The sequence below is a fragment of the Mycobacterium sp. NGS45 genome, from assembly GCF_059812645.1.
On the sequence record NZ_JCALDB010000017.1, the window covers coordinates 1 to 99,725 of the forward strand.

Genomic DNA, 99,725 nt, shown 5'->3' on the forward strand with positions numbered 1-99,725 from the left:
CGCGAGTTCGGGCTCGACGGATGACATGCGTTTCTGACACTCCTTGTAATTGGCGACCGTGGTCTGAGCAGCAGCTCGACGACGGGCTGGCACCCCGGCGGCGGTGGCCCTCCCCGACCCGGGCCACGTCGCCGACCATCAAGGCTAACCAATCGATCGGCTGGCACCAAAAGCGGTGGGGATTTGACCTTCCGCCGTCGCGCGGGGTCTGGACGACGGCAAATTTGCGCATGCGACAAGTCCCGCCCAGGAATCTGGGCGGGACTTGCGCAGTGCATGTTCACCTCGCCTGGCGGCTCGGCTCAGCGACCCCGGCCTCTCGGTTCCACTTCACCTCGCCTGGCGGCTCGGCTCAGTGGAACTGACCCTCTTCGGTCGAGCCGGCCAGCGCGGTGGTCGAGCTGTTCGGGTCCACCGTGGTGGCGATCCGGTCGAAGTAGCCGGCGCCGACTTCGCGCTGGTGCTTGGTGGCGGTGTAGCCACGCTCCTCGGCGGCGAACTCGCGCTCCTGCAACTCGACGTAAGCCTTCATCTGCTCGCGGGCGTAGCCGTGCGCCAGATCGAACATCGAGTAGTTCAGCGCGTGGAAACCGGCCAGCGTGATGAACTGGAACTTGAAGCCCATCGCGCCCAGCTCGCGCTGGAACTTGGCGATGGTGTCGTCGTCGAGGTGCTGCTTCCAGTTGAACGACGGCGAGCAGTTGTAGGACAGCATCTGGTCCGGGAACTCGGCCTTGACGCCCTCGGCGAACTTGCGGGCGAGCTCGAGGTCCGGGGTGCCGGTCTCCATCCAGATCAGGTCGGCGTACGGCGCGTAAGCCTTGGCACGGGCGATGCACGGCTCCAGGCCGTTCTTGACCCGGTAGAAGCCTTCGCTGGTGCGCTCACCGGTGATGAACGGGCGGTCGCGCTCGTCCACGTCGGAGGTGATCAGGGTGGCGGCCTCGGCGTCGGTGCGGGCGATGACCAGGGTCGGCACGTCGGCTACGTCGGCGGCCAGACGCGCGGAGGTCAGGGTGCGGATGTGCTGCTGGGTGGGGATCAGCACCTTGCCACCGAGGTGACCGCACTTCTTCTCAGAGGCCAGCTGGTCCTCCCAGTGCGAACCGGCCACACCGGCAGCGATCATGGCCTTCTGCAGCTCGTAGACGTTGAGCGCACCGCCGAAGCCGGCCTCACCGTCGGCCACGATCGGGGCCAGCCAGTTCTGCACCGAGGTGTCGCCCTCGACCTTGGCGATCTGGTCGGCGCGCAGCAGCGCGTTGTTGATCCGGCGGACCACCTGCGGCACCGAGTTGGCCGGGTAGAGGCTCTGGTCGGGGTAGGTGTGGCCGCTCAAGTTGGCGTCACCGGCGACCTGCCACCCGGACAGGTAGATGGCCTTCAGGCCGGCGCGGACCTGCTGCACGGCCTGGTTGCCGGTCAGCGCGCCCAGCGCGTTGACGAAGTCCATTTCATGCAGCTGCTCCCAGAGCACCTCGGCGCCACGACGGGCCAGGGTGTTCTCCTCGACGACGTGGCCCTGCAGGGCGACGACGTCGGCGGGGGTGTAGGTGCGGGTGATGCCCTTCCACCGCGGGTTGTGATCCCAGTCGTGCTGGATCTGCTCGGAGGACTTGGGCGTGCCGACAGTGGACATGGACTGCTCCTTGAAGGGTGGTGCTCGGAACTCTGGCAAGTCGCTGCCGGCATTGCCGGGATCACCGGCTTGCTAATACCGAAGCAACTTCACTGGTGTGCTAGGAACACCATGCCATCAGCTATCTGTGCTGGTCCAGTGGATTTGATTGCCAACTTTGGCCACGCATCGGCAAAACTTTGCAAAGTTTGCGAAGAAATCCCGGAGCTTAACCGGTTCAGAAGCTACCGGCCGGTAACCCTATCGATGCAGGTCAACCCGGAAAAATACCGGACAAACGTACTGCTAAAGCGAGAACAGCGCGGCGACCGCTTTGACGTCGGCGCCGACGGCGTATGTGAGCGTTGTAACAGCCCGATCGGTCAGTTCCGGACCGAACGCATCGGTGGAACCGGCTGGGTGCAGGTGCGACAGGATCTCGAGTTTGTCGCCGCCGGCGATCGGCGCATCGTGCTCGATGGTCACCCGCAGTGGCCCGGCCAGCAGCTCCGGATGGGCGTACAGGTAGTCCTCGATCACCGTCCAGTACACCGAGTTGTTCATGTGATCCCACATGTCGATGTCGGTGACCCGAACCGGGTACGGCTGCACGGTCACGGCGTCCTCGCGCGAGCCTGGCTTCAGGTAGGCCCTCCAGCGCAGCCGGTCCACGTCGGTGGTGCGGTGCAGGCCGGCCAGGAAGTCATCGGAGATCCGCGCCGGGGCCCCGGTGTCCTTGTTGGCATTGATCCAGAACGCCTCGGATTCCATCAACCCGCCCTTGCGACCGTCGATCCGCACCCGCATCTCGCACCACCGGTTCGAGGTTCCCGAGCACCAGCGCCGCAGCCGCAGGAAATCCTGGAATTCGATCGGCCGGATCAGGTCGACCATGGTGCGCCGCACGATCCAGGCCGGATGGGTGTCTTCGAAGCCCAGTTCGCGCAGGTGGTCCTGCCCGACGTCCTGGATATGCCGACAAGCCGCGTCGAAGCGCAACCGGCCGGTCCGGTCGATATCGCCGACCCGCAGCGGCCACTCGCGGTCGAAGACGTCGGGGTGCGGATCCGGCACGGGCATCAGGGTCTTACCCAACCCGGACTGACCGGTCTTGCTCGTTGCGCCTGCCATGCACTTCCCTTCGCCGCTGCCGTGCGGTCCGCGTCTGCCCGCCGAAACATCCGGGCGCACCTGCGCGATCATGCCAAACCAACGCCCGCAGCGTCGCACACCGGTGTTGCCAAGCCTGCGAAGCTGAACTTAACAAAAGGCGTAGCCTGTGCCGGTGGCCAAGACCTACGTCGGCGCGCGAGTGCGCCAGTTGCGCAGTGAGCGAGGTTTCTCGCAGGCCGCGCTGGCGCAGATGCTGGAGATCTCGCCGAGCTACCTGAACCAGATCGAGCACGATGTCCGGCCGTTGACCGCCTCGGTCCTGCTGCGCATCACCGACATGTTCGGCGTCGACGCCACCTTCTTCTCCTCCCAGGATGACACCCGGCTGGTCGCCGAGCTGCGAGAAGTGTTGCTGGACAAGGACGTCGACGTCGACGTCGACCTCGGCGAGGTCACCGCGGCGGTGGCCGCGCACCCGGACCTGGCGCGCGCGATGGTCGGCTTGCACCGGCGTTACCGGCTCACCACCGCGCAACTGGCCGCCGCCACCGAGGGCCGGTTCAACCTGACCGCCGAGGGCAGCGGCTCGGGGTCCATCAGCATGCCGCACGAGGAGGTCCGCGACTACTTCTACGAACGGCAGAACTATCTGCACGAGCTGGACACCGCGGCCGAGGACCTGACCGTGCGGATGCGGCTGCATCGTGGCGAGCTCGCCGCCGACATCGGCCAGCGGCTCACGCAGGTGCACGGCGTGCGGATTGTGCGGCGTGACCTCGGTGAGACGGTGCTGCACCGCTATGACCCCGACACCAAGACCCTGCTGATGAACGCGCACCTGTCCGGCGGTCAGCAGGTGTTCAAGCTCGCCACCGAGTTGGCTTATCTAGAGTTCGGCACGCTGATCGACTCCCTGGTCGACGAGGGCAAGTTCACCAGCGGCGAATCGCGCACCCTGGCCCGGCTGGGTCTGGCGAACTATTTCGCGGCCGCGACCGTGCTGCCGTATCAGCAGTTTCACGAAGTGGCCGAGAAGTTCCGCTACGACATCGAGCGGCTCTCGGCGTTCTACGCGGTGTCCTACGAGACCATCTGCCATCGGCTGTCCACTCTGCAGCGGCCGTCGATGCGCGGCGTGCCGTTCTCGTTCGTCCGGGTGGACCGGGCCGGCAACATGTCAAAACGTCAGTCGGCCACGGGCTTTCACTTCTCGGCCTCCGGTGGCACCTGCCCGCTGTGGAACGTCTACGAGACCTTCGCCAACCCGGGCAAGATCGGTGTGCAGGTCGCGCAGATGCCCGACGGCCGCAACTACCTGTGGGTGGCCCGCACCGTGGAACGCCGGGCCTCCCGCTACGGCCAGCCCGGTAAGACCTTCGCGATCGGGCTGGGCTGCGAACTGCGTCATGCCCAGCGGCTGGTCTACTCCGACGGAGTGGATCTCTCCGGTGGCGGCGCCACGCCGATCGGTGCGGGCTGCCGGGTCTGTGAACGCGACAACTGCCCGCAGCGCGCCTTCCCGGCGTTGGGCCGCGCGCTGGATCTCGACGAGCACCGCAGCACGGTCTCGCCGTACCTGGTCCGGCAGTGAAGCGGGCCGGGATCGACCGTCCCGGCCACCGGCACGGCGCCGGCTGGCAGAATCGCGGCCGATGAGCAGCGAACTCGAACCCGCCCGTATCCCGGTCACCCGGACGTTGCGTGACGTCGGCCCGATCAACTGGGTGATCTGCCAGGCCGGCGCCCGCGGCATCCGGGCTCCGCATTTCCACCTGTTCAACGCCTTTTCTCGGCACAGCAAGCTGTTCTGGAGTTGGCTGCCGGTCTCCGGCGTGCTGCTGTACTGGGGCAAGCTTTCCCGCCGCGACGCCGAGGTGGTGATCCTGCGGGTCGGGCATCTGCGTAATTCCGAATACGAGTTGCAGCAGCATCGTCGGCTTGCCCTCACCCGCGGGCTGGACGACGCCCTGCAGGCCCGCATCTTCGAGGGCCCGCAGGCCGAGGGGCTGTCCGATCGGCACCGCGCGTTGCTGACCGCGACCGACGAGTTCATCCTGGACCGCGGCGTCAGCGCCGAGACCTGGTCGGCGCTGGCCGCGCACTTCAGCGAAAAGCAGCTGATCGAATTCTGCTTGCTGGCAGCCCAATACGACGGGCTGGCCGCCACCATCAACACGCTGCAGCTGCCGCTGGACTTCCCGGACTAGAACCGTTCGGGCGTTGAGTTAGCGGTCAGGCATCAATTTTGCGAGCAGGGACCTACCTGGCTTCGCAATGAACGTAAAGGACGGCCGTGTTTTCAGCGGCCGGCGCCGGCCAGCACGGTGTCCTCGGCGCTGACCATGAAGCCCTGCGGCGGTCCGCCGATGGCGCCCACACACGCCACTCCCCCGTCCCGCAGCGCCATACAGGTGGCTCCGCCGGCGTCGATCCGGAATCCGGGTGGCAGCGCCCGGATGTTGCCGGGATAGTTCGGCGTGCTGAACGGCGGGTCGCCGGCCTTACGGGTGCCGACCGCGCCGGGAAGCTCGACGAACACCTCGTCGTGGCCGTCGTCCGCACCGGGAAGCTCACCGTCACAACCGATCACGCCGCCGCTGAACATGGCCATCTTGCAGGTCAAGCCGTTCTGCACAGTGAAGACCGGGTTCACGTTCTTCGGTCCGATGCCCACCAGGTAGTTGTCGTCGCTGCCGATGTAGTCATTGGGGTCGGGGAACTCAGCTGGCAAGCCGGGGGTGGCCGGTCCGATCCCGGCCTCGGTGGCCGAAATGCTCATCCAGGCGGTCACCGGAGTTCCCTTGGTGCACACCGTGATCGGACCCTGGCCGACAGCGCATTCGAAGTCGGCCAGGACGATCTTCTTGCCTTCATCGAGGACCGGCGCAGCCGAACCGGCCGGCTTGACGAATTGCGGTGTGGCGGTGGCCCGTAGTCCGCGCGCGGATTGGTCTGCGGCCAAGACGATCTCGTTGGCCGCAGACGCCGAACCCGGTAGGTGGCCGTCGCAGCCGGCGCGGGCGATGGCCGGCCGGATGGCGCACAGCAGCCCGTCCGGGGTCTGGAAGTAGGCCTCGTTGGACATCGAGTCCAGGAACGGCTCGACCGCCGTGGACTGGTACTCACTGAGATCCGGAGCCTGCGGTGCCGCAACGGCCGCCGGCACCGGTGCCAACACGGCCCCGGTCAGCATCGCCGCTGCACCAAGACTCAATCGCCGCATCATCGCAGCCATTGTAGGGGCGCCGAGGGTGGCCAACCGGCGTTCTGGCGTGCCCACTCAGAAGTTGATCATGTGGCCGGCCAACCCGTGGAAGCACTCCTGCAGAGCCTCCGACAGGGTCGGGTGGGTGTGCACGTTGCGGGCACACTCGAACGCGGTCAGATCCCACTTCTGCGCCAACGTGAGTTCGGGCAGCAGTTCGGAGACATCCGGTCCGATCAGGTGCCCGCCGAGCAGCTCGCCGTACTTGGCGTCGGCGATCAGCTTGACGAAGCCGGTCGGATCGGCCAGGCCGTGCGCCTTGCCGTTGGCGGTGAACGGGAACTTGGCCACCTTGACGTCGTAGCCCTCGTCCTTGGCCTGCTCTTCGGTCAGCCCGAAGCTGGCGACTTGCGGCTGACAGAACGTCGCGCGCGGCATCATCCGGTAGTCACCCAGCGTCATGGTCTCGGCGCCGGCGATGGTCTCGGCGGCCACCACGGCCTGCGCTTCGGCGACGTGCGCCAGCTGCAGCTTCCCGGTGACGTCACCGATGGCGTAGATGTGCGACACGCTGGTGCGCATGTAGTCGTTGATCCCGATCGCGCCGCGGTCGGTCAGCGCCACCCCCGCGGCGTCCAGGCCGTAGCCCTCCACGTTGGGCGCAAACCCGATGGCCTGCAACACCTTGTCGGCCTTGAGCTCTTCGGTTTTGCCGTCCTTGGACACGGTCACCGTCACCGCGTCGCCGGTGTCGTTGATGGACTCGACCTTGGTGCCGGTCAGGATCTTGACGCCCAGCTTCTTGTACTGCTTCTCGATCTCCTTGGAGACCTCGGCGTCCTCGTTGGGCAGCGCGCGCGGCAGGAACTCGACGATGGTGACGTCCACGCCGTAGTTCTTCAGCACGTAGGCGAACTCCATGCCGATGGCACCGGCCCCGGCGATGATGATCGAACCCGGCAGCTCGCGGCTCATGATCTGGTCTTCGTAGGTGACGACGTTCTCGCTCAGCGACGTGCCGGGGACCAGCCGGGTGCTGCTCCCGGTGGCGATGATCGCGTGGTCGAAGGTGACGTCCTCGCTGCCGCCCTCGTTGAGTGCGACGGTCAGAGCGTTGGGTCCGGTGAACTTGCCGTAACCGTGCAGTTCGGTGATCTTGTTCTTCTTCATCAGGAAGTGCACACCGGCGACCCGGCCGTCGGCGACCTTGCGGCTGCGGTCGAACGCCGCGCCGTAGTCGAAGCTGGCCTCACCGGTGATGCCGAAGGTCTTGGCTTCCTTGGTGAAGATGTGCGCCAGTTCGGCGTTGCGCAGCAACGCCTTGGACGGGATGCATCCGACGTTCAGGCACACCCCACCCCAGTACTTGGGTTCGACGATGGCGGTGTTCAGGCCCAGTTGCGCAGAGCGGATGGCCGCTACGTAGCCACCGGGACCGGCTCCGAGGACGACGACGTCAAAGTGAGTCACGGTTCCCTACCCTAATGCGCGCCCGCGGCAAGCCGCAGGCGCTACAGCGTTGGAGACGGGATCCAGCCGAACGCGTACATCCCGTAGAGCGCGGCCGCGCCCACACCGGTGGCGCACGGCGCCGACATCACCGCCAGCGCGGTCGTCGACACCAAGGGCCGGTTCTCCGACATCGACACCAGCAGCGCGGCCAGCGTGCACGCGATGACGTAGAACAGCACGGCCAATTCCACGATGGACTTGTCCACCGTGTGGAACCACCAGTAGAAGAACCCGACGCCGACCGCGGCGGCCAGCAGCCAGATGCCCGCGGTGAGCAGAGCGAACTTCCACCGCTTCAGGAAGACCAGCTGTCCGGGCACCGCCGCCGGGCGCGCCACCACCGGTTGCGGTCCCGACGTTGATGCGTCCTGGGTGGGCGCGTCCTGCGCGTCCTGCTCGACGTCGACGGCGGCGACGTCGGCTGCTGCGGCGGCGGGTTCGGGGTCGGCGCCGACGTAGTCGGCGTCGGAAGGGGCGGCAAGCGTCTCGGCACCGCCGTCGCCGGGGACGTCGCCGTCGCCGTCCGGAGCGCCGGTGTCGGCGTCGAGCTCATCGATGTCGGGTCGTTGGGATTCCGAACCGTGCTCGGCCGACCAGGCGCGCAGCGGCTCCGGATGCGGGCCGGTGTCGAAGATCGGCGCGGAATGCGGCTCGGTCAGTGGCAGCGCACCGGTGTCGGTGGGCGTGAACCACGGCGACGACGTCGGCTCAGGCACCGTTCACCACCTGGACCAGGACCAGCACGGCAAACCATCCGGGGCCGATCGCCAGGATGAACGCGCCCAGCGCGGTCACCCAGCGCCGTGACGAGGTCACGATCAGCGCGCTGCCCAGCGCGGTCGGCACACCGAGCACCAGGGCCATCACGACGTCCGGCCGCACGTGCGCCTCGATTCGAAGGGTCGCGATGATGGCGAGAAACACGCCGATCGCACAGCCGACCAGCATCGCGCTCGTCAACACCCTGGCCCGAGGGAAGGGAATCACACCAGTAACAGTACGCAGGCCAGAGCTAGTTTCTTGGTCTGAGGGCGAGTGTGGCCGAGCCGTTATCGGATCGGTATTGCGCAGGCGTCGCTGGCCTCGGCGATCACCGCGCCGCGGGGCTGGTCGGGCCGCCGACCCTGTTCGTAGGCCGCGCCGGTGAGCGCGGGGGCGTCGGCCAGCGCGGTGATCTCCGCGGAACTGAAAGCCCGCCCACGCGACAAGAACCGCAGTCCTTCGGGCGCTTCCAGCGAAAACCCGGAACCGCGGCCAGGTACGACGTCGATCACCAACTGGGTGTGCTGCCAGGCCGCGAACTGCGGTCCGGAGATCCACACCGGAACCCCGTCGGGCTGATCGTCGCCGGTGACGTCGAGCAGGCCGAGCAGTACGTCGCGGTCACCGACGATGAAGTCGCCGACCGGGTAACACATCGGCGAGGATCCGTCGCAGCAGCCACCGGACTGGTGGAACATCACCGGTCCGTGCCGCTGCTGCAGTTCGCCGAGCAGCTGCGCAGCCGCCCGGGTGATCAACACCCGCGCCGGGACCACCATGCACGCCAGGTTACTGCCGCCGCGACAATGTCGGGATGAGCAGCCAGACACCCGAAGATCCGTACCTGTGGTTGGAAGACGTCAGCGGCGAGCGGGCGCTGGACTGGGTGCGCGCACACAACGAGCCCACACTGGCCGAACTGTGCGGTGAACGCTTCGAGCAACTGCGCACCGAAGCACTCGAGGTGCTCGACACCGACGCCCGGATCCCGTACGTGCGCCGGCGCGGCGAGTACCTGTACAACTTCTGGCGCGACGGCGCCAACCCGCGCGGGTTGTGGCGGCGCACCACGCTGGACAGTTACCGCAGCGACGAACCGGACTGGGATGTCCTGATCGACGTCGACGCACTGGCCGGCGCCGAGGACGAGAACTGGGTGTGGGCCGGCGCCGAGGTGGTCGAGCCGGAACTGACCCGTGCGCTGATCAGCTTGTCGCGCGGCGGCTCGGACGCCACGGTGGTCCGCGAATTCGATCTGGTCACCCGCACGTTCGTCGATGACGGCTTCGCGCTGCCGGAAGCCAAGACCGACGCGTCCTGGCAGGGTCCGGACACCGTGCTGGTGGGCACCGACTTCGGCCCGGGCTCGCTGACCGAGTCCGGGTATCCGCGGATCGTCAAACGCTGGCAGCGAGGGCAACCGCTGGAGCAGGCGACCACGCTGTTCACCGGCGATCCGAGTGACGTCTCGGTGGGTGCGGGTTACGACCCGACGCCCGGCTTCGAGCGGCTGTTCGTGGTCCGCGCGCTGGACTTCTTCAACCGGGAACGCTACGAGTTGCGCGGCGAGGAGCTGATCCGGCTGGACGTGCCCACCGACGCCGCGATCTCGACGCACCGGCAGTGGCTGCTGATCCGACCGCGCACCGACTGGTGGGTGGCCGACACCTGCTATCCGGCCGGTTGCCTGCTGGCCGCTGACTATGACGAATTCCTGTCCGGGACAATCAATCTGAGCGTGGTCTTCGAACCCGATCCGCACACCAGCCTGCAGACCTACTCGTGGACCAGGGATCGGCTGATCCTGGTCACCCTGGTCGACGTCAGCACCCACGTCGAGGTGGTGCTGCCGGGATCATGGCGCCGTGAGCCGGTGCCGGGCATCCCGCCCAACACCACCTCGGTGCTCGTCGACACCGACCAGTACGGCGACGAGATCATGGTGGACTGCAGCGGTTTCGACACCCCGTCGCAGTTGCTGTGGGGTCACGCCGGCGACGAGTTGACCGCGCTCAAGAGCGCGCCAGACTTCTTCGACGCCTCCGGCATCGAGGTGCACCAGCACTTCGTCGCGTCGACCGACGGCACGAAGATTCCGTATTTCGTCGTGCGGCCGCGCAATTCCGCCGGGCCGGGCCCGACGCTGCTCAGCGGCTACGGCGGTTTCGAGAACTCCAACACTCCGGGCTACGCGGGCGTGCTGGGCCGGTTGTGGTTGTCCCGCGGCGGTACCTACGTGTTGGCCAACATCCGTGGCGGCGGCGAGTACGGGCCCACCTGGCACACCCAGGCGATCCGGGAGAACCGGTACAAGGTGTACGAGGACTTCGCCGCGGTGGCACAGGATCTGGTCGACCGTGGCATCACCACCGTGCCGCAACTGGGCGCGCAGGGCGGCAGCAACGGCGGGCTGTTGATGGGCGTGATGTTGACCCGCTACCCGCAGCTGTTCGGCGCGCTGGTCTGCAGCGTCCCACTGCTGGACATGAAACGCTTCCACCTGCTGCTCGCGGGCGCGTCCTGGGTGGCCGAGTACGGCAACCCTGACGACCCGGCGGATTGGGAGTTCATCGCGAAATATTCGCCGTACCAGAATATTTCGCCGGACGCCGACTACCCGGCGTTGTTGATGACCACCTCGACCCGAGATGACCGGGTGCATCCCGGGCACGCCCGCAAGATGACCGCGGCGCTCGAGGCCGTCGGCCATCGGGTGCGCTACTACGAGAACATCGAAGGTGGGCACTCCGGTGCGGCCGACAACGCACAGGTGGCGTTCAAGTCCGCACTGACCTACGAGTTCCTGTGGCGCATGCTGGGTTGACCCAGCCCTCGCGACCTCCCGGGCTACTTCGCCCAGCCTCCCGGGCCTGCGGTTTCATACCCGACACGCCGCTCTCGGCGTATCAAAACGCAGGAAGTGGCACGGGATGATTGTCCGCGCTGCGCTTTCATACGCCTTCCCCGGCGTGTCGGGTATGAAACCGCAGTGGCGACGGCAGGAAGGTCCGTCAGTCTGTCAGCCCGGCTTGCGCACCGTGCGCTGGGCCACCCCGCCGAGCCCGGCCGCCACGACGCCGAGTAGCACCAACGCGCCGCCGACGGCCAGGGTGAGGTTGAGCCACTGATGCATGCTGTCGGTGGCGTGCCGGATCAGCGCCTCGGCGATCTGCCGGATGTCTGCGCTGGCGGTGTCCAATGCGGCATCCAGTGCGCGGCGGCCCACTTCCAGACCGGCCCAGCCGGCGGCACCCACCAGGAGCGCCGAAACCCCCAGGGCACCCAGGGCTTTCCCGCGCGAACGGGCCACCCCCAGCGTCAGCAATGCGAGCACACCGGTGAGCAGGGTGGCGCCCACACTGACCCACGGTCCCCAGGTGGCGGCCTGCTGCAGCCGGCCGGGACGCAGCGCGTCGGGGGCGGCCTCGGTCAGTGGTACCGGCAGGCTCTCGGGCACCCTGATGTCGAATTGCTGCAGCGTCGGCTGGAATGCGCTGTCGGCCAGCATCGGCGCGATGTCGATCACCCAGCGGCCCTGCGGGTCGGTGCCGGAGGCGACTGTGTTGGTGAACAGCCAGCGGTGCGCGAACCGGTTGGCCTGCGCGAACTGGCCCGGGAACGCCGAGCCGCCGGTGTAGGCCGCGGCCACCGAACGCAGCACCGACTCGTTGCCGGTGTAACCGAGTTCGACCACCTGGGTGGCCAGTTCAGCGGCCACCGCTTGTTGCAGTTGGGAATCAGACGCCGCGCGCTGCGCGAACGCGGCGTACCCGTCGGCATCGACCACGTTCTGCTGCACCCACGACGTCGGCAGCGCGACGGCCAATGCGGCCGTGGTGAGCAACCACAGCAGTGCCGTGCACACCAACCGCACCCGTCGGCCTCCTTCTGGTCACCAGCGTCATCTCGCCCCGTGCATCTTCTCGCATCGGCTCACCTCGCGATGCCCCGCACGTAGGCGGCCTGCCCGAGATGCTGGGCGCAGTCGTCGACGATGCTGACCAGCCGCACCCCAGCGGTCACCGGAGGAGCCCAGTTGCGGTCCACGATTCGGCCCAGCTCCTGCGGCGTCACGGTGGCCAGGTACTCCAGCGTGGCGTCGTGCACACCGTGGTAGTAGCCGGACAGCAACCCGGCCGACGCCCGCACCTTGCCGACGTCCTCGGCGGTGTGCCCGTAGCCGTGCGCGTCGCGCGGCAGGTCCAGCGCGAAGCGATCCACCCAGCCGTCGGTGAACCACACCTGCTCGCGCTCAGCGATGTCGCACAGCTGCCAGTCGTGGATCCGCGCGCTGTGCCACACCAGCCAGGCAATGCTGTTGGCGTTCGGCGTCGGACGGTAGGCGGAGACCTTGTCGCTCAGCCCGTCGGTGATCTCGTCGACGTGCTCGATCAGTCGGGTGAAGGCGTCGCGCAGCAGGTCCCGCACGGCCTCGGCATCAGCAGAGTCGGCCATCCCGCCAAGCTACGCCGCTGCGGATGTGGCCTGGCGGCTTGCGCAGAAATACCTACGGTTGGGCCGCTCGCCGCGTGCTTAGCATCGGTGGATGCGCAGTTTCCGCGAGTTCGTCTTCGCCGCGATGATCCCGGTCAATCTCTTGATGATCCTGTGGATGTGGCTCGGCCGCGGCCTGTTCGGTGCCACGCTGGGCTGGATGGCCGCGTTCATGCTCTTCACCGCGGTGCCGCTGCTGCTGATCCTGCTCACCATCACGACCGTGCTGGCCTTCCAGCAGCCCGGAAAGCCCCGGTTGAGCACGGCCAGCGCGTGCACTCAAGTCGGACTGTGGTCGATCATGCTGGTCTTCGGCGCAGTGGTGGTCGACGTCGACGACGGCAGCCCCGAGGAGTCCGTGCTGATCAACCTGATCGGCTGGAGCCCTGAGACTTTGGGCTTCAGCCTGCAGTTCACCGCGGTGCTGGCCGGCGCCGCGCTGGTGTGCTGGGTGTGCCTCGCCGCGTTGTTGATCGCCGGGTTGAAGCGCCGCCGGCCCGCCGCTACGCCGGTTCCTCGGTAGTGCGATGGAACACCGCCTCGACGTTGTTGCCGTCGGGGTCGCGCACGAAGGCGCCGTAGTAGCCGGGGTGATATTCCGGCCAGATCCGCGGCGCATGCAGCGACTCGGCCCCCAGCTCCAGCGCGGCCCGGTAAAACGCGTCTACCGCGTCGACGTCCGCCGCACCGAACGCGATGTGCACTTCGCGGTTGGGTCCGTTGGCGTCCCCGGCTGAGGCGTCGGCGATCCAGAAGGACGGGTGGTCGCGGCCGTAGCCGATGGCCACCCCGTAATCCAGCTGTCTGGTGTAGCCGAGCACACCGAGCACCCGGTCGTAGAACTGTTGTGATGCGGTCCAGTCCTGGCAGTTGATTCCGAGGTGATCGATCATCATTGCGACGCTACGCCCGGAGCACGGAATTATCGGCGGGAACCAGCGCGGATCAGACCTAGACTTTGAGCCCATGCGCACCTTCGCCACGCCGGTGACCGTGGCCCTGGTGATTTGGGCTGCTGGTGCCAGCGCGGCGCTGTGGCTGGCGATTCCCATCCTCGTGATGCTCACCCCGGCACTGTGTTTCGCGTTCCGTCCGGCTCCTGCACGACGCCTTTCGATCCAGACCGCATCGGTCAGCGTGTTGTGGGCGGGGCTGGCGACGATCGGTGTCGCCGGAGCGGGGTTTCGCCGTGACCAGACCTACCAGTCGCTGCTGACCCTGGCCCTCGGCGAACATCTGCGCCACCTCGGCGAGGTTCTGGTCACGGCCGCCATCCACGTGGGCGGCATCGCCTGGATCGTGTTCACCTGCGCCGCAATGAGCGGGATCGTGCCGAACAATCCGGGCGTCAGCCGACTCACCCGCGCGGTGTTCGACCTGATGCCCGCGGTGAACGTGATCCTGCTGGTCTGGGTATGGGTCGGCCGCGGCTGGTTCGGCGCACTGGGCGCGAACGTGTTCTTCCTTACCTTCATGCAGTTTCCGTTCCTGGTGGCGGCGGCGGCCCTGACCACCTGGCTGGCCCTGACCCAAGCACCGGACCGGCCCCGCTGGCTGATCGGCAGCCAAGCCGTCGCGCAGACGGTGGCGTGGCTGAGCCTGCTCGTCTACGGCTTCGTCGTGGTGGACACCGATAACGTCGGCACCGCACCGGGCAAGACCTATTTCTCGGCGCTCACCGCAGTGTTCGGCTCAGACGAGCAGACCCTGCAGCTGAGCCGGACCCTGGAGTCGCTCAGTGCCATGGCCGGCACGTGCGCCTGGTTCGCGCTGCTGGCCGCCCTGCTCGCCGCCCGGCTCCGATCGGCAGGTCCGATCCGCGCCGGGCACCCGGAGCAGCGACGTACATTCGAGGCATGACCTCCGATACTCCACGTCAGAACGAATACGACCTGGTCATCCGGGGTGGGACCGTGGTCGACGGGCTGGGCGGAGACCCCTACCCGGCCGACGTCGCAATCCGCGACGGCGTCATCGTCGAAGTCGGCGCCGTCACCGGAACCGCGGCCCGCGAGATCGACGCGACCGGTCATCTGGTCACGCCGGGGTTCGTCGACTTGCACACCCACTATGACGGTCAGGCGATCTGGAGCGAGCGGCTCACCCCGTCGTCGGCGCACGGCGTCACCACCGCGGTGATGGGCAACTGCGGCGTCGGCTTCGCCCCGTGCCGGCCGGCCGACCACGACGTGCTGGTGGACGTGATGGCCGGGGTCGAGGACATTCCCGGGTGTGGTGATGGTCGACGGGCTGCCCTGGACCTGGGAGACCTTCCCCGAGTTCCTCGACGCCCTGGATGCCGGTAAGCGGGACATCGATGTGGCTGCGCTGCTGCCGCATTCACCGCTGCGGGTGTACGTGATGGGCCAACGCGGCATCGACCGCGAACCGGCCACCGCCGAGGATCTGGCGCTGCTGCGCAAGCTGACCGCCGAGGCCGTGCAGGCCGGCGCGCTGGGTTTCGCGTCGTCGCGGTTCACGTTGCACAAGACCGAAAGTGGGCGCCCCATCCCCAGTTACGACGCCGACTACGCCGAGATCGAGGCCATCGCCCGGGGCGTGGACGACGCCGGCGGCGGGTTGATCCAGTTCGTCCCCGACCTGGTGGCCGGTGACTACCAACCGGTGCTGCAGACCGTGTTCGACGTCGCCGCCGAGGTGGGCCTGCCGGTGACGTTCACGCTGGCGATCGGCAACGCCGGACCGCCGTTCTACCTGGATGCCTTGACCATGGTGGAGAAGGCCAACGCCGACGCGGGTGACGACGGCCCACGGGTCACCGCGCAGATCTTCCCCCGCCCGATCGGTCTGGTGCTCGGCCTGGAACTGTCCGGCAATCCGTTCGTGCTCTACCCCAGCTACCGGGCACTGGCCGCGATGCCACTGGCCGAGCGGGTCGCTGAGATGCGCAAACCCGAAGTCCGGCAACGTATTCTGAGCGATTCACCGGCCAGCGACGGGCATCCGCTGATGTTCGCGGTGCAGGCCTGGGACTACATGTTTCCGCTGGGCGCCGACCCGGATTACGAACCGGACCCGTCCACCTCGATCGGCGCGCGGGCCCGGGCGCGCGGCATCGACCCGCTCGAGGAGGCCTACGACCGGCTGCTCGACGACGACGGGCACGCCATGCTGTTGGTGACGCTGGCCAACTTCCGCGACGGCTCCCTGGACACCGTCGCCGAACTGCTGCCGCGCGAGGACGTGGTGCTCGGTCTCGGTGACGGCGGCGCGCACTACGGCATGATCTGCGACGCGTCCTTCCCGACCTATCTGCTTTCCCACTGGGTACGCGACCGCGACTCGGGCCGGTTGTCGATCCAGCAGGCGGTGCGGGAGTTGACGTCGGTGCCGGCCCGGGTGGCGGGTCTGGCCGATCGGGGTCGCATCGCGGTCGGCTACAAGGCCGATCTCAACGTGATCGACGCCGACCGGCTGCGGTTGCACCGGCCGGTGGTCAGCCACGACCTGCCCGGCGGTGGGCGCCGGCTGGACCAAACCGCCGACGGCTACGTCGCCACCGTCGTCTCCGGGCAGGTGATCGCCGAGCACGGCCGGCCCACGTCGGCGCGGCCCGGGCGGCTGGTCCGCGGCCGCCAACCCGCACCGGCCTCAACGGACTAGGGTCGGGTTCGTGAGCGGCACCGTGGACCTGGACCGATTGACCGAGGCGCTGAGCGACTACGACGCGGCCTTCCTGGTCACCGTCGGCGCCGACTTCCGCGCGCACACCGTGATGGTCGATCCAGTGCTGGTCGACGGCGTCTTCGAGGTCGGCCAGATCGGCGGGCACACCAGCGCCAACCTGGAATCCGGCCACGTCGACGTCAGCCTGCTGTGGCCGCCGCATGAGCCCGGCGGTTACGCCTTGATGGTCGATGGCCGCGGCGAGTTGGTCGGCGATGCGTTGCGGGTGGTGCCGGTCAAGGCGCTGCTGCATCGGCGGGCCGCACCCGGATCACCGGCTGCCGAGTCCGGCTGCCTGCACGATTGCGTGGTGTTCAAGGCCTGAGTCCGCGGCCCGCGACTTTTCGGCTCGAGTTCGGGGCATAACCGGGCGCCGAGGTGGGTATGGGCGCAGTGATGGATGTCTACAACCTTGCCTTCGAATGGACCGAAACCAACCGACACTGGCTCATCGAAGTACCGATCCGGATCGTCGCCTACATCATCGTCGCCCTGGTCGTCCGCTGGCTGCTGCACCGGATGATCGACCGGGCGTCCACCGGCAGAACCCGTAAGGCCAGCAAGCACGACACGGTGGAGCACACGCCGGAGGGCAGCGCCGAGGTACCCGACAAGACGCCGCCGATGCTGCGCTTCCTGCGCGAGCGCGCGCCGACCAACACCACCGGCGCGAAGACCGCCGAACGTCGCCAGCAGCGCGCCCAGACCATCGGCTCGGTACTGAAGTCCACGGTGTCGATCGTGTTGCTGGTCTGGCTGGCGCTGGCGCTGCTCAACGTGCTCGGCGTCAACATCGCACCGTTCATCGCTTCGGCCGGTGTGGTCGGCTTGGCCATCGGCTTCGGCGCGCAGAACCTGGTGCGTGACTTCGTAACCGGGGTGTTCATGCTGCTCGAAGACCAGTACGGGGTGGGTGACATCGTCGACTTCGGCGAGGTGATCGGCGAAGTGGAAAGCGTGGGGTTGCGGGTCACCACGGTGCGCGACATCGACGGCACGTTGTGGTACATCCGCAACGGCGAGATCCTGCGGGTCGGGAACATGAGCCAGGACTACGCCGTCGCCCGGATCGAGGTGCCGGTGGCGCTGACCGCCGACGTGGTGAAGGCCGAGCGGGTCGCGGTGCAAGCCGCCGAGACCGCAATCAAGGACGCCAGCCTGGCCAAGAAGGTGATCGGCGAGCCGGAAATGCTGGGTGTGCAGGAGCTTTCACCGGATCTGCTCAAGCTGCGGATGACCGTGAAGACGCAGCCGAATGCGCAGTGGTCGGTGCAGCGCCGGTTGCGGCGTGAGATCCTGCGGGCCTACGACCAGCACGGCATCGACCTGCCGTACCCGAACGGCCGCGGCGTGCTGCTGGCCGAGCGCGGCGAGGAATAGCCGGTCAACGGGTGCGCAGCGGGACCGCGATGCCGGCGACCATCAGCAGCACGTCGTCGCAGGCGGCGGCGATCTGCGTGTTGAGAATTCCGAGCTGATCGCGAAACAGCCGGCCCGAGGCGGTATCCGGCACCACGCCGCTACCCACCTCGTTGCTGACCGCCACCACCGGTACCGGGCAGTCTTGCAGCGCGGCCACCAGCTCGCCGATGTCGGCGGCCAGTGCTTCGACCGCGGCGCCGTCCCAGCCGTCGTGGTGATCGATGCGTCCGGTCAGCCAGGTGCCCAAACAATCGAGCAGTACCGGGGCATCCGCACCGCGCAAATGCGGTGCCACGTCCAGGGTTTCGACGGTGCGCCAGTGCGCGGGGCGGCGGGCCCGATGCGTGCGGATCCGCTCGGCCCATTCGTCGTCGCCGTCGCGGCGTCCACCGGTGGCGAGATAGGTCACCCGGTCGTACCCGGACAGCAACGCCTCGGCGCGCACCGACTTGCCACTGCGCACACCACCGAGCACCAGGGTGCGGTTTGGGTATTCAGTCTTGGCGCCCGCGCCGAGTTCGACGATTTCGCCGTCGCGGCCGGCCCGCGCGCCGCAGTCCGCCAGCGCCTGATCGAGTTCCGGTCCGGGCGGGTTGTGGTGACTCAGGTGCACGGCCACCACCTCGGTGTGCTGCTGGACGGCGCCCGAGGCTCGCAGTTCGGCCAGGGTGGCCGCGAACGCCGGTAGATCGTGGTGGTCGGTGCCGTGGCTAATGTAGGGGCCGAAGGTCTGCTCCAGGAACAACGCGTCGAAGCCCGCACCGGCGACGGCGGCCCGGGTACCGGCCGGCAGCGGCCCGGTGTCGGTGGCCCACAACATCTTTGCCCCACCGCGCGACACTGCGTAGAGCACCGCGGTGTCCCCGACCACCCCGGTATGCGCGGCTTCCAACACCGACACTGCGTAGTCCTCGCCGCCATCGCCGGGCAGGGTCAACTGCTCGCCCGGATCGACGGTGCGGAACCGGATCGGATCGTCCGGGCCCACCCAGTCCCGGCACTGATCGACCGCGCCGGGCGGGCCGATCACCTCCAACGGTTCGGGGTGACCGGCCCATCCCCGCATCACCAGCGCCGCCGGGCCGACGTGGTCGAAATGCCCGTGGGTCAACAGGATATAGCGCACACCGGCCAGCGTCCGGCCGTGGCGCAGCGCCGACCGCGGCGCCTCCGGGCTGCAGTCGATCAGCACGGTGCCGTCGACCAGGGCTGCGGTCTGCCCACGAATTTCGTTGGCCGCCAACGCCCATCGGCATGAGCGGCAATTGCAGAACGGGTTCGGCCAGCCGTCGGCGCTGCCGGTGCCCAGCAGCAGCACCTGCATCACGGCACCGTCCCGTCGCGTACCGGCAGCACTGAGATGTTCCCGTCGTGCTGCACCACCTGCACGTTGGCCTGATACACCGCGGCGATCCGCTCGGCGGTCAGCACCTGCGCCGGAGCACCGTCGGCCACCACCCGGCCGGTCTGCAGCATCACCATCCGGTCGGCGTACTGGCCGGCCAGCGTCAGGTCGTGCATGGCCGCGAGCACGGTCAACCGGTCGGCGCTGCGCATGGTGTCGACCAGTTCGAGCACCTGCTGTTGGTGCCCGATGTCCAACGCGCTGGTGGGTTCATCGAGCATCAGCACCGACGGTTGCTGCGCCAGCGCCCGGGCCAGCACCACGCGCTGCAGTTCACCGCCGGACAGTTCGGTGGCCAGCCGATCGGCCAGATCGGTTAGGTCCAACCGCTGCAACACTTCCCGCACCGCCTCGCGGTCGAGCCTCGAGGGCGCCCCGAACCGTGCGATGTGCGGGGTGCGGCCCAGCGCCACCAGCTCACCGACCCGCACGCCGTCAGGCACGGTTGGGCGTTGCGGCATCAACGCAACCACGGCCGCAGTCTGCTTGCGCCGCACCGCGTGTGGATCCAGGCCGGCCAGCCGCACGGTCCCGGTCACGTCGGCCGCACCGCCGAGCAGGCCGGCCAGCACATGCAGCAACGTGGTCTTACCGGCGCCGTTCGGGCCGACCACGCTGACCCACTCGCCGGCCTCCACCGTCAGGTTGACGCCGTCGAGAACCATCGCGCCGCGGCGCTGTACCCGCAGGTCGACACATGTCACGGCGGTCATGTCGCGCTCCGGCTGCGGCGCAACACCACCAAGAAGAACGGCGCGCCGATCGCGGCGGTCACCACGCCGATCGGCAGTTCGGCCGGCGCCAACGCCCAGCGCGCCAACACATCTGTCAACATCAGGAAGGCCGCACCGGCGAGCACCGACAGCGGCAGCAGCAGCCGGTGTCCGGGACCGACCAGCAGCCGCATCGCATGCGGCACCACGATGCCGACGAACCCGATCAACCCGCTGACGCTGACCACCGCCGCGGTACCCAGGGTGGCCACCGCGACCAGCAGCAGCCGCACCCGGGCCGGGTCGACCCCCAGGCTGGCAGCCTCCAGATCGCCGACCGCCATCACGTCCAGGATCCGGCCGAACAGCAGGATCACCGCGACGGTGAGCAGCACATACGGCAGTGCGACCCCGACCTCGGTCCAGCCGTTGGTGGCCAGCCGGCCCAGCAGCCAGCTGTACACCTGCCGCATCGAGTCGTCGTAGCGCTGCTGTAAGAAGGTTTGGCCGGCGTTGGCGAACGCGGCCACCGCGACCCCGGCCAGGATGATCACGGTCTCGGTCTGGCCGCCGACCCCGCGACTGAGCAGATAGGTGGCGGTCACTGCCAGCAGCCCGCCGGCGAAGGCGGCCGCGGGCACCGCGAATGTGCTTACCGCCGTGCCGAATACGATCACCGCGGTGGCTCCCAGCCCGGCCCCGCTGGACACGCCCAGCAGATACGGGTCGGCCAGCGGGTTGCGGAACACCCCTTGATAGGCCGCGCCCGCGATGGCCAGCGTGCCGCCCACCAGCGCGCCGAGCACCACCCGCGGCAGCCGGATCTGCCACAGCACGGCCTGCTGCGCGGCGCTCAGGCCGTGCTCGACATCGATGCCGGGCAGCCGGTCGAGCAGCGCGGCCAGCACCGCGCGCACCGGCAGGTCCGCCGGCCCGACCAGCGTCGCGAACAGGGCTGTGGCCAGCGCGCCGAGCACGCCCGCCGCGATCACCGCCCCGCGGTGCCGGTCAGCCCGCGGCCGCGACAGCGTGCACCTCTGCGATCACGTCGCCGATCTGGCGCACCATATCGACCACCCGTGGGCCCCAACGGCTGGCGACGTCAGCGTCCAACTCGTAGATCCGCCCGTCGCGTACCGCCGACACCTGCGCCCAACCGGGCCGCTCGGTGACCGCAGCCGCGCTCACCCCGCAGCACTGCACGTCGGCCAGGAAGATCAGTTCCGGATCGGCGCTCACCACGAACTCTTCGGACAGTTGCGGGTAGGCGTCCGTGCCGGAGCCGTCGGCGATGTTGGTCAACCCGAACAGCCCGTAGAGGTGCCCGACGAACGACGCCCCGGTGACGCTGAACAGCGTGGGATCCAGTTCGTGGTAGTAGGTCAGGTCGGTGCGTGGGGTGGCGGCGACGACGTCGTCGATCTCGCGGCGCATCTCGGCCACCAGTTCGTCGGCCTCGGTGATCTGTCCGGTGGCCGCGCCGATCTGCTCGATCTGGGCGTAGACGTCGTCGAGGTTCACCGGCGCGGGCTGCGATAGCAGCTCGACGCCGGCCGCGCCCAACCCGGCGGCCAGGTCGTCGGGCGCGTCGTCGATGATCACCAGATCCGGCTGATAGCTCAGGATCGCTTCGATGTTGGGGGTGTAGCCGGACAGGTCGGCCTGAGTGGGCACGCCGGTGGGATGGTTGGACTGCCCGTCCACGGCGATCACCTGCGGACCGGCGCCGAGCGCCCAGAGCGTCTCGGTGGCCGACGGGCTCAGCGACACGATTCGCTGCGGACGCTCCCCGGTGTTGGTGGCGGGTTGCGGTGCCGCCGTGCAGGCGCCGAGGCAGACGGCCAGCAGCGCCGACAGCATCGCGATCAGCTGCGCCAGGCACTTCGCGGGGTGCTTCACGACGAGAACCAGTCCTTCATCCGAGGAGGCTTCGGTCCGTGGCTCAGCTGACCTGGCTTGGCCGCGTCGAACGGCTTCACAGTTGCGGGACAGCGCGGGTTTCGAACCCGACTTCACTGGACACCACGCGCCCGACGGCGCCGGGCATGACGAGCCTAGCTCTCGGCGCGGACCGGCCGAAAACGTGGTGATCAGCGTGGTGGCCACGGTGCTGCTGAAACCTGCTGCGCTGCAAGCATCCAGATGCCGAAAGGCCCGGCCTGCCGAAGCAGACCGGGCCTTCCCGTGTAGAGCTGGACTCAGAAGCCCATGTCGCCCATGCCACCGGTCGGGTCGCCGACGGGAGCGGCGGCCTTCTCCGGCTTGTCGGCCACGACGGCCTCGGTGGTGAGGAACAGCGCCGCGATGGACGCCGCGTTCTGCAGCGCCGAGCGGGTGACCTTCACCGGGTCGGCGACGCCGGCCTTGAGCAGATCCTCGTACTCGCCGGTGGCAGCGTTCAGCCCGGTGCCGGACTTCTCGTTGCGCACCTTCTCGGCGACCACGCCGGGCTCCAGGCCTGCGTTGAAGGCGATCTGCTTCAGCGGAGCCTCAAGCGCGACCTTGACGATGTTGGCGCCAGTGGCCTCGTCACCGTCGAGCTTGAGCTCGTCCAGAGCCGGAGCCGACTGCAGCAGGGCCACGCCACCACCGGCGACGATGCCCTCCTCGACGGCGGCCTTGGCGTTGCGCACGGCGTCCTCGATGCGGTGCTTGCGCTCCTTGAGCTCCACCTCGGTGGCAGCACCGGCCTTGATCACCGCAACACCGCCGGCCAGCTTGGCCAGCCGCTCCTGCAGCTTCTCGCGGTCGTAGTCGGAGTCGCTGTTCTCGATCTCGGACCGGATCTGGGCCACCCGGCCGGCGATGGCGTCGGAGTCACCGGCGCCCTCGACGATGGTGGTCTCGTCCTTGGTCACGACGATCTTGCGGGCCTGGCCCAGCAGCGAGATGTCGGCGGTCTCCAGGGACAGACCGACCTCTTCGCTGACGACCTGACCACCGGTGAGGATGGCCATGTCCTGCAGCATCGCCTTGCGGCGGTCACCGAAGCCCGGCGCCTTGACGGCCACGGACTTGAAGGTGCCGCGGATCTTGTTGACCACCAGGGTGGACAGGGCTTCGCCCTCGACGTCCTCGGCGATGATCAGCAGCGGCTTGCCGGACTGGATGACCTTCTCCAGCAGCGGCAGCAGGTCCTTGACGGTCGAGATCTTGGAGCTGACCAGCAGGATGTAGGGATCCTCCAGGACGGCTTCCTGACGCTCGGCGTCGGTCACGAAGTAACCCGAGATGTAGCCCTTGTCGAAGCGCATACCCTCGGTGAGCTCGAGCTGCAGGCCGAAGGTGTTGGACTCCTCGACGGTGATGACACCCTCGTTGCCGACCTTGTCCATGGCCTCGGCGATCAGGTCGCCGATGGTGGTGTCGCCCGCGGAGATCCCGGCGGTGGCCGCGATCTGCTCCTTGGTCTCGACCTCCTTGGCGCTCTTCAGCAGGGTCTCGGTGACCTTCTCGACGGCCTTCTCGATGCCGCGCTTGAGGCCGAGCGGGTTGGCGCCGGCCGCGACGTTGCGCAGACCTTCGCGAACCAGAGCCTGGGCCAGCACGGTGGCGGTGGTGGTGCCGTCGCCCGCGACGTCGTCGGTCTTCTTGGCGACTTCCTTGACCAGCTCAGCGCCGATCTTCTCGTACGGGTCCTCCAGCTCGATCTCCTTGGCGATGGACACACCATCGTTGGTGATCGTGGGGGCACCCCACTTCTTCTCCAGGACGACGTTGCGGCCCTTGGGGCCCAGCGTCACCTTCACGGCGTCGGCGAGGGCGTTCAGGCCCCGCTCGAGACCCCGACGGGCCTCTTCGTCATACGCAATTGTCTTGGCCATTGCGAAGTTCTTCCTCCATATAGGGGATGACTCAATTACTTACGCTGGCCGGGTGCAGTGCCCGCGACGGACGGCCGTGGGGAATTGGGCCCCTGCCTCACCGTCCCGACCTAGCACTCACAAGTCGAGAGTGCCAACTGCATTCTTAGCACTCGGGCATGGCGAGTGCAAGGTGTGTTCGCCCGTCGCGATCGGACGATTCCTGCCGAGATCGAGACGATCAGCTGCCGGCCTGGTAGACGAACAGATCCACCCGATCCCCGGCGGCGAGGATCAGCAGGGTGTGCGCCCGCGGCGGAGTGCCCTGGAAGTCGTCGGTGAGCACGTCGTTGCCGGACGCCACCCGGGTGGTCACCGCGAGTTGGTGGTACGGGAGCGCGCCGGGCTGCGGGGTGTCCGCGTTGCACACGAAGGTCGGTCGCCGACTGAAGTCCGCGACGATCTCGTCGTTGCAGCGTGGTGTGCGCAGCGCCGGAAAGCCCGGATTGGCCTGCGCGACGGCGGCGACGGCGTCATCGAAGGTTCCGGGGGCGCGGTAGGTGCCCCACACCGCCGGGGCACCGGTGAAGAACGGCGACTCGGTCATGTCCAGGAACGTGAAGCCGTCCGGGATTGCGATCTCGAGGTGTTCCATCAACCGTGCCGAACCCCGCTCATCGAGATGACGCGGTTTCGGGTCGTCATCGAAGACGAAGAACATCACTCCGAAGGCCACGATCAGGGCAACGAAGCCGACCAGGATGGGCGCCAGGACCAGGGTCAGAACGCGCTGCACGCGGGCGCGACGTAGCCGCTCGGGATCGGCTGGTCGTCGACGGCTGGAATTCACCGGACACTCCATTTCGGTCGGGGGCGATGTTGGTCGCGCCTGCTCATCAGTTGCCGCGCGCGAAGACGAACAGCCTTACCTGCGCGTGATCATCGACCAACAACAGAGTCTCGGTGTTGGGCGGAGCGCCGGCGAAGTTGTCCGAAAGGACCGTGTGCCATCCACGGTGCGGGTGCTGACCCGCAACATTGCGTCCGGACTGCACGTGAAACCAGCACTGCTGTCGAAATCCTCGATGATCTCGTCGTCGCAGCCCGCCGAGCGAAACAGCGGAAAGTCCGAATTGACGTCGCGCAGCGCCTGCTCAGCTGCGGCCAGGTCCACAGGCGCGCGGTAGCGGCCGCGGTAGTCGTCGTAGCCGGAGAACACCACGTAGGCCGACGCGTCCTCGAAGACGAACCCGTCCGGGATGATGACATCCCTGCCTTGCAGCGCCTCCGATGCCGCCTCAGCATCCATGGGTTGCTGGCCCCAGTTGTCGTCGTCGAGAAAAAGGGACCAGAACAACGTGATTCGCACCGCGAAGAGCAACCCGGCTACCGCGATGCCCGCGGTGACGACCGCCAGCAGCACATGCCACCAGCGCAGCCCGCGGCGCGCCGGACGTTGTACGGTCACCATTCGACGCTAACCGGTGTGGGGTGCTGGTTCGGGCATTGAATTGCCGGCGCTCGGCGACCGTGCCGTCACCGTCACCGCCACCGCCACCGCCACCGCGTTGAAAGCCTGCAGGAGGATTCCTCATTCGATGTTCGTAGAGCCGCGAGCAAGGAATGACGTACCTCGTCGGCGCCGAGTGAGGAATCACGTACCCCGTCGCCGCCGAGTGAGGAATCACGTATCTCGTCGCCGCCGAGTGAGGAGTGACGCACAGGGTTACTCGCACAACGTGTACAGGATTCCTCAGTCGGCACGTAGCACCTGCAGGATTCCTCACTCGGCAGCAAAAGTGTGCGTGGTTCCTCACTCGGCGCGGGTTCAATGCCGAATGAGGTCCCGTCTTCGACTGACACGCAGCTACCGCCTGCGTGTCCAGCTCTCAGCGGTGTTGGCGTTCCGCGCTCACCCGTTCGGCCAGGCGGCCCCGGCGTTCTTGCTGACGCTCCTTGACGGCAGTCACCACCTTCTCGACCTTGTCAGCCCGCTGCTGCCGACGCTGCTCGATCCCGGACGCCACGCGATCCACCCGGTCCGCAATTCGCTCCAGCGGACCGACGCGCCGCTGCGGGCCAGGTGCGCCCAGCCGATCCCGAACCTTCTGCTTCAACTCCGGCGCCCGTTGCGGCGCCTTCCCGGCACGGGAGGCCGACGGCTCGGTCGTCTGACCCAACGCCGGGGCCGGCACATTCCGCTTGATCTCGCCGTCGTGCAGATAAGGACGGGTGTCGCCGGGCTTGTCGTGCCGCAGGTAGCCGGCGTCGATGATTGGCCGCAGCACCCGGTCGGCCTGATCCACCAGCTGATCCGGAACTCCGACGAGCCGCAGCGGCTCGGTCAGCGGGAGGTTCTCGGTCGGCACGAAATAGGTCGTCACATTGCCGTCGACGGTGACGTTCTCGGCCGGGACATCGACGGGGTTGGTCGCCGCGATCGGTGGGCCGTGCACGAACTGCGTACCCAACACCGCGTTGGCGCTCGCCAGCAGATTCCACGGCCGGTCCGGCCGGGTTGATCGCCTTGAACACCGTCGCCCCGGGCACCAGCACCGCTTCTTCGGCGTGCCCCGCCGCGATCCCCGCCAGCGAAGACCCGAACAGCAGCGCAGCGGCCGCGGCCGCCGCACCCCACCGCTGATGCGAACAGAACATGTCCTACCCCCCGTTTCGACCCACCCCTGAGTCACCGGCTCAGCAGGTCTCCGGCCCTGCAACCACCCCGCTCGGGACCACCGGTAGGCCCGCGTACAGGTAGCTCTCGATTCCGTTGAGACACGCCCACGGCAGTCGCGACGAACGCCCTGATGAATGAGCGAGATTCGCCATCTTCGTTCCCCCCGAGCAACCTCCCCTGGCCGCTCAAGGTCAGCGAAACTCCGGCACCGAACCGGCTGGGCGACTTTGGCGCCGTGTGTGCCGCAAGCACCGCTGCCGAATGCACCGCCAGGGTCGCCCGCAAGCCCGACCAGCAACCCCGACCCACCATCCACGACACGCGGCCCCGACACGCCGCACCGATATGCGTCTGCGTAATCCGTTCCCGTAGAGTCCATCTGGTTTCAGGAAGGAGTCCACGGGTGCGGGGTGACGCAGCGCCCAGCACCCAGGCACTGCGGAGCTGGCAACGACGGGCTTTGGTCAAGTACTTGGCCGCCCAGCCGCGCGATTTCCTGGCCGTGGCCACCCCCGGCTCCGGGAAGACCACGTTCGCCCTGCGCATCGCGGCCGAGCTGCTGGCCCAGGGCACCGTCCGGCAGGTCACCGTCGTCGTCCCCACCGAGCACCTCAAGGTGCAGTGGGCCGCCGCGGCGGCCCGCCAAGGCATCGCGCTGGACCCGAAGTTCTCCAACTCCAACTCGCAGACCTCCAGCGAGTACCACGGCGTCGTCATCACCTACGCCCAGGTGGCCAGCCACCCGACCCGGCACCGGGTGCGCACCGAGAACCACAAGACGCTGGTGATCTTCGACGAGATCCACCATGGCGGCGACGCCAAGAGCTGGGGCGAGGCGATGCGTGAGGCGTTCGGCGACGCCACCCGCCGGCTCTCGCTGACCGGCACCCCGTTCCGCAGCGACGACAGCCCGATCCCGTTCGTCAGCTACGAACCGGACGCGGCCGGCTACCAGCGCTCGCAGGCCGACCACGTCTACGGCTACGCCGACGCGCTGGCCGACGGCGTGGTGCGGCCGGTGGTGTTCATGGCCTACTCCGGCGAGGCCCGCTGGCGGGACAGCGCCGGCGAGGAACACGCCGCCCGCCTCGGTGAACCGCTGTCGGCCGAACAGACCGCGCGCGCCTGGCGCACCGCGCTCAACCCGGCCGGTGAGTGGATGCCCGCGGTGATCGCGGCCGCCGACCGGCGGCTGAATCAGCTGCGCGAGCACGTGCCGGATGCCGGCGGCATGATCATCGCCTCGGATCAGACCGCGGCCCGCGCCTACGCCGACCTGCTGCTGAAGATCACCGGCGAAGCCCCGACCGTGGTGCTCTCCGACGACCCCGGTTCCTCGGAGCGGATCAGCACCTACTCGGCGGCCACCTCGAAATGGCTGGTGGCGGTGCGGATGGTCTCCGAAGGCGTGGACGTGCCACGGCTGTCGGTCGGGGTGTACGCCACCAGCGCCTCGACGCCGCTGTTCTTCGCCCAGGCCATCGGCCGCTTCGTGCGGTCGCGTCGGCCCGGGGAGACCGCCAGCATCTTCTTGCCGTCGGTGCCCAACCTGCTGCAGCTGGCCTCCGAACTCGAAGAACAGCGCAACCATGTGTTGGGCAAACCGCACCGGGAGAACCAGGACGAGGATCCGCTGGACGCCGAACTGCGCGAGCAGCGCCGCGACGAACCCGGTGAGCAGGACAACGGCTTCGAGATGGTGGGCGCCGACGCCGAACTCGATCAGGTGATCTTCGACGGCTCGTCGTTCGGTACGGCCGCCCCGGCCGGCAGCGACGAGGAGGCCGATTACCTCGGCATCCCCGGCCTGCTCGACGCCAGCCAGATGCGCGATCTGCTGTCGCGCCGCCAAGACGAGCAGCTGCAGAAACGCACCGCCTCCGGCGACCTGCCGCAGTTGGCGTCCACGCACGGGCAGCTGCGCGAACTGCGCCGCGAACTCAACGCCCTGGTTTCGGCCACCCACCACAAGTCGGGCAAGCCGCACGGCTGGATCCACAACGAGCTGCGTCGTCGCTGCGGCGGACCGCCGGTTGCCGCCGCGACCCGCGAACAGCTCAAGGAACGCATCGACGCGGTCCGACAACTGCACCGCGAGTTGTGATTTCGGTGCGTTGGGGGGCGGTGAGCGCCCCTGGGCGCACCGAAATCACGCGACCGGGAACAGTTCCTGCGCGCCGCTGATCCCCTTGAGTTCGACCGCACGGGCGGCGCCGACGTCGATGTCGTCGACGTCGTCCAGCGCGGCACGTACCGGTTCGGTGATCAGGATTTCACCGCCGTCGGCCTGACCGGCCACCCGCGCGGCGATCGCCACGTTGCGGCCGAACAGATCGTCGCCGCGGCGCACCGAGCTGCCCTGGTGGATCCCGATCCGGACCCGGATCGAGCCGTGCCGCTCGCTGCGCTCGGTCAGCGCCCGTTGAATCGCCAGACTGCACCGCACGGCCTCGACCGGATCGGCGAACGCGATCATGAAGCCGTCGCCCTGGTTCTTCACCACATGTCCGCCGTGCCGCTCCACCAAACCGGTGACCAGCTTGTTGTGCCGCTCCAGCAGCCGCACCCACTCCCGATCACCGAGCTTGTCGTTGAGTTCGGTGGAGCCCTCGATGTCGGAGAACGCGATCACCACGTCGCCGTCGGCGGTCAGCCGCGCCAGATCGGGCCGCTCCACCTGCGCCCACCCGGCCAGGTCCTCGATCGAGTTGCGCACGGTGGCGCCGATGCCTTTGTTGAGCAGCGAATCCGCGGTCTGCCACACCGCCTTGACCGCCAGCGGCGCGACCCCACGACGACGACGTCGTCGGCCCTGTTCAGTCCGGACCCGGTCGAGTTCCGCCCGGGTCTGGCTCAGTTGTCTGCGGGAGACCGCCAGCAGTATCGACAGCGTGATGATCGCGGCCACCGCCAGGACGCCGACGCCGGCCGCGGTCAACTGCCAGGCCACGTCAGTCATGGGGTCGAACCCTAGCGATCTCGGTGCGTTAAGGGGCGCTCACCGCCCCCAAACGCACCGAAATCACGACAGGCCGAGCAGTTCCGGCAGGTCGGCAACCGAGTCGATGACGTGGTTGGGCTGCATCGCGAACTCGTCGGTGGCCCACCGGTCCAAGGTGTGCTGGCGGAACTTGCCGGTGCGCACCAGCACCCCGGTCATTCCGACCACCTGCGCGGCCAGCACGTCGACGTTGAGGTCATCGCCGACCATGTACATCTCATCGGGTTCCACCCCGAGCCGCGCCGCCGAGGCCAGGAAGCCCTCCGGCGCGGGTTTGCCCACCGCGGTGGCAGTACGCCCGGACGCCTGCTCCATACCCAGCAGGTACAGCCCGGTGTCGATGCGCAGACCTTCGGTGGTGGTCCACGCCGTGCTGCGGTGCATCGCCACCACCGGCACGCCCTGGGCCATCCAGTCGTACACCCAGGACAGCGTCACGTGGTCGTACTCCGGGCCGGCACCGCCGAGCAGCACCACGTCCGGCGCGGGTGGCATCGGCCCGCCGCGGGTCTGCACCGAAGACACCACATCCAGTCCGGGCATGTCCTCGGCCACGTCGCCGCTGTTGACCAGAAAACACTGGGCATCCGGGTAGCGGTCCCGGACGAAGTCGGCGGTCAGCACCGCGGCCGTGATCACCTCGTCGGGCCGGACGGCCATCCCGGCCTCGGTCAGCAGATCGGCGATCTGGACCCGGGTGCGGGTGGTGGTGTTGGTCAGATACGACCGAGCGATCTGCTGCTCTTCGAGCAGGCGCAGGGTTTCGGCGGCGCCGGGGATCGGTTGCCAGGACGTCACCAGCACACCGTCGATGTCGAAGAGCACTCCGCCGACCGCCATGCCGCCGACAGTAGGCGCACGCCCGCGCGATGCAACTCCGGGGCCGCCGGCTGTGCCGCCCAGCACGTCCGAAGCACGCCGGAAGCACGCCGGAAAGACCCGGCTCGCGGTCAGTCCGGGCGGCGGGCCCACGCACTGTTGGCCACCCACGGTGAGGCCGCCCCGGCCACCGCCCAGGCCAGGTCGGCCGGCACGTCGAGCACGCGGTAAGCCTTGGTCCCGGCCGCGGTCGCCGCGATCAGGGTGGCCACCCCGGCGCGACGCTGGAAGAACGTCTGACGCACGGTCCAGCCGATGATGCCCGCGGTCTGCACACAGTCGCGGCGACGCTCGACGCTGCCGCTGCGGGCCACCAGCCAGCCGCCGCCCACCCGGTGTCCCAGTGCGCGCACCCGATCGGCGCCCAGCCACACCGCCGCCGCGACGGCGACCGACCACAGCACCCACACCCAGACCGGCACCCCGACTATTACGGCCGCGACCAGCAGCAGCCCACCGACCAGCAGCGGCCCGGCCAATGCGCGGGTCCACCGTCGTCGGGCCGCCGCCGGGCCATGCGGCTGCAGCGGTCCGAGGACCACGTCAGCATCACCGACCAGACCGACCAACACACCGCGGGCCACCTCGGCCGGGCACGGCGGCAGCAGCAGCGAGGACTCCCCCGCGCCGGCCACCCCGGTCATCACCGCGTCCAGCCGGGCGCCGCCGAACGCCCGCACCACCAGCGGCTCCCGCAACGTGCCGCCGCGCAGTCGGCTCAGGTCGAAGGTGCGTTCCTGCACCCGCAGCAGTCCGTACTTCAGGTACAGCGACTCACCGCGGCGCTGCAGCACCAGGTTGCCGAAGGTCAGCAGCGACCGCAGCACCGCCAGCAGCACCGAGGCCAACACCACCAGCAGCACCACGACGGTGACCGCCACCAGCACACCCAGCCGCGCGGCGGTATCCAAACCGGTGCGCACCCATTCGGACTGCTCGAGCAGTTCTCCGAAGCCGGCCTGATAGATCAGGCCCACCGCGGCGCCGATGGTCGCCAGCCCGTACAGACTCAGCGGGCTGTAGCGCAGCCAGGACGGCTGCCAGCGCGCCAGCAGCACCGCCGGTTCGACGGGTGCGGCCACCCCCGGTTCGACCGCGTCGGCGACCAGGATCTCGCGCAGCCGCGCCACCTGATCGGTCTCGACGGCATCCAGTTCGAAGGCCCGCTCACCGCTGGCCTGCTGGCCGGTGCTGATCCGCAGCACGGTCAGGCCGAGCAGCCGGTGCAGCAGCCGGGCGTCAGTGTGCACCGAACGAATCCGGTTGCGCGGCACCGACAACACGGTGCGCTGCAACACGCCGGTGCGCAGCACGATCTCGTCGTCGTCGATCCGGAAGCTGGTGGTGAACCAGCGCGCCACACCGAAGCCGACGATCAACGCGATGCCCAGCACCGACCACAGCGGGTTGTCGGTGGCCGAGCCCAGCACGATCGCACCGATCAGCAGCGGCAGTTGCCGGGCGATCTCATGGATCGGGTGCACCAGCAGCATCCGCGGCGACAGCCGCTGCCACTGCTCGTTCATGTGGCGTCGTGTTCGCCGAGCGCGGCGATGTCGGTGAGTTGCGCGACGACGGCCTCGGCGGTCGGGGTGTCCAACGCGACGATGTGCACCGCGCCCGCCGATGACGCCGTCGTCACCGTGACGTTGGACAGGTCCAGTAACCGCTCCAGCGGCCCGCGGTTGGTGTCGACGGTCTGCACCCGCGAGATCGGCGCGATCCGACGCTCCTGGGTCAGCCACCCGGACCGGGTGTAGACCGCCTGCGGGCTGATCTCCCAGCGATGCACCCGGTACCGCCAACGCGGAACCACCACGATCCCGACCACCGCGCCCAGCACGGTCAACACTGCCAGCAGCAGGTGCAGCCAGCTCGGACGCGGGTCGGCGAGAAACCAGATCAGTTGCGCCAGCGCCAGGATGGACCACCGGATCGCCGCGGACAGCGCCCACAGCAGCGGCGCTTTGCGGCTCGGCGGATGGGCAGGGTCGACCAAGCCGGCAGGGGTGAGCACGGCTTCAGCGTGCTACGCCACTGCCGATGCGTCCAGCACTCGCCTACTGTTCTTCCCATGAGTAAGTGGACTGAAGCCGACGTACCCGATCAGACCGGCCGGCTGGCGATCGTCACCGGCGCCAACACCGGGCTCGGTTTCGATACCGCCCGCGTGCTGGCCGCCCGCGGTGCGCGCGTGGTGCTCGCGGTGCGCAACCTGGACAAGGGCAAGGCCGCCGTCGACCAGATCCGGGCCGCCACCCCGAACGCGGACGTTTCGCTGCAGGAACTGGACCTGGGCTCGCTGGCGTCGGTGCGCACTGCCGCCGAGCAACTCGCGGCCAGCCATCCGCGCATCGACCTGCTGATCAACAACGCCGGGGTGATGTACCCGCCCAAGCAGACCACCTCCGACGGCTTCGAGTTGCAATTCGGCACCAACCATCTGGGCCACTTCGCGCTCACCGGCCTGCTGCTTCCCAACCTGCTGCCGGTCGAGAAGTCCCGGGTCGTGGTGGTGGCCAGCATCGCGCACAATCTGCGCGCCGCGATCGACTTCTCCGACCTGCAGTGGGAACGCCGCCGCTACAACCGGGTGGCCTCCTACGGACAGTCCAAGCTGGCCAACCTGATGTTCGCCTACGAGTTGCAGCGTCGACTCGCGGCCGCCAACGCCGAGACCATCGCGGTGGCTGCCCACCCGGGGGTGTCGGCCACCGAACTGATCCGGCACATCCCCGGCGCGAGCCTGCCCGGCGTCAACCAGATCAGCGCCCGGATCGTGAACTCATCGCAAGTCGGCGCTCTTGCGACATTGCGCGCGGCCACCGATCCCGCGGTCCGCGGCGGCCAGTACTACGGCCCGGACGGTTTCCGCGAACTGCGCGGCTACCCGGTGCTGGTCGGTTCCAACAAGCAGTCCCACGACCAGGACGTGCAGCGCCGGCTGTGGACGGTTTCCGAGGAGCTCACCGGCGTGAGCTTCCCGGTCTAGCCGTGCGCAGCGTCGAAGAACACCAGCGCGTCGTCGCCGAGCTGATCACCGCCCGCCCGGCGGCCACGGTCGCGCTGGCCGACGCGTTGGGGCTGGTGCTGGCCGCCGACGTGGTCGCGCCGCTGTCCCTGCCCGGTTTCGACAACTCGGCGATGGACGGCTACGCGGTGCGCGCCGCCGACGTCGCCGCCGCCACCGCCGAGCACCCGGTGAAACTGCCGGTGGCCGAAGACATTCCGGCCGGGCGCACCGACGCACTGACGTTGACCCCGGGCACCGCGCACCGGATCATGACCGGTGCGCCGCTGCCGGCCGGCGCCGACGCGATCGTCCCGGTCGAGCACACCGACGGCGGCACCGCCACCGTGGCGATCGGATCGGCCGCCCCGCTCGGCAAGCACATCCGCCGCGCCGGTGAGGACGTCACCGCCGGCAGCACGGTGCTGCACGCCGGAGCGCTGATCACCCCGGCCACCCTCGGTCTGACCGCGGCGCTGGGCATCAGCGAGTTGGCCGTGCAGCCGCGGCTGCGGGTGCTGGTGTTGTCCACCGGCACCGAGTTGGTCCGCCCGGGCGTCCCGCTGCAACCCGGTCAGATCTACGAGTCCAACGGAGTGATGCTGGCCGCCGCGGTGCGCGACGCCGGCGCGGAAGTGGTCGCGGTGCCGACCTCCGGCGACGACGTCGCCGAGTTCCGCGCCGCACTCGATGCGCACGCCCTCGATGCCGACCTGATCCTGACCACCGGCGGGGTCAGCGCCGGGGCCTACGAAGTGGTCAAGGACGCGCTGGGCGCCGGTGCGGAAGCGGTCGAGTTCGTCAAGGTCGCGATGCAACCCGGGATGCCGCAGGGCAGCGGCCGGGTGCAGGTGGGCGATCGCGCGGTCCCGATCGTGACGCTGCCCGGCAACCCGGTCAGTTCGCTGGTGTCCTTCGAGGTGTTCGTCCGTCCGGTGCTGCGCGCCGCGATGGGCCTGCCCCGACCGGTTCGGCCGATCCGGGAGGCGACCCTGGCCGAGGACCTCACCACACCGGTGGGCAAACGGCAGTTCCGGCGCGGCGTGTTCGACCCGGTCGCGGGCACCGTCACCAGCTACGGTCCGCCGGCCTCACATCATCTGCGCTGGTTGGCCTCGGCGAACTGCCTGCTCGATATCGGCGAGGACGTCAGCGCACTGAGCTCCGGCGCGACCGTGCGGGTGTGGGATCTCACGGCTTGATCACGGCTGCAGACTGGCGTCCTGCGCGTAAGTGTCACCTACCTACAATGGTGCGGTGGCCCGACGCCCCCGCTCGTCCGAAGCTTCACACATTCTTGAGCTGATCCGCTCCGTCATCCCGCCGATGCACCGGGCCGGTGTGCCGTTCGTCGGCGCCGGTCTGGCGGTCGCCGGGCTCGGTTACCGGCAACGCTGGATCCGCACCACCGGCCTGGCCGCCGCGGCGGCGTGCGCCGGGTTCTTCCGGCACCCGCGCCGGGTGCCGCCCACCCGCCCCGGCGTGGTGGTCGCGCCGGCCGACGGACAGATCTGCCTGATCGAGACGGCCACCCCGCCGCCCGAACTCGGCCTGCCCGACGAGCCGCGGCTGCGGGTCAGCATCTTCTTGTCGGTGCTCGACGCGCACGTGCAACGCGCCCCGATCGGCGGCGAAGTGATCACGGCCGTGCACCGGCCCGGCCTGTTCGGCACCGCGGACCTGCCCGCAGCCAGCGTCGACAACGAACGCAACAGCATCGTGATCCGCACCCCCGACGGTGACGAGGTGATCGCCGTGCAGATCGCCGGCCTGGTGGCCCGCCGGATCGTCTGCGACGTCAAGGCCGGCGACCGGCTCGGCATCGGCGACACCTACGGGCTGATCCGGTTCGGCTCCCGGCTGGACACCTACCTACCGCCCGGCGCGAACCTGCTGGTCGCGGTGGGCCAGCGGGCGATCGGTGGCGAAACCGTGCTGGCCGAGATCATCCGATGAAACCGCGGATCAAACCTTCGCAGTCCAGTCTGCGGCTGCTGCCCAGCGCCATGACGGTGGCCGCGATCTGTCTGGGTCTGTCGGCCGTCAAGTCCGCGCTCGAGCCCGGCGGCGAAACCCGCGCCATGGCGTTCCTGGCGGTCGCGGCGATTCTGGACGCCCTCGACGGCCGGATGGCCCGCCTGCTCAACGCCACCTCCAAGATGGGCGAGGAGATCGACTCGCTGGCCGACGCGGTGAACTTCGGTGTGGCGCCGGCGTTCATCGTCTACGCCACCCTGCTGTCCGATTCGCCGATCGGCCAGATCGGCTGGATCGTGGTGCTGCTCTACGCGGTGTGCATCGTGCTGCGCCTGGCCCGCTACAACGCCATGCTGCACGGCGACGGCCCGGCCTACGAGAACCAGTTCTTCACCGGGATGCCGGCCCCGGCCGGCGCGATCGGGGCGATCGGCCCGCTGGCCGCCAAGATGCAGTTCCCCGGCCCGTGGTGGGACACCCACACCGCACACTGGGTGGTGATCGCCTGGATGGTCGGGGTGTCGCTGCTGGTGGTCAGCACCATCCCGATGCGCAAGATCCACACCTTCGCCATCCCGTCCCGGATGGTGGTGCCGCTGCTGCTGCTGCTGGCGCTCGGCATCGCCGCCTCGATCCAGTACGGCTACCTGGTGATCATGGCGATCATCCTGGCCTACGTGATCCACATCCCGTTCGCGGTACGCAGCAAGAAGTGGCTGGCCGAACACCCCGAAGTCTGGGAGGACCAACCCAAGCAACAGCGCGCCGCGCGGCGCCAGATCCGCCGCGCCGAGCATCCCAACCGCCGCTTCCCGCATCCGCGCCGGTTCGCCACCCGGCCCAGCGCGGCCCGGCTCGGGTTGCGTCGCCCCGGCGCCAACCAGCAGCGTCCCGGGACCGGATCGAACCGACGACCATGACCGAGCTGACGCTGACCGCCCGGCTGAACACCTCGGCCCTGGACAACCGCCGCGGAGTGGTTCGGCTGCACCCGGAAGCGATTGCCGCCCTCGGCATCCGGGAGTGGGACGCGATCTCGTTGACCGGCTCGCGCAGCACGGCCGCGGTGGTCGGGGTGGCCCCGGCCGACGTGCCCGCGGGTACCGCCCTGCTCGACGACGTGGTGTTGTCCAACGCCGGTCTGCGTGAGGACGCCGCGGTGGTGGTCGCCCCGGTGACGGTGTACGGCGCGCGCTCGGTGACGGTCAGCGGCTCCAAACTGGCCTCCGGTTCGGTGTCGCCGGCCACGTTGCGCCAAGCCCTGCTGGGCAAGGTGATGACCGTCGGTGACACGGTGTCGCTGCTGCCCCGCGACCTGGGCCCGGGCACCTCCACGTCGGCGGCGAGTTCCGCGCTGGCCGCCGCGGTCGGCATCACCTGGACCTCCGAGCTGCTCACGGTGACCGGCGTGGACCCGGCCGGACCGGTCAGCGTGCAACCGAATTCGATGGTGTCCTGGGGCGACGGCAGCCCGGCCGCCGCGCGCACCGAAACCACCGCCGGCGTCGCCGTCGGTGCGACCGCCACCAGCGCGGACCCGACCCAACCCCCGGCGATCGCATTCGACGATCTCAAGGGAGCACACGCCCAGGCCGGCAAGCTCACCGAGTGGCTCAAACTCGCCCTCGATGAACCGGAGCTGCTTGAAACACTCGGCGCCCCAGCCCATCTCGGGGTCCTGGTGACCGGCCCAGCCGGCGTCGGCAAGGCCACCATGGTGCGCACGGTGTGCGCATCGCGCCGGTTGCTGGAGCTCGATGGACCCGAAGCCGGTGCGCAGAGTGCCGAGGCCCGACTCGGGTCGGTGGCCGACGCGGTGGCCCGGATCAAGGACGGCGGTGGCGTGCTGCTGATCAGCGACGTCGACGCGCTGTTGCCGCTGGGTGCCGACGGCCGCCCCGAACCGGTGTCCAGCCTGATCCTGGCCGAGTTGCGCACCGCGGTCGCCACGCCGGGCGTGGCCTTCATCGCCAGCACCGCGGTACCGGATGCCCTGGACCCGCGGTTGCGGGCACCCGAGTTGTGCGACCGGGATCTGGCACTGAACCTGCCCGATGCCGCGATCCGTAAGCAGCTACTCGAGGTGCTGCTTCGCGACGTGCCGGCCAAGGAGCTGCAACTCGACGAAATCTCAGGCCGCACACCAGGTTTCGTGGTGGCCGATCTGCAGGCCTTGGTCCGCGAGGCCGCGCTGCGAGCAGCGGCGCGGGCCAGCTCCGACGGCGAGCCCCCGGCACTGACCCAACCTGATCTGGTCGGTGCGCTCAGCGTGATCCGGCCGCTGTCGCGTTCGGCCACCGAGGAGATCTCGGCCGGTTCGGTCACCCTCGACGACGTCGGCGACATGGTCGCCACCAAACAGGCCTTGACCGAGGCCGTGCTGTGGCCGCTGCAGCACCCGGACAGCTTCGCCCGGATGGGCGTGCAGCCGCCGCGCGGGGTGCTGCTGTACGGCCCGCCCGGCTGCGGCAAGACCTTCGTGGTGCGCGCGCTGGCCAGTTCGGGCCGGCTCTCGGTACACGCGGTCAAGGGCGCCGAGCTGATGGACAAGTGGGTTGGGTCCTCGGAGAAGGCGGTGCGTGAACTGTTCCGCCGGGCGCGCGACTCCGCGCCGTCGCTGGTGTTCCTCGACGAGATCGATGCCATGGCGCCGCGGCGCGGCCAGAGCTTCGACTCCGGGGTCACCGACCGGGTGGTGGCCTCGCTGCTGACCGAACTCGACGGCATCGAACCGCTGCGCGACGTCGTGGTGCTCGGTGCCACCAACCGTCCGGACCTGATCGACCCGGCGCTGCTGCGCCCCGGTCGGCTGGAGCGGTTGGTGTTCGTCGAGCCCCCGGACGCCGACGCCCGCCTGGACATCCTGAAGTCGGCGGGCAAAGCGGTGCCGCTCGCCGACGACGTCGACCTGGCCGCGATCGCCGCCGAACTCGACGGCTACAGCGCCGCCGACTGTGTGGCGCTGCTCCGGGAATCCGCCCTGGCCGCCATGCGCCGCTCGATCGACGCCGCCGACGTGACGATGGCCGATGTCGAAACGGCCCGCCAAAATGTGCGTCCGTCGCTGGATCCGGTGCAGGTCGAAGCCTTGCGGGCGTTCGCCGAGGGCCGCTGAAGCCCTGCCGTAGCAGGCGCCGCACTGGGCCCGACACCGGGTGTGGGCAAATGGGCGCCGACGTCAACACCGTAAACTCGACCCGAATATCCGAGCCCTTAATCGGGCTGACACCCCGAGTCGGCGCGCGCCTGCGTCGAGAGTAGGAGTGCCATGCTCGCCGTCCTGTTGGCGCACGCCGTCGCGGTTGCCGTGGCGCCGTCGCTGGTAAACAGGTTCGGCAGGCACGCGTTCTACCCGTTGGCATTGGTGCCGCTGCTGTCGCTGGCGTGGGTGGTCACGCACTGGCCGAGCCGGCACGGCGACGACCACCTGGTGCGCATCGAATGGGTGCCGGAGCTGTCGATGAACTTCGACCTGCGCTTCGACACCCTGGCCGCGATCATGAGCGTGCTGGTGTTGGCGATCGGCGCACTGGTGCTGTTCTACTGCGCCGACTACTTCCGCCACCATGACGGGCACACCGAAAACCGGCTGCCCAGCTTCGCGGCCGAGTTGGTGGCGTTCTCCGGCGCCATGTTCGGCCTGGTCACCAGCGACAACATGCTGTTGCTGTACGTGTTCTGGGAACTGACCACGGTGTTGTCGTTCCTGCTGGTGGGCCACTACGCCGAACGGGCCACCAGTCGCCGGGCCGCGATGCAGGCGCTGCTGGTCACCACCGCCGGCGGGCTGGCGATGCTGGTCGGCGTCGTGGTGCTCGGCGAAGTCGGCGGCAGCTACCTGCTGTCCGACCTGGTCGCCAACCCGCCCACCGGTTTCGCGATCGACGTCGGTCTGGTGCTGATCCTGATCGGCGCGCTGAGCAAGTCCGCGATCGTGCCGATGCACTTCTGGCTGCCCGGCGCGATGGCCGCCCCCACCCCGGTGAGCGCCTATCTGCACGCCGCGGCCATGGTCAAGGCCGGTGTCTACCTGATCGCGCGGATGACGCCCGGGTTCGCCGACGCCACCCCGTGGCGGCCGATGGTGGTTTCGCTCGGGTTGCTGACCCTGCTGCTGGCCGGGTGGCGCGCGGTGCGCGAATACGACCTCAAACTCATCCTGGCCTTCGGCACGGTCAGCCAGCTCGGGCTGATCACGGTGCTGGTCGGGTCCGGCGGCGGCGATCTGATGCTGGCCGGTTTGACCATGCTGTTCGCCCACGCGATGTTCAAGGCGGCGCTGTTCATGGTGGTCGGGGTGATCGACCACGCCACCGGGACCCGCGACATCCGGCGGTTGGCCTGGCTCGGTAACCGCGCCCCGGTGTTGCTCGGTATCGCGGCCGCCGCGACCGCCAGCATGGCTTCGATACCGCCGTTCCTGGGTTTCGTGGCCAAGGAAGCCGACTTCGAGACCCTGCTGTACAGCCCATCGTTGGGCGCGTGGGCGCCGTGGGTGCTGGGCGGGGTGGTGTTCGGCTCGGTCTTCACCACGATCTACAGCCTGCGGTTCATCTGGGGCGCGTTCGCCCGCAAAGGGCTGCGGGAGCCGAGCACCCGGGTAGCCACCATGCACCGGCCCAGGGGGACCTTCCTGGTCGCGCCGGCGATCCTGGCCGGCGCCGGGCTGTTCTTCGGTCTGCTGCCCTCGACGCTGGAGAACATGCTCGACACCTACGCCGCGTCCATCCCCGGCGGCTCGGATTACCACCTGGCGCTGTGGCACGGGTTCAACCTGCCGCTGCTGCTGTCCGTCGTGGTGTTGACGCTGGGCACGGTCGCCTTCGTGACCCGGGAGCGGTTGCGTCGGGTGCGGGTCGGCTATCTGCCGCTGGGCAACGCCGACCGCATCTACGACGCCACCCTGCGCAACCTGGATCTGCTGTCGATCCGGCTGACTGGTGTCACGCAGCGTGGCTCGCTGCCGGTGACCCAGTCGGCGATCCTGACCACGCTGGTGCTGCTGCCGATCACGGTGCTGATCCTGGGCAACCAGGACCGGTTGCAGATCGCCGCCTGGGACGGCGCGCTGCAGGCCATCGTCGGGGTGTTGATGGTTGCCGGTGCACTCGGGGCCACCGTGCTGCGCAACCGGTTGGCGGCGGTGCTGCTGGTGGGGCTGACCGGGTACGGCTGCGGTGCGATCTTCGCTTTCCACGGGGCCCCGGACCTGGCGTTGACCCAGTTCCTGGTCGAGACCTTGACGCTGGTGATCTTCGTGCTGGTGTTGCGCACCCTGCCCGCCGAAGCCGATGCCGAATCGATGGCCACCTTCCGGTTGCCGCGCGCGTTGCTGGCCATCGGTGTCGGCGCCACGGTGACCATCCTGGGCATGTTCGCGGTCGCCGCGCGCAGCGGCCGGTCGATCGCCGAACTGCTTCCCGACGTCGCCTATGAGCGCGGCCACGGCTCCAACACCGTCAACGTGATCCTGGTCGATATCCGCGCCTGGGACACCCTGGGCGAGGTGTCGGTGCTGCTGGTCGCTGCGACCGGGGTGGCCTCGCTGGTGTTCCGCAACCGCCGGTTCGGTGCGCCGCCGCGGGTCGCCGACGCCGGCCAACCCGACATCGGCATGATCGAAACCGTCACCTATTCCCCGGCCTTCGGTGACATCACCTGGCTACGCGGCAGCGAATACCGTGACCCTCGATACCGCTCGTTGGTGCTCGAGGTCGCCACCCGGGTCATCTTCCCGCTCATCATGGTGTTGTCGGCGTACTTCTTCTTCACCGGCCACAACACCCCCGGCGGCGGCTTCGCCGGCGGTCTGACCGCCGGGCTGGCACTGGTGCTGCGTTATCTGGCCGGCGGCCGCTACGAACTCGGCGAGACGCTGCCCCTGGACGCCGGCAAGATCCTGGGTGTCGGTCTGGGTCTGTCGGCCGGCACCGCGGTGGCGTCACTGCTGGCCGGCGCCCCGCCGCTGTCCTCGGCGTTGATCTCGCTGCACCTTCCGGTGCTCGGCGACGTCAAGTTCGTCACGGCCTTGTTCTTCGACTTGGGCGTCTACCTCATCGTGGTCGGCCTGGTGCTCGATGTGCTGCGCAGCTTGGGCGCGCGTCTCGACGAGGAGATCATCAGTTCGCCACGACGGGTGGTCCGCCGATGACCGTTTTCCTGATCCCGCTGATCCTGATCGGCGCCCTCACCGCGTGCGGTGTGTACATGCTGCTGGAACGCAACCTGACCCGAATGTTGTTGGGGCTGCTGCTGGTCGGCAACGCGATCAACCTGCTGATCCTGACCGCCGGTGGCGCCTCCGGCAATCCCCCGGTGCGGGGCCGCACCAGCGGCGCGGACAGCACGACCGCCGATCCGTTGGCCCAGGCGATGATCCTGACCGCGATCGTCATCACCATGGGTATCGCGGCCTTCGTGTTGGCGTTGACCTACCGCTCGTATCAGTTGACCACCACCGAAGACGTTTCCGATGACCCCGAAGACACCCGGGTCTCGCAGCAGGCCGAGTCCGACGCGGTGGACGACGACGAGGACGACACCGCGGTCAGCTACCCGGACACCGACGCACCCGACGAACTCGATGCGCTGCCCGGGCACGAGGGGTCGCGATGAACCTCGACACCGCGCTGACCCCGCTACCCGTGCTGATCCCGCTGCTGGGGTCGGCGCTGACGTTGTTCCTGGGCCGCCGGCCACGCACCCAACGGTTGATCACGTTGGTCGCGCTCGGCGCGCTGGTCGCGGTGTCGGCGACGCTGCTCTACCTGACCGATCAACACGGCACGATCGCGGTGCATGTCGGCGGCTGGGGACTGTCCGAAGAGGGTCTGGGGCCACTGGGCATCACCTTGGTGGTGGACCGGCTTTCGGCCCTGATGCTGGTGGTCTCCTCGATCGTGCTGCTGCTGGTGGTGCTCTACGCCATCGGGCAGGGCATCCGGGACGGCGACGCTCAGCAACCGGTGTCGATCTTCCTACCCACCTATCTGGCGCTGTCGGCCGGCGTTTGCTATGCGTTCGTCGCCGGTGACCTGTTCAACCTGTTCGTCGGTTTCGAGATCCTGCTGTCGGCCAGCTTCGTGCTGTTGACCCTGGGGGCCAGCCGGGAGCGGGTGCGCGCCGGCATCTCCTACGTCATGGTGTCGATGGTCTCGTCGCTGATCTTCCTGTTCGGCCTGGCCCTGGTGTACGCCGCGACCGGAACGCTGAACATGGCCCAGTTGGCGGTCCGGCTCGACGACGTCTCCAGCGGCACCCGCGGCGCGCTGTTCGCGGTGCTGCTGGTTGCCTTCGGCATCAAGGCCGCGGTGTTCCCGCTGTCGGCCTGGCTGCCGGACTCCTACCCGACCGCGCCGGCCCCGGTCACCGCGGTGTTCGCCGGTCTGCTCACCAAGGTCGGTGTGTATGCCATCATCCGCGCGCATGCGCTGCTGTTCCCCGACGGCGGCTTGAACCGGGTGCTGCTGGTGGCCGCGCTGCTGACCATGCTGATCGGCATCCTCGGTGCGATCGCGCAGAGCGATATCAAGCGGCTGCTGTCGTTCACCCTGGTCAGCCACATCGGCTACATGGTGTTCGGCATCGCGCTGGCTACCGACCTGGGCATGTCCGGCGCGATCTACTACGTGGCGCACCACATCATCGTGCAAACCACGCTGTTCTTGGTGGTCGGCCTGATCGAGCGGCAAGCCGGTGCCTCGACGCTGAAACGGCTGGGCGGGCTGGCGGCCGCCAGCCCGGTGCTGGCCTTCGTGTTCATGGTGCCGGCGCTCAATCTCGGTGGGATTCCGCCGTTCTCCGGCTTCATCGGCAAGGTTGCGCTGCTCGAGGCCGGCGCTGCGCACGGCTCGGTGCTGGCCTGGACGCTGGTCGCCGGTTCGGTGATCACCAGCTTGCTGACGCTGTACGTGGTGGCCCGGGTCTGGACCAAGGCGTTCTGGCGGGCCCGGGTGGACGCCCCGGAGGGCGCGCTGGCGGCGGCCTCGCCGCAGGCGCTGCTCGACGACAGCGAGGAGATCGCTTTCGCCGACCGCGACGACGTCGGGCGGATGCCGGCCGGCATGCTGATCCCCACGCTGGGGTTGATCACCGTCGGGTTGGCCTTGACCGTCTTCGCCAACCCGATCTTCGCCTACAGCGACCGGGCCGCCGATCAGGTGCTCGACCGCAGCCAGTACATCAGCGCCGTGTTGGGAGAGCCTCGATGAAGCTCTTGCCGAGCAGATGGCTGCTCCTGCGGATCTGGCTGGTGGTCTGGCTGGTCCTGGTGTGGCTGCTGCTGTGGGGCCAGATCTCACCGGCCAACGTGTTGTCCGGGTTGGCTGTTTCGCTGGTCATCACGTTCCTGCTGCCGCTACCGCCGGTTCCGGTGGAAGGGCGGGTGCATCCACTGTCGCTGCTGTGGCTGATCACCTGGGTAGCCTGGCAGCTGGTGTGGTCCAGTACCCAAGTGGCCTGGATGGCGATCCGGCCCGGCCCGCCGCCGCGTTCGGCGGTGCTGCGCGCCCACATGGATCTCAAGTCGGATCTGGTGCTGGCGCTGGCGGTCAACATCGTCAACATCATTCCGGGCACCATCGTGCTGGAGATCGACCAGGCCCGCCGGATGATCTACGCGCACGTGATCGACGTGACCTCCGAACGTGGGGTGGACAAGTTCTACCGGCAGACCGGCAAGGTGAAGAGGTTGTTGGTCCGGGCCTTCGAACGCGAGAACGAGTGGCAGCCCGGTCAGCACGGTAACAATGACGACGACGCCGACTTCGGAACCGAGACGGAGGCGCAACGATGAACCTGGTCTGGATTGCCGCCGCGGTGATGCTGGCTACCGCAGGCGCGATCACGGTGTACCGGCTACTGGCCGGCCCCAACACCTTGGACCGGTTGGTGGCCATGGACACCACGATCGCGCTGACCATGTGCGGCGTCGGCACCTGGGCCGCCTACAGCCTGGACACCACGGTGACCTACAGCCTGGCCGCGCTGGCCTTGATCAGCTTCGTCGGCACCGTCGCGATTGCCCGGTTCCGGGTGCCCGATGCCCCCGACTACGAGTGGGAGGAGAAGTGATGGACGCCCTCGACATCGCCTCGGCAGTCGCGGTGCTCGGCGGATCGGCGCTGTCGCTGACCGCCGCGATCGGGGTGGTCCGGTTCCCGGACACCTTGACCCGGATGCACGCGTCGACCAAACCGCAGGTGCTCGGCCTGCTGCTGGTGCTCGCCGGCGCGGCCATCCGGCTGCGCGGTCAAGCCGACATCGGCATGCTGATCTTGACCGCGATGTTCACCGTGATCACCGCGCCGGTGATCGCCCAGCGGGTGGGCCAGCTGTCCTACCGCGAACAGAATGTCCGCGACGACCTGGTGACCATCGACGAGCTGCGCCCGAACTGAAACCGCGTCAGCCGTCGGACAGCTGGAACTTCACCATCGCCGCGACGGTCTGCACGGCTTCGCGCAACGCGGCCAATCGCTGCACCGGACCGGGCGCGGCCAGGATCGCGTACTTGTCGGCCGGTCCGATCGGCACGCAGCGCGCCAACGCGTACAGCTGATCCCCGGTGTCCTCGGGCAGCTCACCGAACACCGCCGCGCGCGCCGGCAACTGGACGTCGCGCGCACCGGCGATCAACTCCAGGGTGGACCAGACCTCGTCGTGCACGGCGGCCAGCTCCTCGGCCGTCACCTCACCCGGCTCGTCGGGCCAAAGCTCAAGCACCGCACGCGGATACGGATCGTCGGGCAACCAGTCCCGGACCCGGAACCGGTCCTGCACACTGCAGTCCAGCCGGTACCGCCCCATTCCCTGATCGGCGCACTGCACGATCCGGGCCAACGCGCCGACGTCGTGCCGATCATCACCACCGCCGACCTCGCGGCCCCGGGCGATCAGCACCACCCCGAAGGCCGGGTCATCGGTGGCCAGACAATCGCGCACCAGCGCCGCATAGCGCGGTTCGAAGATGCGCAGCGGTAGTTGTTCCCCGGGCAGCATGGCCAGTTGCAGCGGGAACATCGGTGTCGGGGTCCCCGGCGCCGACGGCTCGGAAGCGGTCACAGTTCCAACTCCCCGACCAGCGCATCCACCACCTCGCGCAGGTCCCCTTCGGCTTCTTCTGCCACCCTGCGCTGACGTTGATAGGACCCGCCGATCCGCGGGATGTCGGCCACCAGCGCCAACTCGTCGGTGCAGCCCAGCGAGCGGGCCACCGGCTCCAGTCGGTTGAGCAGATCGTCGAGGTCGTCGGTGACCAGTCGCTCGTTGCTGTCGGCGTCCAAGATGATGATCGCGTCCAGCCCGTAGCGGGCAGCCCGCCATTTGTTCTCCTGCACATGCCAGGGTGGCATGGTGGGCAGCGCCTCACTGGCTTCAAAGCGCCGATCCAGATCCACGATCAGACAGTGCGTCAACGCGACCAGCGCGGACAGCTCCCGAATGTTGGACACACCGTCGAAGATCCGCACCTCGATGGTGCCCAGGTGCGGCGAAGGCCGGATGTCCCAACGGATCTCGTTGATGTGATCGATGATCCCGGTCTTCTTCTGGTCGGCGACGAAGCCCTCGAACTCCGGCCAGGTCTGGAACTGGAACGGCAACCCCGCAGTCGGCAGCTGCTGGAACATCATCGCGCGGTTACTGGCGTAACCGGTGTCGTCGCCGTCCCAGAACGGGGAGGACGCCGACAACGCCAGCAGATGCGGATAGTGGTTGAGCAACGAGGAGATGATCGGCATGACCTTGCGCGCACTCGACACCCCGACGTGCACGTGCACACCCCAGATCAGCATCTGCCGACCCCACCACTGGGTGCGCCGGATCAGCTCGGCGTAGCGCTGACCGTCGGTGAGTTGCTGGGCCTCCCAGGTGGCGAACGGGTGGGTGCCCGCGCAGAACAGTTCCATGCCGCGGCTGCGCACCACCTGGCGCACATCGCGCAACGTGCCGCGCAGGTCATCCATCGCCTCGGCGGTGTTGGCGCAGATCCCGGTGATCACCTCGACGGTGTTGCGCAGCAGCTCCTTGTGCACGCGCGGGTTCTCGCCGAGTTCGGCGATCACCTCGGCGGCCTCGTTGCTCAGGTCGCGAGTGCCGGCGTCGACGAGCGCGAATTCCCACTCGACGCCGACGGTCGGCCGGTATGACCCGGAAAAGTCGATGTGCTGGTTGTTAGTGACCGCCGATGACACCGCAAGCCACCCGCTTGCCTGCATCGCCGGTTGCCATGGTGGTCTCGTCCGGTCCCGGGGTGCCGTTGACCTGGTTGTAGCGGTCGGCCGGGATGTTGGCGAAGTTGTCCGCCTTCTCGTGGATGATGATCGCGGTGCCCTCGCCGCCGGTCAGGTCTTCTTCGGTGACCGTGTCGGTGGTGGTCACCAGCAGCGCCGAACCGTCCTGACGCACCTGCAGCGAGGTCAGATCACCGCTGGCGGGGTGGCCGCTGTGGCCGGCCACCTGCAGATGAGCGCCGGCCGACAGGAAGTCGCCGGGTGCACCGCCGGTCGGCGCGGTGGAGTTGGGTTCACACTTACCGGTCTGGTGGATGTGCAGCCCGTGGAATCCGGGCGTGAGCTTGCCGGTGCTGGTGGTCTTGACCGTGATGGTGGCGTAGCCGGGGCTGAACTCGAAGTCGGCGGTGGCCACCTCGTTGCCGTCGGCATCCTTGATCGGGACGCTCAGCCCCTGCCCACCGTGGTGGGCCTCGTCGTCGCCGTGCGTCGGAGACGGCGCCGGTGAGGTGGACCCGGTCCAGACCGGCGGCGGGGTGCCCTGCTCGGTGGAGGCAACCTCGCCGGGCGGCGAGCACGCGGCCAGCAGAGCGACGGGGACGGCGAACAGAACAGCAGCAGCGGGCTTGAGCATGGTTTTGAGCCTATCCTGTGACGACGACGATCACGCCGGGTGGCTGATCTGCCACCTCGGGGTTGGGAATCCGTTCGGCCACCTCGGCTTGCAGCAGTGCCCCGACCTCTTCGGCCGATTCCTGCTCACCTTCGGCGGCGCCGTAGAAGACGGTGGTGACCGCCACTTCGGGCAGCACCAGGTTACTGACATCGGTGACGTCCCAGCCGTCCTCACGTAGCCGGTTGGCGGTCGCCTCGGCCGCGCCCGCCACCTCGGAGATGTTGTAGACCCGCACCTGAGACCGTGGCGCCGGCTCCGGCGCTTCCGACGTGGTGGCGGCGGCCGAGGTGGTCGTGGTGGTCGCCACAGTCGCCGCCGCGTCATCGTCGTCGTCGGACCCGAGGGCCTGGATTCCGATCAGCAAGAACGCCACGCCGAGGAACAACAGCACCATGACAATGGCGCGCAGGGGGAGGCCGGAGGAATCCGGAACGCGCTGGTTCATCGTGGTCAGCCTAGCGGCGCGTCGGGGAGAAACCGAAAATCAGGTGACTTCGAAGCCGAGTCGGCGTGCCGCCTTGGCCTTTTGCCGGCTGGCGCGCTGCCGCCGCAGCCGCTTGATCAGCATCGGGTCGGCGGCCAGCGCCTCGGGCCGCTCGACCAGCGCGTTGAGCACCTGGTAGTACCGCGTCGCCGACATCGAGAACAGCTCCTTGATGGCTTCTTCCTTGGCCCCGGCGTACTTCCACCACTGCCGTTCGAAGGCCAGGATGTCGTGTTCCCGGCGGGTTAGCCCATTGGTGAGCTCAGCGTCATCTCCCGAGCGCTCTGCCCTTGCCATGGACCCATCCATATCTGTATTCCGGCCCTTTCGGTGGCCTGTTGCCAATTCACGAATTTGCGGTGCTGCGCGAACATTCAATCACGGCTGAACCCGTCAGTACGGAACGAAACACCGCGCGTCGGCTGACTTAAGCTTGCCAACCATGGCAGTCAGACCAATCGTCATCGTCGGGGACCCCGTCCTGCACAACCCCACGCAGCCCGTCGAAATCGGCCCGGACGGATCGATCCCCGAGGACGTGCGCGCGTTGATCGATGACATGTACGAGACGATGGACGCCGCGCACGGGGTTGGCCTGGCAGCCAATCAGATCGGCGTGCCGCTGCGGGTGTTCGTCTACGACTGCGCCGACACCCGCAGCCAGTCCGCGCGGCGGCGCGGCGTGGTGATCAACCCGGTCTTGGAGACGTCCGAGATCCCGGAGACGATGCCCGACCCCGATGACGACGACGAGGGCTGCCTGTCGGTGCCGGGTGAGAACTTCCCCACCGGCCGCGCCGCGTGGGCCCGGGTCACCGGCTTGGACGCCGACGGCAACCCGGTCACGCTCGAGGGCGAGGACCTGTTTGCCCGGATGCTGCAGCACGAAACCCGACACCTCGACGGCTTCCTTTATCTGGATTCGCTGATCGGTCGGCACGCGCGGGCGGCCAAGAAGATGATCAAGCGCAACGGTTGGGGTGTGCCGGGCAACTCCTGGCTGCCCGGCGAGGTGCCCGACCCGTTCGGCCACTGATGGTCGAACTGCCGTCGATCGGGACCCGGGTCAGCATCCGGTTCCGGACGCCGGCCGGCACCGCGCAACCGTTCACCGACGTGGTCGGCCATCTGGAAGCCATCGATCCGCAGGTGCTGGTGCGCACCAAGAGCGACGGTGTGGTCGAGGTGCCGCGGCAAGCCGTGGTCAGTGTGCGTGAACTTTCGCACACCCCGGTGCGCACATCCCAGATCCGCGCGGTGGAGCACGCCGCGGCCCGGGCCTGGCCCGGCGTGGAGCAGCACTGGCTGGGTGGTTGGCTGCTGCGGGCCGGGCACGGGGTCACCAGCCGGGCCAATTCGGCCATCCCCCTCGATGTTTCGGCGACGCTGGCCGAGCTGCCAGCGGTGCGCGACTGGTACGCCGCGCGTGGGCTGCCGGCCTGGCTGGCGCTGCCCGAGCGGCTGCTGCCGGTGCGCAGCCCCGGCGTCAAACCCACCAAGGTGCTGGTGCGCGACCTCGCCGACCCGGCCTGGTCCGGCAGCGAACCGGTAGCGCTGGCCGACGCGCCCGACGCCGACTGGCTACGACTGTATGACCGCGACGTTCCGCGCGATGTGCTGACCGCGGTCGTCGACGGTGTGCTCGGGTTCGGCACCGCCGGCGGGGCGGCGGTGGGCCGCGGCGCGGTGACCCCGGCGCCGGACGGCACCCGCTGGCTGGGCATCTCCGGTGTCCGGGTGCTGCCCGAACAGCGCCGCCGCGGCTGGGGCCGGATGGTGTGCGCGGGCCTGCTGCACTGGGGCGCGCAGCACGGTGCGCAGCGCGCCTACGTGCAGGTGTTGACCGACAATGCGGCGGCGATCGCGCTGTATGAATCGTTGGGTTTCCGGCTGCACCACACCGCGCGGTACCTGCCGGTCGAGGCGCTGCTGCCCGGATGAGTGGGCTGCGGGGCCGCGTCGGCCGTTCGGCGGCACCCTAGGATCGGCTGCATGCGCTTGGCCACCTGGAACGTCAACTCCATCCGTACCCGCATCGACCGCGTCACCGACTGGCTGGAACGGGCCGACGTCGACGTGTTGGCCATGCAGGAGACCAAGTGCACCGATGAGCAGTTCCCCACCATGCCGTTCACCGCGTTGGGCTACGAGGTGGCGCACGTCGGGCTCAACCAGTGGAACGGGGTGGCGATCGCCTCCCGGGTGGGTCTGGACGACATCGAGATCGGTTTCGACGGGCAACCGACCTGGAGCAGCAAACCCGATGTCGAGGCCGCGGCCGAGGCCCGCGCGATCGGCGCCACCTGCGCCGGGGTGCGGGTGTGGAGCCTGTACGTACCGAACGGCCGGACGCTGGCCGACCCGCACTACACCTACAAACTGGATTGGCTTGCCGCACTGCGGGACACCGCCGCGGGCTGGCTGGCCGCCGATCCCACGCTACCGATCGCGCTGGTCGGTGACTGGAACATCGCCCCGCAGGACGAGGACGTCTGGGACATCGCGGCGTTCGACGGCAAGACCCATGTCTCCGAACCCGAGCGCGCGGCGTTCAGCGCCATGGTGGATGCCCAATTCGCGGACGTGGTGCGGCCTTTCACCCCCGGGCCGGGGATCTACACGTACTGGGACTACACCCAGTTGTCGTTCCAGAAGCGGCGCGGCATGCGGATCGACTTCATCCTGGGCTCGCCGGCCCTGGCGGCCCGGGTCCAGCACGCCGAGATCGTCAAGGACGAACGCCGGCCCAACAAGGGCATCAAGTCGGTGGCGCCCAGCGATCACGCGCCGGTGCTGGTCGAGTTGGAGTGAGTGCTCGCGGTGCACTCGTCACGAAAGCACCACCCGGGTCGTGGACTACTGCGCTAGGCCGCGTTGTCGGCGTCTTCCTCGGTGCCGTACCGGCCGGCGCTGAACATCGAGGCGACCCCGCCGATCACCATCATCACCGCGGCCGCGCCGAACACCACCACCAGCCCGGCGTGGAACGGTTGCGTGATCAACTCCGGGAAGAAGGTTTGCCCGGTCAGATGCTCGACGTCGACGCCCGGATGGTGCAGCGCACCTGAGGGTTCCAGCAGTTCGCCAATCGGGTTGTAGCCCAGGAACGCCGCGAACAGGCTGCCCACCGGCGGCAGGTCGGCAACCTGCTGGGCCACCGAGGCGGGCACCCCTTCGGCCTGCAGGCCTTGTGACAGCGCGGTCGGCAGCGTGCCGGCCAACCCGATGATCATCAGCGAGAAGAAGATCCCGATCGACAGCGACGACCCGGCGTTGAAGAACGTGGCGCGCACACCGGAGGCCGCACCGCGCTGGTCGGCCGGCACACTGGACATCACCGCGGCGGTGTTGGGCGCGGTGAAGATACCGCCGCCGAAGCCGTTGAGGAAGATCAGCACGGCGAACACGAGATAGTTGAAGTTCACCGGGATCAGCAGCAGCGCAACGAAGTCACCGCCATCAAGGCCATGCCGCCGACGGTGAACGGGCGCGCCCCGAAGCGGTCCGACAGGGTGCCGGCGACTGGACCGGCGATCAGGAACCCGACCGTGATCGGCAGCATGTAGATGGCCGACCACAACGGCGTGGACTCGAAGCTGTAGCCGTGCAACGGCAACCAGATGCCCTGCAGCCAGATGATCAACATGAACTGCAGGCCGCCGCGGCCCATCGATGACATGAATCCGGCCAGGTTCCCCATCCCGAAGGCCGCGGACTTGAACAGCCGGATGTCCACCATCGGCTGGCTGACCCGCAGCTCCACCAGGCAGAACGCCACCAGCAGCAGCACGCCGCCGACGATGGCGGCCAGCACCAGCGGGTTCGTCCAGCCGGTGCTGCTGGTGCCGTAGGGCTGAATGCCGTAGGTGATGCCGATCAGCAGCACGGTCAGGCCCACCCCGAAGGTCAGCGTGCCGGCCCAGTCCAGCTTGCCGGGACTGCGCACCCCGATCTCGTGCAGCGAGCGCACACTCCACACCGTGCCCAGCAGTCCGATCGGCACACCCACCCAGAAGATCGCCTGCCAATGCCACTCCGAGAGCGCGCCCCCGATCAGCAGCCCGACGAATGAACCGGCCACTGCCGCAACCATGTTGACGCCCAACGCCATACCGCGCTGGTTGGCCGGGAACGCATCGGTCAGGATCGCCGACGACGACGCCATCAGCATCGCCCCGCCGAAGCCCTGGATCACCCGCCAGGCGATCAGCCAGACCGCGCCGCCGCCCAGGTGGAACGGGTCGAAGGACAACGCCACCGCGGCCAGCGTGAAGATGATGAAGCCCAGGTTGTAGATACGCACCCGGCCGTACATGTCGCCCAGCCGGCCGAACGGCACCACCAGCACGGCGGTCACCACCAGATAGCCCATCAGCATCCACAGCAGGTAGCTGACGTTGGCCGGCGCCAGCGGGTTGAGCCCGATACCACGGAAGATCGCCGGCAGCGAGATCAGCACGATCGAGGCGTTGATGGTCGCCAGCAGCGTGCCCAGCGTGGTGTTCGACAGCGCCACCCACTTGTAGTGCGGACGCTGATGGTCCATCCGCACCCGGCGACGGGCAGTCAGCTCGTCGGCGGTGGGCGGGCCGGCGTCGGCCGGCGTCGGCCGGCTCGGCCTTGATCGTCATGCGGCTCGATTCGGTTCGGGTCGTGAAATACCTAGCGGTGTCGACGCCCCTCCGCGCCGCGAATACATATATTAGCTATTCAAATCATTCACGGCAACGCGAACTGGTGCGCTTTTGCTCCCACCTCGGATGGCAAACTGTTCGCCATGGTCGGGCAAACACTGTTGGCAGAGGCCAGCACAGCTGAGATGCTGGGTCGCACCATCGGCATGCTCTTCTTTCCGGTGCTGGGATTGGTGCTGTTGATTCTCGGCATCAAGCAGAAGCGCGCCGCAGCAAAACCGCCGGCACCGGCGGCCCAGTCGTTCGGCCAACCGCAGCCTCCCGGCTATCCACCCCAGGCAGGCGGCTACCCGCCCGCACCGCCGGTGCAGTTGCCCCCACCTGACTATCTGCGGCCGCCGGCACCGAAGCGGTCCGGCGGCACCGCACTGATTGTGATCGGCGCACTGCTGCTGTGCTTCAGCATGCTCGGCTTCCTGGGTAGCGCAGCCAAACGCGGTCAGGAACGCCAGACGACCGAAGCAGCCACCGGGCTGGCAGTCGGTGAATGCATCACCGACGCGCAGTACGCCGCACGGCAGATGGCACCGGAACCGGTGGATTGCGCAGCGCCGGAGGCGATCTACGAATTGGCCTATCGCGGAACCGGGTCGGCCAGCTGCCCGGACGGCCGACGCGAGGACTCGGCCTACGCCGTCCTGCTCAACGACGCCCGGCTGTATTGCTTCGTGCTCAACGTCAGCGCGGGCGAATGCTTTGCCGTGGATGCCGTGTCGTCCAGGTTCACCGCGGTGGCCTGTACCGATCCGAGCGCCAACGCCAAGATCGACCAGGTGATCGAGGGCGGGCCCACCGACCTGTCGGCGTGCCCGGCCGGACCTACCGGCGCCGCCTTCCCAGAACCGCCGCTGCTGGTCTGCACGGTCTCCCCGCGGTAGGACACGTCGAGCGGACCCGAGTTCTCGCCGCCGCGACGGCGATGCGCTACGTTGGACCGGTAACCCACACGGGAGTGCGCACCGAGCGCACTGAGAGGACGGCTGGGGCCGTCGACCGTACGAACCTGACCGGGTCATGCCGGCGTAGGGAGTGATGAGGATGAGTATTTCAGTTGGCCCAATCTCGGGGAGCAGCAAGGTATATCGGGATCTGCCCGACGGTGGCCGGGTGCCGTTCCGCCGTGTGCAGCTGAGCAACGGCGAACACCTGGACCTGTACGACACCTCCGGCCCGTACACCGACCCGAACGCCACGATCGACGTCGACGCCGGGTTGCCGCGGCGGCCGATCGTCGCCGATCGCGGCACCCAGTTGCAGCGCGCGCGGACCGGCGAGATCACCGCCGAGATGGCCTTCATCGCCGAACGTGAAGGATTCCCAGCGGAATTGGTGCGCGACGAGGTGGCCCGGGGCCGCGCGGTGATCCCGGCCAACCACAACCATCCGGAAGCCGAGCCGATGATCATCGGCAAGGCGTTCGCGGTGAAGGTCAACGCCAACATCGGCAACTCGGCGGTCACCTCCTCGATCGAGGAGGAGGTGGACAAGATGGTCTGGGCCACCCGCTGGGGTGCGGACACCATCATGGATCTGTCCACCGGCAAGAACATCCACGAAACCCGCGAGTGGATCCTGCGCAACTCACCGGTGCCGGTCGGCACCGTCCCGATGTACCAGGCGTTGGAGCAGGTCGACGGCGATCCCACCAAGCTGACCTGGGAGTTGTACCGCGACACCGTGATCGAGCAGTGCGAGCAGGGTGTGGACTACATGACCGTGCACGCCGGGGTGCTGCTGCGGTACATCCCGCTGACCGTCAAGCGGGTCACCGGGATCGTCTCCCGGGGCGGGTCGATCATGGCGGCCTGGTGTCTGGCGCACCACACCGAATCGTTCCTGTACACGCACTTCGCCGAGCTGTGCGAGATCTTCGCCCGCTACGACGTGACGTTCTCGCTCGGCGACGGTCTGCGCCCGGGCTCGATCGCCGACGCCAACGACGAAGCCCAGTTCGCCGAGCTGCGCACCCTCGGTGAACTCACCGGGATCGCGAAATCCCATGGCGTGCAGGTGATGATCGAAGGTCCCGGGCACGTGCCGATGCACAAGATCGTGGAGAACGTGCGGCTGGAGGAGGAGTGGTGCCAGGAGGCCCCGTTCTACACGCTGGGTCCGCTGGCCACCGACATCGCCCCGGCCTATGACCACATCACCTCGGCGATCGGCGCGGCAATCATCGCCCAGGCCGGCACCGCGATGCTGTGTTACGTCACGCCCAAGGAACACCTCGGCCTGCCCAACCGCAAGGACGTCAAGGACGGCGTGATCGCCTACAAGATCGCCGCGCACGCCGCCGATCTGGCCAAGGGCCATCCGCGCGCGCAGCTGCGCGACGATGCGCTGTCCACCGCGCGGTTCGAGTTCCGCTGGGAAGACCAGTTCAACTTGTCGCTGGACCCGGACACCGCGCGCGAGTACCACGACGAGACGCTGCCGGCCGCACCCGCCAAGACCGCGCACTTCTGCTCGATGTGCGGGCCGAAGTTCTGCTCGATGCGCATCACCCAGGACATCCGGGACGCCTACCCGGACGGGGTCGCCGACGAGATCGAAGCGGGCATGGCGGCCAAATCCGAGGAGTTCGCCGAGCACGGCAACCGGGTGTATCTACCCTTGCTGTCATGACAAGCTCTAGCCCCCGCCTGCCGTTGACCCCGCTGGGTCAGACACCGCTGCGGGTACTGACGATCGCCGGGTCCGACTCGGGTGGCGGCGCCGGCATCCAGGCCGACCTGCGCACCTTCGCCCTGCTCGGAATCCACGGCTGTGTTGCGCTGAGCGCGGTGACAGTACAGAACTCGGTGGGCGTCAAGGGGTTTCACGAGATTCCGCTGGACGTGATCGCGGGCCAGATCTCGGCGGTGACCTCCGATATCGGCATTCAGGCCGCCAAGACCGGCATGCTGGCCTCGGCCGAGATCGTCAGTTGCGTGGCGCAGACCTGGCGCGCCGAGGAGCTGACCGTGCCGCTGGTGGTGGATCCGGTCTGCGCCTCCATGCACGGCGATCCGTTGCTGCACCCCAGCGCACTGAATGCGATCCGCACCGAACTGTTCCCACTGGCCACCCTGGTCACGCCGAACCTGGACGAGGTGCGCCTGCTGGTCGACATCGAGGTCGTCGACGAGCACACCCAGCGCGCCGCCGCCCGCGCGTTGCACGACCTCGGCCCACGCTGGGCGCTGGTCAAGGGCGGCCACCTGCGCTCCTCGCGACTCAGCCCCGACCTGCTGTTCGACGGCACCGAGTTCTTCGAGTTCGAGGCGCCGCGGGTGGACACCGGGCACGACCACGGCGCCGGGGACACCCTGGCCGCAGCGACGGCTTCGGCTCTGGCGCACGGCTATTCGGTGCCCGAGGCGGTGGCGTTCGGCAAGAGCTGGATCACCGAATGCATCCGGGCGGCCTACCCGCTGGGCCACGGTCACGGTCCGGTCAACCCGTTGTTCCGGTTGCATTATGAGTCTTGACGACATCGCCGGGCTGGCGCACGAACCCGAGGCCACGCCGACCGGCGTCGTCGTGCTGACCCACGGTGCGGGCGGCAGCCGGGATTCCCCGATGTTGATCCGGGTCTGCGACGAATGGGCCCGCCGCGGATTCCTGGCGATCCGCTACAACCTGCCGTACCGCCGTCGTCGCCCCAAGGGGCCGCCGTCGAACTCGGCCAAGACCGACCAGGCCGGCGTCGCCGAGGCCATCGCCTGGGCGCGCACCCTGACCGACGGTCCGGTGCTGGCCGGCGGGCATTCCTACGGCGGCCGGATGACCTCGATGGCCGTCGCCGACGGGACCGCGGTCGACGTGCTCACGCTGTTCTCCTACCCGCTGCACCCGCCCGGCAAGCCCGAACGCGCCCGTACCGAGCACCTGCCGCAGATCAGCGCACCGACGGTGTTCACCCACGGCAGCGCGGATCCGTTCGGCACCCTGGCCGAGATCGCTGATGCCGCAGCGCTACTGGCCGGGCCGGCCAAGCTGGTCGAGATCACCGGCGCGGGGCACAGCCTGGAATCCAAGAAGCTCGACGTGCCCGCGTTGGCCGTGGACGCGGCGCTGGGCCTGCTCGCAAAGTAGCCGACCGCCGTCGGGCCGCGCCGAACGGCCATGGCCAGGTATCCAGTACCTGCGGTACCGTCGAACCATGACCGGGGAGCGCTACGAGTTCGTCATCGTGGGTGCCGGCTTCGGCGGAATCGGCGCGGCAATCGCATTGAAACGGCTGGGCCGGCACGACTTCGTCATCCTGGACCGCGAGGACGATCTGGGCGGCACCTGGCATGTCAACCATTACCCGGGTCTGGCGGTCGACGTGCCGACCACCAGCTACAGCTACTCGTTCGAACCGAACCCGCACTGGTCGCGGCTGTTCACCCCCGGACCGGAGATCAAACGCTACGCCGACGACATCGCCGACAAGTACGACGTGCGGCCCCATCTGCGGCTGCGCACCGAGGTGACGAGTGCGCGCTGGGACGAGGAGGCCGCGCGCTGGCAGGTGTCGCTGGCCGACGGCCAGACGTTGAGCAGCCGCTACCTGATCACCGCGACCGGGTTCCTGTCGCAGCCGCACACCCCGCAGATCGACGGCCTGGAAACCTTTACCGGCGCCGTCATCCACACCGCGGACTGGGACGACGACTACCGCCCGGCCGGGCGGCGGATCGCGGTGATCGGCACCGGGGCCACCGCGGTGCAGCTGATCCCCGAGTTGGGCGCGCACGCCGCCGAGCTGACCGTCTACCAGCGCACACCGATCTGGGTGGTGCCCAAGGTGGACCTGCGGTTCGGCCCGCGCGCGCGGCGACTGTTCGCCCGGGTGCCGGCCGCCCAACGGGCGGTCCGCGCGATCACCGACACCGTCTACAACACCCTGGTCTACGTCGGCGTGCTGAACTACCGTCGGCTCGGCGCACTCAACGGCACGGCACGCGCATTGTCCGGCGCACTGCGGTTCGTCTCGATCCGGGATCGGCAGCTGCGCCGCCAACTCACCCCGGACTACGAATTCGGTTGCAAGCGACCGACATTCTCCAACACCTACTACCGAACCCTGGCCCAGCCGCAGGTTCACCTGCAGACTTCCGGAATTGCCCGGATCGAACCGGACGGCATCGTGAACGCCGACGGCACCAAGACCGTCGTCGACACCCTGGTGCTGGCCACCGGTTTCGACCTGTGGGAAGCCAACTTCCCGGCCTTCGAGGTGATCGGCCGGGACGGACGCAACCTGGGCAAGTGGTGGCGAGAAACCAGATTCCAGGCCTACCAGGGTATTTCGATACCGTACTTCCCCAACTTCTTGAGCTTGGCCAGTCCGTACGCGTTCTTGGGGTTGAACTTCTTCAACACCATGGACTGCCAGATGCTGCTGATGCAGCGCCTGTTCGGCGAGCTGCAGACGCGCGGGGCCAGCACCTTCGAGGTCACCGAGGAAGCCAACGCCCGGTATCTGGACCGGATGACCGAACTGCTCGGCGAGTCGCTGTTCACCGTGGGTGACTGCGCTTCGGCGCGGTCCTACTATTTCAACCCGGCCGGTGAGGCCACCCTGCTGCGGCCGATGACGCCGCAGGCTGCACTGCGGGAGGCGGCGCGCTTCCCGTTGACCGACTACCAATTCAGTTGACCAGAAAGGCCATCGATGACCAAGACCGCCACCGACGCCGGTAGTTCGCGTTTCGCCAAGATCGCCGGATTGGCGCTTGCCGGAACCGGTTTGGTGCATTTCGCGGCACCGCAGCTGTTCGAGCCGATCACCAAGCCCGCGTTCCCGCGGCGTACCCGCCAACACGTCTACACCAACGGTGGGATCGAGACCGTGCTGGGTCTGGGGTTGCTGAGCCGTCGCACCCGCAAACTGGCACTGGTCGGCGGTCTGGGTTACCTGAGCTATCTGGGCGGCAACGCGGCCCGCAACACCCGCTGACCCGTCGTCGCTACCGGGTCGGCAGACCCAGCGTGACCTGCATCAGCCGGCGGACGGTGGCCTGCGCCCGTGCGGTGTCGTCGTAGCCGAGCATCCGGCCCAGGTCGATCACCAGGCTCATCGCGGCATGCACCCGGAACCGCGCCCGGGCCTCGTCGATGTCCGGGCGGGACTCGGTGAGCAACCGCACCCAGGAGTCGACGGTGGCGCGCTGCACATTGCGCAGCATCTCCCGGTCGGCATCGCCCAGATTGGCCCGTTCGGCGTAGTAGACATGCGCCAGTTCGGGATTGGCGAACGAGCTGGACACATAGGCGCTCACCAACCGCTGCAGGGCATCGGGCGGATCGGCGGCCTCCGGCAGCACCGCCGACAGTTCACCGGAAACCCGGTCGGCGGCCCGCCGGAACACCGCCGAGAGGATGTCCTGCTTACCGGCGAAGAACCGGTAGATGCTCGATGTCGGCATCCCCACCGCGGCGGCGATCTCGCCCATGCCGGTCTCGCGATAGCCCTGTTTGTCGAACAGCACCAGGGACTGCTGCAGCACCGCCTCGTAGCCGCCGACGGCCTCGAGCGGCGCCGGAGACAGCGGACGCACCGTCGGCTCGTCGGTCGCGCCGGCCGAAGCCGGCAGCTCAGCGCTCAGCACCGCCTCGGCCAACTCGGCCAGCAGCGCCCGGATCTGCGCGACCGCCATTTTGGCCCGGTGGTCGGCCACGCTGCCGATCACGCTGAGCGCGGCCGCCGACAACGTCCAGCGCTGCTGCGAGGTCAGCGTGGGCCGCAACGCGAGCAGCGGCTGCTGCACCCGGCGGTTGACCAACCGCAGCTGGGCCATCACCGTGGCCTGATCCTCGTCGCTCAGGTAGCGGCCTTCCCAGCGGTACAGACCGCCGGAGATCCGGTTCGTCAGCGCCACCTCGACCAGCGCCTTGATCAGCCGCCGCTGCACCTCCTGCGGTGCCACGTCGTCGGCCAGTTCGTCGATGAAGTCGGTCGCGTCGACCAGTTGCTGGCCCAAAGACAGCACCGCGGCCCGGAACATCGCGTACTTGTTGGCGTAGTGCCGGTACAGCGCAGTCGCCGAGATGCCCAGCTGGGAGGCAATGTCGTCCATGCCGACCCCGTAGTAGCCGCGCCGGCTGAACGCCTCGGCGGCCACCTTGGTGATCTGCGCTTTGCGGTCCTTGGGACGGCGGCGCACCCGGTCGATGGTGGCACTGCGTGTGGTGGGCACCAGATCACACTAGACCGGACGCCCGACCCACATCACACTTCGGTCCCCGGTGCCCACGGCCATGCAAACCTGACCGGCCGATCCCGAATGATGATTAACATAGTGCCCAATCGTCGGACCGAGGGAGATGACACATGCTCGACAAACTTCGCGCGATCCTGAGCTACCAATTCACCGTCGCGGAGTTGATCGGCCTGGCCCTGCTGATCGGTGCGCCCTATCTGATCATCGGCGCGATCTGGTCCTCGACGCACACTTCACACCTGAAGGGGATGGAGGGCGCCGACCTGGTGGTGTCATTCCTGGGCTCGATCGTGTCCTGGCCGGTGCTGCTGTTCTCCAACGTCTGCATGACCTGAGCCGGCTCAGGGTTTCAGTGCCGGGCGATGCCGTTTGTCATGGGCCGGGACGCCGTTGACGCCGTCGATCGAGTCGGCGTAGGTGCCCACCGCGTAGGCCACCCCGGGACCCATCACGGCCAGGGCGTCGCGGTTGACCGCAGCCAGGTTGTCATCCGCACTGTGATAGTTCGGGTCGAACGCCACCCCCGCCTCCCCGCCCCACAGCCGGGCTTGGGTGGCGGACTTGATCTGCCGGGCGCCGGTGGTCATGCCGCCGAAGGGCACGCCGGCCACCAAGAACGGGCTGTAGTCGGTGTCCCGCCCCAATGGCATGTCGGCCGGTCGTTTACCGGCCAGGTTCAGGTAGCCGGCCAACGTGCGCTCGATACCGGCCGAACCGATCGGCACGCTGTCGGCCTCGACCCGCTCGCTGACCGGGCCGGACTGGTCACCGTCGTAGGTGAAATAGCCGGCGTTCGGCGAACCCAGCATGTCGAAGTTGAGGTAGAGCGCGATCGCGTTGAGCTGTTCCCGGTCCAGGCCGAACACGTAGTCCAGCGAACCGGCCAGCCCGTCCTCCTCGGCGCCCCAGAACGCGAACCGCACACTGTTCGTCACGGCCGGTTCCGGGCCGAGTTGCAGCGCGGTCTCGAGCACCGCGGCCACCCCGGAGCCGTTGTCGTTGATACCGGGACCGTTGGCCACCCCGTCCAGGTGTGCACCCACCATCACCACGTCGTTGGTGGAGCCGGTCTTGGTCTGGGCCAACACATTCCGGGACAGCACGCGTTCGGTGACGGTGTCCAGCACCAGCTTCACCGGATAGCGGGTGCGGCGCAGCGCCGCACCGGCCTGCGAACCGGCGACCGCGACCGGGATCGCCAGTTCCCGGTAGTAGCCGGTCGGGAACAGGTTCGGTGGGCTGCCGTTGCGGCCGCCGTCGGAGATCACCACCAGTGCCGCAGCGCCGGCCTGGGCGGCGGCCGCGGTCTTGTCCACCACCGAGCAACCGGTCTCGTCGGCGACCGCGACCGCGCCCTTGCTGACCTTGGCCGGGTAGTCCGAGCGGGCGCAGCCGGCGGCCTTGGTGGGCAGCACGACGGACCCGGACAACCCGCCCGACGGTGTCTGCCGCAGCAGCGAGGCCTGGTCCACCTGGAAAATCCGGCCGGCCGCAGTCAGCGTCGGCGCGCCGGGTGAGATGGTGTCGAGCCGTTCGAATTCGGCGGTTTGCACCTCGAATCCCTTGTCCTGCAACTCTTTCACCACGTAGTCCAGGCTGGCTTGATAGCCCGGGGAGCCGTCGGCGCGGTTGTCGCCGTTCTGGTCGGCGATTTCCTGCAGCCGCTGCAGGTGCCGGTAGACGCCGTCCCCGGTCACCGCGACCGCCAGATCCTGCGCCAGGTCGGTCGGCGGGGCCGGTTCCGGTGGTGCGCTGCCACAACCGGAAACGGCCAGCAGCGCCACCAGCAGCGCGGCCGTGCCCCGTAGACCCATCACCCGGTCAGGCTAGCCAGGCTGACCGCTAGGGCGCCACCACATGCCGGGTCCGGTCGGCACGCACCGGCACACCGTTGCGCCCGCTCTGGTCTTGCGCATACAGCCCCACCACGAACGCCACGCCGCGCCCCTGGATGCCGAGTGCGGTCTCGTTGATCTGGTCGAGCGTGTCGCTGGCCTGGTGGTAGTTCGGGTCGAACGGTTCGTCGGCCTTGCCGTCCCACAACTCGGCCTGTTCGGCGGTCATCTTGGCTTCGGCGCCGGCGAACAGCCCCCCGGCCGGGACGCCGGCCAGGGTGAACGCGTCGTAGTCGGAGCGGCCGTCGAAGTAGGTGTCTTGGGCTGTCACCCCGGCTTGTTCGAGGTAGGCCACGAAGGCACGTTCGATCCCGGCCGAACCCTCGGGCACCCGGGGCACCTGGGTGTTGCGATCCCGCGGCGCAGACTGGTTGCCGTCGTAAGTGAAGTACCCGGCGTTCGGCGAGGCCAGCATGTCGAAGTTCAAATACAGCGCAATGTCCTTGAGTTGCTCGACATCCAGCGACTGCACGTAGCGTTCCGAGCCGATCAGGCCGAGTTCCTCGGCGCCCCAGAAGACGAACCGCACCGCGTTCTGCACCCGCGGGGCACTGCCCATCTGCAGCGCCGTCTCGAGCACTGCAGCCGCTCCGGAAGCGTTGTCGTTGATGCCGGGGCCTTCCGGCACGCTGTCCAGGTGCGCGCCGACCATCACGACGTTGTCGGTGGCGCCGGTCTCGGTCTGCGCGATCACGTTGCGGGCGGTGTTCTCCTCGGTGCGCGCCTCGAAGGTCATGGTCACCGGGGCGGGCGCGGCGCGCAGTGCGGCGCCGTCGGCCTTGCTGACACTGGCCACCGGGATCTTGATCTCGGTCTTGGCACCCAGGGTGCCGCCCATCTCTTCTTCGTCGACGTTGTTGGCGACGATCACGCCGACCGCGCCATGCTCGACGGCGTTGGACACCTTCTGCGAGAACGGGCAGGTTCCGCGGTCGATCAACGCCACCGCGCCCGCTACCGGCAGGCCCTCGAAATCCTCGTCGGAACAGCCCGACGCTTCGGAGACCCGAACCGGCACCAACGGCGCCGACAGCCCGTCGGCCGGCGGTGCGACGGTGAACTGCAGCGGCCGCGCGGTGAAGGTGGCATCGCCCATCTTGATGCTGCCCGGTTCACCGTGGAACACCTTGTAGCTGAACTCCGGAGTTTCTACTTCGAATCCCTTGTCGCGCAGCGTGTTGGCCACGTAGTCCACGCTGGCGTCATAGCCGGGCCTGCCGACCGCGCGGTTGCCGTCGTGGGAGTCGGCGATCTCCTGGAACTTTTCCAGGTGGGCCATGATGGCCTCCAGGCTGACCTGCCCGTGCAGCTGCTCGGCGTACTCGGCAGCCTCCGGGGTGGCCGCTATCGGGGTGGGCTCCGGAGCTTCCCGACCGCAGCCGGCCAACACCAGGGCCGGCACCGCCGCCAGAGCAAACAAGGTTCGTGAGGTTCGATGCACCCGCTCCACGTTAGCCGTTGGTTCCCGTGGTCAATTACGCGCAATTGACCGCGGCGGCCGTGCGTGCGTCAGCCGACCAGGTAGCGCTGCAGCGTCGGAGCGATCCATCCGATGACCTCTGCGCGCGACATGGCGACCAGCGGCGGGAATTCCAGCACGTAGCGACACAGCGCCATCCCCAGCACCTGCGATGCGGCCAGGCTGGCCCGCACCGCGGTGTCGGCGGCGTCCCCGGTGGTCTTCGCGATCACCGGCGCCAGCTGGCCGGCGAAGATGGCCCGCATCCGTTCCGCGACGGCCGCGTTCGTCACGCCCGCCCGCAGCAGAATCAACAGTGCTTCGTCGCGTTCCCAGCGGTCCAGGAAGTGCGTCGCGAGCGCGACACCGATCTCGGCGCGGTCGACCTGGCTGAGGTCCGGTAGTTCCAGATCGAATTCGGCGGCCGCAGCGAACAACCGCTCCTTGTTGCCGTAGTAGCGCATCACCAGCGCGGGGTCGATCCCGGCGTCGGCGGCAATCGCCCGGATGGTGGCGCGTTCGTAGCCGTCGGCGGCGAAGCGCTCCCGGGCCGCGGCCAGGATGACGGACTTGGTTTCGGCTGCCGGTCGTCGCATGGGACAAGTGTAGGTCAACAGCCGTTGACAACAGCCAGCGATGGTTCTACCTTGAAGTCAACAGTTGTTGACCAACGTTCGGGAGCAAGGAGTCGAGATGCAAACCACCACCACCGACGTCCTGATCGTGGGGGCCGGACCGGTCGGGCTGACCGCCGCCGTCGTGCTCACTCAGCACGGCCGGCACGTCACCGTCGTCGACGGCCAAGCCGAAGGCGCCAACACCTCACGGGCCGCCGTGTTGCATCCGCACACCCTGGAGCTGCTCGAGCCCTACGGCGTGGTCGATGCCCTGGTTGCCCGGGGTGTGCACACGCCGACGTTCACCATCCGCGACCGCGACACCCTGCTGGTCGCGGTGCCGTTCCACGAGTTGCCGACCGCCTACCCCTACACTTTGATGATTTCGCAGGCCGACACCGAGGCGTACCTGCTTGAGCGGCTGGAGGAGTTGGGCGGCAAGGTGATCCGGCCTGCCACCGTGACCGAGATCCGGCAGAGCACCGACCATGCGATTGCCGGCTTCGCCGACGGTCAGCAGATCCAGGCCAAGTATCTGATCGGCGCCGACGGCATGCACAGCACGGTCCGGGAGCAGGCGGGTATCGAGTTCAGCGGCGGCAGCTACGCCGAATCATTCGTGCTCGCCGATGTGCGACTGTCCGGCGGGGTACCCGCCGACGAGGTCATCCTGTACTTCTCCCCCGCCGGGCTGGTGGTCGTCGCGCCGCTGCCCGACGGCCTGTTTCGCGTCGTCGCCACCGCCGAGGACGCCCCGCAACACCCCGACGCCGAGTTCGTGCAGTCACTGTTGGACGAGCGCGGACCGCAGGCTCAGCCCGCGCTGGTCTCCGAGGTCATCTGGGGCTCGCGGTTCCGGGTGCACCACCGCGTTGCCGACAAATTCCGCGCCGGGCGCGTGCTGCTGGCCGGCGACGCCGCGCATGTGCACTCCCCGGCCGGCGGGCAGGGCATGAACATCGGCATCGAGGACGCCGTCGCGCTGGGCGAACGACTCGCGCAGGTGTTGGACGGCCCAGCCGGCGTCGGCTCCGCCGAGCGGCTCCTCGACGACTACGCCGAGTCCCGCCGCCGCACCGCCCGCAGCGTGGTGGCGATGACCGGCCGGCTCACCGATCTCGCCACCGCCTCCGCGCGGCGGCGCCCGATCCGCAACCGGGTGATGCGGCAGGTGGGCTCGCTGCCGGCCGCCCGCCGCGCGCTGGCCTGGCGACTGTCCGGTCTGAACCGACGCTGAAAAGGAGAAGTCATGCAACTCGTCAACGATCACCTCGCAGTACCCGCGCGACTCACCGACCCGACCGACCAGGGATACCTGATCCTGGCAGCGGAGGCGGGCCGCTGGTGCGGACCGTTGCCGCTACCGTCGCGGAACCGGCGCCGGCTGGCCGATCGTCTCGCCGCATCAGTGGCGAAGCTGGCCCAACGCGAGGACGTCATCGAGGCCGTGGTGTTCGGCGCTGCACTGCGCCCACCCGGTGAGGGCTCTGCCCTGCTGGCGCGCGCCGGGGTCCGGCCGGCCCGCTACGACCTGGTGGTGCTGATCCGGACCCGCTGCGTCGACACCGTCGACGCGGTGCGCAACGACGACGCCTACCAGTCGATGGTCGCCGACGTCGACCGCAGTGCCCAACACAGCTACCGGTTGGCGGCGCACAACGCGGCCCGGATCGCCGACGTCGAGCACAGCAGCGATCGCTGGTTCCTGTTCAACTACTTCCACTGCGACTCCGCCGAAACCGTCTATGCCGCCTGGGAATACACCGCCGGGTGGTTCCAGCGTCACACCGCGCTGCCGGACTCCACACTGCTGGCGCCGCAACCCGGCGAACCGGTGGACTACAGCCTGGTCAACCACGCCAGCTGGCCGACGCTGCGGGCGTTCCTGCCCAGCCTGCTGTTCGCTCGCACCTTCCGGTCGTTCGTGCTGGCCAACTTCAAGGCCAACGACGTGGCCGCGCAGCCGATCATCTACCGCGTGCTGCAGGCATCCCGGCCCGCTGCACGCTAGCCGCTCGCCGGGTCAGCCAACTGCGCGATCAGCAGCGCTGCCACCGCCGCCATCCCCGCGGCGTTGGGGTGAAACGGCGCCGGCCGGCCGAACGCGAACGCCAGCGGGAAGCCCGCGCCCACCGTCCAGGGCTGGGCCGACCAGGCGTGCTGCTCGACGCTGGCGGCGGCCACCGGCACCAGTTCACAACCGGTGGCGGCCGCAGCGGCCGCGGTGGTTTCGGCCAGTCGGGCCGCGACGTGCCGGCCCAGGTCGGCCTCATCGGGCCGCAGCGGCGGGGCCGGCTGACCGGCCGGTGGCAGCAGGGTCAAGTAGTCGACGAACAGCACCCGCGCACGGGGTGCGGCTGCGCGCGCGGCGCGGCCCACGGCTTCCAGCGCAGCGCCGACCGCGTCCAGCGCGGCATCGCGCCGTTCGGCATCGAGCAGATCCCGGATCGCCGTGCCCAGGATCGGCACCGAGCGCAGCGCGCGCGGTAGCGTCGCGGCCATCAGCAGCGGCACATACCCGACGTCGTTGCCACCGATCGTGATGGTCACCAGGTCCTCGTCGCCACGCAGCGCCCGCAGTTGCGGCGGCGCACCGTTTTGCGCAGCGGAGAGCAGGTGAGCGGTGGTGGCCCCGGAATAGGTGACGTCGTGCAGGTCGTAACCCAGCTGCTCGGCCACCAGGTGCGGATAGTTGCGCGCCGAGCGCCCGGCCCGCCACGGTGACCCCGGTGATCGCGGCCCGATCCCGGGCCCGGCGGCCATCGAACTACCTAGTGCGACATACCGTTTGGCCATCGAATCAGACCGGCGGGCTGGACGCCTGCGCCCAGAACCGCTTGGGGATGCGGCCGGCCTGGCGGGCCAGGTACCCGGCGGTGACGGCGGCGGCCATCGCGGCGGCCATGGTCGCCGGTTCGGCGGCCCGGGTCACCGCCGACGCCAACAGCACGGCGTCGCAACCGAGTTCCATCGCCAGTGCGGCGTCGCTGGCGGTACCGATGCCGGCGTCGAGCACCACCGGCACGCCGGCCGCTGCCACGATCATCTCGATATGGTGCGGATTGGAGATGCCCAGCCCGGTGCCGATCGGTGAGCCCAGCGGCATCACGGCGGCGCAGCCGACGTCCTCGAGCCGGCGGGCCAGCACCGGGTCGTCGGTGGTGTAGGGCAACACCACGAATCCGTCGTCGACCAATTGTTCTGCCGCGCGCACCAATTCGATGGCATCGGGCAGCAGGGTGCGCTCGTCGGCGATCACCTCGAGCTTGACCCAGTTGGTTTCCAGGGCCTCGCGGCCGAGCTGCGCGGTCAGCACCGCTTCGGCCGCGCTGCGACACCCGGCGGTGTTGGGCAGCGGAGCGATGCCCAACCGGTTGAGCAGCTCGAGCACGCCGGTGCCGCCGTCGGCGTCCACCCGGCGCATCGCGACCGTGGTCATCTCGGTGCCGGAGGCGATCAACGCCTCTTCCAGGATGGCCAGACTCGGCGCGCCTCCGGTGCCCATGATCAGCCGGGACCCGAAGCTGCGGTCGGCGATGGTCAGCTGCGCGTCAGCCACCCTGTACCGCCGCCACGACCTCCACCCGCGATCCGTCGGAAAGCACGGTGTGCCAATCGGATCGGGGCAGCACCGACCAGTCCAATGCGACCGCGATGCCCTTGTCCGGGTAGCCCAGGTCGGTCACCAGCTGCGCCACCGTGGTGGCGTCGTCGATCTCGAGCTGTTCGTCGTTCACCAGAATCTTCATGCCGGCACACTCACTTTCAGTTCACTGGCGATGCGTTCAACCGTCCACGGCGCCAACAGGAATCCCGACCGGCCGTGGCCGGCGGCGACCAGGGTGCGTTCATCGAGGCGCCCCACGATCGGCAGGTTGTCGGGAGTCATCGGACGCAGCCCGGCGGCGCATTCGGCGAGTTCGTACTCACCGAGGCTGGGCAGCACCGCGCAGGCGTCGTCGAGCAGATCACGCACGCCGAGCACCGACGGCGCGGTGTCGCGGCCGTGCTCGTACTGGGTGGCGCCCACCACCACACCGTCGGCGCGCGGCACCAGATAGACCTGGCGGCCGTGCACCCGGGCCCGAATCACGCGCTGCGGCACCGGCAGACAGCCGCGCCGCCAGCGCAGCCGCAGCACCTCACCCTTGACCGGACGGATCGGCAGACCCGGCCACAACTTGGGCGCGTCGATGCCGTTGGCGATCACCACCAGATCCGCACCGGCCTGCGCCGCGGCCAGATCGGTGGCCGGCGGCGCCCACTGCACACCGAGTCGCTCGCACTGCGCCAGCAGCCCGGCCACTACGGCCCGGTTGTCCACCGCCAGTTCGGTGGGCGCGAGGAAACCATGTCGGATGGCTTGTGCGAGTTGCGGCTCGACCTCACGCGCCGCCGAGGTCAGTTCGACCGGATGTCCCAGACCGGCCAACCAGTCCGCGACCGTGCGCAGATCGGCGACGTCGGCGCGGTCGACCGCCAGCACCAGGGACTCGTGCGCGCTGACCACCTCCGGCGGCAACCCGTCCAGATACGAACCGGGACCGGTCGCGCGCCACAGCGCCAGCGACTCCAGTCCGACCTTGAGCAGTTCCTCTTCGCCGGGCCAGGCCTCGCTGTGCGGAGCGAGCATCCCGCCCGCCACCCAGGAGGCGCCCTTCTCGTCGCTGCGGTGCACGGTGACCGACCAGCCGTCCTGGCGGGCGCGGCGGGCCACCGACAACCCGATCACGCCGCCGCCGATGACGGCCAACGTGCCGACGCTGTGATCGGTGGCCATGCTTCCTCCCTTCGCCGGCATGACCCGGAGCAGGTTCGACGGTCAGGGTCGGTGGCGTCCGCCGGCCGGGCGGGAACTCCAGACCCACTCTCAGCCCGGTTCCGCGGGCTCCCGTGTCGTCTCAACTGACCAGGGTACTCAGCCGATTTCGGGCCGGCCGGGGACCCGCAGACCCCGCACCCTCGTGAACCGTGAATTGTGTACCGGGTTACTCGGGCGATGCGTACACAATTCACGGTTCACGAGCCGGTCAGCGCTCTCGCCCCGGCAGGCCAGGCCCCTCAGCCGGGTCCTCGGCGGGCTAGTCTCGCTCGCGTGAGTGACCTACCGCTGGACCGGCTGAACACCGCGCGGCTCTACCTGTGCACCGACGCCCGCCGGGAACGCGGTGACCTGGCCGAATTCGTCGACGCCGCGCTGGCCGGCGGGGTGGACATCATCCAGTTGCGGGACAAGGGCTCACCCGGCGAGCAGCAGTTCGGACCGTTGGAGGCCAAACACGAACTGGCGACCCTGGAGATCTTGGCCGAGGCCGCGGCCCGGCACGGCGCACTGCTGGCGGTCAACGACCGCGCCGACGTGGCCCGCGCCGCCGGCGCCGACGTGCTGCACCTGGGCCAGGACGACCTGCCGCTGCACATCGCGCGCGACATCATCGGCGACCGCCCGGTCATCGGCCGCTCCACCCACGACGAGCAGCAGATGCGCACCGCGCTGACCGAACCGGTGGACTACTTCTGCGTCGGCCCGTGCTGGCCCACCCCCACCAAGCCCGGTCGCAGCGCACCCGGCCTGGACCTGGTCCGAGCCACCGCGGCCACCGGCACCAGCAAGCCGTGGTTCGCCATCGGCGGGATCGACGAGCAGCGGTTATCCGAGGTGCTCGACGCCGGCGCCACCCGCGTGGTGGTGGTCCGCGCGATCACCGGCGCCGACGATCCGCGCGCCGCGGCGGCCCGGTTGGCCGGCGCGCTGCGCGGTTAGCCGACTCAGAACGCCCAGCTGCCGCCGGGCTTGACCACGAAGCCGTGCTCGCCGTACTCCCGGGACGGCGAGCCTTCCGGCGCGGTGTCCGGCCACGAATCCGGCTTGCGGGCCCGGCAGGCCAGCACCTCGACGCTGGGCACTGCACACACGATCCCGCTGGTGGTGGCGATCTTGAGGCCGACCGGAAGCAGCAGTCGGCTGCGGTCGGGTTCGGCGCCGTCCATGGTGCTGAAGGTGCCGGGCTGGTCGAACCGGGCCGATACCCGGTTGGCGCCGGAGCCGACGTCGGGAATCGGGCCGGTGCAACTGACACCCAGGTCGGCGATCAGCGAGGCCGCGCACTCCAGACCGTTCGGGGTGGTGAACCGCCAGCCGGCCCCGGACGGGTGCGCAGCGGTGACGAAGTACAGGTCCAGCGGTGCCGGGACGTAGCGGTCGATGTCCGGGAAGTCCGCGGGCGCGGCCTGCGCGACCGGCGCCGGCGCGGAAACCAGCGCCGCGAGCATCCCCGCGCACAGCGCGGCGGTGGCGGCGATCCTGGTGCGCATCCGCGCTGTGCCGACTCCCATCACGACCATCTGAGCATCACAGACCGGCGGGCAACAGCGGAATTTCGGCAATGACCTCGCGCAGCCGCGCCCAACTGGCCGCGAAACCGGGGTGCAACGGCAGCGCCACCACATCGTCCTCGGACACCCAGCGCAACTCCGAGCTCTCCCGGTTGGGCACGGTGTCGAGCAGGGTGGGCGCATCGGCGATCACCGTGGTGTAGGACCACGACGGCGCGCCGGCCGCCCCGACGACTTCGGCGGTCACCACCGCGGCCCGCACGGTGAGTTGTTCGGACGGCAGGCCGGCCTCCTCGTGCGCCTCGCGCACGGCGGCCTGCTCGACGGTCTCGTGGCTGTCCCGGGCACCGCCGGGCAGTCCCCAGGTCCCGCCCTGATGGCTCCACGGCGCACGGTGCTGCAACAGCACCGCCGCCGTCCCGTCGGGCTGCGGGGCCCGCAGCAGCAGTCCGGCCGCACCGTGTCGACCCCAGTAATGGACGCCGGTGTCGGAAATCACCCAGCCGTCTCCGTCACCACGCACGGGTTCAGGATAAGCCGAGCCGTCCGACACCGCGTGACCTCCCGATCCGGGATGGCGCCCAATCCGTCACCGAGGCTCTTAGACTCGGGGACGGACTCGGGAGACAAACGAGAAGGCGGCACTGGTGACGGTCGAGTTAGCGCACCCGTCCACCGAGCCGTTGGCGTCCCGGTCACCGGCCGACCCGGTTCATCCGCGTTGGTGGTTCATCTGGACCACACCCGGTCGGATCATGGCGCTGGGCGTCATCCTGGCCACCCTCGGGGTGCTCAGCGCGTTCGCCACCTCGACCACGATCGATCACCGGCAGCAGGCACTGACCACGGTGCTCGACGACACCGAGCCACTGTCCTTCAACGCCGGCCGGCTCTACACCACGCTGTCGGTGGCCGACGCGGCCGCGGCCACCGCGTTCATCGCGGGCGTGGAACCCCGTCCGGTGCGGCAGCGCTACGAGGACGCCATCACCGCGGCCGCCGGCGCGTTGACCCGCGCGTCGGCCGGCCTGACCGACGAATCCCGGCAGCAGTTGCTGGCCCGGATCAACGCCAACCTCGCGGTCTACACCGGGCTGATCGAAACCGCCCGCACCAACAACCGGCTGGGCAACCCGGTCGGCTCGTCGTACCTGTCGGAAGCGTCGGCGCTGATGCAGGACACCATCCTGCCCGACGCGCAGCGGCTCTATCAGGAGTTGTCGTCCCGGGTGGACGCCGAGACCACGTCGTCGACCCGGATCCCGTCGCCGGTGATCCTGATCGTGGCGGCCACCATCGTGTTCGGTTTGTTCGCGCACCGCTGGCTGGCGCGGCGCACCCGACGCCGGGTCAACATCGGTCTGGTGGCCGGCGGCCTGGCGATCCTGTTGATGGTGATCTGGGTGGGCACCGCGTTGATCATCTCGACCGCGGGCAGTCGCAGCGCCAAGGACAACGCCGCCGAGTCGCTGAAGACCGTCACCAACCTGGCGATCACCGCGCAGCAGGCCCGCGCCGACGAAACCCTGTCGCTGATCCGCCGCGGCGATGAAGACGTCCGCAAACAGTCCTACTATCAGCGCATCGAGACCATGCAGCAGGAACTCGCCGACTATCTGCAACGCAGCGACTCCATCGACAAGTCGGAGCTGGAGAACGCCGACCAGTTGCTGGCCCGCTGGCGCGCGGCCGACGAACGCATCAATGCCTACATCTCGGTGGGTAACTACCAGGCCGCCACCCAGGTGGCGCTGGGCACCGGGGAGGACGACTCCACGCCGGCCTTCGACAAGCTGGAGGCCGCGCTCGATGCCGGTATCCAGGAATCCCGCCAGCAGTTGCGCAACGACATCCTCAGTGCCCGACGGGTGCTTTCCGGTGCCACCATCGGTGCGGTGGTGCTGTCGCTGGGTGCCGCGCTGGCCGTCGCGTTGGGTCTGTGGCCGCGGATGAGTGAGTACCGATGAGCTCGGTGCTACGCCGGTTGAGCGCCGCGGTCCTGACCGCGGTGTTGGGAGCGGGGTTGCTCGGCGGCTGCGGCCAGACCGAATCGTTGGCCCCGATGCCCAATCTGACGTTGCCGGCACCGACACCGGCCGGGATGGCCGAGTTGGCCCCGGCCGTGGCGCCGCCGCCCAGCGCGGAGGACGAGGACTGTGACCGCACGGCGAGCCTGCGGCCGTTCACCGACCGCAAGGAGGCCGAGGCCGCCGTCGAGCACATCCGCAACCGGGGCCGACTGGTGGTCGGTCTGGACATCGGCAGCAACTTGTTCAGCTTCCGGGATCCGATCACCGGTGAGATCGCCGGGTTCGACGTCGACATCGCCCGCGAGGTGGCCCGCGACATCTTCGGCAACCCGTCGCAGGTGGAGTACCGCATCCTGGCCTCGGCCGACCGGATCAACGCGCTGCAGAACAATCAGGTCGACATCGTGGTCAAGACCATGAGCATCACCTGCGAGCGCCGCGAACTGGTGGCCTTCTCCACGGTGTATCTAATTGCGCACCAACGCATTCTGGTGCCGCGGGATTCGGCGATCAACGACGCCAGCCAGCTGCCCGGGCGGCGGGTGTGCGTGGCGCAGGGCACCACGTCGCTGACCCGGATGCAGCAGATCGCGCCCCCACCGATCATCATCTCGGTGGTGACCTGGGCCGACTGCCTGGTGGCCGTGCAGCAGCGGCAGGTCGATGCGGTGTCCACCGATGACACCATCCTGGCCGGGCTGATGTCCCAGGATCCCTATCTGCACATCGTGGGGCCGAGCATGGGTCAGGAGCCGTACGGCATCGGGATCAACCTGGACAACGCCGGCCTGGTCCGCTTCGTCAACGGCACCCTGCAGCGTATCCGGCAGGATGGAACCTGGAATGCGTTGTACCGCAAGTGGTTGACCGGGCTCGGCCCGCCGCCGTCGCCGCCGGTCGCGAGGTATCTGGACTGAGCCGATGGCAGACACCGAACCCGACCAGGACCGCACGACGCCCGACGCGTCGGTCGACGACCCGCACGACGACGGCGGCCCCGGCACCCAGCCGGCCGAGATGCTGTTCGACTCGGCGTCGACCATGCGGCCGATGGCCACCCAGGCCATCTTCCGGCCGCAGTTCGACGACGACGAGGACGACGTCATCGTCACCACCGGCCGCGACGACTACCCGAATGCACTGACCCGCGCCATCGCACCCGCCCGCCGCCTCGGTGGCGGCATGGTCGAGATCCCGCGGGTTCCGGAGATCGACCCGTTCGCCGCACTGATGACCAATCCGGTTGTCGCGGAATCGAAACGGTTCTGCTGGAACTGCGGCAAGCCGGTCGGCCGGTCCACCCCGGACGGCGCGGCACTGTCGGAGGGCTGGTGCCCGCACTGCGGCAGCGCCTACTCGTTCCTGCCGCAGCTGGGTCCCGGTGACATGGTCGCCGACCAGTACGAGATCAAGGGCTGCGTGGCACACGGCGGCCTGGGCTGGGTGTACCTGGCGGTGGACCACAACGTCAACGAACGGCCGGTGGTGCTCAAGGGTCTGGTGCATTCCGGGGACGCCGAAGCCCAGGCCATCGCGATGGCCGAACGGCAGTTCCTGGCCGAGGTGGTGCACCCGTCGATCGTCAAGATCTACAACTTCGTTGAGCACCCGGACCGGCACGGCGAGCCGGTCGGCTACATCGTGATGGAGTACGTCGGCGGCACCTCGCTCAAACAGAGTCGCGACCAACGACTTCCGGTCGCCCAGGCGATCGCCTACATGCTGGAGATCCTGCCGGCGCTGGGTTATCTGCACTCGCTCGGGTTGTGCTACAACGACCTCAAACCCGAGAACATCATGCTCACCGAGGAGCAACTCAAGCTGATCGACCTGGGCGCGGTCTCCCGGATCAACTCGTTCGGCTACCTCTACGGCACACCCGGTTATCAGGCGCCCGAGATCGTGCGCACCGGACCCACCGTGCAGACCGACATCTACACCGTCGGACGCACCCTGGCAGCGCTGACGCTGCGGCTGCGCACCAAGCACGGCCGCTACGTCGACGGCCTGCCCGAGGACGATCCGGTGCTCACCCAGTACGACAGCTTCGGCCGGTTGCTGCGCCGCGCCATCGACCCGGACCCGCGCCGCCGGTTCGCCACCGCCGACGAGATGTCCGGTCAGCTACTCGGCGTGCTGCGCGAAGTGGTGGCCGCCGACACCGGCATTCCGCGGCCCGGCCTGTCAACGATGTTCAGCCGGTCCCGGTCCACCTTCGGCGTCGACCTGTTGGTTGCGCACACCGATGTCTACCTGGACGGCAAACCGCATTCGGAGAAGCTGACCGGCGCCGAGATCGTCACCGCGCTGCCGGTGCCGCTGGTGGACCCCAGCGACGTGGCCGCAACGGTGTTGAGCGCCAACGTGTTGTCCCAGCCGGTGCAGACCCTGGACTCGCTGCGCGCGGCCCGGCACGGCGCGCTGGACTCCGACGGCATCGACCTGTCCGAATCGATCGAACTACCGCTGATGGAGGTCCGCGCGCTGCTGGACCTCGGCGATGTGGCCAAGGCCACCCGCAAGCTCGACGACTTGGCCGACCGGGTCGGCTGGCAGTGGCGACTGGTCTGGTTCCGTGCGGTCTCCGAACTCCTGACCGCCGACTACGATTCGGCCACCAAGCATTTCACCGAGGTGCTCGATCACCTGCCCGGTGAACTGGGGCCCAAACTCGCGTTGGCGGCCACCGCGGAGCTGGCCAGCAGCACCGCCGAAGAACAGTTCTACCGCACCGTGTGGTGGACCGACGAGGGTGTGATCTCGGCCGGTTTCGGTCTGGCCCGCGCCCAGGCTGCGCTCGGCGATCGCGAAGGTGCGGTACGCACCCTCGACGAAGTTCCGGCCGCCTCACGGCATTTCACCACCGCCCGGCTGACCAGTGCGGTGACCCTGCTGGCCGGCCGGTCCACCAGTGAGCTCAGCGAGGAGAACATCCGGGACGCCGCCCGGCGCGTGGAAGCCCTGCCGGACACCGAGCCCCGGGTGCTGCAGCTGCGGGCGTTGGTGTTGGGGACCGCGCTGGACTGGATCACCGACCACGAAGCCAGCACCAACCACATCCTGGGTTTCCCGTTCACCCAGCACGGGCTACAACTGGGTGTGGAGTCCGCGCTGCGGGCCCTGGCCCGGCAAACCCCGAACCGCGCGCACCGCTACACGCTGGTCGACATGGCCAACACCGTGCGCCCGACGAGCACCTTCTGAGCCGGCACCGGCGGCGCGCTACTGCCCGGCGGCCAGCACGTCCATGCAGTCCCGCGCGATGGCCAACTCCTCGTCGGTGGGGATGACCAGCACGGTGGTCGGCGAGTTCTCCGCCGAGATCACCCGCGGCCCGCGGGCCGGACTGTCGTTGAGGTGCTCGTCGATCTCGATGCCCAGCGGGGCCAGCCCGGTCAACGCATCGCGGCGCACCGCGGCGTCGTTCTCGCCCACGCCGGCGGTGAACGTGATGACGTCGGTGTTGCCCAGCACCGCCAGGTAGGCGCCAATGTACTTGCGCAGCCGGTGGATGTACACATCGTAGCCGAGTCTGGCTGCCTCGTCCCCGTTTTGGATGCGCCGATGCAGTTCCCGGAAGTCGTTGTCGCCGCCCAATCCGTACACCCCGGAGCGCCGGTTGAGGATCGACTCGATCTCCTCGAACGGCAGCCCGGCGGTGCGCGCCAGGTAGAAGATGATCCCGGGATCCACGTCACCGCTGCGGGTGCCCATCACCAGCCCCTCCATCGGGGTCAGGCCCATCGAGGTGTCCACCGGCCGGCCACCGGCGATCGCCGAGGCCGACGCACCGTTGCCCAGGTGCAGCACGATCTGGTTCAGGCTTTCGGGTTCGGCGCCGAGGAAGACCGCGGCCTGCTGACTGACGTACTGGTGTGAGGTGCCGTGGAACCCGTACCGCCGGATCCCCCAGCGCTGCGCGAGTTCGTGGTCCAGCGCGTAGGTGGCCGCCGCAGGTGGTAGGTCGTGGAAGAACGCGGTGTCGAACACCGCGATGTGCGGCACGTCGGGCAGCAGTTTGCGGGCCACCTCCACGCCGCGCAAGCCGGGCGGATTGTGCAGCGGCGCAAGCGGTGAGAGCTCGTCGACCTTCGGGATGAAGCTGTCGTCGATCAGGGTCGGCCGGTACAGCTCGCTGCCGCCGTGCACCATCCGGTGCCCGACGGCCACCAAACCCAGGGTCTCCAGATGGCCACCGGCCTCGGCGAACAACTCGAAGGCCAGCCGCAGCGCGGCCTCGTGGTCGACCACCCGGCGTTCGCGTTCGATCTTGAGCCCACCGAACTCCAGGGTGGCCATCGAGTGGTCCTCACCGATCCGTTCGATGATCCCGTCGGCCACCGAGGCGCCGGTATCTGGTTGCACCAGACTGAATTTGATCGACGAGGAGCCGGAATTGAGTACCAGCACGGTAGGTCGCACGTCTCAGCTCCCCTGGGCCTGGATGGCGGTGATCGCCACGGTGTTGACGATGTCGGCGACCAGCGCACCGCGGGACAGGTCGTTGACCGGTTTGTTGAGCCCCTGCAGCACCGGCCCGATCGCGACCGCCCCGGCGCTGCGCTGCACGGCCTTGTAGGTGTTGTTGCCGGTGTTGAGGTCCGGGAAGATCAGCACGGTGGCCCGGCCGGCCACCGCCGAATCCGGCATCTTGGACGCCGCCACCGACGGCTCCACCGCCGCGTCGTACTGGATCGGCCCTTCGACCAGCAGGTCGGGTTCCCGACGCCGGACCAATTCGGTTGCCGTGCGCACCTTCTCGACGTCGGCACCGGTTCCGGAATTGCCGGTCGAGTAGGACAGCATGGCCACCCGCGGTTCGATGCCGAACTGGGCGGCGGTGCGCGCCGAACTGATCGCGATGTCGGCGAGCTGCTCGGCGGTGGGATCCGGCACGATCGCGCAGTCGCCGTAGGCCAGCACCCGGTCGGACAGACACATCAAGAAGATGCTCGACACCGTCGACACCGACGGCGCGGTCCGGATGATCTCGAAGGCCGGCCGCACGGTGTGCGCCGTGGTGTGCGCAGCGCCGGACACCATGCCGTCCACGATCTCGTTGTGCACCAGCATGGTGCCGAAGTACGACACGTCATGAATGGTCTCGCGGGCCTGTTCGACGGTGACACCCTTGTGCTTGCGCATCTCGGCGTACTGCTCGGCGAACTTGTCGCACAGCTCGCTGGTCTTCGGGTTGAGCACGGTCGCGGCACTGATGTCGACACCGAGTTCGGCTGCCCGCAACCGGATCTGGGTTTCGTCGCCCAGGATGGTCAGGTCGGCGACGCCGCGCAGCAGCAGCCGGCCCGCGGCGTGCAGGATGCGGTCGTCGTCGCCTTCGGGCAACACGATGCGTTTGCGGTCCGAGCGGGCCCGGTCGATCAGCTCGTACTCGAACATCTGCGGTGTGGTGACCGTCGGGATCGGCACCGCCAGCCGCTCCAACAATTCGCCGAGGTCGACGTGGGTGTCGACCAACTCCAGCGCGGTGTAGATCTTGCGCTCGGAGTCCGCGGTGACCCGGCCGCGGGCCGAGGCCACCGCGCTGGCGGTGTCGAAGGTGCCCAGATCGGTCGCGATGATCGGCAGCCGCGAACCCAGCCCGTCGACCAGATCGGCGATCGCCGGGTGCAACTCCAGGCCACCGTTGAGGATCACCGTCGACAGCGACGGAAAGCCTTCAGCGGCATTGGCACTCATCACCGCCAGCACCACGTCGGAGCGGTCGCCGGGGGTGATCACGGCCATCCCCTCGCGCAGCCGCTCCAGCACGTGGTCGGCGGTCATCCCGGCCACCATCACGCCGAGCACCTCGCGACCGAGCAGTTCCTGGTCGCCTTTGATCAGGGTGCCGTCCACCGCGCTGACCAGCTCGCCCACCGACGGTGCGACCAGCAGCGGATCCTCGGGCAGCACGTAGGCCTTGGGTTCGATACCGGCCAGCGCCGCGGCCACGTCGGCGAGCTGATCGGGGTCGGCCCGGTTGGCCACCACCGCGGCGGGGTACGCGTGCTGGTTGGCGATCTCGGCCAGGCACAGTTCGACCACCTGGGCCACCTCGTGCGGGGTGCGGCCCTTGGCCCGCACCGCCAACACCACCGGTGCGCCCAGGTTGGCCGCGATCCGGGCGTTCATCGACAGCTCGCTCGGGCTGGCCACATCGGTGTAGTCGCTGCCGACGATCAGCACCGCATCGCAGCGATCCGCCACCGCGTGATAGCGGTCCACGATCGCGACCAGCGCCGCGGCCGGGTCCTCGTGCAGCTGCTGATAGCTGACCCCGACGCAGTCTTCGTAGGGCAGCCCGGCGGTGGTCTGCGCCAGCAACAATTCCAGGATGTAGTCGCGTGCCTCACCGAGCCGGGCGATCGGCCGGAACACCCCGACCCGCGGCACGGTGGCGCGCAACCGGTGCAGGATCCCCAGCGCGATGGTCGACTTGCCGGTGTCGCCTTCCGGGGCTGCGACGTAGATGGCCGTTGCGTTGGGTCCGCCGTTGGTCTCTACCACGGCGCCCAGCTTTCCTCATCCGACCGCAGAACGCGACAACCAACCCGAGCAACACCGGCCAACCGGGCCGACTCAGCCCAGTTTGCGCAGCCGCGGCTCCAGATCACGCGCGAACAGCTCCAGGAACCGGCGCTGGTCGTGTCCGGGAGCGTGGAACACCAGGTGGTTCAGGCCCCACTTGACGTACTGGGCAACCTGCTCGACGGCCTGGTCGGGGTCGGAGGCGACGATCCAACGCTTGGCGACCTGCTCGATGGGCAGCGCGTCGGCGGCCTTCTCCATCTCGATCGGGTCGTCGATGGAGTGCTTCTGCTCGGCGGTCAGCGACAACGGCGCCCAGAACCGGGTGTTCTCCAGCGCCTTGTCGGGATCGGTGTCGTAGGAGATCTTGATCTCGATCATCCGGTCGATGTCGTCCGGGTTGCGGTCGGCGGCCGCCGCACCCTCCTTGACCGCGGGGATCAGCTTGTCGGCGTAGAGCTCGGCGCCCTTACCGGAGGTGCAGATGAACCCGTCACCGGCGCGGCCGGCGTACTTGGCGACCACCGGGCCGCCGGCCGCGATGTAGATCGGGACGCCGTCGTCGGGCACGTCGTAGATCGAGGCGCCCTTGAGCTTGTAGTAGTCACCGTCGAAGTCGACCCGGTCACCGCGCCACAGTTCGCGCATCAACCGCACCGATTCCCGCAGCCGGGCGAAGCGCTCCTTGAACTCCGGCCATTCCCCGACGTAGCCGGTGGCGATCTCGTTGAGCGCCTCACCGGTGCCGACGCCGAGGAAGATCCGATCCGGGTACAGGCAGGCCATGGTGGCGAACGCCTGCGCGATCACTGCCGGGTTGTACCGGAAGGTCGGGGTCAGCACCGAGGTCCCGAGCTGCAGCCGCTGGGTGCGCTCACCCACCGCGGTGATCCAGGCCAGCGAGAACGGCGCGTGCCCACCTTCGTGTCGCCAGGGCTGGAAGTGGTCACTGACGGTGGCGCTGTCCATACCCGCCGCTTCTGCTGCCACACCCAGTTCGACGAGTTCGCGCGGAGCGAACTGCTCAGCCGATGCCTTGTATCCCAGTTTCAGTTCAGCCACATCTCTAGTTCTACCCTTCGACCTACACTGCCCTGATGGCGCCCGCACGCAACGAGTTGGTCCGGGTCACCGACACCGTGTATCTGGCCACCACACCGCTGGTGAACTGGACGCTGGTCACCGATCCGGATCCGGCGGCCGGTGTGCTGCTGATCGACGCGGGTTTTCCGGGGCAGCGCGCCGAGGTGCTGGCCTCGCTGCGGGAACTGGGCTATCACGCCGCCGATCTGCGCGCCATCCTGCTCACCCACGCCCACGTCGACCACTTCGGCAGCGCGGTGTGGTTCGCCGCCGAACACCAGACCCCGGTGTACTGCCACGCCAACGAAGTTGGGCACGCCAAGCGGGAGTACCTGGAGCAGGTTTCTGCGCTGGCGGTGGCCCGGCAGATCTGGCAGCCGCGCTGGTTGAAGTGGTCGGCCCAGATCGCCCGCCAGGGCGCGTTCCTGCGCGCCGGGATCCCGTCGACCCAGCCGCTCACCGAGGACATCGCCGCGGATCTGCCGGGCCAACCGTTGGCCATCCCCACCCCCGGGCACACCGGTGGTCACTGTTCGTATCTGGTCGACGGCGTCTTGGTCGCCGGTGACGCCCTGGTCACCGGGCATCCCACCGCGCCGCGACGCGGCCCGCAGTTACTGCACCCGGTGTTCAACCACGACCAGGACGGCTGTCTACGCAGCCTGGGCGCGCTGGCCATGTTGGAGACCGAGGTGCTGGTTCCCGGGCACGGCGAAATGTGGCGCGGCCCGATCCGCACCCTGGCCGAGCAGGCCGCCGGCTAAGACGGTGGCGTCAGGCCCAGCTGGTCGCGCAGCGTCTCACCGGCGTACTCGCTGCGGAACGCACCGCGCTCCTGCAGCAGCGGCACCACCTGGTCGACGAAGTCGTCCAGGCCGTGCGGAGTCAGGTGCGGCACCAGGATGAAGCCGTCGCAGGCGTCGGCCTGGACGTGCCGGTCGATGGCGTCGGCGACTTGGGCCGGGGTACCGACGAACTGCTCGCGAGCGGTGACCGCGATGATCAACTCGCGGATCGAAAGTCCCTGCGCCTGTGCGCGTTCGCGCCACTGCGCAGCCAGCGCGCGCGGGTCGGCGTGCCGGACCCGGCCCTGGCTCACGGTCGGGTCATCGACCGGGTCGACGTCGGGCAGCGGACCGTCCGGGTCGTAGTCCGACAGGTCGCGCTGCCACACCTGTTCCAGCATCGCGATCGCGGTCTGCGGGCTGACCTGCTGCTCGCGGATGTGCCGAGCCCGTGCGGCGGCCTCGTCCGGGGTGCCGCCCAGCACCACCGAGGCGGCTGGAAACACCTTGACCCGCTCCGGGTTTCGGCCGTGCGCCGCGACCTTGGCCTTGACGTCGGCGTAGTAGCGCTGACCGGCTTCCAGACCGGCGTGCACGGTGAAGAACGCGTCGGCGTAGCGGGCACCGAACTCGCGGCCGGCATCGGAGTCACCAGCTTGCAGCAGCACCGGATGGCCCTGCGGCCCACCCGGCAGGGTGGCCAACCCGCGGACATCGAACTGCGCGCCGTTGAACCGCACCGCGTGGATCCGGGCCGGGTCGGCGTGCACACCGGTGCCCGGATCGGCCGCCACCGCGCCGGTGTCCCAGCTGTCCCAGAACTTTCGAGCCACCTCGATGAACTCACCCGCGCGCAGGTAGCGGTCGGCGTAATCGAGGAAGCCCCCGCGGCGAAAGTTCGCCCCGGTGAACGCATCCGAGGAGGTGACCACGTTCCAACCGGCCCGGCCATCGGAGAGGTGGTCCAGCGACGCGAACTGCCGGGCCACCTCGAACGGTTCGTTGAAGGTGGTGTTGATGGTGCCGACCAAACCCAGCCGTTCGGTGACCGCGGCCAGCGCGGCCAGCACCGTGAAGGTGTCCGGCCGGCCCACCACGTCCAGGTCGTGGATGCGGCCGCGGTGCTCACGCAGCCGCAGACCTTCGGCCAGGAAGAAGAAGTCGAACTTGCCGCGTTCGGCGGTACGGGCCAGGTGCACGAACGAGTCGAACTCGACCTGGCTGCCGGATGTCGGGTCGGTCCACACCGTGGTGTTGTTCACCCCCGGGAAGTGTGCGGCCAGGTGAATCGGCTTGCGCTGTTTGCCTTCTCGAACCTGGGTCATCGCAATCCCCACTGTTTGGCCAGCAGCTCGTGGGAGCGCAGCCGGTCCTCGTGCCGGTAGGCCATCGAGGTGATCACCAGCTCGTCGGCGCCGCTGAGCTGTTGCAGGGCCTGCAATTTGGTTGCCACCTGCTCGGGATCTCCGACGAACTGGGTTTCGGTGCGGTCGGCGACCACGGCACGCTGCTCGGCGGTCAGCGGCGCGCAGTCGGCCGGGTCCGGGTACGGCGGGGCACCGTCACCGGCCCGGATGCCGTACACCCAGTGCCCGTAGCCGGCCGCCAGCCGGCGTGCGGTCGGTTCGTCGTCGGCGACCACGACGTCGGCCGACACCACGACGTAGGGCGCGGGCAGTGCGCTCGACGGTTCAAAGTGCCGCCGGTAGGTTTCGACGGCTTCCAGCGCGGTACCGGGCGTGCTGTGGTAACTGGCCACGAACGGCAGCCCGCGGGCCGCCGCAACCCGGGCGCTCTGCCCGGCCGAACTACCGAAAACCCATGGCAGCAGACCGGATCCGCGTCCGGGTACCGCCGACAGCCCGACGTCACCGACGGTGAAGCTGCCGTCGATCAGGGCCAGGATGTCCGCCAGCAGTTGATCGAAGTCCGGTGCCTGGGCCTCGGGTTGCTGCAGCACCGATCCGCCGGCCCGGATCCGGGGGCCGGCCAGCACCGCACTGTTGTCGAATGGGACCGGGATGAGCACCCCGTCGACCTCGCGGCGCACCCGCGCCGGCCGGGCCGGGCGCGCACCGTCGCGGACCTCCCGTTGGGTTTCGGTGCGGCGTTGCGCCGAGCGACCCACGCCCAGATCGATGCGGCCCGGGTGGAACGCGGCCAGCGTGCCGAAGCTCTCCACCACCGCGACGGCCGTGCTGAAGCCCAGCTGCACCGCGGCCGCGCCGACCCGAATGTCCTTGGTGGCACTCGCGATCTGGCCGATCAGCACCGCGGGTGCCGCGCTGGCCACCGCCACGAAGTGGTGTTCGGCCACCCAGAAGCGGCGGTATCCCCAGGCTTCGGCGTGCTGGGCCAGATCCACGCTGTTGTGCAGCGCGGTGCCGGCGTCGCTGCCCGCACTGATCGGCGCCAGGTCGAGTACCGACAGCGGCACGGTCACGACGCACCCACCGTCGCACCCGCGTAGCGGTTGACCCGGACCGGCAACCCGAGCCGGGCCCGCAGGGTTTCACCGTCCCGGTACCCGGTGCGGAACCGGCCGGTCTGCGCCAGCAGCGGCACCAGCTGCTCGACGATCACCGGCAGGTCCCGGGCGTGCACGGCCGGGCGCAGCCGGACGCCGTCGGCACCGAGGTCGTGCCAGCGCACGATCAGTTCGGCGACCTGCTGCGGGGTGCCCGCGCAGATCGCGGCGTCGGAACCGAACTCGGTGTCCCCGCCGAAGGTGACCACCAGATCCGGGTACACCGACGTCTGCCCGGCTGCCCGCAGCTGGGCCAGCGCGGCCCGCAACTCGTCGTCGTCGCGGGGCGTGATGAACACCAGATCGGCTGCCGCAGCGCCGAACTGGTAGGCGTGGGCGGTGTGCGCCAGCGCGGCGACCAGCGGCTGACCCTGCGGCGGGCGGGGCGTGATCGATGGTCCTTTGACCGCGAACCAGCGGCCGGCGAAGTCGACGTAGTGCAGTTTGTCGCGGTCGATGTAGCGGCCACTTCCGACATCGCGGATCACCGCGTCGTCCTCCCAGCTGTCCCAGAGTCGGCGCACCACCTCGACCACGTCTTCGGCTTCGTCGAACGCCTCGTCCGGAGCTGCGGCCGGGCGGCGGCCGAACAGCGCCGCTTCATGTGCCGTGGTGCTGATCCTCGGTTGCCAGCCGGCCCGGCCCCGGGACACGAAGTCCAGGGTGGCGATGGCCTTGGACAGGTGGAACGGTTCGGTGTGGGTCACGGTGGCCACCGGCACCAGTCCCAGGTGTGTGGTCACCGGGGCGATCCGCGCCGCGGTGAGCAGCGCGTCGGCGCGGCCAACCAGGCGGCCCGGGCTCAGTTCGGCGCGCCGGCCCGGTTGCGGGGTCAGCGCGTCGTCGATGGTGATGAAGTCGAGCAGGCCGCGCTCGGCGGTCACGGCGAGATCGGCCCAGTACCGACCGGAGGTCACCGCCGGCAGCTGGCCGGTGAGCCCGGCGGCGATCCGCCAGGCCTGCCGGTGCCAGCCGTAGCCGTCCAACGCGACGGCCAGGTGCAGCGGGTTGGTCTGCGGGTCCGGGAAGGTCATCACCTCACTGTCCAACGAGCACGCGGTCGGCGCATTCCGCAGCCGGGGTTGCGCTCAGCGAGATTTCAAATTCGGCGTGCTCGGCCCCTTCAGGAACAAATTTGACACGTGTAAAGTTCGGCGCCATGGACAACATCAGGGGTAAGACGATCGTCATCACCGGGGCTGCCCGGGGCATCGGCTTCGCCACCGCGCAGGCGCTGCTGGCTCGCGGTGCCCGCGTGGTGATCGGTGACCGCGACGGGACCGCGCTGGACGAGGCGATCCGCCAGCTGGATCGGCACGGTCAGGTCAGCGGCTACCCGGTGGACGTCACCGACGCCGAATCCTTCGCGGTGTTCCTGGACAAGGCCCGCAGTGACGGCCCGGGGCACATCGACGTGTTGATCAACAACGCCGGGGTGATGCCGGTCGGGCCGTTCCTGGAGCAGACCGACCAGGCCATCCGCACCGCCATCGAGGTGAACTTCGCCGGGGTGGTGACCGGCTGTCGGCTGGTGTTGCCGGAGATGGCCAAGCGGCACCGCGGCCACATCATCAACATCTCGTCGGTGTCCGGCCTGGTGGCCCCGCCCGGGCAGGCGGTGTACTCGGGCACCAAGTTCGCGGTGGTCGGGTTCTCCAGCGGGCTGGCCGACGAGTTCGCGCCGCAGGGGGTGCACGTCAGCGTCGTGATGCCGACGTTCACCAACACCGACCTGATCTCCGGCACCCACACCTCGGCCGCGCAGAAGCCGGTGCAGCCGTCGGACATCGCGGCCGGGGTGATCAAGGTGCTGGACAAGCCGACCATCACGCATCTGTCGGTGCCCGGCCCGCTGCGTCCGATCAGCATCCTGACCCAGCTGCTGCCGCCGCGTGGCCGGCGCTGGCTGGCGCACAAGCTCGGCAACGACACGGTGTTCCTGACCTACGACGCCAAGGCCCGGGCCGCCTACGAGGAGCGCGCGCAGAACGCCCGCGGGGTCATCGACTGATCACTGGCCGCGCATGATCTTGGCCAGGTCGGTGCGCGAGCTGGCGCCGACGCGTTGGCAGGCGCGGTACAGGTGGCCTTCCACGGTGCGCACCGAGGTGAACAATCGGTCCGCGATCTCCTTGTTGGACAGCCCGGCAGCCACCAGTTCGGCGACCTCGCGTTGCCGCCCGGTCAGCGGAGTGGGAGTGGCCGGGCTGCGGGTGGCCGGCGTGCACAACCCGCCGCACTCCTCGGCCAGCTGGGCGGCCATCGCCGCGGCGTAGCGACCCCGGGTCCGGGACTGCGCCGCGGTGAACGCGACGGCGGCTTGCGCGGCGGCATCAGCTGCGGTGGCCCGGTCCCCGATCCGCTGATAATCCTGCGCCACGGTCAGCAGTCCTTCGCCGTCCCCGGCGCGCAGCGCCTCGGCGTGCGCCGCCACCGCCTCGGCCAGCGGCAGCTTGAGCAGATCGGCCAGCTCGCGGGTGCGGCGGGCGATCGCGCCCAGGTCGGCTCCGCCGCCCCACTGCACCGCAGCCTGCAGGCAGGCCAGCTCGTGGGTGGGTTGCCCCCGGTCGCCGGACTGCCGCGCTTCGGTGAGCACGGTGTCGATGGCCGTGGCCAGCGCTCCGCTGGCCGCCTGGGTCCAGCCGGTGGCCAGCGCCAGTGCGGTGCGCATGAAGACGAACTCCGAGCGCACGCTGTGCCGCGCCTCGGCCAGCATCTGCTCGGCCTGCTCGGATTCGCCGAGCCGGGCGTGCGCCTCGGCCAGCCCGAACACGCACGCCGGCCGCAAACCGTTTGTCACACCGTGGGTTTCGACACCGGCCAGCGCTTCGTGCAGTTTCGTGACCGCGGACCGCAGATCCCCGCGCATCAGGTCGGTGACCCCCATCATGAACACCAGGTTGGCGTACGCCAGGCTGGGCATGTCCTGGGCCAGGCTGGACAAATGCGCTGCGGCGCGGCCGCATTCGGCGAGCCGTCCGGTCAGCCGGCAGGCCCGGGCGTACACCCCGGCGAACCAGAACCGCATGTGTGAGGTCTGGTGCGAGTTGCCGGCCCGGTCCAGCACCGCATGCGCCACCGGGGTGATGTCGTCGGCGTGACCGAGCGCCCCGCAGGCCATGATCAGGGCCACCGAGGCCAGCATCGCGTTCAGTTCGCTGAGGTCCCGGAACTCGAGCGCGGCCCGGGCGTTGCGTTCGGCTTCCACGCAGCGCCCGCACACCGCGTCCAGACAGGCCTGCACGGCCAGGCGCTCGGCGCGTTGCGCGGCGGTTTCGTCCGGACTCTCCAGCGCGGCCAACTCGGCGTCGGCGTCCTCGACCGCGCTGAGCATCCAGATCATGTTGGCGGCCCGCAGCGTCATCCAGCGGTGTTGGTCGACGTCGGCACGGCCGCTCAGTTCGGACAGGAACGTCTCGGCACCCGGGCCGTCGCCGGCCAAGAACCGGTTGATCGCCATGATCTCCACGGCTTGATCGGATCCGGCGTCGGCGGCCGCGTGCGCGAACCGCTCGGCGAGGTCGAGGTCCAGCAGCGTCATGGTGGCCCGCGCGGCGTCGACGTACAGCTGCGGGTCCGGCGGCAGATCGGACTCCAAGGTCAGCAGCGCGCGCCGCACCGTGCTGGCCGCGTCACCGTTCCCGTGTGCGGCGATGCCGCGCGCGAGTTGGCCGCGCACCTTGGACAGGTACATCTCGCCGACCGCGGCCCGCCGCAGTTCACCGAACAGCGGGTGGGACAGCCGGGCCTCGAGTGTGTCGCCGCTGCGTTCGACGGTGATCAGCCGCATCTGCTCGGCGGTTTCGACGTCGCCGCGGCCCACCAGGTCGATCAGCACCTGCGCCGGTAGCGGCTCGCACTGCGACAGCGCGTCGACCACGGCGGCCACCCCGGGCGGCAGCCGATCCAGTTGGGTGCCAACCAGATCGCTCATGCTCTGCGAGACCACCAGATCGCCGTCCCACATCCACACCCCGGCCACCCGGCGCACCCGGCCGGCAGCCACCTGATCCTTGATCAGCTGCTGCAGGAACAGTGCGTTGCCACCGGTGAGCCGCCAAAAGCGTTGTGCACTACGCGAATCGACCGGCCCCTCGAGCAGCCCCTCGAGCATCGCCCGGGTGGCTTCCAGGCTCAGCGGCTCCAGATCCAGCCGGGTCAGCAGGCCGTCCTTCCACAGCGCCTTCACCGCGTCGGGTGCGCCGGCTCCGGTACGCACCGTGACCACCAACCGCGCCTCCCGGGTTTGCGCGATCTGGTGCACGACGTGCGCCGAGAACCCGTCGAGCAGGTGCGCGTCGTCGATCCCGATCAGCATCCGGCCCTGCCGCTGCTGGGCCAGCAGTCCGTTGATGATCCGGCGCACGCTGGGCACCGGATCGGCGGCCGCCTCGCCAAGCGATACCGTGAACGCCCCCAACGGGATTGGTCGCGCCGATGCGGTGCCCACGATCCACTTGGTGCGGGTCCCGCCGGCGGCCGCCTGGCTCAGCAGTTCCCGGGCCAAACGGGTCTTGCCGACGCCCGCGGCGCCGGCGATCACCACACCGGCATGACTACCGGTCCCACCCAACGCGCGTCGCAGGATCGTCAGCTCAGCACCGCGCCCGGCCAGCGCGTCCCCGCTGATCACTCGGCGACTATAACGCCAACTCGGGTGCCGAATACCCGGTTTTAGCTGCTAATTGACGGCGGCGGTGAGCGCCGGGTCAGGACAGCGCTTGATCCAGGTCGGCCAGCAAATCCTCGGTGCCCTCCAGGCCCACCGAGATCCGCACCATGGCGTCGCTGAGCCCGATGGCGTCGCGGCCCTCGGGTCCCATCGCGCGGTGCGTGGTGGTCGCCGGGTGGGTGATCAGCGACTTCACATCACCCAGGTTGTTGGAGATGTCGACCACCTGCAGTTTGTCGAGCACCTCGAAGGCCCGCTGCTTGCCGGCGTCCGCGGGGGCGTCGAGTTCGAAGGTGATCACCGTGCCGCCGCCCGACATCTGTTTGCGGGCCAGGTCATATTGCGGATGCGACGGCAGGTACGGGTAGAGCACCCGGCGCACCCGGGGGTGCTGCTCCAAGAACTCGGCGATGCGCTGCGCGGACCGGTTGGCGTAATCGACCCGCACCGCCATGGTCTCCAGGCCCTTGAGCAACGTCCAGGCGTTGAACGCGCTCAGCGCCGGGCCGGTGTGCCGCATCAGGGTCTGCACCGGGCCGTCGATGTATTCCTGGTCACCCAGGATCGCGCCACCGAGCACCCGGCCCTGGCCGTCGATGTGCTTGGTGCCCGAGTACACCACGATGTCGGCGCCCAGCGGCATCCCCTGCTGCAGCAGCGGGGTGGCAAAGACGTTGTCCAACACCACCTTTGCGCCGGCGGCATGGGACAGCTGGCAGACCGCCTCGATGTCGACCAGCGCCTGCATGGGGTTCGACGGGGTCTCGAAGAACACCGCCTTGGTGGGCACCGACAGTGCCTGCTCCCACTGCTCGAGGTCCTCGCCGTCGACGAACACGGTCTCGACTCCCCAGCGCGGCAGGATCTCGTTGCACACCACGAAGCACGAACCGAACAGGCTGCGCGCGGCCACCAGCCGGTCACCGGCGCCGAGCAGCGCACCGAGCGCGGTGAACACCGCGGCCATCCCGCTGGCGGTCGCGAACGCGGCCGGGGCGCCCTCGATCAGCCGCAGCCGCTCTTCGAACATCTGGATGGTGGGGTTGCCGTAGCGGGAGTAGACGAACCGCTCGATGTCACCGGTGAAGGCCTTCTCGGCGTCGCCGGCGCTGGCGTAGACGTAGCCCGAGGTCAGGTACAGCGCTTCGGAGGTCTCCTCGAACTCCGAGCGCAGCAAGCCGCCGCGGACCCCGATGGTGGCCTGGCTGACGCCGTCGGGCAGGGCCGCCGGGATCCGCACCGACGGCACCTGGGGTTCGGTCACGACTGCACCCAGGGCAGGCCGACGGCCTTCCACCCGGTCTGACCGCGGTGCCGTTGCTCGTCCAGGTTGCCTTCGAAGCCGTCCAGGATGTTGTACGACGGCCCGATCCCGGCCGCGGTGGCGGCCTCGGCCGAGCCGATCGAGCGGTTGCCCGAGCGACACAGGAACAGCACCGGGCGTTCGCCGGGGGTGACGCCGGCCGCGGTCAGGTCGGCGACGAAGTCCGCGTTGCGGGTTCCGTCGAGGCGGTTCCACTCGATGAACACGACCTCGCGCCCCAACCCGGACAGGTCCGGTACGCCGACGAACTTCCACTCGGCGTCGGTGCGCACGTCCACCAGGACGGCGTCGGGGTTGTCGTTGAGCATCTTCCACGCCTGCTCGGGCGTGATGTCTCCGGCATAGCTCACGTCACGATTTTTCCACACCCGGTTGAGCCGGTTTCAGGACGGCGTCTCCGAGCACATCCGCCAGGTGCCGTCTTCGCGGGTGAATTCGGCGGCGATCTCGATCTTGTCGTCCTCGGCGTTGGCGAAGTGGTAGACCACCGTGGCGGTGGCCCGCTCGCCGTCGACGGCGACGCCGATCACGTTGTCCACGTAGCGGGCGCCGCGTTCGGCCACCGACTTGTCCTGTCTGGCCAGCACCGCGGCTTCGGTGCCGGCCTGCGCCGCGCAGGTGTTGGCCCGGAACGCCGCATAGTCGCCGCGCTGCAACGCGTCGTTCTGTCCGATCGCGGCGCGCACCACGCCTTCCTGCTCCTGGTCGCTGCCCCGGCTGAGCACGGTGGCGACGACAATTCCGATCAGTACGACGGCAATGACCACCAGGGCGGCCAGGAACGGGCCCGGCCCGCCGGAGCTGGGATCGTCGTCGCTCATCGGTTCGCCTTTCCTAATGCTGCGGTGGCCTGCCGGACCCGGTCGCGGGCGGTCGGGACGTCGGGTGCGGTGGCCAACGCGACCGCGGCCCGACGGCGCGCCGGCCCGTTGCCGGCACCGGCCGAGCCGACCCAGACGTCGGTTTCGGGCACCGCGAGGGCCGCGCCCAGCGCCGACGTGGTCGGTGTGGCGTCGGCGCCGGAGGCTTCGGCGCCGGTGGCTTCCGGAACCAGATAGCGGACCTCGGCGGCCGCCGGCGAGATCATCAGCGCGTCCACCGGCAGACCCAGCGTGGCGCGCGCATGCAGATCGAACTGGGACAGCCGCTGCGAGCGCAGCGTCACCAGCGCGGCATCGCTGGGGATCGCGGACACATCGGAGAAGTACACCTCATCCCCGCGGATCAGCAGTTCCACCGCGAACACCCCGCGGCCGCCCAGCGCACCGACGATCCGGGCGGCCACCGAGCGCGCAGTCTCGGCGGCGGTCGGGCTCAGCGGTTGCGGCTGCCAGGACTCCAGCACCGTCTCACCGGTGCCGCCGGTGACGTGCCGGTGCCCGATCGGGTCGAAGAAGCGCAACGGACCGTCGGTGTCGGTGCGCACGGCCAGCAACGTCACCTCGTGGTCGATCTCGACGACGGTCTCGGCCAGCACCCGGTGGTGCGCGAACTGACCGCCGGCGGCCACGGCGCGCTGCCAGGCAGGTTCGACGTCTTCTGGCCGCAGCAGCACCGACTGCCCTTCGCCGGGTACCGCCATCATGGGTTTGACCACCAACGGCAGCCCGGCGTGCTCGGCGATCGCGGTCAGCTCGGCCGCCGACCCGGCGAACCAGAACGGTGCGGTGGGCAAACCCAGTTCGTCGGCGGCCAGCCGGCGCAGCCCTTCGCGGTCCAGCGCCAGCCGGGCGCTGCGCGCGCTGGGCACCACCTGCACATCGTCGGCGGCGTGGACCAGCGGGTCGACCGCGACGGCCTCGGTGGCGGGTACCACGAAATCCGGGGCCACCCGTTCGAGCAGCGCGCCGAGCGCGTCCGGATCGGTCAGCTGCACCACCACGGCTTCGTCGGCGACCCCGTGCGCCGGGGCGCCGGGATAGCCGTCGGCGGCCACCACGTGCGCACCGAGTTGCTGGTGCGCGATCACCAACTCGCGGCCGAAATCACCCGAACCCAGCAGCAGCACCACCGGTCGCGGCCGTGAGCTGTCGACTGGAGTGCTGGGCATGCCCACAGGATAGGTGCACCTGCCCGCCCCGCCGGTAGGGCGACCGAGGTCACGTTAGGGCCGGCACTTTGCTGGGTATCTTGGGCCGGTGACCTGGACCCGATTCGGCGAGGCCGTGACCGCACGCAGCTCCTGGCTCATCGCGCTGCTGGTATTGCTGTTCGGCGGTGCACTGTTGGGCGTGTCCGGCAGTTCGGACTCGGCGTCCCAATCCCCGGTGGCACTGCCCGAGTCGGCCGAGGCGGCGCGCGCCGCGCAGGTCCTGGCCGAGTTTCCCGGCGGGGATCAGGCGCCGGCCATCCTGGTCGTCACCCGCACCGACGGCGCCGCGCTGTCACCGGCCGACCGGGACGCGGCGACCGCGGCCAGCCAACGCATCTCAGGTGCACCGCCGGCGGTGTCCCCCGATGGGCAGGCCGCACTGTCCGCGGTTCCGTTGGACACCGCACTGTCCGGTTTCGAGCTCAACGACACGGTGAAGTCGTTGCGCGACAAAGCCTCCGACGGCCTGCCCGGCGAGCTGCGGGCACAGCTGACCGGAGGCCCGGCCTTCGGCGCCGACATCGCCGACGCGTTCTCCGGGGCGAACTTCACGTTGTTGGCGGTGACCGCGGCCGTGGTGGCCGTGCTGTTGATCCTGACCTACCGCTCACCGGTGCTGTGGCTGGTTCCGCTGCTGGTGATCGCGTTTGCCGACCGGGTCGGTGCGGTGCTCGGCGAACACAGCGCAGAGCTGTTCGGGCTGACATCCGATGGTTCCACCGCCGGCATCACCAGCGTGCTGGTGTTCGGCGCGGGCACCAACTATGCGCTGCTGCTGATTTCGCGCTACCGCGAGGAGCTGCGCCGCCCGCAGTCCGGCAGCACCACGCCGGCCCGGCACGCGCTGCCCGACGCCGGTGGTGATCACCGCGCGGCGTTGGCGGTCGCGGTGCGCACCGCCGGTCCGGCGATCCTGGCCAGCAACGCGACCGTGGTCCTGGCCCTGCTCACGCTGCTGCTGGGATTGGCGCCGAGCACCCGCAGCCTCGGGGTGCAGGCCGCCTCCGGCCTGATTGTGGCGGTGTTGTTCTCGCTGCTGGTGCTGCCGCCACTGCTGGCGCTGTGCGGAACCCGGTTGTTCTGGCCGTTCATCCCGCGACCCGGTGCCGCGCCGAGCACCGAGGGCGGGGTGTGGCATTCGATCGCCGCCGGGGTCGCGCGCCGACCGGTGCCGGTGCTGGCGGCCGCGCTGATCGGACTGGTGGTGCTGGCCTGCGGCTGGCTCGGGGTGTCGACCGGGCTGACCCAGACCGAGCAGTTCCGGGTGCAGGCCGAATCGGTCGCCGGTTTCGAAACCCTCTCCGAGCACTTCCCCAGCGGCATGACCGACCCGTTGCGGGTGGTCGGCGGCACCGATCGGGCGGCCGCTCTGCAGCAGGCCATCGACGCCACCCCGGGTGTGGTCTCGGCAACCCAAGCCGGCGCCACCGACACCGGCCTGACCCAGTGGTCGGTGGTGACCGACGCCGCCCCGGCCAGCGATGAAGCCTTCGAAACCGTTACCGCGCTGCGGGATTCGGTGCAGCAGGTCGACCCCGAGGCGCTGGTCGGTGGCGCCGACGCGCAGGCGTTGGACGTCCGCGACGGTGCGGCGCACGACCGCATGGTGATCATCCCGGCGATCCTGGCGGTGGTGTTGGCCGTGCTGGTGGTGCTGCTGCGCTCGCTGCTGGCGCCGGTGCTGCTGGTCGCCGTGACGGTGCTCTCGGCCTTGGCCGCGCTCGGTTTGGGCGGCTGGGTCAGTGTGCACGTCTTCGGCTTCCCGGCGCTGGACACCAGCACGCCGCTGTTCGCGTTCCTGTTCCTGGTCGCCCTGGGTGTGGACTACACCATCTTCCTGGTCACCCGCTGCCGCGAGGAGGCGGTCGACCATGGCACCCGGGACGGCATCGTGCGCGCGGTGTCGGCCACCGGTGCGGTGATCACCAGCGCCGGAATCGTTTTGGCGGCGGTGTTCTGCGTGCTGGGCGTGCTGCCGCTGATCGTGTTGACCCAGCTCGGCATCATCGTCGGCCTGGGCATCCTGCTGGACACCTTCCTGGTGCGCACCGTGGTGATCCCGGCGCTGTTCACCCTGATCGGCCCCAAGGTGTGGTGGCCGGCCAAGCTGGACTGAAGCCGGGGCGCTACGGCTGGCCGGCCAGCAGCCGGATCATCAAACCGTTGGCCTCGGCCAGCAGGTTGCCGTCCGGGTCGCGCAGTTCGGCGTTGACGAACGCCTTGCGGCCCTCGGCTTCCCGCAGCCAGCCGCGCACCTGCAATTCGGTGTCGATCGGGGTGACCTTGCGGTAGTCGACGTGCAGGAACGCGGTGCGGCTGATCGGCCGGCCGGTGGCGTGGATGACCATGCCGAACAGCGAGTCGAACAGCAGCGGCAGCACCCCGCCGTGCACCGCCGAGTTACCGCCCACGTGGAAGCGGCTGAAGGTGACCCGCAGCAGCACCTCGTCGGGTTCGAACTTGTCGACCACCCACGGCGGCATCAGCAGACTGCCCGCGCCGGGCAGATCCGGTACCCGGTTGGCGGGCCCGACGCCCTCGCCGACCTGGAACGGCTCGAGTTGCGCGACAAGGGAATCCACCTGCTCGGCCAGGCTCTCCCAGGTGGCCGGCCCGGGGTCGGTGGACACCGCGAGGTCCTGCAACCGGCGCATACCGGCCAGGAACCGCCCGAAACCCGGTCCGGGCTGGGCGGCTTCGAAGACCGGGAAACCGCCGTGCCGGTCGTAGTTCGGGTCGACCCGGCGCGGATCCAAACCGTAGTCCGCGGACACTAGCGGGCAGCCAGGACGTCGCGCCGCACGATGGTCTGATCCCGGCCCGGGCCGACGCCGATGCACGAAACATAAGCTCCGGCAAGCTCTTCCAGGCGCAACACATAGTCGCGGGCCTTGGCCGGCAGGTCGTCGAACTCGCGCGCGCCGGAGATGTCCTCCCACCAGCCGGGCATCTCCTCGTAGATCGGCTCGGCGCGGTGGATGTCGGCCTGGGTCATCGGCATCTCCAGGGTGCGCTTGCCGTTCACGGTGTAGCCCACGCAGATCGGCACGGTCTGCAGGCTGGAGAGCACGTCGAGTTTGGTCAGGAAGTAGTCGGTGATGCCGTTGACCCGGGTGGCGTAGCGCGCGATGACGGCATCGAACCAGCCGCACCGGCGGGCTCGGCCGGTGGTCACGCCCACCTCGCCGCCGGTCTTGGCCAGGTACGCACCGTGCTCGTCGAACAGTTCGGTGGGGAACGGCCCCGAGCCGACCCGCGTCGTGTAGGCCTTCAGGATCCCCAGCACCGTGGTGATCCGGGTGGGGCCGATGCCCGAACCCACCGCGGCACCGCCGGCGGTCGGGTTCGACGACGTCACATACGGATAGGTGCCGTGGTCGACGTCGAGCAGCGTGCCCTGCGAACCCTCCAGCAGCACGGTCTCGCCGCGCTCCAAGGCTTCACCGAGCAGCAATCGGGTGTCGGCGATCCGATGCTTGAACCCTTCGGCCTGCTCGAGCAGGTTGTCGGTCACCTCGCGGGCGTCCAGCGCCTTGCGGTTGTAGATCTTGACCAGCACCTGGTTCTTGAAGTCCAGGGCCGCCTCGATCTTCTGCGCCAGCTCGCCCTCGTCGAGCACGTCGGCGACCCGGATCCCGATCCGGGCGATCTTGTCCTGGTAGCACGGGCCGATACCGCGGCCGGTGGTGCCGATCTTCTTGCTGCCGGCGTAGCGTTCCACCACCTTGTCGATGGCCACGTGATACGGCATCAGCAGGTGCGCGTCGGCGGAGATCAGCAGCCGCGAGGTGTCCACCCCGCGGTCCTCGAGCCCGGACAGCTCGGTGAGCAGCACACCGGGATCGACCACCACACCGTTACCGATCACGTTGGAGACCCCGGGGGTCAAGATGCCCGACGGGATCAGGTGCAGCGCGAAGTTCTCGCCGCTCGGCAACACCACGGTGTGGCCGGCGTTGTTGCCACCTTGATAGCGGACCACCCACTGCACACGGCCACCTAGGAGGTCCGTGGCCTTACCTTTGCCCTCGTCGCCCCATTGGGCGCCGATGAGGACGATTGCCGGCATGGCACAATCTCCTGCCCATTTGCCTTGTTGTTATGGTCACCAGCCGGTGAGACACACTATCCCAGTCCACCCCCAGGAGCCCCGTTGACCGTTGTGTTGCTGTTCGGCGAACGCCGCGTGCCGCGCAGTTTGACGGCGCTACCAGTGGTCCAGGTGAACGCGCCCGAGGACGTCGACGCCGCCCTCGACGATGCCGGCCGACTCGTCGTGCTGGGCGCGCCGGGCGACCTGGCGGTGGTTTTGACCCGGTTGCTGCGGTGCGAGCGGCTCGACGTCGAGGTGGCGCACGTGACCGGCCCGTGGACTGCCCGGCGGGCCCGCACCGCAGCGGCGCGGCGGGTTCCGTTGATCCGCGACGAGACCGGCACCGTGATCGTCGGCCGGGCCAGCTGGCTGCCGCCGGCCGACGCCGCGGCCATCGAGGGCGAGGGCATCGTCGACGACACCGTATTGTTCGACGGCCGCGCGGCCGCCCTCGACATCGAGCCGCTGCCGGACCAGCCCGGGCTGCGGGCCCGGGTGCGCGGCGGCCGCTGGGTGTCGGGCCGGGCCGCACAACTGGGCACCACCGGCGCCACCGTGCTGCGCGACGGCGTCCCGGCACCGCGAACCGTCAAACGTTCGACGTTCTACCGGCACATCGAAGGCTGGCTGTGCGTCGGCCGGCCGCGGCCGCGCCGGTGGCTCAGCCGGTAGCGTTTCGGTCGTGAACATCAGGCCCATCCGGCAGTCGGTGCGTCCGAGCCCGGTCTTTCTGGCCATCCTCGCGGTCACGGCGTGCGGCGGGGTGATCGCCTGGCAGGCCTCCTCCGACGTCAACAAGCCGCTGGCCTACCTCGGGGTGTTCATCTTCGTCATCGCCGGCTGGGTGGTCTCGCTGTGCCTGCACGAATTCGGGCACGCGTTCACCGCGTGGCGGTTCGGTGACCACGACGTCGCGGTCCGCGGTTACCTCACGCTGAACCCGCTCAGGTACTCGCACCCGGGCCTGTCGCTGGTGCTGCCGCTGCTGTTCATCGCGATGGGCGGGATCGGCCTGCCCGGCGGCGCGGTCTGGGTGAGCACCGGCGGCATGACCAAGACCCAACGCAGCCTGGTCAGTCTGGCCGGGCCGTTCGCCAACCTGGTGCTCGCGGTGCTGCTGTTGGGCACCACCGCGGTGTTCTTCGACCCGGTCCAACCCGACCACGTGGTGTTCTGGTCCGGCGTGGCTTTCCTGGGATTGCTGCAGATCATGGCGCTGGTGCTCAACCTGCTGCCGATCCCCGGCCTGGACGGTTACGCGGCGCTGGAGCCACACCTGAGTTGGCCGACCCAACGCGCCCTGGCCGGCGTCAAGCAGTGGGGCATCCTGATCCTGGTGGTGGTGTTGCTGCTGCCCCCGCTGAACGGCTGGTTCTTCGGGTTCGTGTTCGCGGTGTTCGACGCGTTCGGCGGCAACCAGGGGCTGGCCGCGATCGGCTTCAGCCAGACCTTGTTCTGGCGCTGAGCCAGCTACGCCGAGGCGGCAGCAGTCCCCTCTCCAGAGGGCTGATCCTCTGCCGCTGCCGTCCCCGGCGCAGGGAATCTCCAACCTACGTCCCGGTGTTCACCGGCTTCCAGACGCGCTGACTGCGAATGACCTGCGAAGTACCTCCCAGCGCGCGACATCGACCTTGCTTTATATGCGTATTTCTGCATATATTCTGTCGCATGGGTGCGGGTCACGCTCACGGGCACGCGCATGGGCGCGAGGACACCCGGGTCAGCCGGATGGTGATTGCGGCCGCGATCCTGGCGGTGTTCTTCGTCGTCGAGTTGACCACCGCGCTGCTGATCAATTCGATCGCACTGCTAGCCGATGCCGGACACATGCTGACCGACCTGGTCGCGATGTTCATGGGCCTGACCGCGGTGCTGTTGGCCCGCTACGGTCCGGCGTCGACCTCCCGCACCTACGGATGGCATCGCGCCGAGGTGTTCACCGCGGTGGCCAACGCGGCCCTGCTGCTCGGCGTGGCCGGCTTCATCCTCTACGAGGCGATCGAACGGCTGGGCAATGCACCCCACGTACCCGGGGTGCCGATGATCGTGGTGGCGCTGCTGGGTCTGCTGGCCAACCTGGTCGTGATGCTGCTGCTGAGGCCGGACTCCGAGCACAGCTTGGCGGTCAAGGGCGCCTACATGGAGGTGGTGGCCGACGCCGTCAGCAGCATCGGGGTGCTGATCGCCGGGATCGTCACGGTCACCACCGGCTGGCCCTACGCCGACGTCGTCGTCGCGGTCCTGGTGGCGCTGTGGGTGCTGCCGCGCGCGGTCTCGCTGGCCCGGCAGGCACTGCGGATCCTGAGTGAATCATCACCCCGGCACATCGACGTCGACGAGCTGCGGGCAGCGCTGCAGGCCGTGCCCGGTGTCACCGACGTGCACGACCTGCACGTGTGGACGCTGGTGCCTGGTAAGGACATGGCCACCGCGCATCTGACCACGGCCCGCAACCGGGTCGACACCGCGCAGGTGCTCGTCGATGCCCGGGCCGTGCTGGCCGCCCGCGGCTTGGGCCACGCCACAGTTCAGATCGAACCGCCCGACGGCGTCGGTGAGTGCGGCCTGCCGGACTGCTAACGCAAACCCAGTTCGGCGCGGGCAGCCGGATCACAGTCGTCGAGCAGATCCAGGCAGCGCTGATATTCCGGGGTTTCGCCGATCGCGTCGGCAGCCCGGGCCAGCGCGGCCACGCAGCGCAGGAAGCCCTGGTTCGGCTCGTGCGCGAACGGCACCGGCCCGAAACCCTTCCAGCCGTTGCGGCGCAACTGATCCAGACCGCGGTGATATCCGGTGCGGGCGTACGCGTAGGCGGTGATCGCCTGATCGTCGTCCAGCGCGCGCTCGGCCAGCGTCGCCCAGGCCACCGAGGCCGACGGATGCGCGGCCGCCACGATCGCGGCGCGCTCACCTGCCACCAACTGTGCTTCGGCTTCCGGATCGCCCGGCAGCAACACTGGATCAGGACCCAGCAGATCACCCATCCGCGTCATGGCGACTATTGTGCCGTGCGCAACGGACCGCGCCGGCACCGGGCGCACCGCTACGCTCAAACCTGACGGGCTCACTGAGCCGGTCATGCACCGGTCGAATCGGGAAGGGACTTTCGCCACCGTGTCAACCCCGCCGAATCCGGCCCAGCCGGATCCCGACAGCCAGCCCACCGCTGCCGTCGAACAGCCCACCGATCCGGAAACCGAGATCATCGCCGCGCAGGGTGCGGTCACCGAGCCGGACCCGTCGATCCCGCCCGGTGAGCGTCGCTACACCGCGCCGTCGGGCATGGACGGTGGAACCCAGATCATCCACCGTGCCCCGGAACCGGAAACCGAGGTCTTCGAACCCGTGCAACCCGGCGCCGAGACGGTGGTTTCAGCGACTCCGCCGGCCGACGTCACGACACCGAGAACTGCTACCCCGCAGGCGATTCCGCCTCGGTCCGGCGGTCCGACCGCGCCGCCGAAGAAGCGCAGCTGGGGTTGGGTGACAGCACTGGTCCTGGTGATCGCCGCGCTGGCTGCGGTGGCCGTGCTGGCCACCTTGCTGCTCACCCGCGGGGGCGGCGGCTCGGCGCATCCGGACCGCGTGCGCGAAACGATCATGACCTACGACACCGCGATCCAGCAGGGCGATCTGGCAACCCTGCGCAGCATCACCTGCGGCAACCAAGCCGAGTACTACAACAGCTACGACGATCAGCAGTGGGACGCCGACCAGGCCCAGATCCACGCGGCCGGTCAGTACCCGGTGATCGACCGGATCGACGAAGTGGTGATCAACGGCGAACACGCCGAAGCCAACGTCACCGCGTTCATGGCCTCGGCCCCGGCGGTGCGGTCCAAGCGCAGCTTGGATCTGCAGTTCCGCGACGACCACTGGAAGATCTGCCAGTACGAGGAGTGAGACCCGTCGCCAACGTGCGTGCACTCCCCGCACACTGCGTGCAACCAAGGCACACCTGCGAGCACTCCCCGCACACCGTGTGCAACCAGGGCACACCTGAAGGCAGTTTCGCGTGCACTCCCCGCACACTGCGTGCAACCAAGGCACACCTGCGAGCACTCCCCGCACACCGTGTGCAACCAGGGCACACCTGAAGGCAGTTTCGCGTGCACTGCCCGCACAGCGTGTGCAACCAAGGCACACCTGCGAGCACTCCCCGCACACCGTGTGCAACGGGGGCACGCCCGAAGGCAGTTTCGCGTGCACTGCCCGCACACTGCGTGCAACCAAGGCACACCTGCGAGCACTCCCCGCACACCGTGTGCAACGGGGGCACACCTGAAGGCAGTTTCGCGTGCACTCCCCGCACAGCGTGTGCAACCAAGGCACACCTGCGAGCACTCCCCGCACACCGTGTGCAACCAGGGCACACCTGAAGGCGGTTTCGCGTGCACTGCCCGCACACTGTGTGCAACCAAGGCACACTTGCCAGCACCGAAATCGTGCGTCCGGCTGGGAAAATCGCGGGCTAGCCTTTCTTGGTGCGTGTTTCCGGCAGACCCCGCTGGCCCTGGATCCTCACCACGGTCGCAATCGCCGCGGTCGCACTCACCGCGCTCGGCCTGCAATTGGCCCGGCACCCCGACACCCTGGACACCCTGCAGCAACGCCAACCCTTCCCGGCCGTCGATCGCGCGGCACTGAGTCCGCTCCAGTGTCAATGGACATCGGGAACTGCCCGTGGGCGGACATGAGGACTGCCCGTAGGTGGCCAATAAG

The 99,725-nt window shown here is 69.0% G+C and carries 93 protein-coding genes, 2 pseudogenes and 2 riboswitches; of the genes and pseudogenes, 43 read left to right on the forward strand and 52 right to left on the reverse strand.

The features are described from left to right. Positions 1-352 precede the first annotated feature (352 nt). Together aceA and AC5Y3P_RS15910 are read right to left on the reverse strand one after the other, a co-directional pair. Positions 353-1,639 carry an isocitrate lyase gene (gene aceA, locus AC5Y3P_RS15905; RefSeq protein ID WP_500046885.1) on the reverse strand — a complete coding sequence of 429 codons (1,287 nt, stop codon included), beginning with the start codon at positions 1,637-1,639 and terminating at the stop codon, positions 353-355. Between the two features lie 285 nt (positions 1,640-1,924). Continuing rightward, positions 1,925-2,749: an acyl-ACP thioesterase domain-containing protein gene (locus tag AC5Y3P_RS15910; protein ID WP_500046886.1), complete on the reverse strand. Its 825-nt coding sequence runs from the start codon at positions 2,747-2,749 to the stop codon at positions 1,925-1,927. 154 nt (positions 2,750-2,903) lie between these two features. On the opposite strand from AC5Y3P_RS15910, the gene ramB reads away from it, so the two are divergent. Together ramB and AC5Y3P_RS15920 are read left to right on the forward strand one after the other, a co-directional pair. Beyond that, the gene (gene ramB / locus AC5Y3P_RS15915; RefSeq protein WP_500046887.1) at positions 2,904-4,322 is read left to right on the forward strand and encodes an acetate metabolism transcriptional regulator RamB; all 1,419 of its coding nucleotides are present in this window, start codon (positions 2,904-2,906) and stop codon (positions 4,320-4,322) included. 61 nt (positions 4,323-4,383) lie between these two features. Then, positions 4,384-4,938: a carboxymuconolactone decarboxylase family protein gene (locus AC5Y3P_RS15920; protein ID WP_500046888.1), complete on the forward strand. Its 555-nt coding sequence runs from the start codon at positions 4,384-4,386 to the stop codon at positions 4,936-4,938. A 92-nt stretch (positions 4,939-5,030) separates the two neighbouring features. Here AC5Y3P_RS15920 and AC5Y3P_RS15925 read toward each other — a convergent pair whose 3' ends face one another. The 5 genes from AC5Y3P_RS15925 to AC5Y3P_RS15945 form a co-directional block, all read right to left on the reverse strand. Then, positions 5,031-5,957: a hypothetical protein gene (locus tag AC5Y3P_RS15925; protein WP_500046889.1), complete on the reverse strand. Its 927-nt coding sequence runs from the start codon at positions 5,955-5,957 to the stop codon at positions 5,031-5,033. Positions 5,958-6,011: 54 nt separating this feature from the next. Further along, positions 6,012-7,406: a dihydrolipoyl dehydrogenase gene (gene lpdA, locus AC5Y3P_RS15930; protein ID WP_500046890.1), complete on the reverse strand. Its 1,395-nt coding sequence runs from the start codon at positions 7,404-7,406 to the stop codon at positions 6,012-6,014. A 41-nt stretch (positions 7,407-7,447) separates the two neighbouring features. After that, a complete protein-coding gene (locus AC5Y3P_RS15935) occupies positions 7,448-8,164 on the reverse strand; it encodes a hypothetical protein (RefSeq protein ID WP_500046891.1) in 717 nt (238 codons plus the stop codon). Continuing rightward, a complete protein-coding gene (locus AC5Y3P_RS15940) occupies positions 8,157-8,435 on the reverse strand; it encodes a putative holin (RefSeq protein WP_500046892.1) in 279 nt (92 codons plus the stop codon). The genes AC5Y3P_RS15935 and AC5Y3P_RS15940 overlap by 8 nt, the downstream gene beginning before the upstream one ends. A gap of 62 nt (positions 8,436-8,497) precedes the next feature. Next, positions 8,498-8,989: a DUF779 domain-containing protein gene (locus tag AC5Y3P_RS15945; protein ID WP_500046893.1), complete on the reverse strand. Its 492-nt coding sequence runs from the start codon at positions 8,987-8,989 to the stop codon at positions 8,498-8,500. Positions 8,990-9,024: 35 nt separating this feature from the next. Between AC5Y3P_RS15945 and AC5Y3P_RS15950 the strand changes: the two genes are divergently transcribed. Further along, positions 9,025-11,034: a prolyl oligopeptidase family serine peptidase gene (locus AC5Y3P_RS15950; protein ID WP_500046894.1), complete on the forward strand. Its 2,010-nt coding sequence runs from the start codon at positions 9,025-9,027 to the stop codon at positions 11,032-11,034. Positions 11,035-11,229: 195 nt separating this feature from the next. Here AC5Y3P_RS15950 and AC5Y3P_RS15955 read toward each other — a convergent pair whose 3' ends face one another. Both AC5Y3P_RS15955 and AC5Y3P_RS15960 read right to left on the reverse strand, forming a co-directional pair. Next, positions 11,230-12,084, reverse strand: coding sequence for a hypothetical protein (locus AC5Y3P_RS15955; protein ID WP_500046895.1), 855 nt, complete (start codon positions 12,082-12,084; stop codon positions 11,230-11,232). 59 nt (positions 12,085-12,143) lie between these two features. After that, on the reverse strand, positions 12,144-12,665 hold the full coding sequence (locus tag AC5Y3P_RS15960; protein WP_500046896.1) for a mycothiol transferase: 522 nt from the start codon (positions 12,663-12,665) through the stop codon (positions 12,144-12,146). 91 nt (positions 12,666-12,756) lie between these two features. Between AC5Y3P_RS15960 and AC5Y3P_RS15965 the strand changes: the two genes are divergently transcribed. After that, a complete protein-coding gene (locus AC5Y3P_RS15965) occupies positions 12,757-13,227 on the forward strand; it encodes a hypothetical protein (protein WP_500046897.1) in 471 nt (156 codons plus the stop codon). Here AC5Y3P_RS15965 and AC5Y3P_RS15970 read toward each other — a convergent pair. After that, positions 13,208-13,597, reverse strand: coding sequence for a VOC family protein (locus tag AC5Y3P_RS15970; protein WP_500046898.1), 390 nt, complete (start codon positions 13,595-13,597; stop codon positions 13,208-13,210). The genes AC5Y3P_RS15965 and AC5Y3P_RS15970 overlap by 20 nt on opposite strands. 73 nt (positions 13,598-13,670) lie before the next feature. Here AC5Y3P_RS15970 and AC5Y3P_RS15975 point away from each other — a divergent pair, with 73 nt between their 5' ends. The 4 genes and pseudogenes from AC5Y3P_RS15975 to AC5Y3P_RS15990 all read left to right on the forward strand — a co-directional run bounded on the left by AC5Y3P_RS15975 (position 13,671) and on the right by AC5Y3P_RS15990 (position 17,771). Next, complete coding sequence (locus AC5Y3P_RS15975) at positions 13,671-14,564, forward strand: hypothetical protein (protein ID WP_500046899.1); 894 nt, start codon at positions 13,671-13,673, stop codon at positions 14,562-14,564. Then, positions 14,561-16,328, forward strand: a pseudogene (locus AC5Y3P_RS15980) (N-acyl-D-amino-acid deacylase family protein). The gene AC5Y3P_RS15975 and the pseudogene AC5Y3P_RS15980 overlap by 4 nt, the downstream one beginning before the upstream one ends. 10 nt (positions 16,329-16,338) lie before the next feature. Continuing rightward, the gene (locus AC5Y3P_RS15985) at positions 16,339-16,716 is read left to right on the forward strand and encodes a pyridoxamine 5'-phosphate oxidase family protein (RefSeq protein WP_500046900.1); all 378 of its coding nucleotides are present in this window, start codon (positions 16,339-16,341) and stop codon (positions 16,714-16,716) included. A 71-nt stretch (positions 16,717-16,787) separates the two neighbouring features. Further along, positions 16,788-17,771 carry a mechanosensitive ion channel family protein gene (locus tag AC5Y3P_RS15990; protein WP_500046972.1) on the forward strand — a complete coding sequence of 328 codons (984 nt, stop codon included), beginning with the start codon at positions 16,788-16,790 and terminating at the stop codon, positions 17,769-17,771. Positions 17,772-17,775: 4 nt separating this feature from the next. On the opposite strand, the gene AC5Y3P_RS15995 is transcribed toward AC5Y3P_RS15990, so the two are convergent. The 8 genes from AC5Y3P_RS15995 to AC5Y3P_RS16030 all read right to left on the reverse strand — a co-directional run bounded on the left by AC5Y3P_RS15995 (position 17,776) and on the right by AC5Y3P_RS16030 (position 26,208). Beyond that, positions 17,776-19,137, reverse strand: a complete 1,362-nt coding sequence (locus tag AC5Y3P_RS15995; RefSeq protein ID WP_500046901.1) for a bifunctional adenosylcobinamide kinase/adenosylcobinamide-phosphate guanylyltransferase — start codon at positions 19,135-19,137, stop codon at positions 17,776-17,778. Next, positions 19,137-19,931 carry an ABC transporter ATP-binding protein gene (locus AC5Y3P_RS16000; RefSeq protein WP_500046902.1) on the reverse strand — a complete coding sequence of 265 codons (795 nt, stop codon included), beginning with the start codon at positions 19,929-19,931 and terminating at the stop codon, positions 19,137-19,139. Before AC5Y3P_RS16000 ends, AC5Y3P_RS15995 begins: the two co-directional genes overlap by 1 nt. Next, on the reverse strand, positions 19,928-20,923 hold the full coding sequence (locus AC5Y3P_RS16005) for a FecCD family ABC transporter permease (RefSeq protein WP_500046903.1): 996 nt from the start codon (positions 20,921-20,923) through the stop codon (positions 19,928-19,930). The genes AC5Y3P_RS16000 and AC5Y3P_RS16005 overlap by 4 nt, the downstream gene beginning before the upstream one ends. Positions 20,924-20,939: 16 nt before the next feature. Further along, positions 20,940-21,791: an ABC transporter substrate-binding protein gene (locus AC5Y3P_RS16010; protein ID WP_500046973.1), complete on the reverse strand. Its 852-nt coding sequence runs from the start codon at positions 21,789-21,791 to the stop codon at positions 20,940-20,942. Between the two features lie 64 nt (positions 21,792-21,855). After that, a riboswitch (cobalamin riboswitch) is annotated at positions 21,856-21,971 on the reverse strand. A gap of 158 nt (positions 21,972-22,129) precedes the next feature. Next, the gene (gene groL / locus AC5Y3P_RS16015; protein WP_500046904.1) at positions 22,130-23,755 is read right to left on the reverse strand and encodes a chaperonin GroEL; all 1,626 of its coding nucleotides are present in this window, start codon (positions 23,753-23,755) and stop codon (positions 22,130-22,132) included. A 220-nt stretch (positions 23,756-23,975) separates the two neighbouring features. Beyond that, the gene (locus AC5Y3P_RS16020; RefSeq protein WP_500046905.1) at positions 23,976-24,584 is read right to left on the reverse strand and encodes a hypothetical protein; all 609 of its coding nucleotides are present in this window, start codon (positions 24,582-24,584) and stop codon (positions 23,976-23,978) included. Between the two features lie 75 nt (positions 24,585-24,659). Beyond that, entirely contained in the window at positions 24,660-25,157 is a 498-nt protein-coding gene (locus tag AC5Y3P_RS16025; protein ID WP_500046906.1) for a hypothetical protein, read from the reverse strand. Between the two features lie 466 nt (positions 25,158-25,623). After that, the gene (locus AC5Y3P_RS16030; protein WP_500046907.1) at positions 25,624-26,208 is read right to left on the reverse strand and encodes a PE-PPE domain-containing protein; all 585 of its coding nucleotides are present in this window, start codon (positions 26,206-26,208) and stop codon (positions 25,624-25,626) included. 609 nt (positions 26,209-26,817) lie between these two features. Here AC5Y3P_RS16030 and AC5Y3P_RS16035 point away from each other — a divergent pair. Next, the gene (locus AC5Y3P_RS16035) at positions 26,818-28,518 is read left to right on the forward strand and encodes a DEAD/DEAH box helicase (RefSeq protein WP_500046908.1); all 1,701 of its coding nucleotides are present in this window, start codon (positions 26,818-26,820) and stop codon (positions 28,516-28,518) included. 45 nt (positions 28,519-28,563) lie between these two features. On the opposite strand, the gene AC5Y3P_RS16040 is transcribed toward AC5Y3P_RS16035, so the two are convergent. The 4 genes from AC5Y3P_RS16040 to AC5Y3P_RS16055 all read right to left on the reverse strand — a co-directional run bounded on the left by AC5Y3P_RS16040 (position 28,564) and on the right by AC5Y3P_RS16055 (position 32,311). After that, a complete protein-coding gene (locus AC5Y3P_RS16040) occupies positions 28,564-29,373 on the reverse strand; it encodes an adenylate/guanylate cyclase domain-containing protein (protein WP_500046909.1) in 810 nt (269 codons plus the stop codon). A 63-nt stretch (positions 29,374-29,436) separates the two neighbouring features. Continuing rightward, positions 29,437-30,255 (reverse strand): HAD-IIA family hydrolase, encoded by an 819-nt coding sequence (locus AC5Y3P_RS16045; RefSeq protein WP_500046910.1) that lies wholly within the window; start codon positions 30,253-30,255, stop codon positions 29,437-29,439. Positions 30,256-30,365: 110 nt separating this feature from the next. After that, positions 30,366-31,820 carry a PH domain-containing protein gene (locus AC5Y3P_RS16050; RefSeq protein WP_500046911.1) on the reverse strand — a complete coding sequence of 485 codons (1,455 nt, stop codon included), beginning with the start codon at positions 31,818-31,820 and terminating at the stop codon, positions 30,366-30,368. After that, positions 31,817-32,311, reverse strand: a complete 495-nt coding sequence (locus AC5Y3P_RS16055) for a PH domain-containing protein (RefSeq protein WP_500046912.1) — start codon at positions 32,309-32,311, stop codon at positions 31,817-31,819. Before AC5Y3P_RS16055 ends, AC5Y3P_RS16050 begins: the two co-directional genes overlap by 4 nt. 57 nt (positions 32,312-32,368) lie before the next feature. Here AC5Y3P_RS16055 and AC5Y3P_RS16060 point away from each other — a divergent pair, with 57 nt between their 5' ends. From AC5Y3P_RS16060 to mnhG, 11 genes are all read left to right on the forward strand, one after another. Next, a complete protein-coding gene (locus AC5Y3P_RS16060; protein ID WP_500046913.1) occupies positions 32,369-33,286 on the forward strand; it encodes an SDR family NAD(P)-dependent oxidoreductase in 918 nt (305 codons plus the stop codon). 2 nt (positions 33,287-33,288) lie between these two features. Next, positions 33,289-34,506, forward strand: a complete 1,218-nt coding sequence (gene moeA, locus AC5Y3P_RS16065; RefSeq protein WP_500046914.1) for a molybdopterin molybdotransferase MoeA — start codon at positions 33,289-33,291, stop codon at positions 34,504-34,506. A gap of 55 nt (positions 34,507-34,561) precedes the next feature. After that, the gene (locus AC5Y3P_RS16070) at positions 34,562-35,260 is read left to right on the forward strand and encodes a phosphatidylserine decarboxylase (protein ID WP_500046915.1); all 699 of its coding nucleotides are present in this window, start codon (positions 34,562-34,564) and stop codon (positions 35,258-35,260) included. Beyond that, on the forward strand, positions 35,257-36,201 hold the full coding sequence (locus tag AC5Y3P_RS16075; protein WP_500046916.1) for a CDP-alcohol phosphatidyltransferase family protein: 945 nt from the start codon (positions 35,257-35,259) through the stop codon (positions 36,199-36,201). Before AC5Y3P_RS16070 ends, AC5Y3P_RS16075 begins: the two co-directional genes overlap by 4 nt. Continuing rightward, on the forward strand, positions 36,198-38,396 hold the full coding sequence (locus AC5Y3P_RS16080) for an AAA family ATPase (protein ID WP_500046917.1): 2,199 nt from the start codon (positions 36,198-36,200) through the stop codon (positions 38,394-38,396). The genes AC5Y3P_RS16075 and AC5Y3P_RS16080 overlap by 4 nt, the downstream gene beginning before the upstream one ends. 153 nt (positions 38,397-38,549) lie before the next feature. Beyond that, positions 38,550-41,432 carry a Na+/H+ antiporter subunit A gene (locus AC5Y3P_RS16085; protein ID WP_500046918.1) on the forward strand — a complete coding sequence of 961 codons (2,883 nt, stop codon included), beginning with the start codon at positions 38,550-38,552 and terminating at the stop codon, positions 41,430-41,432. Further along, a complete protein-coding gene (locus AC5Y3P_RS16090) occupies positions 41,429-41,896 on the forward strand; it encodes a Na(+)/H(+) antiporter subunit C (RefSeq protein WP_500046919.1) in 468 nt (155 codons plus the stop codon). Before AC5Y3P_RS16085 ends, AC5Y3P_RS16090 begins: the two co-directional genes overlap by 4 nt. Next, positions 41,893-43,491 carry a Na+/H+ antiporter subunit D gene (locus AC5Y3P_RS16095; RefSeq protein ID WP_500046920.1) on the forward strand — a complete coding sequence of 533 codons (1,599 nt, stop codon included), beginning with the start codon at positions 41,893-41,895 and terminating at the stop codon, positions 43,489-43,491. The genes AC5Y3P_RS16090 and AC5Y3P_RS16095 overlap by 4 nt, the downstream gene beginning before the upstream one ends. Then, complete coding sequence (locus AC5Y3P_RS16100) at positions 43,488-44,075, forward strand: Na+/H+ antiporter subunit E (protein ID WP_500046921.1); 588 nt, start codon at positions 43,488-43,490, stop codon at positions 44,073-44,075. The genes AC5Y3P_RS16095 and AC5Y3P_RS16100 overlap by 4 nt, the downstream gene beginning before the upstream one ends. Beyond that, a complete protein-coding gene (locus tag AC5Y3P_RS16105) occupies positions 44,072-44,353 on the forward strand; it encodes a monovalent cation/H+ antiporter complex subunit F (RefSeq protein ID WP_500046922.1) in 282 nt (93 codons plus the stop codon). The genes AC5Y3P_RS16100 and AC5Y3P_RS16105 overlap by 4 nt, the downstream gene beginning before the upstream one ends. Beyond that, on the forward strand, positions 44,353-44,679 hold the full coding sequence (mnhG, locus tag AC5Y3P_RS16110; RefSeq protein WP_500046923.1) for a monovalent cation/H(+) antiporter subunit G: 327 nt from the start codon (positions 44,353-44,355) through the stop codon (positions 44,677-44,679). Before AC5Y3P_RS16105 ends, mnhG begins: the two co-directional genes overlap by 1 nt. A gap of 7 nt (positions 44,680-44,686) precedes the next feature. On the opposite strand, the gene AC5Y3P_RS16115 is transcribed toward mnhG, so the two are convergent. Genes AC5Y3P_RS16115 through napA form a run of 5 tightly spaced genes read right to left on the reverse strand, consistent with a single transcriptional unit; the run spans position 44,687 to position 47,981 of the window. Next, a complete protein-coding gene (locus tag AC5Y3P_RS16115; protein WP_500046974.1) occupies positions 44,687-45,301 on the reverse strand; it encodes an LON peptidase substrate-binding domain-containing protein in 615 nt (204 codons plus the stop codon). A gap of 38 nt (positions 45,302-45,339) precedes the next feature. Next, positions 45,340-46,497: a glutamate--cysteine ligase gene (locus tag AC5Y3P_RS16120; protein WP_500046924.1), complete on the reverse strand. Its 1,158-nt coding sequence runs from the start codon at positions 46,495-46,497 to the stop codon at positions 45,340-45,342. After that, positions 46,454-47,146, reverse strand: coding sequence for a superoxide dismutase[Cu-Zn] (sodC, locus tag AC5Y3P_RS16125; RefSeq protein WP_500046925.1), 693 nt, complete (start codon positions 47,144-47,146; stop codon positions 46,454-46,456). The genes AC5Y3P_RS16120 and sodC overlap by 44 nt, the downstream gene beginning before the upstream one ends. Positions 47,147-47,156: 10 nt before the next feature. Beyond that, the gene (locus AC5Y3P_RS16130; protein WP_500046926.1) at positions 47,157-47,633 is read right to left on the reverse strand and encodes a LytR C-terminal domain-containing protein; all 477 of its coding nucleotides are present in this window, start codon (positions 47,631-47,633) and stop codon (positions 47,157-47,159) included. 39 nt (positions 47,634-47,672) lie between these two features. Continuing rightward, the gene (gene napA / locus AC5Y3P_RS16135) at positions 47,673-47,981 is read right to left on the reverse strand and encodes a nucleoid-associated protein NapA (RefSeq protein ID WP_500046927.1); all 309 of its coding nucleotides are present in this window, start codon (positions 47,979-47,981) and stop codon (positions 47,673-47,675) included. A gap of 133 nt (positions 47,982-48,114) precedes the next feature. On the opposite strand from napA, the gene AC5Y3P_RS16140 reads away from it, so the two are divergent. From AC5Y3P_RS16140 to AC5Y3P_RS16150, 3 genes are read left to right on the forward strand one after another with little or no spacing between them, the layout of a single operon-like run. Further along, complete coding sequence (locus AC5Y3P_RS16140; RefSeq protein WP_500046928.1) at positions 48,115-48,708, forward strand: peptide deformylase; 594 nt, start codon at positions 48,115-48,117, stop codon at positions 48,706-48,708. Beyond that, complete coding sequence (locus AC5Y3P_RS16145; RefSeq protein ID WP_500046929.1) at positions 48,708-49,613, forward strand: N-acetylglutamate synthase, CG3035 family; 906 nt, start codon at positions 48,708-48,710, stop codon at positions 49,611-49,613. The genes AC5Y3P_RS16140 and AC5Y3P_RS16145 overlap by 1 nt, the downstream gene beginning before the upstream one ends. Before the next feature lie 51 nt (positions 49,614-49,664). Beyond that, positions 49,665-50,483, forward strand: coding sequence for an exodeoxyribonuclease III (locus AC5Y3P_RS16150; protein ID WP_500046930.1), 819 nt, complete (start codon positions 49,665-49,667; stop codon positions 50,481-50,483). 53 nt (positions 50,484-50,536) lie between these two features. Here the strand turns inward: AC5Y3P_RS16150 and AC5Y3P_RS16155 are convergent. Next, positions 50,537-52,218: pseudogene (locus AC5Y3P_RS16155) on the reverse strand (MFS transporter). A gap of 231 nt (positions 52,219-52,449) precedes the next feature. On the opposite strand from AC5Y3P_RS16155, the gene AC5Y3P_RS16160 reads away from it, so the two are divergent. The 6 genes from AC5Y3P_RS16160 (at position 52,450) to AC5Y3P_RS16185 (ending at position 58,295) form a co-directional block, all read left to right on the forward strand. After that, the gene (locus AC5Y3P_RS16160; protein WP_500046931.1) at positions 52,450-53,244 is read left to right on the forward strand and encodes an LppU/SCO3897 family protein; all 795 of its coding nucleotides are present in this window, start codon (positions 52,450-52,452) and stop codon (positions 53,242-53,244) included. A 58-nt stretch (positions 53,245-53,302) separates the two neighbouring features. Continuing rightward, a riboswitch (TPP riboswitch) is annotated at positions 53,303-53,412 on the forward strand. Further along, positions 53,399-54,991 carry a phosphomethylpyrimidine synthase ThiC gene (gene thiC / locus AC5Y3P_RS16165; protein ID WP_500046932.1) on the forward strand — a complete coding sequence of 531 codons (1,593 nt, stop codon included), beginning with the start codon at positions 53,399-53,401 and terminating at the stop codon, positions 54,989-54,991. (Overlaps the previous riboswitch by 14 nt.) After that, complete coding sequence (gene thiD / locus AC5Y3P_RS16170) at positions 54,988-55,836, forward strand: bifunctional hydroxymethylpyrimidine kinase/phosphomethylpyrimidine kinase (protein ID WP_500046933.1); 849 nt, start codon at positions 54,988-54,990, stop codon at positions 55,834-55,836. Before thiC ends, thiD begins: the two co-directional genes overlap by 4 nt. After that, positions 55,826-56,443: an alpha/beta hydrolase family protein gene (locus AC5Y3P_RS16175; RefSeq protein ID WP_500046934.1), complete on the forward strand. Its 618-nt coding sequence runs from the start codon at positions 55,826-55,828 to the stop codon at positions 56,441-56,443. The genes thiD and AC5Y3P_RS16175 overlap by 11 nt, the downstream gene beginning before the upstream one ends. Positions 56,444-56,510: 67 nt before the next feature. After that, the gene (locus AC5Y3P_RS16180) at positions 56,511-57,995 is read left to right on the forward strand and encodes a flavin-containing monooxygenase (RefSeq protein ID WP_500046935.1); all 1,485 of its coding nucleotides are present in this window, start codon (positions 56,511-56,513) and stop codon (positions 57,993-57,995) included. A gap of 15 nt (positions 57,996-58,010) precedes the next feature. Continuing rightward, positions 58,011-58,295: a DoxX-related protein gene (locus AC5Y3P_RS16185; RefSeq protein ID WP_500046936.1), complete on the forward strand. Its 285-nt coding sequence runs from the start codon at positions 58,011-58,013 to the stop codon at positions 58,293-58,295. A gap of 10 nt (positions 58,296-58,305) precedes the next feature. Here the strand turns inward: AC5Y3P_RS16185 and AC5Y3P_RS16190 are convergent, their stop codons facing one another. Next, the gene (locus AC5Y3P_RS16190) at positions 58,306-59,535 is read right to left on the reverse strand and encodes a TetR/AcrR family transcriptional regulator (protein ID WP_500046937.1); all 1,230 of its coding nucleotides are present in this window, start codon (positions 59,533-59,535) and stop codon (positions 58,306-58,308) included. A gap of 134 nt (positions 59,536-59,669) precedes the next feature. Here AC5Y3P_RS16190 and AC5Y3P_RS16195 point away from each other — a divergent pair, with 134 nt between their 5' ends. After that, positions 59,670-59,894, forward strand: a complete 225-nt coding sequence (locus tag AC5Y3P_RS16195) for a hypothetical protein (protein ID WP_500046938.1) — start codon at positions 59,670-59,672, stop codon at positions 59,892-59,894. A 6-nt stretch (positions 59,895-59,900) separates the two neighbouring features. Here the strand turns inward: AC5Y3P_RS16195 and AC5Y3P_RS16200 are convergent, their stop codons facing one another. The 3 genes from AC5Y3P_RS16200 to AC5Y3P_RS16210 all read right to left on the reverse strand — a co-directional run bounded on the left by AC5Y3P_RS16200 (position 59,901) and on the right by AC5Y3P_RS16210 (position 63,509). After that, a complete protein-coding gene (locus AC5Y3P_RS16200; RefSeq protein ID WP_500046975.1) occupies positions 59,901-61,373 on the reverse strand; it encodes a M28 family peptidase in 1,473 nt (490 codons plus the stop codon). A gap of 28 nt (positions 61,374-61,401) precedes the next feature. Beyond that, on the reverse strand, positions 61,402-62,895 hold the full coding sequence (locus AC5Y3P_RS16205; RefSeq protein WP_500046939.1) for a M28 family metallopeptidase: 1,494 nt from the start codon (positions 62,893-62,895) through the stop codon (positions 61,402-61,404). 68 nt (positions 62,896-62,963) lie between these two features. Beyond that, on the reverse strand, positions 62,964-63,509 hold the full coding sequence (locus tag AC5Y3P_RS16210) for a TetR/AcrR family transcriptional regulator (RefSeq protein WP_500046940.1): 546 nt from the start codon (positions 63,507-63,509) through the stop codon (positions 62,964-62,966). A 97-nt stretch (positions 63,510-63,606) separates the two neighbouring features. Here AC5Y3P_RS16210 and AC5Y3P_RS16215 point away from each other — a divergent pair, with 97 nt between their 5' ends. Both AC5Y3P_RS16215 and AC5Y3P_RS16220 read left to right on the forward strand, forming a co-directional pair. Beyond that, positions 63,607-64,767 carry an FAD-dependent oxidoreductase gene (locus tag AC5Y3P_RS16215; protein WP_500046941.1) on the forward strand — a complete coding sequence of 387 codons (1,161 nt, stop codon included), beginning with the start codon at positions 63,607-63,609 and terminating at the stop codon, positions 64,765-64,767. A gap of 12 nt (positions 64,768-64,779) precedes the next feature. After that, positions 64,780-65,541, forward strand: coding sequence for a hypothetical protein (locus AC5Y3P_RS16220; protein ID WP_500046942.1), 762 nt, complete (start codon positions 64,780-64,782; stop codon positions 65,539-65,541). Here AC5Y3P_RS16220 and AC5Y3P_RS16225 read toward each other — a convergent pair. Genes AC5Y3P_RS16225 through thiO form a run of 4 tightly spaced genes read right to left on the reverse strand, consistent with a single transcriptional unit; the run spans position 65,538 to position 68,310 of the window. Next, the gene (locus tag AC5Y3P_RS16225; RefSeq protein ID WP_500046943.1) at positions 65,538-66,326 is read right to left on the reverse strand and encodes an SGNH/GDSL hydrolase family protein; all 789 of its coding nucleotides are present in this window, start codon (positions 66,324-66,326) and stop codon (positions 65,538-65,540) included. The genes AC5Y3P_RS16220 and AC5Y3P_RS16225 overlap by 4 nt on opposite strands. Before the next feature lie 4 nt (positions 66,327-66,330). Beyond that, a complete protein-coding gene (locus tag AC5Y3P_RS16230) occupies positions 66,331-67,089 on the reverse strand; it encodes a thiazole synthase (protein WP_500046944.1) in 759 nt (252 codons plus the stop codon). After that, positions 67,082-67,279, reverse strand: a complete 198-nt coding sequence (gene thiS, locus AC5Y3P_RS16235) for a sulfur carrier protein ThiS (RefSeq protein ID WP_500046945.1) — start codon at positions 67,277-67,279, stop codon at positions 67,082-67,084. Before thiS ends, AC5Y3P_RS16230 begins: the two co-directional genes overlap by 8 nt. Further along, entirely contained in the window at positions 67,276-68,310 is a 1,035-nt protein-coding gene (gene thiO, locus AC5Y3P_RS16240; RefSeq protein WP_500046946.1) for a glycine oxidase ThiO, read from the reverse strand. Before thiO ends, thiS begins: the two co-directional genes overlap by 4 nt. Before the next feature lie 315 nt (positions 68,311-68,625). Here thiO and thiE point away from each other — a divergent pair, with 315 nt between their 5' ends. Continuing rightward, the gene (gene thiE / locus AC5Y3P_RS16245) at positions 68,626-69,294 is read left to right on the forward strand and encodes a thiamine phosphate synthase (protein WP_500046947.1); all 669 of its coding nucleotides are present in this window, start codon (positions 68,626-68,628) and stop codon (positions 69,292-69,294) included. A gap of 5 nt (positions 69,295-69,299) precedes the next feature. Here thiE and AC5Y3P_RS16250 read toward each other — a convergent pair whose 3' ends face one another. Beyond that, complete coding sequence (locus AC5Y3P_RS16250) at positions 69,300-69,866, reverse strand: hypothetical protein (RefSeq protein WP_500046948.1); 567 nt, start codon at positions 69,864-69,866, stop codon at positions 69,300-69,302. A gap of 16 nt (positions 69,867-69,882) precedes the next feature. Then, positions 69,883-70,389: an NUDIX hydrolase gene (locus tag AC5Y3P_RS16255; RefSeq protein WP_500046949.1), complete on the reverse strand. Its 507-nt coding sequence runs from the start codon at positions 70,387-70,389 to the stop codon at positions 69,883-69,885. Positions 70,390-70,513: 124 nt separating this feature from the next. Here AC5Y3P_RS16255 and glnX point away from each other — a divergent pair, with 124 nt between their 5' ends. The 3 genes from glnX to AC5Y3P_RS16270 are packed head-to-tail and all read left to right on the forward strand — an operon-like array spanning position 70,514 to position 75,100. Then, on the forward strand, positions 70,514-71,833 hold the full coding sequence (gene glnX, locus AC5Y3P_RS16260; protein WP_500046950.1) for a protein kinase G-activating protein GlnX: 1,320 nt from the start codon (positions 70,514-70,516) through the stop codon (positions 71,831-71,833). Further along, positions 71,830-72,813 (forward strand): glutamate ABC transporter substrate-binding protein, encoded by a 984-nt coding sequence (locus AC5Y3P_RS16265; protein WP_500046951.1) that lies wholly within the window; start codon positions 71,830-71,832, stop codon positions 72,811-72,813. The genes glnX and AC5Y3P_RS16265 overlap by 4 nt, the downstream gene beginning before the upstream one ends. A 4-nt stretch (positions 72,814-72,817) precedes the next feature. Beyond that, positions 72,818-75,100, forward strand: coding sequence for a serine/threonine-protein kinase PknG (locus AC5Y3P_RS16270; RefSeq protein WP_500046952.1), 2,283 nt, complete (start codon positions 72,818-72,820; stop codon positions 75,098-75,100). An 18-nt stretch (positions 75,101-75,118) separates the two neighbouring features. Here the strand turns inward: AC5Y3P_RS16270 and AC5Y3P_RS16275 are convergent, their stop codons facing one another. The 3 genes from AC5Y3P_RS16275 to fgd all read right to left on the reverse strand — a co-directional run bounded on the left by AC5Y3P_RS16275 (position 75,119) and on the right by fgd (position 79,489). After that, positions 75,119-76,318: an acetate kinase gene (locus AC5Y3P_RS16275; RefSeq protein ID WP_500046953.1), complete on the reverse strand. Its 1,200-nt coding sequence runs from the start codon at positions 76,316-76,318 to the stop codon at positions 75,119-75,121. A 3-nt stretch (positions 76,319-76,321) separates the two neighbouring features. After that, a complete protein-coding gene (gene pta, locus AC5Y3P_RS16280; RefSeq protein ID WP_500046954.1) occupies positions 76,322-78,406 on the reverse strand; it encodes a phosphate acetyltransferase in 2,085 nt (694 codons plus the stop codon). A gap of 72 nt (positions 78,407-78,478) precedes the next feature. Further along, the gene (fgd, locus tag AC5Y3P_RS16285; RefSeq protein ID WP_500046955.1) at positions 78,479-79,489 is read right to left on the reverse strand and encodes a glucose-6-phosphate dehydrogenase (coenzyme-F420); all 1,011 of its coding nucleotides are present in this window, start codon (positions 79,487-79,489) and stop codon (positions 78,479-78,481) included. 35 nt (positions 79,490-79,524) lie between these two features. On the opposite strand from fgd, the gene AC5Y3P_RS16290 reads away from it, so the two are divergent. Further along, positions 79,525-80,274 carry an MBL fold metallo-hydrolase gene (locus AC5Y3P_RS16290; RefSeq protein ID WP_500046956.1) on the forward strand — a complete coding sequence of 250 codons (750 nt, stop codon included), beginning with the start codon at positions 79,525-79,527 and terminating at the stop codon, positions 80,272-80,274. Here AC5Y3P_RS16290 and AC5Y3P_RS16295 read toward each other — a convergent pair. The 3 genes from AC5Y3P_RS16295 to AC5Y3P_RS16305 are packed head-to-tail and all read right to left on the reverse strand — an operon-like array spanning position 80,271 to position 83,856. Continuing rightward, positions 80,271-81,620 (reverse strand): NtaA/DmoA family FMN-dependent monooxygenase, encoded by a 1,350-nt coding sequence (locus AC5Y3P_RS16295; RefSeq protein WP_500046957.1) that lies wholly within the window; start codon positions 81,618-81,620, stop codon positions 80,271-80,273. The genes AC5Y3P_RS16290 and AC5Y3P_RS16295 overlap by 4 nt on opposite strands. Further along, positions 81,617-82,738 (reverse strand): LLM class flavin-dependent oxidoreductase, encoded by a 1,122-nt coding sequence (locus AC5Y3P_RS16300; protein ID WP_500046958.1) that lies wholly within the window; start codon positions 82,736-82,738, stop codon positions 81,617-81,619. Before AC5Y3P_RS16300 ends, AC5Y3P_RS16295 begins: the two co-directional genes overlap by 4 nt. Beyond that, entirely contained in the window at positions 82,735-83,856 is a 1,122-nt protein-coding gene (locus AC5Y3P_RS16305; RefSeq protein ID WP_500046959.1) for an LLM class flavin-dependent oxidoreductase, read from the reverse strand. Before AC5Y3P_RS16305 ends, AC5Y3P_RS16300 begins: the two co-directional genes overlap by 4 nt. Positions 83,857-83,981: 125 nt before the next feature. On the opposite strand from AC5Y3P_RS16305, the gene AC5Y3P_RS16310 reads away from it, so the two are divergent. Continuing rightward, a complete protein-coding gene (locus AC5Y3P_RS16310) occupies positions 83,982-84,833 on the forward strand; it encodes an SDR family oxidoreductase (protein ID WP_500046960.1) in 852 nt (283 codons plus the stop codon). On the opposite strand, the gene AC5Y3P_RS16315 is transcribed toward AC5Y3P_RS16310, so the two are convergent. The 5 genes from AC5Y3P_RS16315 to purT form a co-directional block, all read right to left on the reverse strand. Beyond that, entirely contained in the window at positions 84,834-87,455 is a 2,622-nt protein-coding gene (locus AC5Y3P_RS16315) for a helix-turn-helix transcriptional regulator (RefSeq protein WP_500046961.1), read from the reverse strand. Positions 87,456-87,531: 76 nt separating this feature from the next. Further along, positions 87,532-88,743: an O-succinylhomoserine sulfhydrylase gene (locus tag AC5Y3P_RS16320; RefSeq protein ID WP_500046976.1), complete on the reverse strand. Its 1,212-nt coding sequence runs from the start codon at positions 88,741-88,743 to the stop codon at positions 87,532-87,534. Positions 88,744-88,754: 11 nt separating this feature from the next. Continuing rightward, on the reverse strand, positions 88,755-89,168 hold the full coding sequence (locus tag AC5Y3P_RS16325; RefSeq protein WP_500046962.1) for a rhodanese-like domain-containing protein: 414 nt from the start codon (positions 89,166-89,168) through the stop codon (positions 88,755-88,757). A gap of 33 nt (positions 89,169-89,201) precedes the next feature. Then, the gene (locus AC5Y3P_RS16330) at positions 89,202-89,639 is read right to left on the reverse strand and encodes an Rv0361 family membrane protein (protein ID WP_500046963.1); all 438 of its coding nucleotides are present in this window, start codon (positions 89,637-89,639) and stop codon (positions 89,202-89,204) included. After that, positions 89,636-90,868, reverse strand: coding sequence for a formate-dependent phosphoribosylglycinamide formyltransferase (purT, locus tag AC5Y3P_RS16335; RefSeq protein ID WP_500046964.1), 1,233 nt, complete (start codon positions 90,866-90,868; stop codon positions 89,636-89,638). Before purT ends, AC5Y3P_RS16330 begins: the two co-directional genes overlap by 4 nt. Before the next feature lie 115 nt (positions 90,869-90,983). Between purT and AC5Y3P_RS16340 the strand changes: the two genes are divergently transcribed. Next, positions 90,984-93,026, forward strand: a complete 2,043-nt coding sequence (locus AC5Y3P_RS16340; protein ID WP_500046977.1) for an MMPL family transporter — start codon at positions 90,984-90,986, stop codon at positions 93,024-93,026. A gap of 10 nt (positions 93,027-93,036) precedes the next feature. Here the strand turns inward: AC5Y3P_RS16340 and AC5Y3P_RS16345 are convergent, their stop codons facing one another. Together AC5Y3P_RS16345 and AC5Y3P_RS16350 are read right to left on the reverse strand one after the other, a co-directional pair. Then, on the reverse strand, positions 93,037-93,684 hold the full coding sequence (locus AC5Y3P_RS16345) for a PaaI family thioesterase (RefSeq protein WP_500046965.1): 648 nt from the start codon (positions 93,682-93,684) through the stop codon (positions 93,037-93,039). Then, the gene (locus AC5Y3P_RS16350; RefSeq protein WP_500046966.1) at positions 93,684-94,979 is read right to left on the reverse strand and encodes an adenylosuccinate synthase; all 1,296 of its coding nucleotides are present in this window, start codon (positions 94,977-94,979) and stop codon (positions 93,684-93,686) included. The genes AC5Y3P_RS16345 and AC5Y3P_RS16350 overlap by 1 nt, the downstream gene beginning before the upstream one ends. A gap of 84 nt (positions 94,980-95,063) precedes the next feature. Here AC5Y3P_RS16350 and AC5Y3P_RS16355 point away from each other — a divergent pair, with 84 nt between their 5' ends. The 3 genes from AC5Y3P_RS16355 to AC5Y3P_RS16365 all read left to right on the forward strand — a co-directional run bounded on the left by AC5Y3P_RS16355 (position 95,064) and on the right by AC5Y3P_RS16365 (position 97,583). Then, positions 95,064-95,675: a peptidase M50 gene (locus AC5Y3P_RS16355; RefSeq protein WP_500046967.1), complete on the forward strand. Its 612-nt coding sequence runs from the start codon at positions 95,064-95,066 to the stop codon at positions 95,673-95,675. A gap of 10 nt (positions 95,676-95,685) precedes the next feature. Then, entirely contained in the window at positions 95,686-96,468 is a 783-nt protein-coding gene (locus AC5Y3P_RS16360; protein ID WP_500046968.1) for a site-2 protease family protein, read from the forward strand. 203 nt (positions 96,469-96,671) lie between these two features. Continuing rightward, positions 96,672-97,583: a cation diffusion facilitator family transporter gene (locus AC5Y3P_RS16365; protein ID WP_500046969.1), complete on the forward strand. Its 912-nt coding sequence runs from the start codon at positions 96,672-96,674 to the stop codon at positions 97,581-97,583. Here AC5Y3P_RS16365 and AC5Y3P_RS16370 read toward each other — a convergent pair. Further along, positions 97,580-97,996, reverse strand: a complete 417-nt coding sequence (locus tag AC5Y3P_RS16370; protein ID WP_500046970.1) for a DUF3151 domain-containing protein — start codon at positions 97,994-97,996, stop codon at positions 97,580-97,582. The genes AC5Y3P_RS16365 and AC5Y3P_RS16370 overlap by 4 nt on opposite strands. 121 nt (positions 97,997-98,117) lie before the next feature. On the opposite strand from AC5Y3P_RS16370, the gene AC5Y3P_RS16375 reads away from it, so the two are divergent. Beyond that, positions 98,118-98,906: an Rv0361 family membrane protein gene (locus tag AC5Y3P_RS16375; protein ID WP_500046971.1), complete on the forward strand. Its 789-nt coding sequence runs from the start codon at positions 98,118-98,120 to the stop codon at positions 98,904-98,906. Positions 98,907-99,725 lie beyond the last annotated feature (819 nt).

Coding starts and splice junctions, on each gene's coding strand:
- aceA (WP_500046885.1), bottom strand. CDS start 1,639: ATGTCCACTGTCGGCACGCCCAAGTCCTCCGAGCAGATCCAGCACGAC.
- AC5Y3P_RS15910 (WP_500046886.1), bottom strand. CDS start 2,749: ATGGCAGGCGCAACGAGCAAGACCGGTCAGTCCGGGTTGGGTAAGACC.
- AC5Y3P_RS15920 (WP_500046888.1), top strand. CDS start 4,384: ATGAGCAGCGAACTCGAACCCGCCCGTATCCCGGTCACCCGGACGTTG.
- AC5Y3P_RS15925 (WP_500046889.1), bottom strand. CDS start 5,957: ATGATGCGGCGATTGAGTCTTGGTGCAGCGGCGATGCTGACCGGGGCC.
- AC5Y3P_RS15945 (WP_500046893.1), bottom strand. CDS start 8,989: ATGGTGGTCCCGGCGCGGGTGTTGATCACCCGGGCGGCTGCGCAGCTG.
- AC5Y3P_RS15950 (WP_500046894.1), top strand. CDS start 9,025: ATGAGCAGCCAGACACCCGAAGATCCGTACCTGTGGTTGGAAGACGTC.
- AC5Y3P_RS15960 (WP_500046896.1), bottom strand. CDS start 12,665: ATGGCCGACTCTGCTGATGCCGAGGCCGTGCGGGACCTGCTGCGCGAC.
- AC5Y3P_RS15965 (WP_500046897.1), top strand. CDS start 12,757: ATGCGCAGTTTCCGCGAGTTCGTCTTCGCCGCGATGATCCCGGTCAAT.
- AC5Y3P_RS15970 (WP_500046898.1), bottom strand. CDS start 13,597: ATGATCGATCACCTCGGAATCAACTGCCAGGACTGGACCGCATCACAA.
- AC5Y3P_RS15975 (WP_500046899.1), top strand. CDS start 13,671: ATGCGCACCTTCGCCACGCCGGTGACCGTGGCCCTGGTGATTTGGGCT.
- AC5Y3P_RS15990 (WP_500046972.1), top strand. CDS start 16,788: ATGGATGTCTACAACCTTGCCTTCGAATGGACCGAAACCAACCGACAC.
- AC5Y3P_RS15995 (WP_500046901.1), bottom strand. CDS start 19,137: ATGCAGGTGCTGCTGCTGGGCACCGGCAGCGCCGACGGCTGGCCGAAC.
- AC5Y3P_RS16000 (WP_500046902.1), bottom strand. CDS start 19,931: ATGACCGCCGTGACATGTGTCGACCTGCGGGTACAGCGCCGCGGCGCG.
- AC5Y3P_RS16010 (WP_500046973.1), bottom strand. CDS start 21,791: ATGCTGTCGGCGCTGCTGGCCGTCTGCCTCGGCGCCTGCACGGCGGCA.
- groL (WP_500046904.1), bottom strand. CDS start 23,755: ATGGCCAAGACAATTGCGTATGACGAAGAGGCCCGTCGGGGTCTCGAG.
- AC5Y3P_RS16040 (WP_500046909.1), bottom strand. CDS start 29,373: ATGACTGACGTGGCCTGGCAGTTGACCGCGGCCGGCGTCGGCGTCCTG.
- AC5Y3P_RS16045 (WP_500046910.1), bottom strand. CDS start 30,255: ATGGCGGTCGGCGGAGTGCTCTTCGACATCGACGGTGTGCTGGTGACG.
- AC5Y3P_RS16050 (WP_500046911.1), bottom strand. CDS start 31,820: ATGAACGAGCAGTGGCAGCGGCTGTCGCCGCGGATGCTGCTGGTGCAC.
- AC5Y3P_RS16060 (WP_500046913.1), top strand. CDS start 32,369: ATGAGTAAGTGGACTGAAGCCGACGTACCCGATCAGACCGGCCGGCTG.
- AC5Y3P_RS16075 (WP_500046916.1), top strand. CDS start 35,257: ATGAAACCGCGGATCAAACCTTCGCAGTCCAGTCTGCGGCTGCTGCCC.
- AC5Y3P_RS16080 (WP_500046917.1), top strand. CDS start 36,198: ATGACCGAGCTGACGCTGACCGCCCGGCTGAACACCTCGGCCCTGGAC.
- AC5Y3P_RS16085 (WP_500046918.1), top strand. CDS start 38,550: ATGCTCGCCGTCCTGTTGGCGCACGCCGTCGCGGTTGCCGTGGCGCCG.
- AC5Y3P_RS16090 (WP_500046919.1), top strand. CDS start 41,429: ATGACCGTTTTCCTGATCCCGCTGATCCTGATCGGCGCCCTCACCGCG.
- AC5Y3P_RS16095 (WP_500046920.1), top strand. CDS start 41,893: ATGAACCTCGACACCGCGCTGACCCCGCTACCCGTGCTGATCCCGCTG.
- AC5Y3P_RS16100 (WP_500046921.1), top strand. CDS start 43,488: ATGAAGCTCTTGCCGAGCAGATGGCTGCTCCTGCGGATCTGGCTGGTG.
- AC5Y3P_RS16105 (WP_500046922.1), top strand. CDS start 44,072: ATGAACCTGGTCTGGATTGCCGCCGCGGTGATGCTGGCTACCGCAGGC.
- mnhG (WP_500046923.1), top strand. CDS start 44,353: ATGGACGCCCTCGACATCGCCTCGGCAGTCGCGGTGCTCGGCGGATCG.
- AC5Y3P_RS16115 (WP_500046974.1), bottom strand. CDS start 45,301: ATGTTCCCGCTGCAACTGGCCATGCTGCCCGGGGAACAACTACCGCTG.
- AC5Y3P_RS16120 (WP_500046924.1), bottom strand. CDS start 46,497: ATGCAGGCAAGCGGGTGGCTTGCGGTGTCATCGGCGGTCACTAACAAC.
- sodC (WP_500046925.1), bottom strand. CDS start 47,146: ATGCTCAAGCCCGCTGCTGCTGTTCTGTTCGCCGTCCCCGTCGCTCTG.
- AC5Y3P_RS16130 (WP_500046926.1), bottom strand. CDS start 47,633: ATGAACCAGCGCGTTCCGGATTCCTCCGGCCTCCCCCTGCGCGCCATT.
- napA (WP_500046927.1), bottom strand. CDS start 47,981: ATGGATGGGTCCATGGCAAGGGCAGAGCGCTCGGGAGATGACGCTGAG.
- AC5Y3P_RS16140 (WP_500046928.1), top strand. CDS start 48,115: ATGGCAGTCAGACCAATCGTCATCGTCGGGGACCCCGTCCTGCACAAC.
- AC5Y3P_RS16145 (WP_500046929.1), top strand. CDS start 48,708: ATGGTCGAACTGCCGTCGATCGGGACCCGGGTCAGCATCCGGTTCCGG.
- AC5Y3P_RS16150 (WP_500046930.1), top strand. CDS start 49,665: ATGCGCTTGGCCACCTGGAACGTCAACTCCATCCGTACCCGCATCGAC.
- AC5Y3P_RS16160 (WP_500046931.1), top strand. CDS start 52,450: ATGGTCGGGCAAACACTGTTGGCAGAGGCCAGCACAGCTGAGATGCTG.
- thiC (WP_500046932.1), top strand. CDS start 53,399: ATGAGGATGAGTATTTCAGTTGGCCCAATCTCGGGGAGCAGCAAGGTA.
- thiD (WP_500046933.1), top strand. CDS start 54,988: ATGACAAGCTCTAGCCCCCGCCTGCCGTTGACCCCGCTGGGTCAGACA.
- AC5Y3P_RS16175 (WP_500046934.1), top strand. CDS start 55,826: ATGAGTCTTGACGACATCGCCGGGCTGGCGCACGAACCCGAGGCCACG.
- AC5Y3P_RS16180 (WP_500046935.1), top strand. CDS start 56,511: ATGACCGGGGAGCGCTACGAGTTCGTCATCGTGGGTGCCGGCTTCGGC.
- AC5Y3P_RS16185 (WP_500046936.1), top strand. CDS start 58,011: ATGACCAAGACCGCCACCGACGCCGGTAGTTCGCGTTTCGCCAAGATC.
- AC5Y3P_RS16195 (WP_500046938.1), top strand. CDS start 59,670: ATGCTCGACAAACTTCGCGCGATCCTGAGCTACCAATTCACCGTCGCG.
- AC5Y3P_RS16200 (WP_500046975.1), bottom strand. CDS start 61,373: ATGGGTCTACGGGGCACGGCCGCGCTGCTGGTGGCGCTGCTGGCCGTT.
- AC5Y3P_RS16210 (WP_500046940.1), bottom strand. CDS start 63,509: ATGCGACGACCGGCAGCCGAAACCAAGTCCGTCATCCTGGCCGCGGCC.
- AC5Y3P_RS16215 (WP_500046941.1), top strand. CDS start 63,607: ATGCAAACCACCACCACCGACGTCCTGATCGTGGGGGCCGGACCGGTC.
- AC5Y3P_RS16220 (WP_500046942.1), top strand. CDS start 64,780: ATGCAACTCGTCAACGATCACCTCGCAGTACCCGCGCGACTCACCGAC.
- AC5Y3P_RS16225 (WP_500046943.1), bottom strand. CDS start 66,326: ATGGCCAAACGGTATGTCGCACTAGGTAGTTCGATGGCCGCCGGGCCC.
- thiS (WP_500046945.1), bottom strand. CDS start 67,279: ATGAAGATTCTGGTGAACGACGAACAGCTCGAGATCGACGACGCCACC.
- thiO (WP_500046946.1), bottom strand. CDS start 68,310: ATGGCCACCGATCACAGCGTCGGCACGTTGGCCGTCATCGGCGGCGGC.
- AC5Y3P_RS16250 (WP_500046948.1), bottom strand. CDS start 69,866: ATGGGAGTCGGCACAGCGCGGATGCGCACCAGGATCGCCGCCACCGCC.
- AC5Y3P_RS16265 (WP_500046951.1), top strand. CDS start 71,830: ATGAGCTCGGTGCTACGCCGGTTGAGCGCCGCGGTCCTGACCGCGGTG.
- AC5Y3P_RS16270 (WP_500046952.1), top strand. CDS start 72,818: ATGGCAGACACCGAACCCGACCAGGACCGCACGACGCCCGACGCGTCG.
- AC5Y3P_RS16290 (WP_500046956.1), top strand. CDS start 79,525: ATGGCGCCCGCACGCAACGAGTTGGTCCGGGTCACCGACACCGTGTAT.
- AC5Y3P_RS16295 (WP_500046957.1), bottom strand. CDS start 81,620: ATGACCCAGGTTCGAGAAGGCAAACAGCGCAAGCCGATTCACCTGGCC.
- AC5Y3P_RS16305 (WP_500046959.1), bottom strand. CDS start 83,856: ATGACCTTCCCGGACCCGCAGACCAACCCGCTGCACCTGGCCGTCGCG.
- AC5Y3P_RS16310 (WP_500046960.1), top strand. CDS start 83,982: ATGGACAACATCAGGGGTAAGACGATCGTCATCACCGGGGCTGCCCGG.
- AC5Y3P_RS16330 (WP_500046963.1), bottom strand. CDS start 89,639: ATGAGCGACGACGATCCCAGCTCCGGCGGGCCGGGCCCGTTCCTGGCC.
- purT (WP_500046964.1), bottom strand. CDS start 90,868: ATGCCCAGCACTCCAGTCGACAGCTCACGGCCGCGACCGGTGGTGCTG.
- AC5Y3P_RS16350 (WP_500046966.1), bottom strand. CDS start 94,979: ATGCCGGCAATCGTCCTCATCGGCGCCCAATGGGGCGACGAGGGCAAA.
- AC5Y3P_RS16365 (WP_500046969.1), top strand. CDS start 96,672: ATGGGTGCGGGTCACGCTCACGGGCACGCGCATGGGCGCGAGGACACC.
- AC5Y3P_RS16370 (WP_500046970.1), bottom strand. CDS start 97,996: ATGACGCGGATGGGTGATCTGCTGGGTCCTGATCCAGTGTTGCTGCCG.